Below are 110,856 nucleotides of genomic sequence, written 5' to 3'. Positions count from 1 at the left end.
CGCCCGGGCGCTCGCCGTCGAACCCGCGGTCCTCGTCCTGGACGAGGCGGTCGCCGCGCTCGACGTGTCCGTCCAGGCCCAGATCCTCAACCTGCTCGCGGAGATCCGCGAACGGACCCCGATCGGCTACCTGTTCATCACCCACGACCTCGGCGTGGTCCGGTGCGTCACCGACGAGGTCCTCGTCATGCACCGCGGCCGTGTCGTCGAGGCGGGCGCCACCAGCGAGGTGCTCGCCGCGCCGCACCACCCGTACACCCGGCTGCTCCTGGACTCCGTACCGCGCCCCGGCTGGAACCCGGACGGGATCGCGGCGGCCCGCCTGGAGCTGTCGTCCCCGCAGGCACACCCCCACACAGGAGGATGAAGTGACGCGATCCCTGAACAGGCGAGGATTCCTCGTCGCCGCCGGAGCGACCGCCGTCGGAGCGGCCCTCGCCACGACGACGAACCTCGGCCGGGCCACCGCGGCCGCCGGCACCTTCCGGGTCCCCAACGAGGAAGTCCGCCACACCCGCACCTGGATGGCCTGGCCGGACTCCACCTCCATCTGGGGGAACAAGCTGAGCGGCGTCCAGGCGGACATCGCCCTGATCGCCCGTACGATCGCCAAGTACGAGCCGGTCGTCATGTGCGCGAACTCCGGCAGCGCGGCCAAGGCCCGCCAGCAGTGCGGCTCCGCGGTCACCGTCCTCAGCACCATCCCCGTCGACGACGCCTGGATGCGGGACACCGGCGCCGTCTTCCGCACGGACGGCCAGGGCGGCCTGGACGCCGTCGGGCTCAACTTCAACGGCTGGGGCAACAAGCAGGCCCACGCCAAGGACGCCCTGGTGGCCGAGCGGATCGCCGCCTGGGTCGGTGTCCCGTTCACCTCCGCCGACCTCGTCGGCGAGGGCGGCGCCGTCGAGCAGGACGGCGCGGGCACCCTCATGGCCACCCGCAGCAGCCTGGTGAACCGCAACCGCAACCCCGGAATGACGGAACGCCAGATCGAGACGGCGCTGTTCGACGCGTACGGCGCCACCAAGATGATCTGGTTCGACGGCGTCCGCGGCCAGGACATCACCGACGACCACGTCGACGCCACGTCCCGCTTCCTCGCCCCCGGCGAGGCCCTCGTACAGATGCCCCTGGCCTCCGACAACGACGCCTACGCACGTGACGCGCGCCAGCAGTTCAGCATCCTGTCCGCCTCGACGACCGCGAACGGCGTCCCCATGGACACGATGAAGCTCCAGGGCCCGGACTACTACAAGATCCGCTCCACCAACCCGGACTTCCTGGCCTCCTACGCCAACTTCTACCTCTGCAACGGCGCCGTCATCAGCGCCCACTTCGGCGACACGAAGGCCGACCAGGCGGCCCGGGCGACCCTGGCCCGGCTCTACCCGGACCGGGTCATCGAGCAGCTGAACATCGACCGCCTCGGCACGGGCGGCGGCGGCATCCACTGCGTCACCCAGCAGCAGCCCGCCGCCTGACCCGGCCCCGCCGTCGCACCCACCTCGGTCTAGGCCCGGGTGGGTGCGACGGCGGACCACCCCTCGGTGGTCGGGGTGAAGACCACTCCGCCCACCACCAGGAAGCCGGCCGGGCCGTCCGGGCCGGTGGGCACGCCACCGTCCGGGACGGTGAAACGGCCGGTCTTCCTGCGGGAGACCAGGTCGATCACCACCCCCGAGGTCCGGCACCTGACGTACGCGAGACCGTCGGTGACCACCACCGCGCTCGCCGCCTCCGGGCGCGTGAGACCGGGGCACTCCTTCGCCAGCGGAACCCGCCACACGGCCGCGCCGGACTTCTGGTCGAGCTGGACGAAGGCAGGGCCGTCCTTCGAGGCCGCCGCGAGCAGATACAGCCTGCCCCCGGCGGAGGTCGGTCCGGACAGGGCCGTACCGGAGTACGGGATGTCCGTGGTCCGCCGCCAGGCGGGCTCACCGCGCAGCACGCCCGTCCCGTCCTCCTTGGTGCACAGGAAGAACGTCGCCCCGTCCGCGGACCCGGCGTCGGACTCGCCCTCGGCCGGGCCCGGGCCCTCGTCCTGGGCCAGCGTCAGTCCGCGCGTCGCGCACGTCCCCGGCAGCTGGAACCGGGTGCCGTCCTCGGGCGTCCCGAACGGCAGCTCCTCCCCGGTCGACGCGTCGAGGGCGGTCACGAAGCTGTGGGCCATGGTGCCGGAGCTCTGGGACCGCCCCTGGACGTAGACCCGGTCAGCCGCCACCCGCAGCACCGGGGGGCCGTCCCCGGTCCCGGACACCGTCCGCTGCCACAGGACCTTGCCGTACCGGGTCTCCAGGGCGGTGACCGTCCCGGAGGCGTCGACCGCGAACACCCGGCTTCCGTCCGCGTCGAGCACCGGCCGCCGCAGCCGCTTCTTGGTTGTGTACGTCCAGCGTGCGGCGCCGTCGACGAGGTCGTGGGCGGTGAACCCGTCCCTGCCGAGCACGATCACCGTGTGGCGTCCGGCTGCCGCGCCGGGGGCCACCAACGGGCCCTGCCCGTCCACGACGTCCTCCAGCAGCTGGCCCCACAGCGGCTCGCCGGTCGCCGCGTCGAAGCGGCCCAGCACGTCGTCGGAGCCGGCCTCGGGGCCGGGGGCCGTGCACACCAGCGAGGAGTCCGCGTACACGCACGCCCCCATGTCCGGCCGGCCGTTCCATGCCCGCCAGCCGGCGGGGCGCCGGGCGGGCGCGTCGGCGTAGGCCGAGTTGCCGGTCGGGCTGCCACCGTCGGTGGCCACGTACGCGGGGAGGGTCGTGGTGGTGGCGGGCCGGGCGGGCGGGCGCGTGGTGCTCTGCGAGGGAGGGGACGTGGCGTCGTCCCGCGGACCGCCGGGCTGCTGGAAGTACCGCACGTAGACCCCGCCGCCGGCCAGCAGCGAGGCCACGAGCACCACGGCGAGCAGGGAGCGCCGACGCACGCGCCGGCGTCGCTCGGCCACCGCGCGGGCCTCGGCCACCGGGCGTGCGACCGGTCCGGTGGGCGGCCCGCCCGCGTCGCCGGTCGGCGGCCCACCCGCGTCCTCGGTCGGCGGCCCGGCAGACCCGTCCCCGGACCCGTCCCCGGACCCGTCCCCGGACCCGTCCCCGGACCCGTCCCCGGACCCGGTCCCGTCCCCGGCCGTGTCCTCGTGAAGCGGCGGCGTGACACGCGACGCGACCGAGGAGGCGAGCGGGGACTCCCAGTCGTCCGCCGGGATCTCCGCCAGCGCGGCCAGCAGCTCCTCGGGGCCCGGCCGTTCGGCCGCCTCCTTGGCCAGACATGCGGCGGCCACGGCCCGCAGCGAGCCGGTCAGCGCGTCGATCTCCGGTGGCTCCGACACCACGCGGTAGGCGGTCAGGTAGTGCGAGTCCGCGTCGAAGGGCCCGCGGCCGGTGACGGCGAACACCAGCACCGAGCCCAGCGAGAACACGTCCGACGACGCTTTCACCCGTGCCGGAGAGGACAGTTGCTCCGGCGACATGTACGGCGGAGTCCCGAGGATCTGGCCCGTCGAGGTGAGCGTCTGTTGCCCGGCGGCCCGCGAGATCCCGAAGTCGATGACCCGTGGTCCGTCGTCCGTGAGCAGCACGTTGTCCGGCTTCAGGTCGCGGTGGACCACCCCGGTGGTGTGCAGCTCGCGCAGCGCCTCCACGAGCCCCAGCGCGAGCAGCCGCAACTCCGCCCCGCGCAGCGGCCCGTCGCTCTTCACCCGCGCGCCCAACGTCCGCCCGTGCACGAGCTGCGTGGCCATCCAGGGCCGCGCCGCGTCCGGGTCGGCGTCCACCACGGCGGCGGTGAAGGCCCCGCTCACCCGCCGGGCGGCCGCCACCTCCTGCCGGAACCGGGTCCGGAACTCGGGGTCGTCGGCGAACTGCTGGTGCACCAGTTTCACCGCGACGAGCCGGCCCGAGGCGGCCCGCCCCGAGTACACCGTCCCCATCCCGCCCGACCCGAGGCGGGCGATCAGGTCGTACCCGCCGATCGTCCGCGGATCCCCGTCCCGCAGTGTCATCTTCCGGCCTCGCCCCCGTGTACGTACCGTTCGCGGCACAGTATCCCGCACTACCATTCGGCATGCGCCTGACAGCAGTTGTGTACTGAAGGGGAGATCAGCACATGACCGAGTCCGAGAGTGCGGTGGACGACTACGACGTCGTCATCGGCGGGGCAAGCCTCGCGGGCAGCGCCGCGGCGATCCTGCTCGCCCGGCGCGGTGCCCGCGTCGCCCTGCTGGAGCGCCGCTCCGACCCCGGGGCGTACAAGGTCCTGTGCACCCACTCCATCACGGCCAACGCCTACCCGGTGCTGGCGGAGATCGGCCTCGTCCCCGACCTGGAGAAGGCCGGCGCAGTGCACAACGACGCGCGCTGGTACACCCGTTGGGGCTGGATCGAGCCGAGGCCCGCACCGGGTGGACCGGAGCTGCCGTACGCGTACAACATCCGGCGCAGCGTCCTCGATCCGATGATCAGGGACCGGGCCGCGCAGACTCCCGGGGTCGATCTGCTCCTCGGCCATCAGGTGTCCGGGCTGGTCACGGAGGGCGGGCGGACGGTGGGGGTGCGCGCCTCGACACGGCGCGGCGAGCGGGAGATACGGGCCCGTCTGGTCGTCGGGGCCGACGGCAAGGACTCGGCCGTGGCGAAGTTCGCCGGGGTGGCCACGCGGGAGTACGAGAACACCCGGTTCGCCTATCTCGCTCACTACCGGGACCTGCCGCTGCGCGACGGGATCGGGCACACCTGGTTCCTCGAGCCCGACATGGCGTACGCGTTCCCGAACGACGACGGGGTGACGGTCATCGCCGTCGTCCCGGACAAGAAGCGGCTGCCGGACTTCCGGGAGGACCTGGAAGGCAGTTTCCTGGACTTCGTCCGGGGCCTGCCCGACGCGCCGCCCATCGACTCCGCCGAGCGCGTCTCGAAGATCATCGGACTGCTCGACCACCCTCTGTACAGCCGCAGGGCGACGGCGCCGGGCCTCGCGCTCATCGGCGACGCCGCGCTGACCGGCGACCCGCTGTGGGGCGTGGGCTGCGGATGGGCCCTGGAGTCCGCGCAGTGGCTGACGGAGGCGGTCGCCCCGGCCGTGAACGGTAGCGGCGACCTGGACAAGTCCCTCGCGGTGTACGCCCGCAGGCACCGGCGCCGGCTGGGTCCGCACCAGAACCTGGCCGCCGACTTCGCGAAGGCCAGGCCGTTCAACCCCCTGGAGCGGCTGATGTTCTCGGCGGCGGCGCGAGACGCGTCGCTGGCGCGGCACATGCACCTGTTCGCGTCCCGCCTGATCGGTCCCCTGCGGTTCCTGAACCCCTTGGCGGTGGCCAAGGCGTCCGCCGTGAACTACCGGCATCGCAGGGCGGCCGGGTAGGAACCGCGCCTGACGCAGGACCGCCGGGTAGGAACCGCGCCGGACCCGGCGGGGGAGGAGGCGCCGGTACGATCATGGGCCGGTGGGTCGAGGCGACCGCCGCTCACCGTTCCGCCTGCTCTGGAGCTCGCCGTGTCCGTCATGCTGCTGTTCCTCGTACTCACCGCGCTGGCCCTGATCGTCCTCAACGTGGTCCAGTGCGTCCGGGTGTGGCGGATCGCGGACCTGCCGTTGTGGCGCAGGGGGCTGCCCGTGCTGCTGTTCTGCTGTGCGCTGGTGGCGACGGTCACGCGGGTCCGGGACGGCGGCACCGCCGCCCACGCCTTCGTCCTCGCGCTGAACATGTCCGCCCCGGTCCTCGCCTCGTTCGAACTCGACCAGCAGCGCAAGCGGCGGGCGGCGCGCGCCACGGAAACCTCCGAGGCCTCCGAAGCCTCCGAGGCCTCCGGATCAGCGGCCTGAGGACGCGTTGCGGCCTCCTGGCCACGCCGTGTGACCGCCCTCGGGGGGCGTACCGTGGAGGGCACCGGAGGGAACGCGGCGGACGTCCGGGGCGAGAGGTCGTGAGTCCGAGATGGCGGTCTTCGAGCTGATGAACGTGGCTCTGGTGTCGGACGAGTTCGGCCGGGTCACCGTCGACCAGGGCGCACCGGGACAGGACGTCGTCGAGCTGCCGGAGGGGACGGTCGTGGGCGTCGCCCTGACCTTCCGTACCGGCGAGGAGGTCGACGGGCTGACCTTCGTCGCGGAGCGGTCGCGCGAGGGGAGGACGATCGCCACCGCCCGTAACGTGCTCGGCGGGTTCCGGGCCGGAGGGCCGTACGAACTCCAGCTGCCGGTCGAGCGCCTGCCGGTCGGCCGGGGCTGCGGGACGTACGAGGTGACGGGGCGCTTCCTCGACGCCGAGGGCCACGAACTCGCCCGCGAGAGCCACCGCTTCCGCATCGTCCACCGCCGCCCCGCCGATGCCCCGAGAACACGCCGCCGTCACCGCAGGGCCGCAGCCGCGACCCCGCCGCTCCACCCGGGGGCGGCCCGCCCCGCCTGACGGCAGGGAGCGGAGGGCTGCCCGTCCCCCCACTGCATGTGCAGCTCCGTGGGCTGGTTCAGCTCTCATCTGCAGCAGATCAGCCCGGCCGCTGCCTCGTGGATGCGAGTGGCCGGTCTGCTCCTGGGCGGCGAGGTCACGGAAGGTCGATGTGCACGCTGGTCGACTTCACGCGTGCGGTGACCGTGACACCGACCTCCAGGGCCAGCTCCTCGACGGCCTCGCGCGTCACGAGCGACACCAGCCGGTGCGGTCCCGACTGGACCTCGACCTGCGCGGCCACGTCGTCGACCCGTACCGCCGTCACGATGCCCACGAACGAGTTCCGTACGGAGGTCGGCACAGCGTCCTCCGGCACCGCGTGCGGTCCGGCGCCGCGCTCGCTCGCGAAGCGGGCCAGCGCCACACCGTCGATCGTGCGCTTGCCGGCCCCGTCGCGCTCCATGCCCAGCCTGCCGCCGTCCGCCCACCGGCGAACGGTCTCCGAACTCACTCCGAGCAGCTGCGCGGCCTGCCCAATGCTGTACGACGGCACACCCGCACTCTAGGTCACCGGGCACCGGGCGGCGCTGCGGTGTCCGACGGCGGAGGGAGCGGCAGGGGCGGTATCGCCCAGCGGATCAGCCCGATGATCGCGCGCCCGGCGAGCGGGGCGACGGGCATCATCATGCGCACCGAGAGCGGCGGGTCCAGCGAGGCCCTCACCCAGCGGGGCAGCAGCGCGACCGCCGCGGCTGCCAGGAAGGCGTACGGGAGCCGCGCGGGGAGCGGGATCGGCGGACGGGCCAGCAGGAAGCGGGCCGTCGCGCGGGACTCCGGGGTGCCCCGCAGCTCGGGCCGGTAGGCGGCCAGGCGGGCGGTCAGTTCGGCCGTCGACTCGGGCGGCCGGTCCACGCCGAGCCGGCGCGCGACGAGTGCCATGTCCGCGACGTAGCCGTCCTGTCCTGCCATGTCGAGCGGGCGGCGGCCGTAGCGCTGGTGGGCCCGCAGAAAGCAGGACGTCTCGGCGACGTGGACCCAGGTGAGCAGGTGCGGATCGGAGGCGCGGTACGGCACTCCCGTCGACGTCCGCCCCACGACGCGCGCGTGGACCTCCCGCACCCTGCGTACCGCCTGCTCCGCGTCGTCACGGGTTCCGAAGGTCGTGACCGCGAGGAAGGTGCTCGTGCGCTGCAGCCGTCCCCACGGATCCCCCTGGAAGCCGGAGTGCGCCGAGACCGCCGCCATGGCGACCGGATGGAGCGACTGGAGCAGCAGGGCCGCGAGACCCCCGACGTACATCGACGCGTCGGCGTGCACGCGGCGCACGGGACGATCCGGGCCGAACCATCGAGGCCCCGGCGTGCCGTGGATACGGGCGCGCTTCTGGTGCGCCGTCGGGCCCGCGACCCGCTGCAGCAGGGCCTCACCGGCTCGTTCCCGCAGTCCTCGGGCGAGCAGTGACGGCGATTGCACACCTCCAGTATGTCCGGCCGCCGTACGGGGCGGCCAGGCGCCGGTCAGGACGGGGTGGAACCCGGCGCCGTGGCGTCGGTGTCGCCGGACTCCCGCACGCGCCGATAGTGCCGGGCCGCGCGGGCGCGGTTGCCGCACGACGGCTTGCACCACTCCTGCCGTCCATGGCTCTTGACGAAGTAGCGCACGCAGCGCGGCGCGGTGCAGGCGCGCAACTGCTCGCGCTGCGGCCCGCTCAGGAAATCGATGGCCGTCCTGGCCAGGGCGGCCAGCAGCCGCACCCGGGGATCCTCCTGCGTCGACGGCAGACGGACCACGGGCGCGCCGTCCTGCGGCCAGTCCAGCTGCGGGACGACGGGCTCACGCGCGGCGACCGCGTTGAGGCGGGCCAGCGCCTCGTCGGCCGGGAGCAGTCGATGGGCGTCGGCAGGGCTGGGCGGAGCGGGCCCGACCGCCCGGGCGAAGAGTGTCCGGACGGCCCGCCGCAACTCGGTGATCTCGGTCCTGAGGCCGTCGTCCGCCTCGATCCCGCCGGCCGGAAGGGCGAGGACCGGCAGCTCGGCCCGCTCCTGGATCCAGCGGGTCGTTCCCGGATTGGTGGCGAGATCGTCGGTGACACCGCCGGCCCCGTCGTGGCGGATGGTGCTCGCCAGTTCCAGTGCCACCCAACGTTCCTTCCTCACCGTGTCCTCCTCGTCCCCTCGTCCGCCCGGACGGCGGCCCCTTGATCACACCTGTACGCACACCCTAAGGTCACCTAACGGAAAACGACAGCACTTCCGTTAGTCAGGGAACGAGGGGGATACGAGATGACGTTGCTGCTCGCCCAGATCAGCGATCTGCACCTGGACGGCAGCGAGCGGGCCACCCGCCGTGCCGTCCAGGTCATGGACCACCTGCGGGCCCTCCCGCGGCCGGTCGACGCGGTCCTGGTCACGGGAGACATCGCCGATCACGGAGAGGAGGCCGAGTACGAGGAGGCGGCCCGCATCCTGGCGGCCCCCTTCCCCGTACTGACCTGCCCGGGCAACCACGACGCGCGCCCGGCCTACCTCAAGGCCCTGCTGGGCGAGGAGCCCGACGACGGGCCGGTCAACCGGATCCACCACATCGCCGGGACCGCCGTCCTGATGTGCGACGCGACCGTCCCCGGCCGCGACGAGGGGCGCCTGGACGCGGCGACGCTCGACTGGATCGACAGCCGGCTCACCGCGTTGCCGCCCTCCACTCCGGCCCTGATCGCCTTCCACCAGCCGCCGGTCGACCTCCACCATCCGCTGCCCGACTCGTGCAGGCTCGAAGAGCCCGGACAGCTGGCCGGCCTCCTGGAGGAGCACCCGAACGTGGTCGCCGTCCTGACCGGCCACGCCCACACCGCGGCCGCCTCCGTCTTCGCCGGCCGCCCCCTGATCGTCGGACCCGCCGTCACCTGGACCCTGCGGATGCCCTGGGAGGGCGACCGGCCCGCGGACCGCGACCAGCCGCCGGGCCTCGCGTTCCACGTCCTCGACGACGACCACCGTCTGACGACGCACTACCGGGTCGTGGTCTGACCCCGTCCCGCCTCCGGGTCGTCGCTCGGCCTCCTACTGCCCGGTCTTGGTGGGGACCAGGTCGAAGTGGTCGTCCTGGTACTGGAAGAGGAGGCACTCCTCTCCCTTCTCGCATCCGCTCAGGTGCGGCTTGTCCGCGGGGAGGCGGTAGTAGGAGCCGGCCGGGTACTGGACGCGCTTCCCGTCGATGTCCGCGTAGAACGTGCCCTTCAGGACGACGGTCGGCAGGTCCTGGCTGTGGACGTGCATCGGGTTGTCCTTCCCGGCGGGGAAGCGGACGAACGCCTCGTAGCTGCCGCTCCCCGCGAGATCGCCGCGTACGTTCGCGTACTTCACGCCGCCCGACCCCGGAAGTTCCTTCCACGCGAGACCGGAGGCGGGGAAGGAGAGGAGCGCGGAGGGGGTCTTCGTGGCCGACGGTGTGGCCGCCGGGGCGGCGGCGCTGCCGCCCTTCCCGCTCGCCCGGTCGCCCTTGGCCTCGGCGTCACCGGCCGAGCAGGCTGCGAGCAGGGCGACCGAAACCATCGCGGTCGCCACCGCGGTGAGGGTCCTCGCCTGGGCACGCATGGATGTCTCCTAACACGTCAGGGATGTGAGGGCGCACGCCGAAGCAGAGGAGAGCGAATGCGCGGAGCCGTCCACGATTCCCTTCCTCGCAGACGGCGAGTCCCGGTAGGTCTCCATCGTCAGCCGCCGGACCGCCGGGCCGCCATGACGAATCCCCTGCAGATCCGGACATGCGGGACGGGCGACGAGCGCCGATATGACGCACCGTCAACTCTGCGCGCTCGCAGGGCTAAAGAGGCCTGAGGCCCCTCAACCCCCATAGCGGCAGGCGACGGCCGTGGCGCGGTCGCGCAGCGCGTCGCGCAACCACTGCGGGGCCAACGCCTCCCCGCTCGTGCCGAGTTGCCACAGGGCCCACTCGGCGTGCCTCGGGTCCTGGAAGGTGACCTCGAGCCGCAGCCACCCGTCCGCCGGGTCGGTCTCCTCGGCCAGGACGGCGAGCGCCGTGCCGACCAGCTCCTCGCGCCGTGCAGGGGCCATGCGCATGCGTACGGTGACGGTGTCGCCACCGGTACGGAACCGCCTGCCGCGCTCCTGCCAGGCCCGGTCCAGATCGACCCTGTCCGGCCGCTCCGCGGGTTCGGCGAGCTCCTCGGCGGCCAGGACCCGGGAGAGCCGGTACGTGCGGTCCGCGCCGGAGCGGGTCGCCAGCAGGTAGCCCTGGTCGCGCACGGTGACCAGGCCGATCGGGTCCACCGTGCGCCACTGCGGGGCCTGGTCCACGGCCGCGTAGTGGATGCGCAGCTTGTGTCCGGCGAACACCGCGCTCCGGACCGCGGCCGCGATGGCGTCGGGCACCTCGTCGGCGACGGACCGGCGCGCGAGGAGGTCCGTCTCCGGATCGATGAGCAGCCGCTGGGCCGCGCCCGCGGCGGTCGCCCGGTAGCTCGCGGGCAGCGCGTCGACCACCTTGAGCATGGCCGAGGCGAGCGCCGCCCCGAGGCCGAACACCTGCGCGCCGCGCCGTGATCCGGCGACCAGCAGCGCGAGCGCCTCGTCGTGGTTGAGGCCGGTGAGTTCGGTACGGAAACCGGGCAGCAGCGCGAAACCGCCGTGCCGGCCGCGTTCCGCGTAGACCGGGACACCGGCGGCGGACAGCGCCTCGATGTCACGCAGCACGGTCCGGGTCGACACCTCCAGCTCACGGGCCAGAGTGGCCGCGGACAACCGGCCGTGCTGCCGCAGCAAGAGCACCAGCGAGACCAACCGATCGGCGCGCACGCCGGAACGCTACCGGAATACGTGACACAGGGTGTCGTGATTGCAGGCCAGGCTGTACCCGCACCACACAGACCTGCCCCAGCCATCGCACAGGAGAGGCGACTCCCCATGGCACACGCCCTCGTCAACCCGGACGGCCTGCACGACCCGACCCCGTTCGGCTACAGCCACACCGCCACCGTCCCCGCTGGCACCGAACTGGTGCTTGTCTCGGGCCAGTACGGCTCGGGGCCGGACGGAGCGGTCGTCTCGGCCGACTTCGCCGAGCAGGTCGAGCGGACGTTCCACAACATCGGCGTCGCCCTCGCCGCCCACGGGCTCGACCTCGGCCACGTCGTCCAGCTCAGGACGTACGTGGTGAACCACGACGTCGGCAAGCTCGGCCCGATCGCCGGGGCCGTGCAGGAGGTCTGGGGCACGAAACCGCCCACGCAGACCCTCATCGGCGTCGCGAGCCTGGCCACCCCCGACGTGCTCTTCGAGGTCGAAGCCCTCGCCGCACGCCCCTGACGCGCGGCACGGGCTCCCCGGTCACACCACTTGTGCGCCCGCGGGCACCCGCAGGTGTCCGCGGGCACGGTCTTCTTTCCACCAACGCGGCGCTATTCGGCCAACATCCCGACGAGTTGGTCCCGCCGGACAACCCGGCATCCCGTCCCGTCCTCTCACCCCACGGGCGCAGCGAGTGCTTCTCACCGCGCCGGCCGGACCGCACGACCGCAGTCCCGCGCTGCCCAGTCCTGCCCAGTCCTGCCGGGCCGGTGGCCCGCTGTCCGCTTCCTTCTCACAGCACCCGGAGGACGAGGGAACGATGACCACCAAGCGCACCACCCGGCTGCGGCGTCCGCTGCTCGCCGGCACCACGGCCGTCGCCGCCATGGCCGTCACGGCCGGTTTCATGACCGCCGCGCCGGACCAGGCGAAGGCCGCGACGGGGCCCAAGCTGAGTCTCATCGCGGCGACCGACGCCGTCACGCTCACCTCGTGGAAGGAGGAGCCCGGCGTCTACCTCGACCTGGGCACCTACCTGACCGCGGAGGGCAGCCCGCTGGAGTTCAAGGTGACCAGGAAGTCCTACAAGGACCCGGTGACCATCAGCCAGACCGTGTTCGACGGCGGAAAGGCGGCCAAGCCCAAGACGCTGCCGCTGGGCACCGTGAAGGACTTCTCCGGGCTGCCCGGCTTCACGGAGATCACGCTCACCGACAAGGCGGGCAAGAAGGTCGTCAGCCGGGCGGAGAGCTTCTGCCCGAACAACGCCAGCGGACGGGTGCGGCCCGACGCGCCCGCCACCTCGAAGTATCCGGAGAGCTGTCCCACCAACCCGTTCACCCTCGGTTCCGTCTGGGGCGTCGAGAAGGGATGGGCGTCCAACACCTACGCCGGCTCCTACACGCAGCCCCTGAAGCTCGCCGTCGGCACGTACACGGCCAAGATCGGCGTCGCCAAGAAGTACCGCGACCTCTTCGGCATCGCCGACAAGCCCGCGACGGTCAAGGTCACCGTCCAGGAGCGCAGTTGGGAGGAGGGCCCGGGTGGCGCGGCCGCCCGTTCCGCCGCCGCCGGGGAGCACGCCGGGCACGGCTCCGCCCACCAGGCCCCGGCGGCGCACGCCGGGCACGGGCCGGGGCACGCCCCGACGCCCGCCCAGGCGGGCGCGCCGGAGACCAGCGGTGCGGGCGTCTCGTACAACGTCGGCCACGGACCGCTGAAGGCCGCCCCGCCGGCCCTGCCCTGGGCGCTGAAGAAGCAGCAGCAGGCCGCGCGCGCCGACATGCAGCTGCGGACGGGCGACACCGCCGGGCAGACCGACGGATCGCGCAAGGCGCCCGCCCTCAAGCCGATGTCCCAGCGGCCCACCGGCAAGGCCTCCGTCCCGGCGAACGTCCCCAAGCCCGACCTGCGGTCGCTGCCCGCCTACGGCATCACCATCAGCGACGGCGGCCAGGACGTACCCGGCAAGGACTACCTGGCCTTCAGCGCCAACGTCTGGAACGCGGGTCCCGCCCAGCTCGTCGTGGACGGCTTCCGCTCGCCCGGCAAGGCCATGATGGACGCGTACCAGTACTTCTACGACGCCAACGGCAAGCAGGTCGGCTACACCCCGACCGGCACCATGGAGTGGGACCCGCGCCCCGGCCATGTCCACTGGCATTTCACCGACTTCGCCAGCTACCGGCTGCTGAAGGCGGACCAGAAGGAAGCGGTGCGCAGCGGCAAGGAGGCCTTCTGCCTGGCCAACACCGACGCCGTCGACTACACGGTGAAGAACGCCAACTGGCACCCGTACAACACCGACCTGTCCACCGCCTGCGGGCAGGAGAACTCCATCTCCGTCCGCGAGGTGCTCGACGTCGGCTCCGGTGACACCTACACCCAGGACCTGCCGGGCCAGTCCTTCGACATCACGGACGTCCCCAACGGCACCTACTACATCCAGGTCCTGGCCAACCCGGCCAAGCGCCTGAAGGAGACCAACCTCGACAACAACAGCGCCCTGCGGAAGATCGTCCTCGGCGGCACCCCCGGCAAGCGCACCGTGACCGTTCCCGCGCACGACCTCGTGAACGCGAACTGATCACCGGGCGGGTGGCACGGCAACCTCCGCCGCGCCACCCGCCCCTCTCCGTCACGGCGTCCGGCGGAGCCGGGACTGGGACTCACCCGTTCGTTCTCCCTGGGGCACCCAGGAGACGCACGCCCTTCGCGCGCGCATGGTCGCCCTTGTGAGCAACCGCCCGTGTCAGGGAAGCGGGCTGGTGCGGTCGTTGTCTCTGCCACTGTGGAACCTGTCGATGACGGGTGGCGCGAAGGGGGATGGCGTGCGGCTGTCGCGGGAGGTCACCGGGTGGGCGTTCATCGCCGATGTGGACGGTGTCCGGCATGCCGGCCTGGCTGTCGGCATGGCCGGCATCAGCCCGTTCACCACGGGCGGCGGAGCGGGAAGCAGCCTGTTCACCCGCGCATACGCGCGGGGCTTACCAGCGCTCCTCTCGCTGGACGAACTGCCGTTCAGCCGGCCTCTCATCCCCCGATGGTGTGTCACGCAGGACGAAGAAGGCGTGCTGTCTGTCCTCGGCCCCGACGGTACGCACTTCGTGCACGACCTCGACGTGGACCGGCCGCCGGGCTGGGGCGAGGCGGCGGACGCCTCGGGCTCGGTCATGCTGGTGGTGTCCCACGTATTGCCTGCCACAGACGATCCGCTCGGCGCGCTGGTCTTCGAAACGAGGCGAGGGCAGGTGTGCGCCGGGTCTGTGCGCTTCGGTGAGCCCGCTGACGAGACGGACGGCAAGCCGACGCTCACCTTCGTCGTCGACCCCGTCGGCGTGCTCATGGAGCTGGCGCAGTACGTGTGCGACCGGATCATGTCGCTGGACGAGGCGAAGCGACGTGCACGCGAAGTGGAGGAGACCCGGCAGGCCCTGGCGGAGCACGGCACGATGCCCGCCGAGCAGATGGTGGATCTGCTGTTCCGGGGTGAGTTCCGCGATCACCGGGGCCTGGTGGAGTTCATGTACGTCTACTGGCGGCTGGTCGCCGAGGTCGCGGACGCCTGCGCGATGGACGTCGCCTGGCGGGCCGCTGCTTCCCAAGCGGTCGAGGCGGGCATCCAGCTGGTGGCGGACCGGTGCGACCGCGCGGTGTTCGAGGAGTCCGAAGCCCTTGCGGCTCGACTGATCGACGGACTGAGCGACCCCGCCGACGTGGAAGCCGCGCTGCTGGCTGCCGCTCGGTTGCGGATGGCCACCCGGGGGCCGGAGGACCTGGCCGCCGACGACTACGCTCGCGAGCCGCTCCTGACGACCTGGTCCGCTCGGTTGACCGCGGACCTGTACCGCACCTGGTTCACCGAGGAGGAGCCGTTCCAGACGGAGTCCCGCCGGCTCGTGGCGGAAGCGGGACACCTGGTGGTGCGGGCCCTGGAGCTGGGCGGCGGGTCGAAGAGGCCTCGGCTGCTGGCGGTACTGGCGCAGATTCTCGCGGACGAGAACGGAGTTCACCGCGGTGCTGCCGACGCCGCGCTGTCGGCATGGCTCGACTCGTCCGCTGCCGACGAGCCGGAGCTCGCTCTGTTCCTCCTCAGGGCGGTGGACGGGGCGTCACCGGAGACGACCGACGCACTGCTCACGGGAGTGTTCGGGACGCCACTGGCCGATTTCGTCGCCGCCCATGGCAGTACGGTGACCGCGAAGGTGATCAGCCAGGGCGTCAACCTGGCCAGGGAACACGGCGACCGGCGGCTGCTGCGCACCGTGCTGGACTGGGCGGGGCAGCTGGACGTCCGATGGTCCTCCGCCCACCGCAGGCAGCTGATCGAGGCCAGGCTTCACGTGGTGCCCGACGACCCGAGCGCATGCCCGGGTCCCCACCATGAGCTGTCGCTGTCGTTCCCGGAGTCCTGGACGCCTGCGCAACGATCTGCGGCTCTGCTGCATGCGGCTGCCCACGCCCGCGACCGACAGCAGCCGGCCTTGGGGCTCACTCTGCTGCGACAGGCGGGCGGCGGACGGAACGAGGAGGTCCGGCTACTCACGGCGGACCTGTACTACCAGGCGGCGGAGGCAGGCGAGCCGGTCTCCAGCCCAGTCCCGTTCCCATGGGGCTACTACACGTACGCGGCGCTCGGCTACGCCTCGCTGGGCTTCGAGGAACTGGCGCAGGCGAGCCTCGTGCCGCTGGTGCAGCGACTGGGCGAACTCCGCGCCGACGAACTCAGGAACGCGCTGTACGCGATCATCGTGGATGTGCCGAACTTCGACACGAGCGGCAGGCCCGAACTCGGCGCGATGCTGCGCGACCTCGTGCACACGGCGGTCTGGCAGCTCACCGCGGAGAGCGAAAGGCTGCCGATGGGGCTGGTACTCGGCCTGCATCAGGCGGGCAAGGGTTCCGAGCTGGGCGCGTGGTGGCGGATCGAAGGCCCGCTCGTGCTGCCCGCGCACATCCAGCACTTCCTCGGCAAGCTGCGAGACTGGGAGGAGCCCGCCGCTGCCGGCGGCGCCTTGCCGAACCTGCTGAACGCCGTGGACGCCGACCGTCGTCCTGGCGGCCACGACAACACGCAGATCGCCCGGAATCTGCGGTGGCGCATCTCGTCGTTCATCGACGACGAGCTGCGTCGGCGTTCGGCGCCACTCATCGACGACCAGCGCCTCTGGGCCAAGGTGCATGATCTGCTGGACGACCGAACGGTGTTGTTGACGTGGTTCCTTCCCGCGGCGGTGAGCGGCGCGGCGGTGCTGCTGGCAGTCACCAGGGAGGGCCGGGAGCTCGTGGTGCACCTCGGCGAGGGCGCGGACGAGTGCAGCGACCGGCACCCGGACGCGGACCGGGTCGAGGCGATCCGGACGGAGATCGAACGCGATCCGCTGTTCGGCGAGGTCACACCGGAGGGCAGTCGGCTGCTGGAGTCGGCCGGTCTGCCGATCGGCGGCAGCGGACTGTGGGACAAGTGGCGCGCCCAGGGCAGGGACCGAATCCTGGCCTGGCCGCACGGCGCTCTGCACTACCTGCCCCTACCGCTGTGCCGCAGGGGCGGCCGTCTGATCGCCGACGACTGGACGGTCACCACGATCGCCGGTCTCGAAGCCCTGGCACCCGTCGAGGTGCCTGCGCGTGACCGTCGCACCGTTGTACTGGCTTCCCCAGCCGGGGGTGTTCCCTTCGGTCTGCATGCCGAACCGGCGTTGGAGGCGCACGCGCGGAAGGTCGCCGAGGCCGTGGGCGCCGAAGCCCTCACCGGTCGTGCGGCCACTCGTGACAGGCTGCGCGCAGAGATGTCCACGGCGGACGTCGTCCACATCGCCGTTCACGGGAAGCTGGACGAGGACGCGCCGTGGATGCACTGCCTCTACCTCACGCCGGACGGCGACGACGACGGACGCGTATTCGCGTACGACTTCCTGGATGTCGACCTGCGCGGCGTCCGTCTTGTCACACTCGCCGCGTGTGAGTCGGCGCTCGGCCGATTCGACCGGGGAGACAACGTCCGTGGCATCCCCTCGGCACTGATCACCGCCGGCGCGCAGGCCGTTGTCGGGTGCCTGTGGCCCGTGCGTCCGGAGCCGGCCACGTACTTCTTCCACCACCTGCACCACGGAGTCGCGCGCGGCGCGGAGCCGGAGCAGGCCTTCCGCGGTGCCCAACTCGCCACGCGTGCCGCGTATCCCCACTACCGTGACTGGGGAGCGTTCACCTATGTGCACGGTAGGAACAAGGGAGCCGCCGCATGACCGAGATTCGGCTGCACGACGTCGAACTCGTGCCGGAGCGTACGCTCGGCAGCCCGGTGGATGACGCACCGATGCGCGGCAGGCTCACCTTCGGCTGGGACGTACTGCCCGCCGACCACGAGGGCGCGCCGGAGGGCTGGCTGTCCTACCTCAGGTCCACACCCGACCGGGAGTTCCGGCAACTGCTCATGGTGTGCTCGTTCCGCCCTGAGACACCGGAGAGCAGAGGCGTATTCCGCCACGCCTCCCTGGGTGTCGCGCTGTCCACATCGGAGCGTGAGGTACAGCCGATCGCGCGCCTGATCGACCCAGGAGAGCGCACCCGCGCGGTCCCCGGTCTCGGGACGGGCGTGAGCTTCACGGTCACGACAGGAGTGCTGGACGTAGGGGTGGAGAAGCCGCCAGGAGCCGGACCGGCCAGGGAGGAGTGGATCGTCCGGGGCCACGGGGCTTCCCAGCCGAACCCGCAGTGGGAGTTCCGGCGAGTCAATGGCTTTCCGCTGTCCGGCGATCACCCGGTGGCCGCGCTGGTGGAACTCGTGCCCGACCGTACGAACACGGCCGAGGTGCTGGTCGCGGCGGAACTGGAGCACCGCACCTGGGGCATCCGCCGCTACCGCGCGCGCCTCGCGCCGACACCGCACACCATCGTGCTTGCGGAATGGCACCCCACCCCCTGAGCGGATGAGCCGGTCAGGGCACGACCGGCTGCCGGTCCGGAGGCCGGCCTCGTTGACGTGGCCCTGCGGTTATCGCGGTCGCTCGCGGGTAGCTGCGCAACTGTCCGGCGTTTCTGCGAACCGGAGAAGGCGAACGGCATGGTGCACGCCACGATCAAGGTGAACGCTCCGGTGCGTGAGGTCTACGACCAGTGGACGCAGTTCGAGGACTTCCCCCGGTTCATGGACGACGTGGAAGAGGTGCGTCAGCTCGACGAGCGCGTCTGCCACTGGCGGACTCGAATCGCTGGTGCGACCCGGGAGTTCGAGACCGAAATCGTCGATCAACGACCCGACGAACGCATCTCCTGGCGCACCATCGGCGGCGAGGTCAGGCAACAGGGCATGGTGACGTTCCAGGCACTCGACGAGGAGACCACCCGAGTGACTCTGACCATGGATGTCGATCCGGAAGGCGTCACGGAGACGGCGGGACTGGCCCTGGGAGTGGTGGACAGCCGGATCAAGGGCGACCTGAACCGCTTCAAGGAGTTCATCGAGGGCCGAGACCGGGCGACAGGCGGTTGGCGCGGAAAACTGCCCCCTCGTGGCAGCACACCTGGACCACCCCCGGCGGGCGAAGGTCAAGCATCGTCGCCAGACCCCTGAACCCCTGACCTCGGAAGAAGCGGTCCTTCTGTGCGATTACCGCTCCTTGTCCCTCAGCGAGTCCTCGACTCCGCGGGCACGGTCCTGGACCTTTCCCATCGCTTCCTTCGCCTTGCCCTTGATCTGGTCCGTCTTTCCCTCGGCCTTCATCCGGTCGTCCCCGGTGGCCCTGCCGACGGCCTCCTTGCCCTTGCCCTTGAGCTGCTCCATCTTGCCTTTGGCCTTCTCCGTCATGACCGGCTCCCAGTTCCCCCTGGTGTCTTGTCACGCACTCGCGGGTCATTCCTCCACTGCGTGCATGGACAACCCATTGTCCCGCTCATACCTGCACAAAGCGCGTTCAGTGAACGGCTCGACGGTTAAGCGCCGGGGGATGGGGGCGTGGGAAGAGCCGGCTCGGGCCCCGATCGGCCACCCTGCCGCGGCACCCGCGCGGCCTGTGACACCCCCGGGACGTGCGATCACTGCCTGGGCATGCCTAGCCTGAAATCAGCCCAAAGATCGTCGCGTTTGTGGCGTAGGAGTCGACCGCCCCTCGCCGCCCCACGGGCGAGACCTCCAGGCCGGCCTGAGGGCGCGAGAGTCCGACCGTGAGGAGAAGGCCATGGCAGCCAAGCCGACTGTCTACCACGTGACTCCGTCCGGCGAGCGGGCTGCGGCGGCGGGCGTGAAGTGGCAGGTCGAGGGCAGGGAGGGGCGTCGGGTGCTGCACGAGCCGCACCGTACGCAGCAGGAAGCGATCGATTCCGCGCGCGGACGGGCGAAGGAGCACATGCCCGCGCAGGTCGTCGTCCACGGCCGTGACGGTCACATCCGCAGCGCCTACACCTACGGCGACGCCCCAGCCCCTGACGAACGCGGCCGCAGGGCGGGGCAACCGGGAGGCGTGTTCTAGGCCCTTCTCGCGGTTGACCTGGAACGGCGCAACCTTCGTGCCTCCCGGCGCAACGGGGGCGGAGCGATCCGGGCGGTCGACGAACCGACTGGCGGGCCAGGTGTCGACCCGCCACGCTCGAAGGAGGGCACCGCTGGACCGGCCACCGCCAGGAGTACGTTCCCCGTGGCAGGGGCCGGGCGGAGCACGGCGGGCCGTAGTCGTACGGGCGGCCTGGCCGGGCCTGGCCGGGCCCGCGGCCGTCGCGCTGCGCCGGCGATGCCGATGCGGTGGGTCCTTGTCTCGTTCCGGTCGGAACCCGACGACGAAAGGATGCAGCCGTGAGCGCGTTTGACATCTGGGGCTATCACCCGGACGCGGGATACCGGCGGGGTGCCGACATCGTCGGCTACAAGGTGGAGGCGACCGACGGCGCCATCGGGAAGATCGACAAGCACTCGGAGGAGGTCGGGGCGTCCTATCTCGTTGTCGATACCGGTACGTGGATCTTCGGCAAGCACGTCCTGCTGCCTGCGGGGACCATCCGACTGATCGACACCGTGGAGGAGAAGGTCTACGTCGATCGGACGAAGGAGCAGATCAAGGACGCCCCTGAATTCGACGAGCACAAGCGGGCGGGCGAGCCCAGCTATCTGGAACAGTTCGCCCGGTACTACGGCCAGCCCCACATGTAGAGCGGTGGCACGTCGGGGAGGCGGCAAGGCCGCAGGCGAGCGAGCGGCTCCCCGGCTTCAGCGGACCCGTCGGGCGGCACCCCGACTGCCGGCGGAGGCACGCGACGAGGCCGTCGTGGACCTGACGGGACTGTTCACGCGGCGATCCGGGCGAACGGCCCACCGGCGAGGGAGTCAAGGAGTTCCGCCGGGTCCTCGTGGACGCTGTCCGCCCCCGCCTGCTTCAGGTCGGCCGCGGGGATGCCGCCGCACAGCAGGCCCGCGCACCAGCTCACCCCTGCCCGGCGGGCGGCCCGCATGTCCCAGACGCTGTCCCCGACGAACACTGCCCGCCCGGGTTCCGCGCCGGCCAGTTCGAGGGCCTGGCGTACCGGCTCCGGATGCGGTTTGCCGTGTTCCACGTCGTCCGCGCTCGTGGCTGCGTGGACGGCGTCCTCGGCGTCGATGGCGTCGGTGAGCGCCGACAGTTCGTCTCCGGAGGCCGAGGTGACCAGGACGACGCGCCAGCCGCCGGAGGCGAGCGCGCGCAACAGGTCCCCCGCACCGGGCATCGGCGCGATCCGGCAGAAGAAGGTGGCGTACAGCACGTCGTGTGCCGTCCTCATACGGGCCTGCTCGGCTTCACCGTGCCCCGGGCCCAGGAGATGCTCCAGCAGGTCCGGACCGGGCAGCCCGAGGGCCCGATGCACGGCGTGCATGGGGACCTGGTGTCCGGCTTGCCGCAGCGCCTCCCACCACGAGGTCACGTGCAGATGATTGGTGTCGGTGAGTGTTCCGTCGACGTCGAAGAGTGCGGCTCGGACGCCGGCGTCGACGTCCCGCCCGGGGTCCGCCCGCTGTGACTCGGACATCGCCGCAGATGCGACGTCCACGTCTTCCATGCCAGGGCGTGTACCCGCGGACCTGTTCATCGAACCGGGCAGAAGGCCGACTGCGGGTTCAGCGGCCCAGCGCCCGCTTGAGTTCCGCCTTGTCCATCTTCGAGCGGCCCTCGATGTTGCGCTGCTTGGCCTCGTTGTAGAGCTGTTCCTTGGTAGGGCCCTGAGAGCCGCTGTGGGAGCGTTGGCCGCCTCGCTCGGACGAGGACATGTCCCGCAGGGACGATCGGCTGGCGGTTTTCGACTCCCCGGCGCGGGCGCGTTCCTTGTTGACCGTGCGGGCGGCGATCTCCTTCGCTCGTTCCGGGGACTCGCCGCGTTGTTCGGCGGACTCCTTGATGTGCTCGTACTGACGTTCGCGCTTGGGGGAGGAACCCCTGGGCATCGGAAATCTCCTCTACTCCGTGGTTCGGGTGCCGCTGCTGGGGGCGCCCTGTCCCGCGTCCCTGGCGTGTGGGTCCACTCGGCGCCTGCCTGGAGCGGGCACCAGGGGGAAGCGGTCGAGGCGGGGCAACTGGCCGGTCATCCGGGCGCGGTTCACCAGTAGTGGTTCCGGCCGCCCACGGCGTGCCCCAGAGCCCCGAGCACCCAGAGGATGAGCCCGATGACGACCAGGATGATGCCTATGGTCCACAGGATGGAGATGCCGGTGACGAAGCCGATGACGAGCAGGATCACTCCGAGGATGATCATGGCAGCCTCTCACTGCTGTGAGTGCGGTCCTGCTACCCGAGTATCCCCCGTTCCGCAAGTCCCTGCCTCCTGCGAGGCTCCGCTGCCGACCCGTGCGCCCGGGTGAACGCTCTGGGTCCGGGTAGGTATACGGAGGAGGTCGTGGCATGGCCCGCTCGGACTGGCTGCTCGAGCCAGGAGAACGCGGAAACCCCGCCACACGGCTGGAGAAGCGCCGTGCGGACGGGACAGCGTGGTCCGAGGGCAACCACGCCCGCCACCTGGTCCACGGAGCCCCGTACTTTGCCGAGCTCCTCGCCAGGATCCGGGAGATGCGCGCGGGCGACCTGCTGCTGTTCACCGACTGGCGCGGCGACCCCGACGAACGGCTCGACGGAGCAGGTACGGAGATCGCGACCGTACTGGCCGAAGCGGCGGAGCGCGGCGTTGTGGTGAAGGGATTGCTGTGGCGTTCCCACCTGGACGGTTTCCGCTTCAGCGAGGAGGAGAACCGCTCGCTGGGCCTGCGGATCGAGGCCTCGGGCGGCGAGTGCCTGCTCGACCTGCGCGTACGGCCCGGCGGCTCGCACCACCAGAAGATGGTCGTCCTGCGCCACCTGGGCCGCCCGGAGCGTGACGTCGCCTACGTCGGCGGGATCGACCTGTGCCACAACCGCAACGACGACTCCGCCCACCGGGGCGACCGCCAGTCGCTGCCCATGGCTTCGGCGTACGGCCCGCACCCGCCGTGGCACGACGTCCAACTGGCCGTGAGCGGACCCGCCGTCGGCGATGTCGAAGCCGTCTTCCGCGAGCGGTGGGAGGATCCGGCGCCGCTCTCGCGCAGCCCCGTGGTCCGCCTGCGGGCCCTGTGGAACGGGGAGGACACCAGCGCGGGCGAACTGCCTCCGCAGGAGGCCGACCCTCCGCCGTGCGGTACGCACGCCGTGCAGGTGTTGCGCACCTATCCGAACCGGCTGCTGTGGGGATACCCCTTCGCCCCCGACGGCGAACGCAGCATCGCCCGCGGCTACCTGAAGGCCCTGCGGCGCGCCCGGGCGCTCATCTACCTGGAGGACCAGTACCTGTGGTCCCAGCGGGTCGTGGCCTGCTTCGCCCGGGCGCTGCGCGCCCAGCCCGGCCTGCGGCTGATCGCTGTCGTCCCCTCGGTCCCGGACCAGAACGGCCGGATCAGTCGGCCCATGAACCTCATCGGGCGGATCACCGCCCTGGAGGAGCTGCGGCGGGTGGGCGGGGAGCGGGTCGCGGTGTACGGCCTGGAGAACCACGCCGGAACACCCGTGTACGTGCACGCCAAGGTATGCGTGATCGACGACGTATGGGCCGCAGTCGGGTCCGACAACGTCAACCTGCGCTCGTGGACGCACGACTCCGAGCTGAGCTGCACCGTCCTCGACCGGAGCCGCGATCCCGAACCGCCTGACGATCCGGGCGGGTTGGGCGACGGCGCCCGCACCTTCGCCCGGCGGCTGCGCCTCGAGCTCATGCGTGAGCACCTCGACGCGCCGGACGGGACCGGGACCGAACTGTGTGACCCGCAGACCGCCTTCGACCGGTTCGGGCAGTCCGCCGCGGCCCTGGACGACTGGTACGCGGCCGGCTGCGGCGGGCCGCGTCCGGCGGGACGCCTGCGCCGCTACGTCCCGCCGACCCTGCCGACCACGCGACGCCTGCTCGCGTCGCCCCTGCACCGCGCGCTGATGGACCCGGACGGCCGCCCCTTCCGGATGCGTCGCCGCAACACCTTCTGAGCGCACGGCCGTTCGTGGACGCTCGGTGGTTGCAGGGAGGCAGCCCACGTCGCGACCTCGCTCATGGGGCGGGCTGTGTCGGCTACAGCCAGTCCTTCCGCTTGAAGACCACGTACAGACTCGTGCACACCACTGCCATCAGGACCACCGCGAACGGGTACCCGCCCGCCCAGTGGAGTTCCGGCATGTTGTCGAAGTTCATGCCGTAGATCGTGCCGACCAGCGTGGGGGCGAAGAGGATGGCGGCCCAGGACGAGATCTTCTTGATCTCCTCGTTCTGTTCGAAGCCCGCCTCCGCCAGCGCGCGCATCTCCGCGTTCTGTTGCTGGGTGACCAGGGTCGCGTTGACCGTCAGGATCTCCGTCAGGGCCTGGCGGAAGCCGTCTACGCGTTCGCTGGTGTGGGTGACGTGGTCGGCCACGTCGCGGAGGTAGCGCTGGAGTTCCTCGTCCGTGCCGTACTTCGCGAAGCCTGCCATCAGGCCGTGCAGCATGCCCACGAGGGGGCGGGTCGCGCGCTGGAACTCGACCATTTCGCGGGAGAGTTCGTAGATGCGGCGCGAGACCGCCGGGTCGCCGCCGAAGACCTCGGTCTCGATCTCGTCGATGTCGTTCTGCACGCCCGCCACCACCGGGGCGTAGCCGTCGACCACCGCGTCCAGGATCGCGTACAGGACCGCCTCCGGGCCCAGGGCCAGCAGGTCGGGGTCCTTCTCCATGCGGTGGCGGACCGCCGACAGGTCGGGGGCCGCGCCGTGCCGCACCGTGATCACGAAGTCCCGGCCCACGAAGATGTGCAGCTCGCCGAAGTCGACCTCCTCCTGGGCGTCCAGGTAGCGGGCCGCCCGCAGGACGACGAAGAGCGTGTCCCCGTACCGTTCCAGCTTCGGGCGCTGGTGCGCCTCGAGCGCGTCCTCCACCGCCAGTTCGTGCAGATCGAACTCGCCCGCCAGCGACAGCAGTTCGGACTCCGTCGGGCGGTGCAGGCCGATCCACGCCATGCCGTCCGGGTGTTCGCGCAGCTGGCGGAAGGTCTCGGCCAGGGTGTCGGGGGACGCCACCTTGCGGCCGTCGCGGTACAGCGTCGCCTGCACCACGCTCGGCCGGTCCGCAGCCGCGTCCCCCGCCTCGGACGGTTGCTGCTGGGCCTTCGGCCGGGGCGTCCCGGCCGGCGGTTCGGGCTGGCGGCGCCAGGCTGCGCGGGGGCGACGCTCCGACATCGTGGGGTCCATCTCCGTCTGCGTGGTCGTGGCCAGGTCTCCCGGGAAGGATATACGGGGTGAATTGCCGCAGCGCGGCGGCCGGTGCCGGGCGGCTCACGTGCGACTTGCGGACACACCCTGTCCGCAAGTCCGAGTAGCGTGCCGCCATGGCCTCCACCTCGACGAACCCGGTCCTCTCCACCCGCGCCCTGGGCCGTGCCACGCTGGCCCGCCAGCTCCTCCTGGAGCCCGCCGCGATGTCCGCCAAGGACGCCGTCACCCACCTCCTCGGACTCCAGGCGCAGAACACCAAGCCGCCGTACTACGCCCTCGCCGCCCGGCTCGCCGACTTCCGCCCCGAGCACCTCTCCACCCTCATGGAGTCCCGCGAGGTCGCCCGGATCGTCACCCTCCGCTCCACCATCCACACCCACACCGCCGAGGACGTGCTCACCCTCCGGCCGCTCGTCCAGCCCGCCCGCGCACGCGAACTCACGATCTTCCGCGAGGGCCTTGACGGCGTCGACCTCGACCTCCTCGCCGACCTCTCCCGCGCGCTCGTCGAGGAGAAGCCCCGTACCCCCAAGGAGATCCGGGAGGCCCTCCTCGTCCACTGGCCCGACGCCGACCCGCAGTCCCTCTCCGTCGCCGCCCGCTGCCTGCTGCCCCTCGTCCAGGTCACCCCGCGGGGCCTCTGGCGTCGCAGCGGACAGGTCCGTCTCACCACCGCCCAGTCCTGGCTCGACATGGCCGAGGAAGCCGAACCCGACGTCGACTCCGTCGTCCTCCGATACCTCGCCGCCTTCGGGCCCGCATCCGTCAAGGACATGCAGACCTGGTGCGGCCTCACCCGCCTCCGCGACGCCTTCGAGCGCCTCCGCCCCCGCCTGCTCGCCTTCCAGGACGACAACGGCGTCGAACTCTTCGACCTCCCCGAGGCCCCGCGCCCCGACGACGACACCCCGGCCCCGCCGCGCTTCCTCCCCGAGTTCGACAACCTCCTCCTCTCCCACGCCGACCGCCGCCGCTTCGTCTCCGTCGAGGCGAAGAACCGCACGTGGAAGGGGAACCAGGCCTTCTCCGTCTTCCTCCTCGACGGCCTCCTCGCCGGGCTCTGGCGCCTGGAGGAGACCAAGGAGCGGACGACCATGACCATCCAGCCCTTCGGCCGTCCGTCCGAGCCGCAGCGCGCCGCGCTCGCCGAGGAGGCCGAGCGCCTGCTGCGGGTGACGGGGGAGGAAGGGGTGCCCTTCGAGGTCGGGTTCGGGGTCGTCGACGCGTAGGGGTACGGGCGTGGATCCCCGGCCGCGGGCAGCGAGAGCCACGGCACCGCGATCTGCGGCTACGCCGGCGGTAGCCACGGGCACCGCGACCTCCGGCCGCGCCCGGCCGCGCCTGCCCTACGGCAGCACGCCCGCCCTCCGCGCCGCGACCACCGCCTCGCCCCGCGTGTGCGCCCCCAGCTTCCGCATCGTCGAGCGGAGATAGCCCTTCACCGTCTCGGGGCGAAGCCCCAGCCGTTCCGCCGCCGTCGCGTTCGTCGCCCCCGACGCCACCGCCGTCAGCACGTCCAGCTCGCGCGGCGTCAGGCGCACGCCCGGTGACCGGGGCGTGGGGCCCGCGGGGGCCGTCGAGGCCGTCTCCAGGCGCCCGCACACCTCCGACAGCCGGGCTCGCAGCCGCGCATCCGCCACCTGGGGCAGGAGACCGCGCAAGTCCGCGTGCGCCTGCCGGATCTCCTCCCACGACCACGCCCCGGATCCACCGGCGGGCCCGCCTTCCGGACCGCCTTCCCGCCCCATGCCCGGCCCGGCCCCCCGCCCGCCCCCCGCCCCCGAAACCGGCAGTCCCGCGACCCGGCCCTCCTCCCGTACCGCCAAAGCCTGTTCCACGTCCCTGGCCGCCGCCACGGCCGCGTCGAAGACCCGGTCGCCGAGGGGCAGCGCGTCGCGGAGCGCGCCGTACAGCACGCCCCGCACCTGGCGTCGTACGACGACCGGCACCGCGATCACCGACCGCAGGCCCTCCGCCGACACCGGGCCGTCGTACTCGTGGGTGATGTGCCGTGCCGACGGGTAGTCCACGACCGCGCAGGGTCGCGACAGCGCCAGGCACTTCCCGCCCAGGCCGCTGCCCGCCGCGATCGTGAGGCCCCGCAGCGCGGGGGTCACCGCGCCGCTCAGCTCCGCGATCCGCAGCCGGGCCGGTGGGCCGGACCGGCCACCGCCGCCCGACCGCCCGTCGCGCAGCAGCCCGCCGAAGACGACGTCCAGGCCCGTGGACCGGCGCAGCCGCAGCAGCGCCGCCCGCATCTCCACCGATTCCGTCAGCTCGGGCACGCGACCACTCCTTCACCCCCGAACGGGGGTAGTGAGACCTGGGTCACTGATTACACGATGTCCGTGACCGGTCCCGCAACGAGGAGGACACATGACGGCTACCACCGCGACGGAGAGGTTCCGGGCAGCCCGCGACTTCCTGCTCCGGCACCGCGAGGAGTACGAGGCCGCGTACGAAGGCTTCGCCTGGCCCCGTCCCGACCGGTTCAACTGGGCCCTGGAGTGGTTCGACGTCATCGCGGACGGCAACGACAGGACCGCGCTGCACATCGTCGAGGAGGACGGCGCCGAGACGCGCGTCAGCTTCGCCGAGATGAGTGAACGTTCCGACCGGGTCGCCAACTGGCTGCGCTCGTGGGGCGTACGGGCCGGCGACCGGATCATCGTCATGCTCGGCAACCAGACCGAGCTGTGGGAGACCGCGCTCGCCGCCATGAAGCTGCGCGCCGTCGTCATCCCCGCCACCCCGCTCCTCGGCCCGGCCGACCTGCGGGACCGGGTCGAGCGCGGCCGGGCCCGGCACGTCATCGCGCGCGCCGAGGACACCGCCAAGTTCGACGACGTACCGGGGGAGTACACCCGGATCGTCGTCGGGGCGCCGGAGGGGCAGGAGGGTGGCCGGTGGATCTCCTACGGTGACGCCGTCGGCGCCTCGCGTGTCTTCGAGCCCGACGGCGTCACCCGTGCCGACGACCCACTGATGCTGTACTTCACCTCTGGTACCACCGCCCGCCCCAAGCTCGTCGAGCACACCCATACCTCGTACCCCATCGGCCACCTCGCCACCATGTACTGGATCGGGCTCGAGCCCGGCGACGTGCACCTCAACATCTCCTCGCCCGGCTGGGCCAAGCACGCCTGGTCCAACCTCTTCGCCCCCTGGAACGCGGAGGCGACGGTCTTCATCCACAACTACACGCGCTTCGACCCGGCCCGTCTGATGGCCGAGATGGAGCGGAACGGAGTCACCAGCTTCTGTGCGCCGCCGACCGTCTGGCGCATGCTGATCCAGGCCGACCTCACCGCGCTCAAGCACCCGCCGCGCGAGGTCGTGGCGGCCGGTGAGCCGCTCAACCCCGAGGTCATCGAGTCCGTCCGGCGGGCCTGGGGCGTCACCATCCGCGACGGGTTCGGGCAGACCGAGACGGCCGTCCAGGTCTCCAACAGCCCGGGCCAGCGGCTCAAGGAGGGCTCCATGGGCCGGCCGAGCCCCGGATTCCGGGTCACCCTGGTCGACCCGGTGAGCGGAAAGGCGGACGTGGACGAGGGCGAGATCTGTCTCGACCTCTCCGCCGACCCCGTGGGTCTCATGACCGGCTACCACGGCGACCCGGAGCGTACGGCCGAGGCCATGGCGGGCGGCTACTACCGCACCGGAGACATCGGCTCCCGTGACGCCGACGGCTACATCACCTACATCGGGCGCGCCGACGACGTCTTCAAGGCCTCCGACTACAAGATCTCGCCGTTCGAGCTGGAGAGCGCGCTCCTGGAGCACGAGGCGGTGGCCGAGGCGGCCGTCGTGCCGGCCCCCGACCCGCTGCGGCTCGCCGTCCCGAAGGCGTACGTCGTCCTCGCGGAGGGCTGGGAGCCGAGCGCGGAGACGGCACGGGCGCTCTTCGCCCACTCGCGCGCCGTCCTGGCGCCGTACAAGCGGCTGCGCCGCATCGAGTTCGCCGAACTGCCGAAGACCGTCTCGGGGAAGATCCGCCGCATCGAACTGCGCGAACGCACCGCGCGCGGCGAGGGCACGGAGTACGCGGAAGGGGACCTCGCGTGAGCCAGTCGTACGCGCACGGCGCGAGCACCACCGAACTCCTCGGCGACACGATCGGCGCCAACCTCGACCGGGCCGTCGCCGCCTGGCCGGAGCGCGAGGCGCTCGTCGACCTGCCGTCCGGGCGCCGCTGGACGTACGCCCAATTCGGTGCGGACGTCGACAGGTTGGCCGGTGCGCTGCTCGGCAGCGGGGTCGTCAAGGGAGACCGGGTCGGCATCTGGGCGGTCAACTGCGCCGAGTGGGTGCTCGTCCAGTACGCCACCGCCCGCATCGGCGCCGTCATGGTGACCGTCAACCCCGCCTACCACGCTCATGAGCTGGAGTACGTGCTCCGGCAGGCCGGGATCTCCCTGCTCTTCGCGTCCCGCACGCACAAGACGAGCGACTACCGGGCGATGGTCGAGGAAGTCGCGCCCAAGTGCCCCGAGTTGAGGGAAGCGGTGTACTTCGGCGACCCCACCTGGGACGAGCTGCTCTCCCGTACGGCCGGAGAGCTGCGCCCCGCCGCGCTCTCCTGCGACGAGCCGGTCAACATCCAGTACACCTCGGGCACCACGGGCTTCCCCAAGGGGGCGACCCTCTCCCACCACAACATCCTCAACAACGGTTACTTCGTGGGCGAGATGATCGCCTACACCGAGCAGGACCGGATCTGCATCCCCGTCCCCTTCTACCACTGCTTCGGCATGGTGATGGGGAACCTCGCGGCCACCTCGCACGGCGCCTGCATGGTCATCCCCGCGCCGTCCTTCGACCCGGCCGCCACCCTCCGCGCGGTCCAGGAGGAGCGCTGCACGTCGCTGTACGGCGTGCCGACGATGTTCATCGCCGAGCTGAACCTCCCCGACTTCGCCTCGTACGACCTCTCCTCCCTCCGCACCGGCATCATGGCGGGCTCACCCTGCCCGGTGGAGGTGATGAAGCGGGTGGTCGCCGAGATGAACATGGCCGAGGTGTCGATCTGCTACGGCATGACGGAGACCTCACCGGTCTCCACCCAGACCCGCCGCGACGACGACCTGGAGCGCCGCACGGGCACGGTGGGCCGGGTCATGCCGCACGTCGAGGTGAAGGTGGTCGACCCGGTCACCGGCCTCACCGTCGAGCGCGGTGTCGCCGGCGAGCTGCGCACCCGCGGCTACAGCGTGATGCTCGGCTACTGGGACGAGCCGGAGAAGACCGCCGAGGTCGTCGACGCGGGCCGCTGGATGCACACCGGTGACCTCGCGGTGATGCGCGAGGACGGGTACGTCCAGATCGTCGGCCGGATCAAGGACATGATCATCCGGGGCGGCGAGAACGTGTACCCGCGCGAGATCGAGGAGTTCCTCCACGGGTACGAGAAGATCGCGGACGTCCAGGTCGTGGGCGTGCCCGACGCCCGCTACGGCGAGGAGATCCTGGCCTGCGTGATCCCCCGGGACCCCGCCGACCCGCCCACCCTGGACGACATCACCGCGTACTGCCGCGACCGTCTCGCGCACTACAAGGTCCCGCGCCGGGTGGAGATCCTCGCCGAGTTCCCGATGACCGTGAGCGGGAAGGTGCGGAAGGTGGAGCTGCGGCAGCGCTACGGGGAGTAGCCGAACGCCAGGCGCAGGGCTACGGCGAGGCGGGCGCCCGCCGGACCGCCGCGGCCCCCGCCAGCTCGCGGCGCATGCAGACCCGGGGCCAGGTCGCCAGGCCGTGGGCGGCCTCGGCCCGCTGGATCGCGCGCAGGCCGACGGTGAGCTCCGGGTCCGACTCGGCGAGCGGGCGGAAGCCGAGACGGGCGTAGTACGGGGCGTTCCAGGGCACCTCGGCGAAGGTCGTCAGGGTCAGCGCCGTGAGCCCGCGCTCGGCCGCCTCGGCCGCGAGGTGCTCGATCAGGGCGCGCCCGATGCCCCGGCGGGCGGCGTCCGGGTGCACGGAGACCTGCTCGATGTGGGCGGCCCCGTCGACGGTGTCCGTCAGCAGGTACGCGACCGGGCGGTCGGCCTCGTCGGCGGCCACCCAGGCACGGCCGGCGCGCCGGTAGGCGTCCAGGACGTCCAGCGGCAGGGGCTCGTCGTCGGCGATGAACGCCATGCCGACGGAGCGGAAGGGCTCGCCCGCGGCCCGCTCGATGTCCTGGAGCAGCGGGAGTTCGGCCGGTGCGGCCGCTCGGATGTGCATACGACGAGTATGGCGCGGACCCTCCCCTCAGCCCGAGCCCCCGCCACCGCCCCCGTCTCCGGCGCCGCCCCCGCCGCTCCCGCCGGTCACGTCGTGCCCGCCGAACCAGCCCCGGCCGGTCGCGTACCCGTCCGCCCCGCCGCCCCGGCCCAGCAGCCCGCCGTCGCGCGAGAAACGGGGGAGGAACAGCGCGAGCGCGGGGTCGCCGTAGAGGGCCACGTACAGCAGGACCAGATTGCCGTCCGTCACCTCGCGCCGGTGCGCGGGCAGCGGGTGCCGCTCCCGGAGCCCGGCGAGCAGCCGGCGGGCGGCCCGGGTGGTCGGCGGCAGGAACAGCAGGGCGAGCGCGGCGCAGGCCGGCACGGCCCCGAGGGCGAGTGCGAGCGCGAGCTCCGTCCCGGAGGGCCGGGTGATCAGCAGGCCCGCGAGGACCGTCGCCACCGCGCCCACGAGCAGCACGCGCGCGACCCGCAGTCGGCCGTGCGGGCGGAGCAGCCCCTCCCGGCCCAGTTCGGCCCTCAGCGCGTCGACCGCGCGCCGCGCCCGGGGCTGGGCGGCGAGGACCCGCAGACCGAGCGCGCGCCGCAGGGAACTGTGCACTCCGAGTTGGACCGGGTCACGTGTCCGGCCGGGCCCGCCGTTGGCCCGAATCGTGCCCTTCCGGCCGGCCGCGACCGCGCCGCGCTGGTGCAGCGCGACGAGCGCCACCACGACGACGGCCCGCGGCCCTCCCCGGAGCAACGCCAGTGCCTGCGGCGGCAGTTCTGCCCGCTGCGGGCTGCGTGTTCGCAACAGGGCGAGCGCGAGCAGCAGTTGTCCGCACGACGCACCGATGAACCACCACGTGTCCGCCCCCATGACGTCCCACCCCCAACGTTGTTGTGCCCGGGGGAGGGTGATCGTCACGCGTGGAATGGCTGAATTCTGAGGTTAATTTGAGCCGGGTGGGGGTTCATGCCCTCAGGGCGTCCCCCTACGGGCCGCCCTGGCCCCCAACCGCGGTCGGCGCCGCCCGCAGCCGGGCTACGCGCGGCCCCCGACCGCGGTCGGCACCGCCGGCAGCCGGGCTACGCGCCCGTCGTGACCAGTTCGTCGGCCGGGGTGTTGACCGGCTGGGGGGTGCCCGTCAGGTCGAGGACGAAGAGCGGTATGCCGAGTTCGTCCGCGCGCGACCTGGCCTCCGGGGTGTAGCCGGCGAGCGAGAAGAAGACGCTCACGGCCGTGCTGCTGAGGCCGTTGAGCCAGAGGCACTCGACGGCCCGCAGACCGGCCGGGCGGGTGCTCGGGTCGACCTGGGCGACGAGTCCGGGCGCCCGCAGGTCGACCTCGGAGGTGGACCGCTCCTCGGGCTGGACGACGTCACGGAAGCCGAGCCAGCGCAGGTAGCCGGCGGACGCGACGACCGCGTCCCGGGCGGTGCGGATGGTCACGGGCCGGAACGAGGGCCTCGGCGGCGCGGGGTGCGGCGCCGTGGGAGGCAGCGGTATGTGCGCGGGGTAGCGGTCCGCGAACGCACGGTGGCCGCCGCTCTGCGGGGCGGCGTGGGCGCGGTTCTCGGTCGGGTCCGGGTCCCGCCCCGGCTCCGTGCGGGGCTGCCCGCCGCCGGCCCGCTCGCCTCGTGGGCCGCTGTCCCGGCCGTCACCGGGGCCGAAGCGCTCGCCGGTGCCCGGGCGCGGGTCGGCCGCGGTGCGCGGGTCCACGACACGCCAGGGCCCGGTGTCCGAATCGGCACCCGTACCGGAGCCCGTGCCCCGTCCCGTACCGTCCCCCGTTCCCGCACCCGGTCCCGTGCCCCTCGCCGGTCCGGGGCCTCCGGTCACCGGCCGGACCGGGACGCGCAGGACCGTGCCGCAGGTGCAGCCGAGCTCCGGGTGGGGCCACTCGTCCGCGCGGCCGCAGGCGACGCAGCGGACCGTGACCCACTCGTCGGTCCAGTTCCGGTGCGTGACCGGCTCGCCCGTCGCCCCGGGGATCACCGGGGGCACCACCGGGGTGCCGCACGCGCACGGGAACACCGGCGCGGCGTACGGCTGCGTACGGAGGCATTCCGGGCAGCGCACCGGAACCGAGTCACCCACACCGAACCCCACGCCGAACCCCCTGTCTTCCGGGTCCCATCGTCCACCAATCCGCCACATGAGGGGAGGGACTTCGGCCAACGGCCGGGCGCCCTCCCTTGACGGCTCTCACCACCCCGACCTACATTGCTTCCGTATAGCAGAACAATACTTCCGCAATACGGAAACGGGCCACCGAGACGGTGGTGACCCGCTTCCGCCTGGCCGAAGCAGGAGCCCTCCCATGCCCCGTATGACCGCCGCCGCAGCGGCCGTTGAGATCCTCAAGCGCGAAGGCGTCACCAACGCGTTCGGCGTGCCCGGCGCGGCGATCAACCCCTTCTACCGGGAGCTCAAGAACGTGGGCGGCATCGCCCACACCCTGGCTCGCCACGTCGAGGGCGCGTCCCACATGGCCGAGGGCTACACCCGTGCCAAGGCCGGCAATATCGGTGTCTGCATCGGTACCTCCGGCCCCGCCGGCACCGACATGATCACCGGCCTGTACTCGGCGATCGCGGACTCGATCCCGATCCTGTGCATCACCGGCCAGGCCCCGGTCTCGAAGCTCCACAAGGAGGACTTCCAGGCCGTCGACATCGCCTCGATCGCCAAGCCCGTCACCAAGGCCGCCACCACGGTCCTGGAGGCCGCGCAGGTCCCCGGCGTCTTCCAGCAGGCCTTCCACCTGATGCGCTCCGGCCGTCCCGGCCCGGTCCTCATCGACCTGCCGATCGACGTCCAGCTGACCGAGATCGAGTTCGACCCGGAGACCTACGAGCCGCTGCCGGTCTACAAGCCGTCCGCGACCCGTGCCCAGGCCGAGAAGGCGCTGACCTTCCTCCTGGAGGCCGAGCGCCCGCTGATCGTCGCCGGTGGCGGCATCATCAACGCCGACGCCTCCGACCTGCTGGTCGAGTTCGCCGAGCTGACGAACATCCCGGTCATCTCCACCCTCATGGGCTGGGGCACCATCCCGGACGACCACGAGCTGTCCGCCGGCATGGTCGGTGTCCAGACCGCGCACCGCTACGGCAACGCGACCTTCCTGGAGTCCGACACCGTCATCGGCATCGGCAACCGCTGGGCCAACCGCCACACCGGTTACAACATGGAGGCGTACACCAAGGGCCGGAAGTTCGTCCACGTCGACGTCGAGCCGACCCAGATCGGCAAGATCTTCGCCCCGGACTACGGCATCGCCTCCGACGCCAAGGTCGCCCTGGAGCTCTTCGTCGAGATCGCCAAGGAATGGAAGGCCGCCGGCAAGCTGCCGGACTTCTCCGCCTGGGCCGCCTCCGCGCAGGAGCGCAAGGCCACCCTCCAGCGCCGGACGCACTTCGACAACGTCCCGATCAAGCCGCAGCGCGTCTACGAGGAGATGAACAAGGCCTTCGGCCCGGAGACCCGCTACGTCACCACCATCGGTCTCTCCCAGATCGCGGCCGCGCAGTTCCTGCACGTCTACAAGCCGCGCCACTGGATCAACTGCGGCCAGGCCGGCCCGCTCGGCTGGACCATCCCGGCCGCCATCGGTGCCGCCACCGCGGACCCGGAGACCCCGGTCGTCGCCCTCTCCGGCGACTACGACTTCCAGTTCATGATCGAGGAGCTGGCGGTCGCCGCCCAGCACAAGGTCCCCTACGTCCACGTCCTCGTGAACAACGCCTACCTGGGTCTGATCCGGCAGGCGCAGGGCAACCTGGGCATCAACTTCGAGGTCAACCTCGAGTTCGAGAACATCAACACCCCGGAGATCGGCGTCTACGGCGTCGACCACGTCAAGGTCGCCGAGGGTCTGGGCGTCAAGGCGATCCGCGTCGAGGACCCGAGCAAGCTCGGCGAGGCCCTGGAGCAGGCCAAGAAGATGGCCGTCGAGTTCCAGGTCCCGGTCGTCGTCGAGGCGATCCTGGAGCGGATCACCAACATCGCGATGAGCAAGACGGTCGACATGAGCGACGTCACCGAGTTCGAGGAGCTCGCGACCGAGCCCGGCCACGCGCCGACCGCGATCAAGGCCCTCAAGGTCTGATCCCGGCCACGCGCCGATCGGCCCCCGCTCCGAGAGCACCGGAGCGGGGGCCGCTTCGCGTTCAGCCGCCGCCCTGGGCCCGTACGAGAGTCGCGCCCGCCTCCGTCCAGTCGTAGAGGACCGACCGGCCCGCCCTGCGACGCCGTACGAGACGGGCGTCGAGGAGCACCTTCAGATGCCGGCCGACGGACCCCAGACCCTGCCCGGTCAGCGCCACCAACTGACTCGTGGACAGAGGTGATTCGAGCCGTACGAGCACACCTGCCCGCGCGCCCCCGAGCAGCGCGGCGAGGGCGTCGGGCACGGCCGGGCCCGCCACGTCGGCCAGGGCGCCCGCGCACGGGTAGACGATCGCGAAGCGCTCCGCGCCCTCCCACGACACCCAGCCCCGGGACGGGGTCACGGGCACGAGGAACAGCCGCGCGCCGGCGGCCGAACGCGGCGGATAGTCACGGGTGTTGACCTGGAGCCGGCCCTCGCCGAGCCAGCGGGTGCGCCCCGGGGCGAGGTCGTCCAGGGCGGCCGCCCACCCCTCCCGGGTCAGCCGGGCCGTGCGCGCCAGGACGTCCGCCTCCAGGATCCGCCGACGCCTCGGCCAGGTCGGCAGGACGGTCTCCCGCCAGACCCAGCTGAGCAACTCGGCCATCCTGTGCGGCAGATCGGGTGCCGAGGCCAGTGGCTCGGGCACCGGACCGCCGCCCAGGGACACCGCCAGGTCCGCCACCGCCGCCGAGGGCGCTGTCGCGCGCACCCGACTCAGCTCCTCCTCGAAGTCCGGCTCGTGGTCACCCCGTGGCGTGGGCGTCACGAAGTCGGCGTTCCAGGAGGTGCCGAGGGCCGCCCGGACGAGCAGGGCGTCGAGCGGATCGGCCGCCAACCGGGCCCGGTAGGCGGGCAGATGGGTCTCCAGCCAGGCCCGCTCGCCCGGGTGGGCGGTGTCCCGCAGGTCCAGGACCTGGAGCGCGGCCGTGACCTCGGCCAGCGGCGAGATCAGGAACCGGCTCCCGGCGAGCGCGTCCGCGTCGACCCGCCACCACCCCATACGCCCCGCCCCCTCGATCGTCCGGCTCACTGCCCGCGTGCACCCGCCGCCGGCCTGTGCGCCCGTCGCCGGCGCCTGTCCCGCGCTCCCGAGGCCGCTCGCCCCGCCCCCCGACACCGCCCTCCCCGCATCGCGCGGACCCGTCTCTTTCGCCGGAGCGCGAAACAATACCGGCCGCCTCAGGTGCCCCCGCAGACTCCGCCGCATGCGCAGTTACCGCGGCCTCTTCCGTACGCCCGAGTTCACGCCCCTCTTCCTCACCTGCTCCGTCCAGGTCGCCGCCCAGACCGTGGCGGGGCTCGGGCTTGCCACGCTCGTCTTCCGGCAGACCGGCTCCCCGCTGCTCTCCTCCCTCGCGCTCTTCGGGCCCTCGCTCGCCCAGCTCCTCGGCGCCGCCACGCTCCTCTCGGCCGCCGACCGGCTCCCGCCGCGCGCCGCGCTCGCCGGCATGGCGCTGTTCTTCGCGGTGGGCGCCGCCGCGACGGCCGTGCCCGGGCTGCCGATCGTGGCGGTCTTCGCGCTCCTGCTCGCCCAGGGCCTCGTCGGGTCGGTCGGCGGCGGGGTGCGCTACGGGCTGCTCGGCGAGGTCCTGCCCCGCGAGGGCTACCTGCTGGGCCGTTCCGTGCTGAACATGGCGGTCGGCGGCTGCCAGATCGCCGGGTTCGCGACCGGCGGCCTGCTCGTCGCCCTGCTCTCCCCGCGCGGCACCCTGCTCGCCGGCGCCGCCCTCTACCTCGTCGCGGCCCTCGTGGCCCGCCTCGGCCTCTCCCGGCGTGCCCCGCGCGCCACGGGCAGGGCCTCGGCGGCCGTGACCTGGCGTACGAACCGACAGCTGTGGTCCTCCCGGGCCCGCCGCCGGGTGTACGTGGCACTGTGGGTGCCGAACGGGCTGATCGTGGGCTGCGAGTCGCTCTTCGTGCCGTACGACCCCGAGCGCGCCGGGCTGCTCTTCGCCTGCGGCGCGCTCGGGATGCTGGCGGGGGACACGGTCCTGGGCCGGTTCGTGCCGAGCGGGCTCCGCGGCCGGCTCGCCGCCCCGCTGCAGGCGCTCCTGGCCGCCCCGTTCCTGCTCTTCGCGCTGGACCCGGGGCTGCCGCTCGCCCTCGTCGCGGTGACCGTCTCGGCGGTCGGCTACGGAGCGAGCCTGCTGTACCAGGAGCGGCTGCTCGACCTCGTACCGGAGGAGCTGAGCGGTCACGCCCTCGGGCTGCACACCTCGGGCATGCTCGCCCTGCAGGGGCTGAGCGCGGCGCTCGCGGGCGCCGTCGCCGAGGCCACCTCACCGCGCACGGCGATGGTGGTGCTCGCGGTCGCCTCGCTCGCCGTCACCGTGTCGCTGGTCCTCACCGAGGCGCCTTCGAGCGGACGACGACCGTCTCCTCGCACGGGCCGTCGGCGAACAGCTTGAGCGCCTCCACCTCGTCCTTGTCGGCGCTCAGGCCCCAGCGCAGCTTGGTGCCCACCCACTCGGCCGCGTAGCGGCAGTACCGGGCGGAGTCCGACGGCACCCAGTCGGCGGGGTCGCGGCCTGCCTTGTCCTTCTGGCTGCGGGCGGTGACGGCGACGAGCGTGCCGGGCACGCCCTGGTCGTTGGCGTACTTCTCGCGTCGGGCCGCGGTCCAGCCGGAGGCGCCCGACTCCCAGGCCTCGTTGAGGGAGACGACGTGGTCGACGCGGAGCGCGGCGGGGTCGGTGACGGTCTGGCCGTCGTAGTACGAGGTCCACTTCCCGCCGGTCAGGGCGCATCCGGCACCGGTCTTCGGGGCCTCGACGGCCTCCTCCAGGAGGACCTCGGAGCGGGTGTCGCAGCCGTCCTTGGCGTCCAGACCCGCGTTCCAGTGCCGGAAGGCCGACTCCTTGTAGCCGGCCGGGTCCTCGGAGGCCTCCACGAGGTCGGCGAGGGCGTCGGGGAAGAGGACGACGTTGGCCGACATCGCGGGGGAGGGCAGGGCGAGCGGGGACAGGATGAGGGCGAGCGGGGCGAGGCCCCGCACCAGGTTCTTGATCATGTACGAGTGGATAGCGGCGGGGGAGGGGCGCACACCCGGTGAATCGCGGTGCGCTCGCCCGTGCGGGTGTGGATCTTCACCGCAGAAACGATGCGCTGGCGCCGCCCGCCGTGCGGGAACGCGAAAGAGCGCGGAACCAGGGACCGTAAACCTGGTTCCGCGCTCTCGTTGTGCCCGCCCGACGGTGCGAGGCTGGCGCGACAGGACGTTCGCGCCGCCGGGCGGAGTCTTCGGGGGAGGTGGGGCGTTGGGACCGCGGCGGTGACGACGGGTCGGCCCGGGATCCCTTCCTTCAGGTCAAGAAGGGGCCTGGTCCGCCCTTACCACCGCACTGGCTCGTCGCCGCCGCGGTCCTCACGCTGTCCGTTCCGCCGGCCACCCCTCATCCGGGCCGTCGGTCCGGACGGCGTACGACATCTGACCTCCCGTCATATGCCGTACGCGGTCTGGGTACCGCCGTGGATCAGTCCTCGCGCAGGTCGCGGACCGCCTCGGCCACGCGCTTGCCGTAGTCCGCGTCGGCGGCGGCGAAGTGCGCGAGGTTCTTCTCGATGATGTCCTCGCGGGACACCTGGGACAGGCCACCGGCGATGTTGGCGACCAGACGCTTCTTCTCGTCCTCGGACATCAGGCGGTAGAGCTCACCGGCCTGGAAGAAGTGGTCGTCCTTGGCGTGCTCGGGCGCCGCGTGGGTGCCGGTCCAGCCGTGGATCGCCAGCGGGGCGGAGAGCGCCTCGTCGGTCTGCGAGGGACCGGAGTACGAGTTGGGCTCGTAGTTCTTGTCCGTGCGGCGGCCGTTGCGGGTCGCCATGAAGCCGTCGCGGCCGTAGTTGTCGGCCACGGTCGCCTTGGGGGCGTTCACCGGCAGCTGGGTGTGGTTGACACCGAGGCGGTAGCGGTGGGCGTCCGCGTAGGCGAAGAGCCGGCCCTGGAGCATCTTGTCCGGCGACGGGCCGATGCCCGGGACGAAGTTGTTCGGGGAGAAGGCGGACTGCTCGACCTCGGCGAAGACGTTGTCCGGGTTGCGGTCGAGGACCAGCCGGCCGACGCGCTGCAGTGGGTAGTCGCTGTGCGGCCACACCTTGGTGAGGTCGAACGGGTTGAAGCGGTAGTCGGCGGCCTCGGCGGCCGGCATGACCTGGACGTACAGGGTCCACGAGGGGGCGACGCCGCGCTCGATGGCCTGGAGCAGGTCGGTCTGGTGCGAGTTGGCGTCCTTGCCGACGAGCTCGGCGGCCTGCTCGGCGGAGAGGGAGCGGATGCCCTGGTTCGTCTTGAAGTGGTACTTGACGAAGAAGGCCTCGCCCTTGGCGTTGGTCCACTGGTAGGTGTGGGAGCCGTAGCCGTTCATGTGGCGGTACGAGGCCGGGATGCCGCGGTCGCCCATGAGCCAGGTGATCTGGTGCGTCGCCTCGGGGGCGTGCGCCCAGAAGTCCCAGACGTTGTCCGGCTCCTGCTTGCCCGTGAAGGGGTCGCGCTTCTGGGAGTGGATGAAGTCGGGGAACTTGATCGGGTCCTTGATGAAGAACACCGGGGTGTTGTTGCCGACGAGGTCGTAGTTGCCCTCTTCGGTGTAGAACTTCAGGGCGAAGCCGCGCGGGTCACGGACGGCGTCCGCGCCACCGAGCGAGTCGGCCACGGTGGAGAAGCGGAGGAACGTCTCGGTCTTCTTGCCGACCTCGGAGAGGAAGTCCGCCTTGGTGAAGCCGGTGACGTCGTCGGTCACCTCGAAGTAGCCGTACGCGCCGGAGCCGCGGGCGTGCACCACGCGCTCCGGGATCCGCTCACGGTTGAAGCGCGCGAGCTTCTCCAGCAGGTGCTGGTCCTGGAGCAGGATGGGGCCACCGACGCCGGCGGTGGCGGAGTTCTGGTTGTCGGCGACGGGGGCGCCGGACTCGGTCGTAAGCACGCGCTTCGACATGGTGACCTTCCGTACGGGAGCTGCACCGCTGACTGTGCGGGTGTTCAGGAGCGTAAATTCGCGCCGAACCCAGCGTCAACAGTTTGTTGAAAATGAAGTGGGGTGTTCCGGGCGGCGGCGGCGCCTGGGCGCGACAGGACAGGTTGTCAGCGCCGCCGCCGACCGGAAGTCAGGGGGACCTGCGTCAGACCTGCTGGCCGGAGAGGCGCTCGACGGCGCGCAGCAGGGCCGAGTGGTCCAGGCCGCCGTCGCCCTGCGCACGCAGGGAGGCGACCAGCTGGGCGACGACGGCACCGACCGGGAGGGCCGCGCCGACGTTGCGGGCGGCGTCGGTGACGATGCCCATGTCCTTGTGGTGCAGGTCGATCCGGAAGCCGGGCTTGAAGTCCCGGTTCAGGAAGTTGTCCTTCTTGCGGGTCAGGACCGTGGAGCCGGCCAGACCGCCGTTGAGGACGTCCAGGGCGGCCTGGAGGTTCACGCCGGACTTCTCCAGGAAGACCACGGCCTCGGCGCACGCCTGGATGTTGACGGCGACGATGAGCTGGTTGGCCGCCTTCACGGTCTGGCCGGAGCCGTGCGGACCGCAGAGCACGATGACCTTGCCGAGGGCCTCCAGGATCGGCAGGGCCTCGTCGAAGTCGGCCTGCTCGCCACCCACCATGATCGACAGGACGGCCTCGATGGCGCCGGCCTCGCCGCCGGAGACGGGCGCGTCGATGACGCGGATGCCCTTCTCCTTGGCGTTCTTCGCCAGGTCCACGGAGGTCTGCGGGGTGATCGACGACATGTCGACGATCAGCGCGCCCGACTTGGCGTTCTCCAGGATGCCCTCGGGGCCGTAGGAGATGGCCTCGACGTGCGGGGAGGCGGGCACCATCGTGATGATCACGTCGGCGTCCTTGACGGCCTCGGCGATCGAGCCGGCCGCGGTGCCACCGGCAGCGGCCAGGCGGTCCAGCTTGTCCTGCTCCAGGGTGAAGCCGGTGACGGAGTAGCCGGCCTTGATCAGGTTCTCGGACATGGGGGAGCCCATGATGCCGAGACCGATCCACGCAATCGCCGGGCGGGTGGGCTGGGAGGAGTCAGCAAGGTTGCTCATGATGAGGGTGCCTCTCGAAAAACTGGTGGTACGGGGAGGGAGCCTGCGGATCGGCGGCTCAGCGGGCCGCGCGGGCCTCGGCCGGGAGCCACTCGAAGGACGCGGCGGCGTCGGCGGCCTTGTACTCCAGGCCGACCCAGCCGTCGTAACCGGCCTTCTTGAGCTCGTCGAGCAGCTGCTCCAGGGGGAGCTCGCCGGTGCCCGGCGCGCCACGGCCCGGGTTGTCGGCGATCTGGACGTGGCCGGTCTTGTCCGCGTACTCCGCGATGACCTGGCTGACGTTCTCGCCGTTCATCGACAGGTGGTAGATGTCGAGGAGGAACTTGGCGTTGCCGAGCCCGGTGGCCGCGTTGACCTTGTCGACGACCTCGATCGCGGCGGGGGCGCTCACCAGCGGGTAGAGCGGCGACTCCGGCTTGTTCAGGGTCTCGATCAGCAGGATCGCGCCGATCCGGTCGGCCGCGCGGGCCGCCAGGACCAGGTTCTCCAGGGCGAGGGTGTCCTGGATCTGCGGGTCGACGCCCTCCACGCGGTTGCCGTAGAGCGCGTTGAGCGCCTTGCAGCCGACCGAGGCGGCGAAGTCGGCCGCCACCTCGATGTTGGCGCGGAAGCGGTCCGACTCCTCACCGGGCACGGAGAGCGCGCCGCGGTCGGGGCCCGGCAGCTGGCCGGCGTAGAAGTTCAGGCCCACCAGCTGAGTGCCGGCGTCGTCCAGAGCCTTCTTGAGGGCGTCGAGCTCACTCTGGGCGGGGGTGGCGGTGTCGATCCAGGGCCACCACAGCTCGACCGCGGTGAAGCCCGCCGCGGCGGCGGCCGCGGGGCGCTCCAGGAGCGGGAGTTCCGTGAAGAGGATCGACAGGTTCACATCGAAGCGCTGGTCCGTGTATCCCATGAGGGGCGGCGCTCCTTCCGTATTGCGGAAGTAACTTTCTGTCTGACGGAATGTTGCAAGGCGGGCCGCGCACTTGTCAAGAGGCTTCGGCAGCTCAGGGCTGCCGTGCGCGGACTTCCGGCCAGTAGCGTGGGGCCATGGTGCGTTTGAGAGTGGAGTTCACGACCGAGCCCTTCGACCTGGACGAGGCGCCGGAACACGCGGTCGTGGCCCGTGAGGTCATCCAGTCGGCCGAACTGGACGCGGTGGACGTCGGCCCCTTCGGTAATACGGCGGAAGGCGGCGCCGACGAGGTCCTCACGGCCGTCGACGCGCTGCTGCGCAAGTCCCTGGCGGCCGGCGCGACCCGTGTCTCCCTCCAGGTCAACGTGATCGGGGAGGAGTCGTGACCGAGCACCCGCTGATCACCGCCGTGAAGCCCCTCGTCGACGCCATGGGGGCCGAGATACTCGGGCCCGACCAGGCCCAGACCGACGACGTGGTGCTCGCCTGGGAGGGTGAGGACGTGCTCGCCGTACGGCTGCCGCAGCTCTCGGACTCCCTGGACCACATCCTCGCCGCGATGGAGCGACGGCACGGGATGCCGCTCGCCGAGCTCGACCGCAAGGCCAAGCAGGAAGCGGTCCGGATGCTGGAGGCGCGCGGGGCCTTCTCGGTGCGTCATGGAGTGGAGACGGTGGCCGGGGCACTGGGTGTCAGCCGGTTCACCGTGTACAACTACCTGAACCGCGAGACCGCCCTGAGCAGGGAAAAGGCCGCCGAGAACGGCTAGTTGATCATGTATGACCAGGAGCCGTCGTCCGCATGTCGGGACGACGGCTTTTGTGTCACCGAGTTTTCAACAAAGTGTTGACGTGGTGTCGGCAAAGGGCGTTAGCTATCCGCAGCCCGTCAGACGCACAGCGAAAAACAGCCACGGAGGCTTCCCGTGACTTCAGGTACGACACCGGGCCTCACCCGGTTCAACACCTCCGCGGACAGCGACGCCGTCGCCGCCCTGCACGAGGTGTGCTCCAGCTCGGCGTGGGGGAGCAAGATCCTCGCCCAGCGCCCGTACACCACCGCCGACGCCCTCTTCCTCGCCAGCGACGCCGCCATGGCCGAGCTGACCGCGGAGGACCTGGCCGAGGCGATGGCGGGCCACCCGCCGATCGGTCGTCCGAAGGCCGGGGACCCGACCTCCTCCCGCGAGCAGAGCGGGATGGCCGGCGCCTCCGAGGAGCTCAAGGCCGAGATGCTCGAACTCAACCTGGCCTACCAGGACAAGTTCGGCCATGTCTTCCTGATCTGCGCCACCGGCAAGACCGGCGAGCAGATGCGCGACGCGGTCCGCGAGCGGATCGAGAACTCGCCCGAGGCGGAGCGGGAGATCGTCCGCACCGAACTGGGCAAGATCAACCGCATCCGCCTGACCCGTCTCGTAGAGAGCACTGAGGAAGAGAGCGCATGAGCACCGACACCACCGCTTCGGTGTCCACCCACATCCTGGACACCAGCATCGGCCGCCCCGCCGAGGGCGTGGCCATCACGCTCGCGGCCCGCAGCGGCTTCGACGCGCAGTGGGTCACGCTCGGTGGCTCCGCCACCGACGCGGACGGGCGCTGCAAGGACCTGCCGGCCCTGCCGGAGGGCACCACCCACGTACGTCTCGACTTCGAGACCGAGGCGTACTTCTCCAAGAAGCAAGCCGAGGCGCAGCAGGACGCCCCCCGCGTAAGGGACAGCGGTGCGTTCTTCCCGGAGGTGGCGATCACGTTCGCCGTCAAGCCGGGCGAGCACTACCACGTACCGCTGCTGCTCAACCCGTTCGGCTACTCCGTTTACCGAGGGAGCTAGCAGACATGCCCACGATTCTCGGCCAGAACCAGTACGGCAAAGCAGAGAACCGCGTCGTCAAGATCACGCGGGACGGCGCCACCCACCACATCAAGGACCTGAACGTCTCCGTCGCCCTCTCCGGCGACCTCGACGACGTCCACCTCACGGGCTCCAACGCCCACTGCCTGCCCACCGACACGACCAAGAACACCGTGTACGCCTTCGCCAAGGAGTACGGGATCGAGTCGGCCGAGCAGTTCGGCATCCACCTGGCGCGTCACTTCGTGACCAGCCAGGAGCCGATCAAGCGGGCGCGCATCCGGATCGAGGAGTACTCGTGGGAGCGGATCGCCAGCTCCGACGCCAACTCCAAGTTCATCGGCTCGGACGAGGTGAACCACTCCTTCGCCCGCAAGGGCCAGGAGACCCGCGTCTCCCAGATCACGTACGACGGTGAGAAGTGGGAGGTCATCTCCGGCCTCAAGGACCTCGTCGTCATGAACTCCACCAACTCGGAGTTCTGGGGCTACATCAAGGACAAGTACACGACGCTCCAGGAGGCGTACGACCGCATCCTGGCCACGCAGGTGTCCGGCCGCTGGCGGTTCAACTGGACCGACGACGACCAGCGGATGCCCAACTGGGAGAAGTCCTACGCGCAGACCAGGCGCCACATGCTCGAGGCCTTCTCGGAGACGTACTCGTACTCGCTGCAGCAGACGCTGTACCAGATGGCCACGCGCATCATCAACCACCGCTCGGAGATCGACGAGGTCCGCTTCTCGCTCCCGAACAAGCACCACTTCCTGGTGGACCTGGAGCCCTTCGGGCTCAAGAACGACAACGAGGTCTACTACGCCGCCGACCGCCCGTACGGCCTCATCGAGGCGACCGTACTGCGCGACGGAGCCACGGCGCAGATCCCGGTCGACATGACCAACCTCTAAGCGGCACCTCGTGGCCGCCCCCGCCCGCCCGCAGTCGGGCGGGGGCCGCCACACCCGGAGGGACGTACCCATGGCACAGCCCGCAAAGGGGCCGGCATCCGCCGAAGGCCCGTGTTCCACCCCGCCGGCCGCCTCGCACGAGCACACCTCGCCCGAGGTCCACCCGGTGGACGAGAAGCTCCCCGCCTCGCGGCTGATCCCCGCCGCGCTCCAGCACATCGCCGCGATGTACGCGGGCGTCGTCACCCCTCCGCTGATCATCGGCCAGGCGGTCGGCCTGGACGCCGCCGGAATGACCCGGCTCATCGCCGCGAGCCTGCTCATCGCCGGCTGCGCCACCATCCTCCAGACGATCGGCGCCGGCCGCTTCGCCGGAAACCGGCTCCCGTTCGTCAACGCGGCCTCGTCCGCCGGCATCGCCCCGATGCTCGCGATCGCCGAGACCAGCGCCCCCGGCCATCAGCTCCCCGCCATCTACGGCGCGGTGATGGTCGCCGGAGTCTTCTGCCTCGCCGTGGGACCCTTCTTCGGCCGACTGCTCCGCTTCTTCCCGCCGCTCGTCACCGGCGTCGTGATCACCCTGATCGGCGTCACCCTGATGCCGGTGCCGGTGAGCTGGGCCCAGGGCGGGAACAAGGAAGCCGCCGACTTCGGCGCGATGAACAACCTCGCGCTGGCCGGCTTCACCCTGGTCGTCATCCTGCTCTTCCAGCGCTTCGGCAAGGGCTTCGTCAAGCAGATCGCGCTGCTGCTCGGCCTGTTCATCGGCACCCTCGCCGCGATCCCCTTCGGGATGGCCGACTTCACCGCCCTGCGCGAGGCGCCCGTCGCCGCGCTGCCCGCACCCTTCGCCTTCGGCGCGCCCGAGTTCCAGCCCGCCGCGATCCTCTCCCTGTGCATCGTGATGCTGGTCCTCATGACCGAGTCGAGCGCCGGCATGCTGGCCCTCGGCGAGATCTGCGAGCGCCGCAGCGACGGCCGTACGATCACCCGCGGCCTGCGCACCGACGGCATCGCCACGCTGATCGGGCCCGTCTTCGGCGGGTTCCCCACCTCCGCCTTCGCCCAGAACGTCGGAGTGGTCTCCCTGACCCGGGTCCGCTCCCGCTATGTCGTCGCCGTCGCCGGTGGCGCCCTGCTGGTCCTCGGCGCGTTCCCGGTCCTCGGAGCGGTCGTGTCGATGGTCCCGATGCCGGTCCTCGGGGGTGCCGGTATCGTCCTCTTCGGTTCGATCGCGGTCAGTGGCATCCGTACCCTCTCGGAAGCCGGACTCGACGACAGCTCCAACATCATCCTGGTGGCCGTCGCGCTCGGAGCGGGCATCATCCCGCTCGCCGCTCCCACCTTCTACGCCGGCTTCCCGGCCTGGGCGCAGACCGTGCTCGGCTCCGGCATCAGCGCGGGCGCGCTCGTCGCGGTCACGCTCAATCTGTTCTTCCACCATCTCGGCACCCGGAGCCGTCACGCGGCCCCGGCACTCAAATCCTCCTAGGGTCCTGCCGTGCCCACACCACCCCCGAGGAATGAAGGAAGCACCGCCATGGCAGCACCTTCGGCAGCGGTCGAGCGCATCGTCATCGAGAACTGTGCGATCGCGACCGTGGACGCGAACGACACCGAGTACGCCACCGGCCACCTCGTCGTCGCCGGCAACAAGATCGAGTCCCTCGGCGCCGGCAAGGCGCCCGAGGGCCTGGAGAACGTGGTCCGCCGGATCGACGCCACCGGTCATCTGGTGACGCCCGGTCTGATCAACACCCACCACCACTTCTACCAGTGGATCACCCGGGGTCTGGCCACCGACCACAACCTCTTCAACTGGCTGGTCGCGCTCTACCCGACCTGGTCCCGCATCGACGAGTCGATGGTCCGCGTCGCCGCCCAGGGCTCGCTCGCGATGATGGCCCGCGGTGGTGTGACCACCGCGATGGACCACCACTACGTCTACCCGCAGGGCTCCGGCGACCTGTCCGGCGCCATCATCGGCGCCGCCCGCGACATGGGCGTCCGCTTCACCCTGGCGCGCGGCTCCATGGACCGCAGCGAGAAGGACGGCGGCCTGCCGCCGGACTTCGCCGTCGAGACGACCGAGGGTGCGCTCATCGCCACCGAGGAGACCGTCAAGAAGCACCACGACGCCTCCTTCGACGCGATGACCCAGGTCGCCGTCGCCCCCTGCTCCCCCTTCTCCATCTCCACCGACCTGCTGCGCGAGGGCGCCGCGCTCGGCCGCCGGCTCGGCGTGCGCATGCACACCCACGGCTCGGAGACCGTGGAGGAGGAGAAGTTCTGCCACGAGCTCTTCGGCATGGGCCCGACGGACTACTTCGAGTCCACCGGCTTCCTCGGCGAGGACGTGTGGATGGCGCACTGCGTCCACATGAACGACTCCGACATCGAGGCCTTCGCCCGGACGAAGACCGGTGTGGCCCACTGCCCGTCCTCCAACGCGCGGCTCGCCGCCGGCATCGCCCGGGTCCCGGACATGCTGCGCGCCGGCGTACCGGTCGGCCTCGGCGTCGACGGCACCGCCTCCAACGAGTCGGGCGAGCTCCACACCGAGCTGCGCAACGCGCTCCTCATCAACCGCCTCGGCGCCCACCGTGAGGCCGCTCTCAACGCCCGCCAGGCGCTGCGCCTCGGCACGTTCGGTGGCGCCCAGGTCCTCGGCCGCGCCGACTCGATCGGTTCCCTGGAGGCCGGCAAGCTCGCCGACTTCGTCCTGTGGAAGATCGACGGCCTCGGCCACTCCTCGATCGCCGACCCGGTCACCGCGATCGTGTTCGGTGCCGCCGCCCCGGTGACGGCCTCGTTCGTCAACGGCAAGCAGATCGTGGAGAACAACCGCCTGCTGTTCGCGGACGAAGAGGCGATCGCCCGCGACGCGCGCGCGGAGGCCCAGCGCCTGGCCCGGATCACGGCCCAGGGCTGACCTCCCCAAGGAGTCCGACCGAGGGGGACGGCCCTCGGTCGGTCACCGCGGACCCGAGCGGGGTCCGCGGACGGCTGGACGGGGGGTGCCCGTACGACAAGAGGTACGGCACCCCCCGGACGGTCGACGTGTGCAGCCTTCCAGGCCTCCCCGTGCACACGACAGCTTTCCGGAAGTACCCGAAGCACCCGAAGTGCCCGAAGTACCCCCCACTCCTCATGAGCCGCACACCGTGAGGCGCACGACCGCACCACTTTGCACCACCTCCCTGACATCCGCGTCGCCGCCGACGTGTAACCGACCGGAGGAACCGCCGTGGCCGCCAAGCCCAGGTTTCGCAATGATGGATCCGACGCAAGCGCCGACATCGAAGACCAGAAGCATCCGGTCGACGAGACGCTGCCGCCCCTGAGAATGTTCACCAGCGGCCTCCAACACGTGGCCGCCATGTACGCGGGCGTGGTGGCCCCGCCCCTGATCGTCGGCGCGGCCGTCGGACTCTCCGGCACCGAGCTGACCTTCCTCACCGGAGCCAGCCTCTTCACCGCCGGACTCGCCACGTTCCTGCAGACGCTCGGCGTCTGGAACATCGGCGCCCGACTGCCGTTCGTCAACGGCGTCACCTTCGCCGGCGTCGCTCCGATGCTCGCGATCGTCGACACGACGGACGACAAGTCCGACGCGCTGCCGATCATCTTCGGCGCGATCATCGTCGCCGGAGTGCTCGGCTTCATAGCCGCCCCGTACTTCTCCAAGCTCGTCCGCTTCTTCCCGCCGGTCGTCACCGGCACCGTGATCACCCTCATCGGTGTCTCGCTGCTGCCGGTCGCCTTCGGCTGGGCCCAAGGGCCCAATCCGGCGGCCGACGACTACGGTTCGACCACCTATCTCACCCTCGCCGCGATCACGCTGGTCGTGGTGCTGGTCCTGCGCCGCTTCACCCGCGGCTTCCTGAAGCAGGTCGCGGTCCTGGTCGGTCTGGTCATCGGCACGCTGATCGCGATCCCGTTCGGGGTCACGGACTTCAGCCCGGTGACGGAGGCGGACATCGTCGGCTTCCCGACGCCGTTCCACTTCGGAGCCCCGCAGTTCGCGCTCGCCGCGATCATCTCGATGTGCGTGGTCATGCTCGTCTCGATGACCGAGTCGACCGCCGACATGCTGGCGCTCGGCGAGATCGTCGAGCGGCCCGCCGACGAGAAGACCATCGCCGCGGGTCTGCGCGCCGACACTCTCGGCTCTGCCATCAGCCCCTTCTTCAACGGCTTCATGTGCAGCGCCTTCGCCCAGAACATCGGTCTGGTCGCCATGACGAAGATCCGCAGCCGGTTCGTTGTCGCCTGCGGCGGCGGCTTCCTGGTCCTGATGGGCCTCTCGCCGGTGGCCGCCTCGCTGATCTCGGTCGTGCCGCGACCGGTGCTCGGCGGCGCGGGTGTGGTGCTCTTCGGCTCCGTCGCGGCGAGCGGTATCCAGACCCTGGTCAAGGCCGGTCTGGAGAAGGACAACAACGTCCTGATCGTGGCGGTCTCGCTGGCCGTCGGCATCATCCCGATCACGGCGCCGGAGTTCTACCACGCCTTCCCGGAGACCGCGAAGATCATCCTGGACTCGGGCATCTCGACCGGCTGTGTCGCGGCGGTCCTGCTGAACCTGGTCTTCAACCACCTGGGCAAGCGTGCCGACGAGGACACGGTCACCGCGCCCATGGAACCGGGCGAGGAGATCTCCGAGACCCGCGGTGCCAAGGCGGCGCACATCCACTGAACGCTCACCCGCCGTCCGCCGAGCCGGTCCCCGCGTACGACGCGGGGGCCGGCCGCGGGCGTTCGGCGGCGAGTTCTGCGGCGCGTTCTGTGGTGCGGACGGCGCCGCGGGCCGTGGTGCGGACGGTGGTGCTGATCAACCCGAACACGTCGGCGGCCACCACGGCGATGATGACCATGATCGCCCGGCGGACCCTGGGGGAGTCCGTGCGCGGTGCGACGGTACGGCAGGGCCCGCCGATGCTCCTCGACGAGGAGGCGCTCCGGGCCGCGGTGCCGGAGGTGGTCGCGGCGGCCCGCCGGGCCCTGGCGGCCGGGGACTGCGCGGGGCTCATCGTGGGCGCGTTCGGTGATCCGGGCGTGGCCGAGCTGCGGGCCTTCGCGGGCGTCCCGGTCGTGGGCCTCGCCGAGGCGGCCTGCGCGGAGGCGGCGGCCGGGGGAGCGCGGTTCGGGGTGGCGACGACGACACCGGACCTGGCGGAGGCGATCGGGCGGCGGATCGCGGACCTCGGGCTCGCGGACCGTTACACCGGGATCCGCCTGACCCGGGGCGACGCCCGGCGGCTGGCGGGCGAGCCGGAGGCGCTGCGGGAGGAGTTGGCGGAGGCGGTGCGGGCGTGTGTGGAACGGGACGGGGCGCGGGCCGTCGTGATCGGCGGCGGCCCGCTGGCCGAGGCGGCGGACGCGCTCCGGGCGCGCTTCGACGTCCCGGTGATCGCCCCCGTCCCGGCGGCCAGCCGCCGGATCGCACGCGAACTGGCGCGGCGCGATCCGGCGGTGTCGGAGGGGGACGGGCCGGATCAGCCGATGTGGAAGCTGTCTCCGTAGACCTTCCAGTCCAGCGGGGTGTCGAGGTCGAGGTTCCTGTTGCGGACGAACACCCGCTGGGCCGTGTCGACCCGGCTGGTGTCGCTGTGCGCCTCCTCCTGCTTCATCGCCCAGACGCGGGCGTCGAGGAAGGCGTTGAGGTAGGTGATCTCGTCGCCGCCCTGGGCCGGCGGCTTCGCCTTCGCGAGGGCCTTCTTGCGGATGTTCCGGAAGCCGGCCGAGTCGGTGCCGTCGCCGTGCATGACGATCGCGTCGTAGTAGATGAACTGGCCGAGCACGCCCACGCCGTCGCTCTTGGCCTGCTTGACGGCCGGGTTGAAGTACACCCGGTCGCGCTCGTCGTCCTGGGCCTTCTTGAAGGCCGAGTCCGAGGCGGCTTTGGCCCAGTCCCGCTCGAAGGCCGAGCCGAGGCCCGCGTGCGAGTCCGTGCCGTCGACCCTGCGGAGGGCCGGCAGGTACGTGGCGAGGACGTTGCCGGGCTTGCGCGCGGTGTACAGCTCGACGAGGTCGAGCATGTCGCCCGTGCCGGAGCAGAAGCCGATGATGCCGGCGGTGTAGCCCCGGCCGTCGCCGATGTCCTCGATGTACTTGTACTGCGCCTTCCAGTCCAGCGAGGAGTTCTCCGCGCTGGAGACCAGCTTCATGGCGATCTCCTTCTTCGCCGGGTCGTCGAGACCGACGGCCGCGGCGGCGAAGGGAGCGGCCGCGGCCGACTCGGCGCGGGCCGGGGCGGCGCCGTCCGAGGGGGCGGCGATGGCGGTCGCCGGAACGGCGAGCAGGGCGAGTCCGAGAGCGACACGGATCGCGGTGCGCTGATGGGGGTTGGGCACCGGAGCCTCCCGAGGAGAAGCGAGGGGTGGTTTGTTAGGAAGCTTTCCTATCAGCCGTAGGAGCGCCCGTACACCCCTGGTGCGTAAGGGAGTTGAGGAGGCGTCCTCAACTCTCGGCCTCGCCGCGCCGTCGGCACTCCCGGGCCAGGTGCGGGTAGGCGGCGCCGATCGCCTCGTACAGCCGCGCGCGTAAGAGCCGTTCGGCCTCCGCCCGCCCCGCCGACCCGAACAGGCCGTCGAGCAGGGTCTCGTACCGCGACAGAGCGTGCCGCAGATACGTCACCTGCCACCGCACCAGCGCCCCGGAGGGCACCGCACCCGACCGCCCCGACGCACCCGGCCGCCCCGACCCGCTCGGACCCCCGGACCCGCCCGGCCCGCGTGCCCCGAGCAGTTGCCGGTGCCGCACCGCGCGCCGCTCCAGCTCGGCCGCCGGGAGTCTGGGCACCTCGATCGGCTGTGCCCGGATCGCCGCGAGCACCGCCCTCCGTCGCCGCTCGGCCCCCGCCACGGCGGCCGCGGAGCGGCTTCCGGGGGCGGCGGCGCACCGGGCGAACTCCGGTGTCCGCTCCACCGCCTCCACCCGCGCCAGCCGGTACAGCCGCACGGGCGTCAGTGACCAGCGCCGGGGGTCCCGCCCCTGGATGTCGGGCTGGCCCAGCAGGTCGCGCACCATCGGGTCCGTCCAGCCGCGCTCGCGCAGCCCGGTGAGCGTCACAAAGGTCGTACGGTCCGTCACGATTCCCCCTCGTGTTGATTACTCAGCGTGACGAATCCAGTGAAGCGCATCCCACTGACAGCCGCCCCCTTGCCGAGTCGGAGGGGTCCGTGCCATACAGGTCTGGACCAAGTCGACGGACGGAGGCATTCCTGTGCAACGCCCGCTCGCCGCAAGCGTGTTGACGGCCGTCGTGCTCGCCCTCTCCCTGACGGCAGCCTGCTCGCCCGCCCCCGCGAAGGACACCACGGGCCCCACCGCCCCCACAGGTGTCACTGCCGCCGCCGGCAGTGCCCAGACCGTCCACGTGATGTGGAACGCGGCCACCGACGACCGCGCGGTCACCGGCTACGAGGTCTACCAACAGGGCCGCAAGGTCAAGGACCTGCCCGCCGGCACCCTCATGGTCGACATCGTGAACCTCACACCCGCGACCCCGTACGCCTTCACCGTCCGCGCCCGCGACGCCGCCGGCAACCGCTCCCCGCACAGCGCCACCGTCCCCGCCACCACGCTCGCCGCGACCGCCCAGGACCGCACGCCCCCGACCGCCCCGCGGGCCCTCCACGCCACCGCCGAGGGCAGTCACGAGGCCACCCTGACCTGGCAGGCGGCCAGGGACGACACCAAGGTCACCGCGTACGACGTCTACCAGGCCGACGCCCGGATCCACACCGTCCCCGGCACCGCCACCACCGCCCGCCTCACCGGCCTGCGCGCCGGCACGGTCTACTCCTTCACGGTCCGCGCCCGCGACGCCGCCGAGAACTCCTCCCCGGACAGCACCACCGCCGACCTCACCACCACCCCGGCCCCCGGCGCTCCCGCCAACACGGCCCCCACGGACCTGACGGCCACCGTGGCGAAGGGCGAGGTGACCCTCAGCTGGAACCCGCCCCGCACGGGCGCGCCCGTCACGGAACACCAGCTCTACCTCGACGGCGCCTTCGCCACCACCGTCATCTGGGGCGCCGAGCCCCCACCCGGCCGCGCCACCTACACCTTCACGGTCCCCACCACGGAGCCCGCCCGCCACAGCGTCAAGCTCCGCGCCCGCCTCCCCGACGGCACCTGGGGTGACTTCTCGGCCCAGCGCACCGTTGTCGTCCCATGACGGCGCCGCCTGGGGCGCCGTCCGGCCCGTGCCGGAACTACCCTGGGAAAGGTGGCAGGGACCGTGCTCACCAACACCGGGCTCGACGTGTTCCTCGACGGAACCCCGGAGCTCCGTGACCCTTCGTCCGTACGGGCGGCGGACGCCGTGCTCGCGCTGCTGTCGCTGCGCGGGGCCGACCGCAGGAGCGGGCTGCCCGAGCCGAGCGTCGAGCTGGTGCGGCGCCTCCTCGTCGAGGACGCCCCCGCCTTCGTCTACGCCACGCCCGACGAGCTGCCGTCCTACCCGGCCGTGCTCGTGGCGCTCACCGCGCGCGTGCGGGAGGCCGGGAGGCTGAACGCGAAGCGGCAGGCGCGGATCGTGGCCGCGGTCGAGGACATCCTGCCCGACTTCGAACGGGCCATGAAGGACCCCGCCAACTACACCTGGCAGCGCTGGTACGCCTCCCTGCTGCGCGCCGACGGGACCGACCCCGCCGACCCCGGCGCCGTACGGGCCTGGCTCGCCGGGCACGACGGGATGCGGCCGCCGGACGGGCTCCACCGCGCGGACCTGATGAACCGCAGCGACGTCGCCGACACCCTTCTCGCCGACGCGCTCAGCGGCGCCTACGTACGCGAGGCGGAGCGCCCCTCGCCCGCCGGGCCGCTGCTCACCGACGCGGACGTCGCGCACGGTCTCGGCAGGCTGGGCGGGCTGCTGGTCGACCGGTGGACCGCCGAGGGGCTCTCCGACGCGCTCACAGGACCGTACGCCCATCTCGCCCCGGGACCCGAGGCCTTCCCGCACCTCGTCCTCGCCGACACGCTGCTCGACGAGCACCTCAACTACTACGGCGACTCATCGATCCCGCTGCCGCCCCCGCCCGTCGAGGCCCATGAGCCCCAGCGCTCCGTCGAGGCGGGCGCGGACCTGCTCGCCGCCGCGGTCGAGGAGATGAAGGGCGAGGACGGCGGCCTGTACGACGGCGAGGCCGCCCACCTGCTCTACGCGCTCTACCAGCGCGGCGCCTGCGCCGAGTCGGTCGCCCGCAGGGCCGCCGAGTTCGAGGACTGGCCGGTCGACCCCCGCATGGAGGACGCCCCCGTTCTCGTACCGGCGAACGCCCCCGAGGAGTACGCGCTCCCGCCCCTCGACGAGCTGTCCCGGCTCACCGGGACCGAGGCCACCGAGGAGCAGCGGGCCGTGCTCGAACCGGGCGCCCGCGCCATGGCCGGCGCCGTCGACCGGCTCGCCGGTACCGGCATGGTCTTCCGCACCGGCGACGCGTTCGGGCTCACGCCCTGGGGCGTCGAGGTGCTGCACTACCTGCTGCGGGTCCGCTGGGTCGCGGCGCCCGACGGCAAGGAGGCCGCCGCCTGGGACGCCCGTACCGTGATCGCCGCCGCCGAGGGCTGGTCGGCTTCCGCCGCGACCCGGGTCCTCGCCGAGTGGCTGCACGCCCGCGACAACACGGTGGACGCCTGGTCCGCCCTGCTCGGGGCGCTCGGCACGGTCCACGCCGGGACCTTCGAGGCCGCCGGGACGCGCGCGCTCTTCGGCTTCCTCGACCCCGAGGCCGTCCCCGTCGAGGCGCTCCGGGCCGCCCTGGGCGACCCGGTGATGGGCGCGTACGCGTACGGGGTGCTGCGCGCCAGGGGCGAGTCGGCGGACGAGACCCTGGTGCCGCGATCCGCCCGCGCCGTCCTGATCCTGGACCGGCTCCACCGGCACGGGGAGGACGGCAGGGCGGTCCTCGACACGGCCGCCGAGGGCTGGCCCGGCGGCCTCGACGCGCTCGTCGCGGAGATGGCGGCCGTCGACCCGTACCTCGCCGAGCGGACCCTCGGGCCGCTCCGTGTCCCGATGCCGGACACGAAGCGGACGAGCGAGCGGGCGCGGCGCCGTGCCAGGAGCGGCCGCGGTGGCCGGGGCGGACGCCGCACCCGCTGATCCCCGTGGGGGGTCGGTGCGACCGTCAGGAGACGGCCGACAGATACATGCCGGAGGCGCCGGCCCCCGCGGTGTTGCGGCAGGAGAAGTTCCCGCTCGGCTGGGCCTGGATCAGCGCGAGGCACCGTTCGAGCGCCAACTGGCCGTAGTGGTTGGGGTGGACGTTCTCCTGGATCGGGCCCTGCGTCTCGTTCGGGTCGATCCAGCGGGCCCACTCGCTCGTCGTGGCCGAGGCGGGCACCGTGGAGCTGACCAGCTTGCTGGCCTTGGCGCACACCTCACGGCCCTGGAGCATGTCGCGCAGGTCCATGAACTGCACTCCCTTGCTCGCCGCGACCCCCTTGAGCCGGTTCGACACCTGGGGGACCAGCGAGTCCCGTGCCCAGTCGGAGTCCAGGTTCCAGAAGGGGCAGCCGCCCGTGCTGGTGCGGCTCCAGCCGCTCTCCGCGTACCGGTTCTCCGACGCGCGCGGGATGGGCGAGGGGTACGACTGGAGAACGATCCGGTAGTCCGAGGCGGCGTATCCGGCGGCCGACATCACCGCGCGGATCTCGTCGACGGACTTGCCGACGTTCGCCATCGCGGTGTCGATCTTCGCGTCCACCGCGGCCTGCTGGTCGTCGTGGCAGTACGAGTACCAGACGATGTAGTCGGTCGCGCAGGAGCGGATGATGTCGGCGAAGCCCAGGTCGTTGCCGCCGATCGACAGCACGATCGTGCCGACGTCGTGGGAGGCGGCGACGGCCGCCAGCTGGTCGGCCTGCGGCGCCTCGCCCTTGTACGCCACGCCGCCGTTCGAGGCGCGGAAGACGTTCCGGGTCGTCGCCCCCGAGCAGGCCAGGTTGATCAGTGCGGAGGCGATCGGCCCCGCGCTCTTCACCTCCGCCGAGTCGGAGCGGTGACAGCCGTTGGCGGCCGTCGTCCCGTACACCCGCGAGGGGTCGTACGCGCTGCCCGTCCATGCCCGGTCGGTGCCGTTACGGCTGCCGCTCGTGGTCAGGCTGTTGCCCTGCCAGCGGCCCGCCTCGCCGGAGATGTAGCTGTCGCCCATCGACACGACGGCGGTGGGGCCCGAGCCGTTCGCCGCGACCGTGGGGGCCGCTCCGGTGGCCAGCAGGGTGCCCGTGGCGAGGGCGACGGTGGCGAGGGTGGCGAGTCTTCGGGCGGTGCGGTGGGGGGTTCTGGGCATGGCTGTGTTCTCCTGCGTCGGTGCAGAGGAGTGGGGGACAGCCGCCGGCCGGTGGCATGCGGAATCTGGCACGCCATGGCTTGTTACCGCTAGGTAGCGTCTGGTTTCGGTTGCGTCACGTGCCCTGTGAAACGCACTGGAGCGAAAGTCCGGGGGCGCCGGAACACGGGAAACGGCTCCGCCCCCGGTGCTGTGCGTTCACCGGGGGCGGAGCCGTTGTTCGCGGGCTCGCCGCGTGTTGTTCGGCCGCTGTGCGGGTCAGCCGACGCAGGGGGGACTCAGCCGATGAGCTGGTCGTACGCGGGGAGGGTCAGGAAGTCCGCGTAGTCGGCGTCGAGCGAGACGTGCAGCAGCAGGTCGTGCGCCTGCTGCCACTTGCCGGCCGCGAAGGCCTCCTCGCCGATCTCCTCGCGGATCGCGGCCAGCTCCTCCGCCGCGACCTTGCGGGCCAGCTCGGGGGTGGCCGTCCGGCCGTTCTCGAAGACGACACCCGCGTTGATCCACTGCCAGATCTGCGAGCGCGAGATCTCGGCGGTGGCCGCGTCCTCCATCAGGTTGAAGATGGCGACCGCGCCGAGGCCGCGGAGCCAGGCCTCGATGTAGCGGATACCGACCTGGACCGCGTTGCGCAGGCCGTCGTACGTCGGCCTGGCGTCGAGCGAGTCGATGGCGATCAGGTCACCGGGCGCCACCGACACGTCCTCGCGCAGCCGGTCCTTCTGGTTCGGCTTCGCGCCGAGGACCGCGTCGAAGGAGGCCATCGCGATCGGCACCAGGTCCGGGTGGGCGACCCAGGAGCCGTCGAAGCCGTCGCCGGCCTCGCGGTCCTTGTCGGCCTTGACCTTCTCGAAGGCGACCTTGTTGACCTCGGCGTCCTTGCGGGACGGGATGAAGGCCGCCATGCCGCCGATCGCGTGCGCGCCGCGCTTGTGGCAGGTGCGGACGAGGAGTTCGGTGTACGCCCGCATGAACGGGGCCGTCATGGTGACCGCGTTGCGGTCCGGCAGGACGAACTTCTGCCCGCCGTCACGGAAGTTCTTCACGATGGAGAAGAGGTAGTCCCAACGGCCCGCGTTGAGGCCCGCCGCGTGGTCGCGGAGCTCGTAGAGGATCTCCTCCATCTCGTACGCGGCCGTGATCGTCTCGATGAGGACGGTGGCGCGGACGGTGCCCTGCGGGATGCCGACGTAGTCCTGCGCGAAGACGAAGATGTCGTTCCAGAGGCGGGCCTCCAGGTGCGACTCCGTCTTCGGGAGGTAGAAGTAGGGGCCCTTGCCGAGCTCGATCAGGCGCTTGGCGTTGTGGAAGAAGTACAGGCCGAAGTCGACCAGGGCGCCGGGGACCGGGCGGCCCTCGAACGTCAGGTGGCGCTCCTCCAGGTGCCAGCCGCGGGGCCGCATGACGACCGTGGCCAGCTCGTCGGCCGGCTTGAGGGCGTAGGACTTGCCCGACCTCGGGTCCGTGAAGTCGATCTGCCGGGTGTACGCGTCGATCAGGTTGACCTGGCCGAGGACGACGTTCTCCCAGGTCGGCGCCGAGGCGTCCTCGAAGTCCGCGAGCCAGACCTTCGCGCCCGAGTTCAGCGCGTTGATCGTCATCTTGCGGTCGGTCGGGCCGGTGATCTCGACGCGGCGGTCGTTCAGGGCCGCCGGGGCCGGCGCGACCCGCCAGGAGTCGTCCGCGCGGATCGCGGCGGTCTCCGGCAGGAAGTCGAGGGTCGAGGTGCGGGCGATCTCGGCGCGGCGCTCCGCCCGGCGGGCGAGGAGCTCGTCCCGGCGCGGGGTGAACCGCCGGTGCAGCTCCGCCACGAAGGCGAGAGCCGCGTCGGTCAGCACCTCCTCCTGCCTCGGCAGGGGCGCGGCTTCGACGATCGCCAGGGGGGACGGCGCTGGTGCGGACATGAACTGTCACTTCCTTCAGCGGACTTCGCGGGCGGTGCTGGGCGGTGCCTTGCGGTCGCCGGGCGTCACGGATCGGCACGGAGTGCCGCAGGCGCCGAGATACGGCCGCGGAGCGCCGTCAGAGGATCAGGCGCTTCTGAACAGTGGATACTAGTTTCCTCATGGTGGAAGTTCAATCGTTTGTTGATATCGAGATTCTCTGGATCGACAGAACATGGCGCTGAGTGCCACCTCCTTCACTCAAGGTGCGCCAGATCCGCCTCCGTGTCGATGTCGTAGGGCTCGGCGACGTCCGAGCAGTCCACCAGGGTGATCGCGTCGCGGTGCGTCTTCAGGTAGTCCCGCGCGCCCTGGTCGCCGACCGCCCCCGCCGCGATCCCGGCCCAGCGGTCCGCCCCGAACAGCACCGGGTGGCCGCGCTTCCCGTCGTACGAGGCCGCCGCCAGCGCGTCCCGCGAGCGGTACGCCGACCTGACCCGGTCCACCGCCTCCGCGCCGATCCCCGGCTGGTCCACCAGGGAGACGAGCGCGGCGTCCACCGGCAGCGCCTCGGCCGTCAGCGAGGCGAGCCCGGCGCGCAGCGACGAGCCCATGCCCTCGGCCCACTCCGGGTTGTCGACCAGGACACAGCCCGGCAGCTGGGCCCGCTCCCGTACGAGCTCGGCCGAGGCCCCCAGGACGACATGGATCACCTCGCAGCCGCCCTCGCGCAGCACGCGCACCGCGTGCTCGACCAGCGGGCGGCCGCGGTGGGTGAGGAGTGCCTTGGGGCGCCCGCCGAGGCGCCGCCCGCCGCCGGCGGCGAGGAGCAGACCGGCCACGAGCGGGGTGGAATGCCGTGTGTTCGTCATGCTGACTGCATACCGCATGACACGGACGCCTGAATTGTGTCCACGGTGTGGCGCGCCGGGCGCGGAATGGCGTTAACTTGCTCGCGACTCCGGGCGCCCGACCGCCGTTCGTCGGTGGGCTCGGAGTGGGGGAAGTTCGGCGCACAGTGTCGTGCGAGGGGGAGAACTTTTGTTGCGAAGCGTTGGGCAGAGGCGTGTGACAACCGGCGGCGACGAGGACCCGAGGGTGGCGGAGCTGCGTGCCGCCGTCTCCCGGCTCCGCCGTGAACTCGCGGGCCACCGGGCCGAGTTCACCGACCGGGGGATCGCCGAGGACGAACTCGCCGCACTGGACGCGATGGCCGTCAGCGGCATTCCCGAGGTCCGCCGTCTGCGCCGCTCCCTGCTTCTGATCGCCGGCTCGATCGGCTCCGTCAGCGCCCTCGCGGGCGGCCTCGCGAACGTCCGCCAGGCGGTCGAACTCTTCGGCGAACCGCCCCGCGAGGTCTGACGGCGGGCGCGGCGCACGGGCACCCGGTCGGCCGCGCGGTCGCTCGCCCGGCCGGTGTCGCCCGGCTCGCTCAGGACGGGCGCCGGATCAGCCGTCGTGTGGTCGCCGTCGCCACCGCCGCCGTACGCGAGTCCACGCCCAGCTTGGCGAAGATGTGCACCAGGTGGGACTTGACCGTCGCCTGGCTCAGGAACAGCGCCTTGCTGATCTGCTGGTTCGACAGCCCTTCGCCCACCAGCTGGAGCACCTCGAGCTCCCGCTTCGTCAGCGCCTCCGCCGGGGTCCGCATCCGGTCCATCAGGCGGTGCGCCACGGCGGGGGCGAGCGCGGACTGGCCGGCCGCCGCGGTGCGGACCGCCGCCGCCAGCTCCTCCGGCGGGGCGTCCTTCAGGAGATAGCCCGAGGCGCCCGCCTCGACCGCCGCCAGGATGTCCGCGTCCGTGTCGTACGTGGTCAGGACGAGGACACGCGGCCCGCCGGGACGCGCCGTGATCGCCGCCGTCGCCTCCGAGCCGTGCATCCCCGGGCCGAACTGCAGGTCCATCAGGACCACGTCCACCCCGCCCGCCCCGGCCAGCTCCACCGCGAGCTCCACCGCCCGCTCGGCCGTGGCCGCCTCGCCGACCACCGCGAAGTCCGGTTCGGTGTCCAGGACCGCGCGCAGGCCGGCCCGTACCACCGGGTGGTCGTCGGCCAGCAGAAGACGGATCGTCATGTCGGCTCTCCAGCGGGAAGAGGGAGGGACACGGCGACCGCCGTGCCCTGGCCGGGGGCGGACTCCACCGTGAACGTGCCGCCCAGCGACTCCGCCCGCGCGCGCATCGCCGGAAGACCGAAACCGCCGTCCCCGGACGCGGGCGACAGCAGCGCAGGGTCGAAGCCCTTGCCGTCGTCGACCACGTCCAGCGTCACCGAGCCGCCCATGAACGACAGGGTGAGTTCCGCGCGGGTCGCCGAGGCGTGCCGCACCGTGTTCGCGAGCGCCGACTGGGCGATCCGCAGCAGCGCCACCTCGTACGGCGTCGGCAGCTCCACCGGCGTCCCGCTCACCGTGAGACGGGCGCGCGGCGACGGCTCGGGGCCCGGCTCGCACAGGCGCTCCAGGGCCGCCGCCAGCGAACCGTGCTCCAGGTCCGGCGGCGAGAGCGCCCGGACGAATCGCCGGGCCTCCGCCAGATTGTCCTGCACCGCCCGCCGCGCCGCCTCGATGTGCCCGGCGGCGGGCGAGCCCGCCGGCAGCGCCCGCTCGGCGGCCCGCAGCAGCAGCTGGATCGACGAGAGCCCCTGCGCGAGCGTGTCGTGGATCTCGCGGGCGAGCCGCTCGCGCTCCGCGAGCGTGCCCGCGTGCCGTTCGGCCGCCGCCAGCTCCGCCCGGGTCTCGATCAACTCCTCCACCATCCGCCGGCGCCGCTCGCTCTCCCGGTACAGCGCCTGGTAGCCGAGGACCGTCGCCACGGCCACCGCGCCGCCGAGCAGCGGCCCGATGAAGACCCCCGGGTTGACCGCCGCGCCATGGCGTACGTACGACAGGATCGCCGCGGCCGCCGTCAGGGCCACCGCGGGCAGCGCCCAGCGGACCGGCAGCAGATGCAGCTGGAGGAAGTACAGCGGGAAGGCCACCCACAGCCCGTCGGGCGTGGCCCAGAGCAGCGCCAGCCAGGACGCGCACAGCGCGGCCAGCCAGAGCGCGGCGGCCCGCTGCGAGTCCCGTACGACCGGCAGCGCGGACCCGGCCGCGTACACCCCGCCGGTCACCGCCGCGAGCGCGACCCCGGCCGTGGAGTCCGCCTTCAGCGCGGCGAGGGCCAGCAGCCCCGCCATCAGCAGGTGCAGACAGACGCGCAGCGCGCGCAGGGCGGGGGTGAGGGAACGCGGATCCATGGTCCGTCCAGCGTAGGCCGGGCCGGACAATCCGGACTCAACCGAAAGTTTGATTGTGGAGCCATCCGCGGCGCGATGCCGGGGGCCACCGGTGCCGGGAAAGCTGGGTCGCATGTTCGTGGCATGGAGAGACCTGAGATTCGCCAAAGGGCGATTCACGCTGATGGGGGCCGTGATCGTGCTGATCACCCTGCTCGTCGGCCTGCTGTCCGGGCTGACCGCCGGACTCGCCCGGGAGAACATCTCGGCGATCACCGGTCTTCCGGCGGACCGGCTGGCCTTCGCCGCCCCGCCGTCCGGCCAGTCGGTCTCCTTCACCAACTCGACGGTGACGGAGGGGCAGTGGCGGCGGTGGGCCGAGCGGCCCGGTGTGACGAGCGCGGAGCCGCTCGCCATCCGCACGCTCAACGGCGCGGCGGGGGACCGGACCGCCGCCGTCTCCGCCTTCGGTACGGAACCGTCGGCGGACCTCGCGCCCGAGAGCGGGGAGCTGGGCCCGGGGCGCGTCGTCCACACCGAGTCCGCCGCGGAGGAACTGGGCGTCGGGGTGGGCGGGGCCGTCCGGCTCGGCCCGCTGGAGGCCCGGGTCGCGGCGGTCGCGGGCGACGCCTCGTACAGCCACACGCCCGTCGTCTGGACCTCGCTCGACGACTGGCAGAAGCTCGGGCACAGCGGCACCACCGCCGAGGAGCAGGCCACGGTCATCGCCCTCGACCTGGCGGACGACGCGGACCCGGCGGCCGGGGACGAGGCGATCGGCACGGAGTCGCGCACCGTCGACGGGGCGCTCACCGCCATAGGGTCCTACCAGGCGGAGAACGGCTCGCTGCAGCTGATGCGCGGCTTCCTCTTCGCCATCTCCGCGCTGGTCATAGGGGCCTTCTTCACCGTCTGGACGATCCAGCGGAGTGGCGACGTGGCCGTCCTGAAGGCGCTCGGCGCGTCGACCCCGTACCTGCTCAAGGACGCGCTCGGCCAGGCGGTCCTGATGCTCGGCGCCGGGACGCTCCTCGGCACCGCCCTCGCGGTCGGCGCGGGGGTGCTGATCAGCGGCGGGAACGTGCCGTTCGTCCTGGAGCCGCTGACCGTGCTCGGCCCTGCCGCCGTGATGATCGTCCTCGGTGTCCTCGGCGCCGCCCTGTCCATCCGGCGGATCACCGCCGTCGACCCGCTGACCGCGCTCGGGAGCGCCCGATGACTCTCCTCCTCGACGACGTGACCCTGACCTACCCGGACGGCGAGGGGCGGCTGACCGCCCTCGACGCGGTCGGTCTCGAGGTCCCGGCCGGTCACCTCACGGCGGTCGTGGGGCCCTCGGGCTCGGGCAAGTCCAGCCTGCTCGCGGTGGCGGCGACGCTGGTGACGCCGGACCGGGGACGGGTGGTCGTGGCCGGTACGGACACGGGGCCGCTCGACCCGGCGGCTCGGGCGGCGCTGCGGCGCGAGCGGATCGGGATCGTCTTCCAGCAGCCGAACCTGCTGCCGTCGCTGACGGCGGTGGAGCAGGTGCAGGTGATGGCACATCTGTCCGGGGCGAAGCCGAAGGCGGTACGGGCGAGGGCCCTGGCCCTGCTCGACGCGGTCGGCCTCGCCGACCAGGCGGCGCGGCGGCCCCACCAGCTGTCCGGCGGTCAGCGCCAGCGGGTCAACATCGCGCGGGCCCTGATGAACGAGCCGTCCGTCCTGCTCGTCGACGAGCCCACCAGCGCGCTCGACCACGAGCGCGGCGCGGCGGTCATGGACCTCCTGGCGGACCTGACCCGGGAGCGGTCCACGGCGACGGTCCTGGTCACGCACGACCGGACGCACGCGGCGCGCGCGGACACGGTGGTCCTGGTGGAGGACGGCCGGCTCACGGGGGCGCGGACGCCCGCCGCCTGACCGAGGGGTGCACCGAAAGAGGCCCTCTCCCCGCCGGGGGAGAGGGCCTCTTCGACGCGTGCGCGTACGGCCTCGGCGTCACGCCTGGCCGTTGGCCGCCGTGTTCGCGAGGGCCGTGGAGAGCTCCTGGGCCACTTCCTGGAGGATCGGGACGATCTTCTCCGTCGCCGACTCCGTCACCCGGCCGGCCGGGCCCGAGATCGAGATCGCCGCCGCCGTGGGGGAGTTGGGGACCGACACCGCGAGGCACCGGACTCCTATCTCCTGCTCGTTGTCGTCGACCGCGTACCCCGTCTCGCGCACGGCGGCCAGCGCGTCCAGGAAGCCCTCCGGCGTGGTGATGGTCTTCTCCGTCGCGGCCGGCATGCCCGTACGGGCGAGCAGCGCGCGCACCTCGTCCGCCGGGGCGTAGGCGAGCAGCGCCTTGCCCACACCCGTGGAGTGCGGCAGCACCCGGCGGCCGACCTCGGTGAACATGCGCATCGAGTGCTTGGACGGCACCTGGGCGACGTACACGATCTCGTCGCCGTCGAGCAGCGCCATGTTCGCGGTCTCGCCGGTCTCCTCGACGAGCCGCGCGAGGTACGGGCGGGCCCAGGTGCCGAGGAGCCGCGAGGCGGACTCGCCCAGGCGGATGAGACGCGGGCCGAGCGCGTACCGCCGGTTGGGCTGCTGGCGTACGTAGCCGCAGGCCACCAGCGTGCGCATCAGGCGGTGGATGGTGGGCAACGGCAGTCCGCTGCTGGCGGAGAGCTCGCTCAGCCCGACCTCGCCCCCGGCGTCCGCCATCCGCTCCAGGAGGTCGAAGGCGCGCTCGAGGGACTGGACGCCACCGCTCGCGGCGGCGGGCTTGGCGGCGTCGGAGGTGCTGGCGCTGGACGTCGGCACGTCAAGGTCCTTTCGGGGCAGGCGGGCAAGGCAGCAGCCTACCGGGCCGTCGGGTCGGACACACGGTCCCGGTCCCGGCGTAAAGGCCGGTCAAGGGGTGTTTGTCCGGTGTCGGCGGGTGCCCGGGGGCATCCGTCTCCACCCCGCATGTACGGAGCTACGTTCTACTGTACGAAATTTCCATTCCACTTCATGGAAACATCCAAGCGGCCTCCGGTGGCCCGCCGGGCGGCACGGCCGAGCGGCCTCATGCTGGAAGTGTGCCCTTGACGACATGTCGTCCTGAGTGAAGACTCCTTCAACAGTTCGTTGAAATTCTTGCTGGAAGGGGTACGGGTGGACGTCAACCTGGTACTGCGCTCGACTCGCGTCATCACCCCCGAGGGGACGCGGGCCGCGTCGATCGCCGTGTCCGGCGGAACGATCGCCGGTGTGCTGCCGTACGACGCCGAGGTACCGGCCGGCGCCCGGCTCGAGGACGTCGGCGACGACGTCGTCCTCCCCGGGCTCGTCGACACCCATGTGCACGTGAACGACCCCGGCCGCACGGAATGGGAGGGCTTCTGGACCGCCACCCGCGCCGCGGCCGCCGGTGGCATCACCACGCTGCTCGACATGCCGCTGAACTCGCTCCCGCCCACCACCACGGTCGAGCACCTGCGGATCAAGCAGGACGTCGCCCGCGCCAAGGCCCACATCGACGTCGGCTTCTGGGGCGGCGCGCTGCCCGACAACGTCAAGGACCTGCGCCCGCTCCACGACGCCGGTGTCTACGGCTTCAAGTGCTTCCTCTCGCCCTCCGGCGTCGACGAGTTCCCGCAGCTCGACCAGGAGCAGCTGGCGAACTCGCTGGCCGAGATCGCCGGCTTCGACGGCCTGATGATCGTGCACGCCGAGGACCCGCACCACCTGGAGGCCGCCCCGCAGAAGGCCGGCGAGAAGTACGCCGACTTCCTCGCCTCCCGGCCGCGCGACGCCGAGAACACGGCGATCGAGAACCTGATCAACCAGGCCCGCAGGCTCAACGCCCGCGTCCACGTGCTGCACCTCTCCTCCTCCGACGCGCTGCCGCTCATCCGGGCCGCGAAGGCCGAGGGCATCAAGGTCACCGTCGAGTCATGCCCGCACTTCCTCACCCTCACGGCGGAGGAGATCCCGGACGGCGCCACCGAGTTCAAGTGCTGCCCGCCCATCCGCGAGGCCTCGAACCAGGACGCGCTCTGGGAAGGCCTGGCCGACGGCACGATCGACTGCATCGTCTCCGACCACTCGCCCTCCACCGCCGACCTCAAGACCCCCGACTTCGCCTCCGCCTGGGGCGGCATCTCCTCGCTCCAGCTCGGCCTGCCGGCCATCTGGACCGAGGCCCGCCGCCGCGGCCACGACCTGGCCGACGTCGTCCGCTGGATGTCCGCGGGACCCGCCGCCCTCGCGGGCCTCGACCGGAAGGGCGCGATCGAGGTGGGCCGCGACGCCGACTTCGCCGTGCTCGACCCCGAGGCGACCTTCACCGTCGACCCCGCCGAGCTGGAGCACCGCAACCGCGTCACCGCCTACGCGGGCAAGACCCTGCACGGCGTCGTGACCTCCACCTGGCTGCGCGGTGAGCGCATCGCCGACCGCGGCACCCTCGCCGAGCCCACCGGCCGCCTCCTCGAAAGGACCAACTGACCCGTGACCGGCATACCCTCCTTCACCGGCGACGCCAGCCCCTACGGCGGCGGTGACCCGTACGCGGACTACCGCACCGCGGACTTCCCGTTCACGCAGTACGCGGACCTGGCCGACCGGCGCCTCGGCGCTGGCGTGATCGCCGCCAACGACGAGTTCTTCGCCGAGCGCGAGAACATGCTGAAGCCCGAGGCCGCCGAGTTCGACCCCGAGCACTTCGGCCACAAGGGCAAGATCATGGACGGCTGGGAGACCCGCCGCCGCCGCGGTGTCTCGGCCCAGCAGCCCCACCCGACCGAGGACGACCACGACTGGGCCCTCGTACGCCTCGGCGCCCCCGGCGTCGTACGCGGCATCGTCGTCGACACCGCGCACTTCCGCGGCAACTACCCGCAGGCCGTCTCCGTGGAGGCCGCCTCGGTCGCCGGCTCCCCGTCGCCGGAGGAGCTGCTCGCGGACGACGTGAAGTGGACGACGCTCGTCCCGCGCACCGCGATCGGCGGCCACGCCGCCAACGGCTTCGCCGTCGACGTCGAGCAGCGCTTCACGCACCTGCGCGTCAACCAGCACCCCGACGGCGGCATCGCCCGACTGCGGGTCCACGGCGAGGTCGCCCCCGACCCGCGCTGGCTGGCCGTTCTCGGCACCTTCGACCTCGCGGCCCTGGAGAACGGCGGCCAGGTCGAGGACGCCTCCGACCGCTTCTACTCGCCGGCCACCAACACCATCCAGCCGGGGCGCTCCCGCAAGATGGACGACGGCTGGGAGACGCGGCGCCGCCGCGACAAGGGCAACGACTGGATCCGCTACAGCCTGGCCGCCGAGTCGGAGATCCGCGCCGTCGAGATCGACACCGCGTACCTCAAGGGCAACAGCGCGGGCTGGGCGGCGCTCTCCGTCGCCGCCGAGGGCTCCGAGGACTGGACGGAGATCCTGCCCAGGACCCGCCTCCAGCCGGACACCAACCACCGCTTCGTGCTCGACACCCCGGCGGTCGGCTCCCGCGTCCGGATCGACATCTACCCCGACGGCGGCATCTCCCGCCTCCGCCTCTTCGGTTCGCTCACCGAGGAGGGCGCGGCGCGCCTGACGGCCCGCCACCAGGAACTGGGCGGGTAACGACACCCCGCCCGGCCCGCGAGGGCGCGCCGACCGACAGCACCGGCGCGCCCTCGCGAAATCTCCCCTCTTCTCAGGGCTCCAGCGCATTGCCCCCCTACTCTCAGGGCTCCATCGCCTTGCCCCCCTACGCCGCGTGTCCGCCGTCCACCGCGAACTCCGCGCCCGTCACGTACGCCGCGGCCGGGCCCGCGAGGAACGCCACCGTCGCGGCGACCTCCTCCGCCGTGCCGAAGCGGCCCAGTGCCGTCAGGGCCGCCTGGTCCGCCGCGTACGGGCCGTCCACCGGGTTCATGTCGGTGTCGATCGGGCCGGGGTGGACGATGTTCGCGGTGATGCCGCGACCGCCGAGCTCCCGGGCGAGGGCCCTGTTCAGGCCGATCAGGGCCGATTTGCTCATCGCGTAGAGCGTCCCTCCGGGCCCGGGAACGCGCGCGGTCATGCACGAGCCGACGGTGACGATCCTGCCGTCCCGCTCCATCCGCCCGGCCGCCGCCTGGGCGGCCAGGAACGCCGCCCGTACGTTCACCGCGAGGACCCGGTCCACGTCCGCGAGGGCCAGCGTGTCCAGCGGGGCGATCACCCCGACCCCGGCGTTGTTGACCAGCACGTCGAGCCTGCCGAACGCGTCCGCCGCCCACTCCACCGCGCCCGCCGCGTCGCCCGCGTCCGCCGCGTCGGCCCGCAGGGGGAGCGCCGTGCGCCCCGCCGCCTCGATGCCCGCGGCCACCTCCTTCGCCCGTTCCTCGCCCGAGACGTAGGTGAACGCCACGTCCGCGCCCTCCTGGGCGAGCCGCAGCGCCGTGGCCGCGCCGATTCCCCGGCTGCCGCCCGTCACCAGGACCGCCTTGCCGTCGAGCCCGTTCCTCGTGGACATCTCGAAACCTCCGTAAGAAGCACCTGTCATTCGTTGCGGGTTCAATCAAAGGCGGCGCGGCGAGAGGGTGCTGGCGGCAATCGGACATCGACGATCAGGCGTCCCGTACACCGATGAATTCGCCGAGCGGTGCGGTCAGAGCTTGTGAGACACGATGGACCGGGGGCACGCACCCGGTCCGCACAGCGGCACCCGCAGCGAAGGGGCACCACCATGGGCAAGCTCTCCCTCACCCAGTTCGTGACGCTCGACGGCATCTACCAGGCGCCCGGCGGCCCCGACGAGGACCGCAGGGGCGGCTTCGAGCACGGCGGCTGGGCCTTCCCGTTCGACGACGACGACTTCGGCGCATTCGTCGACGAGGTCTTCGGCCGCCCCGCCGCCTTCCTGCTCGGCCGTCACACCTACGAGATCTTCGCCTCCTACTGGCCCAAGCAGACCGACCCCGCCAACCCCATCGCCTCCCAGCTCAACGCCCTCCCCAAGTACGTCGTCTCCCGCACGCTGAAGTCGGCCGACTGGGATCCGACGACGATCCTCTCCGGCGACGCCGTCCAGGAGGTCGCGGCGCTGAAGGACCGCGTCGACGGCGAGATCCAGATGCACGGCAGCGGAGGGCTCGCGCGGACCCTGCTGGCGGCCGACCTCATCGACACGCTCCACCTGCTCGTCTTCCCCATCGTCCTCGGCACCGGCTTCCGGCTCTTCGCCGAGGGCGCCAAGCCCACCGCGTTCCGCAACATCGCCTCCAGGACCACGAGCAAAGGCATCTCCATCAACACCTACGAGCCGGCCGGCCGCCCCGAGTACGGAACCTTCGAGTAGCCGAGCCCCGAGGAAAGGTGTAGCCACCACCGGACTCTCCCGGTACGGTGATCGTCCCGTGTGCGAGCCGCTGAAGTCTCCACCCCGTCCGACGTGTTGGAGCAGGCCGCCCCGATGTCCACGATCGCCGCATCCCTGCCGTACCGCGCCCCGCGCCGCGCCTGGCTCACCGACCTTCCGGTGCTCCTCGTCGCCGTCGTCTGGGGCGCCAGCTACCTCGCCGCCAAGGGCATCACCACCACGCACACCGTCGTCGCCGTCCTGGTGCTGCGCTTCGCCGTCGTCCTGCCCGCGCTCGCCGTCGCCGGGTGGCGCGGGCTGCGGGCGCTGCGCGCGGCCCAGTGGCGCGGCGCGGGCCTCCTCGGACTGATCCTCAGCGGGATCTTCCTCCTGGAGACCTACGGCGTCGTCCACACCTCCGCCACCAACGCGGGCCTGATCATCAGCCTCACCATGATCCTCACCCCGCTCGCCGAGGCCGCCGTCACCCGGATCCGGCCCTCCCGCGCCTTCCTCGGCGCCGCCGGGCTCTCGGTGGCCGGCGTGCTGCTGCTGACCCAGGGCGCCGGCTTCACCACCCCGTCGCTCGGCGACCTCCTGATGCTGCTCGCCGCCCTCGCCCGTACCGTGCACGTCATGGCGATGGCCCGGCTCAAGGCCGTCCAGGACGCCGACTCGCTCTCCCTCACCACCGTCCAGCTCGGCTCGGCCGTCGCCGTCTTCGCGCTGCTCGCCGCCGTCCCCGGCACGGGCGCCTCGCCCTGGTCGGTGGCGCTCGACTTCGGCCCGCGCGAATGGGCCGGACTGCTCTTCCTCTCCGTCTTCTGTACGCTCTTCGCCTTCTTCGTGCAAATGTGGGCGGTCCGCCGCACCTCGCCGTCCCGGGTCAGCCTGCTGCTCGGCACCGAACCGCTGTGGGCCGCCGCCGCGGGCATCGCGATCGCCGGCGACCGCCCCGGCGCCCTGGGGGTCGTGGGAGCCGTTCTCGTGCTCGCGGGCACGAGTTGGGGCCGCCGGGCCGCCGACGAGGGCGCCCGGTAGGTTCTTGCCCCATGCGTTCACTGCCGTACGACATAGACTTCCGTGCCCGCGCCCGGAGGACCCAGGGCTGGGGGCTCGGGCTGCTCGCCGTCGCCGGTCTGCTGTGGATCTGCTTCGCGGCCGGGATCTTCTTCCCGTACACCACCGCGGACGGCCGCGACGAGGACGAGTGCGAGTCCCGCTGGAGTTCCGAGTACCTGCACAGCCAGCGCAGCTCGTGCGTCGCCGAACGCGACTGGCCCGAGATGACGGCCGTCCTCGCCGGCTCGATCCCCTTCGCCGTGATCGGCGGGATCCTCTGGACCAGCGGCTCCGTCTCCCACCGGATGGCCGAGCACCTCGCCGAGGTCACCCGCCTCAACGAGGCGAGCGACGCGCGGGAGCGACGCTCCTCCTAGGGCCTGTCCGGCGGGTTCAGGGGCGTTCCCAGAACTGGAGCACCCCGCCGACGGCGAAGCACACCGCGCCGGCCAGGGTGCCCCAGTTGGCGATGTCGACGTTCACCAGGCCGCCGGTCGCGGGCCGGGTGAAGGCGGCGAGGGCCGACACCATGAAGAGGACCGAGCCGAGCTGGTTGACCGCGACGATCCACCAGGCGAGTTCGTGCGCGCGCACGCGGGGCCGGCCGTGGCAGACCTCGACCAGGGCGAGGTGCCCCGAGACCAGGAAGAGGACGCAGCCGATCATGTCGGGGGTCCAGATCAGCCGGTTCTCCTGCTGCACCGAGAGCCCGTGCAGCAGGGAGCCCACCAGATTGATGCCGAAGACGATCGTGCCGGCGAACAACAGGAACGCGCTGAGCCAGTCGATCCGCGCGGGCTCGTAGCGCCACCACGACCAGGGCCGGGTGGTGAGTCCCCCGACCGCACCCTCCCGCACGGGGGTGTTGACGGCCTGGAGGAGCGAGGCGTACCCGCCGGTGTTGAAGAACAGGCCGCCGACGAAGTAGATCCAGGCCCCCGTCACCGCACCGAACTGGGCCAGGCCCGCCCCGAGTGCGAAGAGCGCCCCGCCGACCGTGAACGCTCCCGCGGCCACGGCGTTGAGCCGGCGCGCCCGGCCGACCGCCACGCTGTCCGCCGTCCGGGAGCGGGGCTCCGGCTCCCCGGCGGCGTGCACGGTCAACCGCGCCCGCTTGCGCGCCAGACGCGACTCCCAGACCGCGGTGCCCCCGTCCACGAGCCGCCAGGTGAGCCGGGTCGTGAACGGTCCCGCTCCCTCGGCGTGCTCGGTGCCACTGGCCACCCGCCGACTCTATCCCCAGGGGGACGAACCGCGCCTTTCGGGCGGGTGTCAGGGCTGTCTAGGCGAGTACGTTGACGGCGCGGGCGATCACGAGGCCGAGGATCAGCAGGGAGACGAGCGACTGGACCGCCATCGCGATCTTGGCCCAGGGCGCCAGCGGCATGACGTCGGTCGGGCTGAACGCCGTGGCGTTGGTGAGTCCGAGATAGAGGTAGTCGACGTACCGCGGGCGCCAGTCGGGGGTGCTGAGTTCGGGGCTGAGCTGCTGCGGGAAGGCGAGGGCGGGCGCGGCCGGCATCCGGTGGGCGCGGGCCGCCGCGCCACCGCCGTCGAGCTCGAAGTACAGCAGGGAGAAGGCGAGGACGGTACCGGCCCAGACGGTGCCGCCGGTCTGCAGCAGACCCGCGGCGGAGGCGGTCTCCTTCCCGCCGTGGACGATGTCGTCGACCAGCTGGACGGTCGACCAGACGGCGCCGACCGCCAGCGCGCCGACCAGGGCGATCGCCACGGCGCGCAGGGCGGCGGAGCGGCGGTCGATCCGGCCGGGGTCACCCGCGATCAGCGCCAGCAGGAGCAGGCCCTCGACGCTGGGGAGCACCCACTTGGGCGCCAGCCGCAGGTCGTCGGGGAGCAGCAGGGTCAGCACCATGGCGAGGACGACGGCGGTGGCCATCGGCCAGCGGGACTCGCCGACGACCTCGTCCCGCCGGGCCGCCGGCCCGGCCGCACCCGGGGCGTTCTGTCCGCTCACGTCGGTCGCCCCCTGTCGGTGTCGCGGCCCGGTGCGACGTCCGTCCCTGCCGCCCGGATCCACCCACTCCACTACACCTGGCTCAGCCGCGCACGGCCCGGGACCCGTCCGGGGCAACCGGTCCGCCGCGGCTCCGCCTCACGTCCGGCGCCTGGTGTCGGCGATCATGACGATCGCGAAGCCGACGACCGCGATGGCGCTGTTGGCGAGGATCTCGCGGTCCTCGAGGAACCAGACGTTCTCCGTGAGGAACCGGGTGAAGCCCATGAAGGGGAACCAGCCGGTCAGCTCGCGCAGCACCCCCGCGATGCCTCCGACGAGGATCACGCCACCCACGAACTCGAGAATCTTCTTCATGCGGCGATCATGGTTCGCCGCCCGTACGGCCCGCGTCCGTCCGGAGGACCGAGCCGGTGCTACCGAAGTCTCGTGCTGCGCGACTTTGGTCGCGTCCGGCCCTCCGCACCCGGCCGCACGCCCTCGTCGTGCGTACGTTGGGGGGTATGACACGTACGGACCCCTACGCCTGGCTGCTGCCCTCGGCCATGGCCGACCCCACGGCCGCCGGTGCGCCCGGCCGCAGGCCGCGGCGGACCGTACGGGACTGGGTCGTCGACACCGCGCTCTTCCTGTGCGCCGTCTTCGTCGGCCTCCTCGCCGCCGAGGCGAGCGACCAGTACAACAGCGAGGCCGTGGCCTTCGCGGACCAGATCGTCGGCGCCGTCGCCTGCTGCGCCCTGTGGCTCCGCCGCCGTTGGCCCGTCGGCCTCGCCGTCGTGCTCTCCCTCGTCAGCGTCGTCGCACCCGTCGCCGGGGGCGCCTTCCTGGTGAGCCTGTTCAGCGTCGCCGTCCGGCGGCCGTTCCGCGAGATCGCCTGGATCGGCGCGCTCGCCGCACTCACCTCCGTCGCCTCGGTCTTCGTACGGCCCGATCCCTCCACCGGAGCGCCGCTCGGGATCGCCATCGGTCTGATCCTGATCCTGCTCATGACCGCCTGGGGCATGCTCGTACGCTCCCGGCGCCAGCTCGTCGAGGCGCTGCGGGAACGGGCCAGGCGCGCCGAGGCCGAGGCCGAGCTGCGCGCCCAGCAGGCCCAGCGGCTCGCCCGCGAGGCCATCGCCCGCGAGATGCACGACGTGCTCGCCCATCGCCTCACCCTGCTCAGCGTCCACGCCGGAGCCCTGGAGTTCCGCCCGGACGCCCCGCCCGAGCAGGTCGCCCGGGCCGCCGGCGTCATCCGCGACAGCGCCCACGAAGCGCTCCAGGACCTCCGCGAGATCATCGGGGTGCTGCGGGCGCCCGGCGAGGGCGGCGAGGGCGACCGCCCCCAGCCCACCCTGGCCACCCTGGACGAACTCGTCGCCGAATCCCGTGCCGCCGGGGCGAAGGTCGTCCTGGACACCACCGTCGACGACCCGGCCGCCGTCCCCGCCGCCACCGGCCGCACCGTCTACCGGATCGCGCAGGAGGGCCTCACCAACGCCCGCAAGCACGCCCCCGGCACCGACGTCACCGTCACCGTGCGCGGCCGCCCGGGGGAGGGCCTGACCGTCGACGTGCGCAACCCCGCCCCCACCGGTCCCGTCCCGCACGTCCCCGGATCGGGCCAGGGCCTCATCGGTCTCACCGAGCGCGCGACCCTCGCCGGCGGGCGCCTCGACCACGGCCCGGCCCCCGACGGCGGCTTCGCCCTCCACGCCTGGCTACCGTGGCCCTCATGACCATCCGGCTGCTCATCGTCGACGACGACCCCCTGGTCCGCGCGGGACTCACCCTGATGCTCGGCGGCGCCGACGACATCGAGATCGTGGGGGAGGGCACCGACGGCCGGGACGTCCCCGACCTCGTCGCCCGGCTCGCCCCCGACGTCGTCCTCATGGACATCCGGATGCCCTACGTCGACGGCCTCACCGCCACCGAACGGCTGCGCGCCCGCCCCGACGCGCCCCAGGTCCTCGTCCTCACCACCTTCCACGCCGACGAACACGTCCTGCGCGCCCTGCGGGCCGGGGCCGCCGGCTTCGTCCTCAAGGACACCCCGCCGGCCGAGATCGTCGCCGCCGTGCGCCGGGTCGCCTCCGGCGAGCCCGTCCTCTCCCCGGCCGTCACCCGCCAGCTGATGACGCATGTCGTCGGCCGGCAGGAGCCGCCCCGGCGCACCACCGCCACCGACCGCCTCGCCGAACTCGCCGAACGGGAACGCGAGGTGGCCGTCGCCATCGGCCGAGGCCAGTCCAACGCCGAGATCGCCGCCGCCCTGTATCTGAGCGTGCCGACCGTCAAGACCCACGTCTCCCGGATTCTGGCCAAACTCGACCTCAACAACCGTGTCCAGATCGCCCTCCTGGTCCACGACGCGGGCCTCCTGGACGAGGACGGCTGAAAGCGGCGCCCTAGGGTGGGGAGATGTCCGTCATCGATCTGGGGGAGTACGGCGCGGACTTCACCGCGAACCCGTATCCCTACTACGCCAAGCTCCGCGAGAGCGGTCCCGTCCACCACGTCCGCATGCCCGACGGCTGGGAGTTCTGGCTCGTCGTCGGTCACGAGGAGGGCCGGGCCGCCCTCACCGACCCCCGGCTCGTGAAGTCGCCGTCCGTCATCGGCTTCGTCCCGGTCGACGAGGAGGTCATCGGCCCGAACCTGCTCGCCGTCGACGCGCCGGACCACACCCGGCTGCGCAAGCTCGTCGCGCGGGAGTTCACCGCCCGGCGGGTGGAGGCCCTGCGCCCGCGTGTGCAGGAACTCGCCGACGAACTCGTCGACGCCATGGCCGCCCGGCCGGCCGGCCGGGCCGACCTCGTGGACGCCTTCGCCTTCCCCCTGCCCATCACCGTCATCTGCGAACTCCTCGGCGTCCCGGCGGCCGACCGCGACTCCTTCCGCCGCTGGTCGAACGAGCTGGTCGCGCCGACCGGCGGCACGCCCGAACGGGAGATCGTCGAGGGCTTCGGCGCGTATCTCGACGACCTGATCGAGGACAAGCGGGCGGCCGGGCCCGCGGACGACCTGCTGTCCGCGCTCATCGCCACCCGCGACGAGGACGGCGACCGGCTCTCCCTGCCCGAACTGCGCGGGATGGCCTATCTGTTGCTCATCGCCGGGCACGAGACGACCGTCAACCTGATCTCCAACACCCTGCGCGCCCTCTTCGCCCACCCGGACCAACTCGCCGCCCTGCGCGCCGACTTCGGGCTCATCGAAGGGGCCGTCGAGGAAGGGATGCGCTACGACGGCCCGGTGGAGACGAGCACCTTCCGGATCGCCAGGGAAGCGACCAGCGTCGGCGGTACGGACATCCCCGCCCACGCGCCGGTCTTCGTCTCCCTCGCGGGCGCCGACCGGGACCCGGCGCGCTTCCCCGAACCGGACCGCTTCGACATCCGCCGCGAACCGCGCGGGCACCTCGCCTTCGGGCACGGTATGCACTACTGTCTCGGCGCGCCGCTCGCCCGACTGGAGGGCGCCATCGCGATCCGGACACTCCTGGAGCGGTTCCCGCGGCTGGAACTCGACCCCGAAGCCGCTCCCTGGGAGTGGATGCCCGGCCTGCTCATCCGCGGTGTGCGCCGCCTGCCCGTCAGGTGGTGACCCGATGACCGACACCGCACCCGCCCAGGACTTCGGGCTCGACCTCGCGCGGAAGGTCCTCGACGCCCAGCCCTTCAGCCGGCTCGTCGGCGCCCGGCTCACCGCCTTCGGCGACTCCGGGGCGACGCTGGAGGTGGACCTCCGCGAGGAACTTCAGCAGCAGAACGGCTTCGTCCACGGCGGGGTGCTGTCGTACGCCGCCGACAACGCGCTGACCTTCGCGGCCGGCGCGGCCCTCGGCCCGGCGGTCCTCACGGCCGGGTTCTCCATCCAGTACGTCCGCCCGGCCGTCGGCGTGACCCTGCGCGCCCGCGCCTCGGTCGTGCACGCGGGCCGGCGCCAGGCGGTCGTCCGGTGCGACCTGCTGACCGTGGACGGCGAGGGCGCCGAGACCCTGTGCGCGGTCGCCCAGGGCACGGTCCTCGCGGCGTCGGGCTGAGCGGATCGCCCCGCCCGGATCGCCCCCCCCGGATCGCCCCCCCCCGGATCGCCCCCCCCGGATCACCGCGCCCGGATCGCCCCGCCCGGGCCGCCTACGACGGGATCTCGTCCAGGCGGACCGGGCGGCCCGCGCGCCGCGAGCGCTCGCACGCTTCGGCGATCCGGAGCGCCTCCAGGGCCTCCCGGCCGTCGCAGGGGTTCGGCGCCTCGCCCCGCACCAGCCGGACGAACGCGTCCAGCTCGGCCTCGTACGCGGGGGCGAACCGCTCCAGGAACCCCGTCCACGGCTTGACCGGTGCCGCGGGGCCGGCCGGCTCCAGCGAGGTGAGCGGGGTCCGGTCGTCCAGGCCGACCGCGATCTGGTCCCGCTCGCCCGCCAGCTCCATCCGGACGTCGTACCCGGCGCCGTTGCACCGGGTCGCCGTCGCGGTCGCCAGCGTGCCGTCGTCCAGGGTGAGCACCGCCGCCGCCGTGTCCACGTCACCGGCCTCGCGGAACATCGCCGGGCCCGCGTCCGAGCCGGTCGCGTACACCTGGACGACCTCCCGCCCGGTCACCCAGCGCAGTATGTCGAAGTCGTGCACCAGGCAGTCCCGGAAGAGCCCGCCGGAGAGCGGCAGATACGCGGCGGGCGGCGGGGCCGGGTCGGAGGTGGCCGCCCGTACGGTGTGCAGCCGGCCGAGCCGCCCGGACCGCACCGCCTCCCGCGCGGCCGCGTACCCGGCGTCGAAGCGGCGCATGAACCCGAGCTGGAGCTCCGTCCCCGCCGCCTCGACCGCCCGCAGCGCGCCCAGCGTGCCCGGCACGTCCAGGGCGATCGGCTTCTCGCAGAAGGCCGGCAGCCCGGCGCCCGCCGCGCGGCCGATCAGCTCGGCGTGGGCCGCCGTGGCGGAGGCGATGACCACGGCGTCGAGCGCGTGGTGCTCCAGGAGCGCGTCCACGTCCGGTGCCGGCTCCGCCCCGACCGCCCCGCCGACCCGCGCCGCCCGCTCGGCGTCCGCGTCGGCCACCACCAGCGACTCGACCTCCGGGTGCCGGGCGAGCACGCCCGCGTGGAAGGCCCCGATACGACCCGTTCCGATCAGTCCGATACGCATGGCCCCCAAGGTGGTCCCGGACCGGGACCCTGTCAAGGATTTGTCAGGACAATCGGACTTCACCACTTCCTGTCATCATCTCCTCGGGCTACGCTCCCGTCCGTGTCCAAGCAGCCCCCGTCCGCCGAGCCGCCCCACCTCGCCGTGGACCGCACCAGCCCGGTCCCGCTCTACTACCAGCTCGCCCGGCAGCTGGAGGCGGCCATCGAGAACGGATCGCTCGCCCCCGGGAGCCTGCTCGGCAACGAGATCGACCTCGCCAACCGGCTGGGCCTCTCCCGGCCCACCGTGCGGCAGGCCATCCAGTCCCTGGTCGACAAGGGGCTCCTGGTCCGCAGGCGCGGCGTCGGCACCCAGGTCGTGCACAGCCAGGTCCGGCGTCCGCTGGAGCTGAGCAGCCTCTACGACGATCTGGAGGCGGCCGGGCAGCGCCCCGCCACCCGGGTCCTCGTCGACCGCGTCGAACCCGCCGCCGCCGAGGTCGCCGCGGCCCTCGGCGTACCGGAGGGCAGCGACGTCCGGTACGTGGAGCGGCTGCGCACGGCACACGACGAGCCCATGGCGTACCTGCGCAACCACCTCCCGGCCGGGTTGCTCGACCTGGACGCGGGACGGCTGGAGGCGACCGGCCTTTACCGGCTGATGCGCGGCGCCGGTATCACGCTGCACAGCGCCCGCCAGACCGTCGGCGCCCGCGCCGCCACGGCCGCCGAGGCCGCACTGCTCGCCGAGGAGGAGGGAGCACCTCTGCTCACCATGGAACGCACCACCTTCGACGACACGGGGCGCGCCGTCGAGTTCGGCTCCCACCTCTACCGGGCGTCGCGGTACGCCTTCGACTTCCAGCTCCTGGTCCGCCCCTGATCCACCCCTCGCACGACCCGCACATGACCCACTCATGACCCACTGAAGTCCGCGCGACCCCCATGACCGATACTGCAATGCACGCAGAAGGACACAAAGGAGGGCACGGCCTCGTGACCAGGCTTCGGACAGGAGGGGTACGCGCCGCAGTCGGCGCCGTGCTCGCGGTGGCGCTCACCGCCGCACTCGCGGGGTGCAGCAGCACCGGCGGGAAGCGCGCGGAGGACGCCCGCAAGGCGGCCGCGGCCCAGGGGAAGGCGGCCGTGAACACCCCCCGGTGGACCTTCGCCATGGTGACCCACTCCGGCGACGGCGACACCTTCTGGGACATCGTCCAGAACGGCGCCGAGCAGGCCGCCGTCAAGGACAACATCAACTTCCTCTACGCCCACAGCGACGAGGCGCAGCAGCAGGCCCAGCTCATCGACTCGTACGTCGCGAAGGGCGTCGACGGCCTGATCGTCACGCTCGCCAAGCCCGACGCGATGAAGACGGCCGTCGAGAAGGCGGTCAAGGCCGGCATCCCGGTGATCACCGTCAACTCCGGCTCCGAGCAGTCCCAGGCCTACGGCGCGCTCACCCACATCGGCCAGGACGAGACCGTCGCGGGCGAGGCCGTCGGCGACGAGCTGGACGACCGAGGGAAGAAGAAGGCCCTGTGCGTCCTGCACGAGCAGGGCAACGTCGGGCACGAGCAGCGCTGCGCCGGAGCGAAGAAGACCTTCGACGGCGAGATGACGAACCTGTACGTCGACGGCACCAACATGCCCGACGTCCAGGCCTCCATCGAGGCCAAGCTCCAGGCCGACCCGGCCATCGACGCCGTCGTCACCCTCGGCGCGCCCTTCGCGGACGCCGCCGTCCAGGCGAAGAAGACCGCCGGCTCCGGCGCCGAGATCGACACCTTCGACCTCAACGCCAAGGTCGCCACCGGGCTCTCCTCCGGCGCCCTCGGCTTCGCCGTGGACCAGCAGCCCTACCTCCAGGGCTACGAGGCCGTCGACCTGCTCTGGCTGTACAAGTACAACGCCGACGTCCTCGGCGGCGGCAAGCCCGTCCTCACCGGACCGCAGATCATCACCAAGGAAGACGCCGCCGCGCTCAAGGGCTACACGGAGCGGGGCACCCGATGAGCGGTCTCGCCCCGACGGGCGACGGCATCGACCACGTCGACGAGCGGCTGCTGCGCACCTCCCCGCTGAAGAAGCTGCTGGCGCGGCCCGAACTCGGCTCGATCGTCGGCGCGATCGCCCTCTTCGTCTTCTTCTCGCTCGTCGCCGACAGCTTCCTGACCCCCTCCAGCCTGGGCACGGTCCTCTACGCGGCCTCCACCCTCGGCATCATGGCGGTGCCCGTCGCGCTGCTGATGATCGGCGGCGAGTTCGACCTCTCGGCGGGCGTCCTCGTCACCAGCTCGGCGCTGATCTCCTCGATGGTCAGCTACCAGCTGACCGCCAACGTCTGGGTCGGCGTCGGGGTCTCGCTGCTCGTCACCCTCGCCATCGGCGTCTTCAACGGCGTCATGCTGACCCGCACCAAGCTCCCGAGCTTCATCATCACCCTCGGCACCTTCCTGATGCTGACCGGTCTGAACCTCGGCTTCACCAAGCTCATCTCCGGCACGGTCTCCACGAAGTCGATCGCCGACATGGAGGGCTTCCCCTCGGCGAAGAAGCTCTTCGCCTCCCAGCTGACCATCGGCGACGTCGAGCTCAAGGTCACCATCCTGTGGTGGATCGGCCTGGTCGCGGTCGCCACCTGGATCCTGCTGCGCACCCGCTTCGGCAACTGGATCTTCGCCGTCGGCGGCGGCGCCGACGCTGCCCGCGCGGTCGGCGTCCCGGTCCGCCGGACCAAGATCGGCCTCTACCTGGGCGTGGCCTTCTGCGCCTGGATCTCCGGCCAGCACCTGCTCTTCTCCTTCGACGTCGTCCAGTCCGGCGAGGGCGTCGGCAACGAGCTGATCTTCATCATCGCGGCCGTCATCGGCGGCTGCCTGATCACCGGCGGCTACGGCTCCGCGATCGGCTCCGCGGTCGGCGCGTTCATCTTCGGCATGACCAGCAAGGGCATCGTGTACGCCGAGTGGAACCCGGACTGGTTCAAGTTCTTCCTGGGCGCCATGCTCCTGCTGGCGACGCTGCTGAACGCCTGGATCCGCAGGCGCGTGGAGGCAACCAAATGACCACGGAGGCCACTGCTCTCGTCGAGCTCGACGACGTCAGCAAGTTCTACGGCAACATCCGCGCCCTCGAAGGGGTCTCCCTGGAGGTCCACGCGGGCGAGATCACCTGCGTCCTCGGCGACAACGGCGCCGGCAAGTCCACCCTCATCAAGATCGTCGCCGGTCTGCACCGGCACGACGCCGGCACGTTCCGCATCGAGGGCGAGGAGGTCTCCCTGGCCAGCCCGCGCGAGGCCCTGGACCGCGGCATCGCCACCGTCTACCAGGACCTGGCCGTCGTCCCCCTCATGCCGGTCTGGCGGAACTTCTTCCTCGGCTCCGAGCCCACGAAGGGCAAGGGCCCCTTCAAGCGCCTCGACGTCGAGCTGATGCGCGAGACGACCCGGACCGAGCTGCTCCGGATGGGCATCGACCTGCGCGACGTCGACCAGCCCATCGGCACCCTCTCCGGCGGCGAGCGCCAGTGCGTGGCCATCGCCCGGGCGGTCCACTTCGGCGCGAAGGTCCTGGTCCTGGACGAGCCGACGGCCGCCCTCGGCGTCAAACAGTCCGGCGTGGTCCTGAAGTACGTGGCCGCCGCACGTGACCAGGGCCTCGGCGTGGTCCTCATCACCCACAACCCGCACCACGCCTACCTCGTCGGCGACCGTTTCGTCCTGCTCAAGCGGGGCGTCATGGCGGGCAGCCACACCAAGAACTCCGTCACCCTGGACGAGTTGACCCGGCAGATGGCGGGCGGCAGCGAGCTGGACGACCTGCGGCACGAGCTGGAACGCCCCACGTCCTCGTAACGGCCCTCCGACACGGCACCTGGCAGAATCGAGCCGATGAGTACCTACCGCGACCTCTCCCACCGCGGCGCCGCCCGGGCGACGGTGCTGCGGACCGTCGGCACCCGGGAACGGCGCTCGCACCTGACCGCGCCCCGGGTGCCCACCGTCGGCATCGACATCGGCGGTACGAAGGTCATGGCCGGGGTCGTCGACGCGGACGGCACGATCCTGGAGAAGGTCCGCACCGAGACGCCGGACAAGTCCAAGAGCCCCAAGGTCGTCGAGGACACCATCGTCGAGCTGGTCCTGGACCTCTCCGACCGGCACGACGTGCACGCCGTCGGCATCGGCGCGGCCGGCTGGGTCGACGCCGATCGGGCCACCGTCCTGTTCGCCCCGCACCTCGCCTGGCGCAACGAGCCGCTGCGCGACTCCCTCCAGTCCCGGCTCGCCGTCCCCGTCATGGTCGACAACGACGCCAACACGGCCGCCTGGGCCGAGTGGCGCTTCGGCGCCGGGCGCGGCGAGGACCACCTCGTCATGATCACGCTCGGCACCGGCATCGGCGGCGCGATCCTGGAGGACGGCCGGGTCAAGCGCGGCAAGTACGGGGTGGCCGGCGAGTTCGGCCACATGCAGGTCGTCCCCGGCGGCCACCGCTGCCCCTGCGGCAACCGCGGCTGCTGGGAGCAGTACAGCTCCGGCAACGCCCTGGTCCGCGAGGCCAAGGAGCTGGCGGCCGCCGACTCCCCGGTCGCGTACAACATCATCGAACGGGTCAAGGGCAACGTCCCCGACATCACGGGACCGCTCATCACCGAGCTGGCGCGCGAGGGCGACGCGATGTGCGTCGAGCTCCTCCAGGACATCGGCCAGTGGCTGGGCGTCGGCATCGCCAACCTGGCCGCCGCCCTCGACCCCTCCTGTTTCGTCATCGGCGGCGGCGTCAGCGCCGCCGACGACCTGCTGATCGGCCCGGCCAGGGACGCCTTCCGGCGCCACCTCACCGGCCGCGGCTACCGCCCCGAGGCCCGGATCGCCAAGGCCCAGCTCGGCCCCGAGGCCGGTATGGTCGGCGCCGCCGACCTCGCCCGGCTCGTCGCCCGCCGCTTCCGCCGCGCCAACCGCCGCCGCGTCGAGCGCTACGAACGCTACGAGCGGTACGCCCAGGTCCTCCGGGCCGCCACCGATCCGCGCACCTCCTCCCGCTCCTCTCAGGACCGCACCACCCAGGACCCGCCTTCATGACCGTCCCCTCCCCGACCACCTCTCCCGAACAGGCCCCGAAGATGCCGGAGGACCGGCGGCACATGATCCGCCGTCGCTGGCTGACGGCGATCATCATCGTGCTGCTCGTCGGCATCCCCGCCGGGTACCTGATGATCTCCGCGGGGCAGAGCCGCGACAGCGGCCGCGACAAGGAGCGCGAGTCCTCGGCGACCGGTCTGAGCGACAACTGGCCCTCGCTGATGAAGCGCCGGGTCTTCGAGGTGCCGATCCCACCGGGCAGCAAGAACGTCGCCTACTTCGAGACCAGCAACTGGAAGACCAGCCGGCTGTACGTCCAGTTCACGACGACCGCGGGCCGTCTGGACGCCTTCCTGAACGGGGTCGGCTCCAGCCGCTCCGCGCTGACCTCCGGCACGGTCACCGTGAGCCCGCGCGACGCGGACATCGTCGGCTGGACCTTCCCGGCCGACCGCGTCTGGTCCTCCACCACGGTCACCGGCACCAAGCCCCGGCCCAGCCAGGACATCACCGTGGACCTCACGGACCCCGCGTCCCCCACCGTGTACGTGGTGTCCACCACGACCCCCTGACGGGGCCCGCACACCGCCCCGCGTGGCCGCCGCCGCTACCGGGCGGCGTCCGCCCGCGTCTCCCGTCCGTGCGGGCTCGCGCCCGCGCCCGGCTTCCGCGGCTCGGCGCCGCCCGCCGGGACGCGCACCGTCGCCACCACGAGCAGTGCGGCGACCGCCCCCAGCGCCGCCGCCACGACAAGGACCGCGTTCAGGCCGGACGCGAACGCCTCACGCACCAGGCGCGCCATCTCGGCGCGCTCGCCTTCCGGCCATCCGGCGATGACCGACCGGGCCTGTCCGCCACTCAGCGCGGCGGCCGTCCCGTGCGGGTCGGGGACACCGCCGTCGGCCGTCAGCACCCCCTCGATCCGCGACTGGAAGATCACCCCGAACACGGCGATCCCCAGCGCGAACCCCAACTGGCGGACGGTGTTGACCGCACCGCCCACCATGCCCGCGCGCTCGGGCGGGACCGTGGCCAGGGCCGCCGCCGCCAGACTCGGCGTCACGAGCCCGACCCCCAGTCCGGCGACGAGGAGCCCCGCCGCCAGGCTGCCGCCCGAGGACCCCGCGTCGAGGCCGGCCTGCATGCCGGAGCCCAGGGCGACGAGCGCGAGGCCTCCCGCGATGACCGCCCGGGGCGGCCAGGGGCCGAAGCGGCCCGCGAGGGCCGAGGCGACGAACGCGGAGGCGCACATGGGCAGGATGTACAGACCTGCCCGGACGGGTCCGTACCCCAGGACGGACTGCATCCACAGCGACTCGTACAGCAGGTAGGCGAACGCGGCGCCCTGCAGGCACAGGGCGCCGATCATGATGCCGGTGAACGAGGGCCGGCGGAACAGCGACAGGTCGAGGACGGGGTGCTCGTGCCTCGTCTCGACCACGACGAAGAGGGTGAGGGCGGCGGCCGCCGCCGCGAACAGGCCGAGGGTGAAGGGTGTCGTCCAGCCGTCGGTGTGGGCTCGGATCAGCCCGAACGTGAGGGCCCCGCTCGCCACCGTGAACGTGACCACGCCGAGGACGTCCGCCGGCTGCCGGCCCTCGCCCCTTGCCTCGCGCACCGAGCGCAGCGTCATCACGACGGCGGCCAGGCAGACCGGCACGTTGACGAAGAAGATCCATCGCCAGTCCAGGTACTGGGTGAGAAGTCCGCCGACCATCGGCCCGGCCGCCGCGGCGACCGAGTTGGTGGCGCCCCACACGGCGAAGGCGACGCCCCGCTCCCGGCCGCTGTAGTGCATGCCGAGCAGCGCGATCGTCGTACCGAACATCCCGGCGGCGCCCAGGCCCTGTACCGCCCTGGCGCCGATCAGCACCCCCGCGTTCGGGGCGACCGCGCACATCACCGACGCCGCGGTGAAGACGAGCAGCCCGACGAGGTACACCTTCCTGCGGCCGATCCGGTCGGCGCGGGAACCGACGCCGAGCAGCAGCGACGCCAGGGCCAGCGCGTAGACGTCGACCACCCACTGCAGGTCGGAGAGCGTGGTGCCGAGGTCCGCCGCCATGGCGGGCAGCGCCACGACCACGATCGTGACGTCGAGGAGCAGCATGAAGGTGCCCAGGCAGATCGCCGTCAAGGGCCACCACTTGCGCATCCGAACCCCATTCCTGCCCGCCCGCACGGAAGAGGCGCTCCCGGCGGGACCATGATTCACGGCGGAGCGGTGATTCCCCCCAGGACCCGCGCGCCACGCCCGGCGCGTGGACCGCAAGGAGGTAAGCCCAGGTCCGCCTGGACGATCAGCGGTGGCAGGTCGGAACGCCCCCTCATAGCTTCGGCACATGACCAGACGACAGATCTCCCTCCTGGCCTGCACCGTGGCCCTCGTCGCCACTGGGCTCGGTGCGACCACGCCGACGGCCCACAGCCGCACGGTGCACCGGGTGAAGCCCGGCGAATCCATCCAGACGGCGGTGGACGCCGCGAAGCCGGGGGACACCATCGTGCTGTCTCCCGGTACCTACCGTGAGAGCGTCCGCATCACCACATCGGACGTGACCCTGCGAGGCTCGACCGTCTTCCGCACGGTCATCGCACCCTCCAAGGCCGCCGCCGACAACACCTGCGCCAAGGCCGGTCACGGCATCTGCGTGACCGGCAAGGACGGCAGCCCCGTCAAGGGCGTCACCGTGCGCTCGCTGACGCTCCAGGGATTCGCCAAGAACGGTCTGTGGGCCTCGCGGACCGACCGCCTGAAGGTCCATCGGGTGACGGCCGAGAGGAACGGCAACTGGGGCATCGCCCTGGAGAGGTCGGTCCGCAGCGAGCTGACCCACAACGTCGCCCGGGACAACGCGGACGCCGGCCTCTTCGTGTCCAACACCACCGACACGGAGGCCGGGGCCGTCGACGCCGAGGGGACCCGGATCAGCCACAACCGTCTCTCCGGCAACCGGATCGGCATCACGGTGCGGCGCCTGCGCAACCTGACCGTCGACCGCAACGAGGCGACCGGGAACTGCGCCGCCGTGTTCGTGGTGGGCGACGAGTCCACACCGCGCGCCGGGGCGATGAGCCTGCGCGGGAACCACATCCACTCCAACAACAAGCACTGCCCCAAGACGCCCCGACTGCCCTTCCTGCAGGGCTCGGGGATCGTCCTCACCGGCGCGGAGGAGACGCTGGTCGCGCGGAACCGGATCGAGGACAACGTGGGCACCTCGCCGCTCTCGGGCGGCATCGTGCTCTTCAAGAGCTTCGTCGGCGCCCTCAACGAGCGCAACGAGATCCGAGACAACGTGGTCCTGCGCAACGGTTCGGCCGACCTGGCCAACCGGGACACCGGCAAGGGCAACACCTTCAGCGGCAACACCTGCGAGGTCTCGGAGCCCGCGGGCATGTGCTGAACGGTCGGATCCACTCCCTCACCCACGGCACGACTGCACAGACAAGGCGACAGATGACGACTGTTGATCCGGCTCCGCCGCCGCCCATGAGGCTGCGGGAACTCGTATTCGGGGCGGCGTGCGCCGCCGCCGTACGTGCGGCCGCCCGCCTGGGCGTGGCCGACGCCCTGGGCGACACGCCCATGACCGTGGAGGACCTGGCGGCGGCGGTCAAGACCCAGCCGCGGACCCTGCGCCGGCTGCTGCGCGCCCTGTCCTGCCAGGGGGTCTTCGCCGAACGGGCCGACGGCACCTTCGTCCACACGGAGATGTCCCGGCTGCTGCGCGAGGACGACCCGCAGAGCCTGCGCTACATCGCCCTGTGGTGCACCGAGCCGTGGACGTGGGACGTCTGGCCGAAGCTCGACGAGGCGGTGCGCTCCGGCCGCAACGTCTTCGAGGACGTGTACGAGAGGGAGTTCTTCGCGTACCTCAACGAGGACGCGCCCGAGTCCGCGTACGTGTTCAACCGGGCCATGACGACATCGAGCCGGCAGTCGGCCCAGGACGTCGCCGACCTCCTTGATCTGCACGGCGTGTCGTCGGTCGTCGACATCGGCGGCGGTCAGGGGCACGTCCTGGCGAGTCTGCTGGAGAAGCACCCCGACCTGCACGGCACGCTGCTCGATCTGCCGAGGGTGGTGGAGAACGCCGATCCGCGCCTGCGGGCGGACGGTCCGCTGGCCTCCCGGGTCCGGATCGTGCCCGGCGACTGCCGTGAGGCCATCCCCGTCCGGGCGGACGTGTACATCATCAAGAACATCCTGGAATGGGACGACGACAGCACCCGCAGGGCGCTCGCCAACGTCCGCCGGGCGGCGCGCCCCGGTGCACGGGTCGTCGTGATCGAGAACCTCGTGGACGACACGCCCTCGATGCGGTTCACGACCGCCATGGACCTGCTGCTGCTCCTCAACGTCGGCGGCGCGAAGCACACCCGGCAGAGCATGGTCGACCGGCTGACGGACGCGGGGCTCGTCATCGACGAGATCCGCCCGGTCAACGCGTACCTCCACGCCTTCGAGTGCACCGTTCCCGGCTGAGGGCGGCGAACGAGGACACCCCGAAACCCGAGGCCGCCCGCTCCGCTTCGTTCGCGGGGCGGGCGGCCTCGGGTTTCGCTGCCGGGCGCGTACGGGCCTCGGGGGTCAGGAACCCCCGTCGCGCTCCCAGCGGTAGAAGCACTGGGCCATGGCGTCCTTGGGGCTCCGCCACGTCTGCGGGTCGTACGCGCTGACGTACGCCGACAGGCGCTCGCTGGTGTCCCGGAACTCCGGGTGGCCCGCCAGCTTCGCGATGGCCGGCGCCGGGTCCTGGTCCGACTCGATGAGGTGCAGGTACACATCACCGAACTGGAACAGCCGACGTCGGGTGACGCCGACGAGGTGCGGGAGTTCGCCGCGGTCGGAGGCGGCGAACACGTCGGCGATCGCCGGTGCCGAATCGGGCACCATGCGGGCGACGATCAGAGCGTGGTGCATCGAGCGTCCTTCCTGGGAGCGCTGCCGCTGCGGGTGTGCAGGTGGGCGGGTGCGCGACGCCGCGGGGCGCGCGGCCCGGTGCGGGTCAGCCGGGCAGGACCGAGGCGCTCCGGCGGTCGCGGGCGACCTGCTCGATGCGGTCCCGGATGAGGGCCATCTGCGTACGGGAGTTGCGGTTGATGTTGTCGGTCATCCAGGCGTCGTCGACCGGAGCCTCGGGCTTCATCGCGAAGTCCTGGACCCAGCGCATGTGCACGCCGGCCGGCGTCTCCTCGTACTCCCACCGGATGTTCATGTGGTCGAACGGGCCGGTCTCGACGCGGCGGGCGCGGACCGTCCGCCCGGGGCGGTCGACGGTGCGCTCCGACACCCAGCTCCAGACCTTCCCGGACTCGTCCGGGTGCATGGTCAGGCGGAAGGTGGTGGAGTCGCCCTCGCGGTCGAGCACCTCCAGGGAGGCGTATTCACTGAAGAGGCCGGGCCAGTTCTCGATGTCGTTGGTGATCTCCCAGACGAGGTCGAGCGGGGCGTCGATGGTGATGCTGTTGTCAGTGTGACCGGACACCGTCAGACTCCCGTCTTGAGGGCGGTGTTGACGAGGTCGAGGAACTCGGCCGGCGTCTTGCAGCGCTCGGCGTCGGTGGGCAGCGACACGCTGTACCGGTTCTCCAGCTCGCCGACGATCCCGAGCAGGCCGAGCGAGTCGACGCCGAGACCGGCGAACGGCGTGTCCGGCGCCTTCTCCAGCTCCGGGACGGGGACGGTGACCCCGGCCGACTGCTTCATCAGCGCGGCGAGTTCCTCGAAGGTGAGGGTGGTGGTGATCATCTGTGCTCTCCTTCCCGCCCGGTCCTACCGGGCGGATTCGTCGCCGCGGCGCAGGACCAGCGCCGCGTTGGATCCCATGAGTCCCCGGCTGAGGACCAGGGCCGTGCGCAGCTCGGCGGGGCGAGCGCGGGACATCACCAGATCGAGGTCGTGGCAGATGTCGAACACGTTGGGGGTGGGCGGAACGACGCCGTGCTCCATCGCGAAGACCGCGGCGGCGGTGTCCAGGACGGGTGCCCCGCAGTAGGCACGGCCGATGCCCGTCTTGGGCGCCGTGACGGGTACGCGGGTGGCGTGGTCCCCGAGGGCGTCGGCGATCGCCAGCGCCTCGGCACGGTCCGCCTCCGGTACGCCCAGGGCGTCCGCGAAGACGACGTCGATCTCCTCGGGGGCGCATCCGGCCTCGTCGAGGGCGACGCGGACGGCGCGGGCGAGTCCCTCCCGGGACTCCTCCCACCGGGAGGCACCGGTGAACGTGGCGCCGTGGCCGGCCACGAAGGCCCGCACGGCCGCCCCCCGGCCGCGGGCGCGGGACTCGTCCTCCACGACGAGCATCGCGCCGCCCTCTGCCGGGACGAAGCCGCAGGCTCCTGGGGTGAAGGGCCGGTAGGCGCGGTCCGGGTCCTCGACGGTGCTGAGCTCCGGGTATCCGAGCTGGCACACCATCGAGTAAGGGGCGAGGGGCGCCTCCGCCGCTCCGACGATCACCGCACCGGTCCCACGCCGTACGGCCCGGGCCGCGTGGGCGAGGCCGTCCAGGCCTCCCGCCTCGTCGCTCGCGACCACGCCGCACGGCCCCTTGAACCCGCTCCGGATGGAGATCTGGCCGGTGCTCGCGGCGTAGAACCAGGCGATGGACTGGTACGGGCCGACGAACTTGGATCCCTGGCCCCAGAGTTTCTGGAGCTCTCGCTGGCCGAACTCGCCGCCACCGGAACCGGCCGCGGTGACCACGCCGATCGAGAAGGGCTCCTCCGGATCGTCGAGAGCGAGGCCGGCGTCGTCGAGGGCGAGCTGGGCCGCGGCCATCGCGTAGTGGCTGAAGCGGTCGGTCTGGACGAGGAATCGCTCCTCGATCAGATCCGAGGCGTCGAAGCCCCGGACCTCGCCCGCGACCTTGAGCGGCAGCTCCTGGCAGCCCTCGCGGGTGATCCGGTCCAGAACGCCGAGGCCTTCCCGGACGGACTTCCAGTACGTGTCGGCACTCAATCCGTTGGGAGCGATCACACCGATGCCGGTGACGACCGCCCGCCGTGGGCGCTCAGTGCTCATCGTGTCCTCCCGCCCGGCCCCGTCAGGAGGACCGCGGACTGGAAGCCGCCGAATCCGCTGCCCACGGAGAGCACGTTCCTGAGCTTCCGGGGGCGGGCGGTGCGCGGCACGTAGTCCAGGTCGCACTCGGGGTCGGGGGTCTCGTAGTTCGCCGTCGGAGGTACCACCTGGTGCTTCAGCGCGAGGACGCACGCGGCCACCTCGATCGCGCCGATCGCGCCCAGCGAGTGCCCCACCATGGACTTGATGGAGCTCATGGGCGTGTCGTAGGCGTGCGCGCCCAGGGACAGCTTCACGGCGGCGGTCTCGTGCCGGTCGTTCTGCCGGGTGCCCGAGCCGTGTGCGTTGACGTAGTCGATCAGCGTGGGGTCGAGACGGGCCTGGTCGAGCGTGGAGTCGATCGCCCGGGACATCTCGAGCCCTTCGCCGGTCAGACCGGTCATGTGGTACGCGTTGCCGAAGGTGGCGTAGCCGCCGATCTCGCAGTAGATGTGCGCACCGCGAGCCCTGGCGTGCTCGTACTCCTCCAGAACGAGCACGGCCGCGCCCTCGCCCATGACGAAACCGTTGCGGTTGTTGTCGAAGGGCCTGGAGGCGTGCTCCGGGTCGTCGTTGTCGGGCGACGTGGCCTTGATGGCATCGAAGCAGGCCATGGTGATCGGGGATATCGGGGAGTCCGACGCGCCCGCGATGCAGACGTCCGCCCGGCCCTCCTCGATGGTGTGGAAGGCGTAGCCGACGGCGTCGAGGCCGGAGGTGCAGCCGGTGGAGACGGTCTGCACCGGGCCGCGGGCGCCGAACCGCTCGGCCACGACCGAGGCGAGGGTGCTCGGCGAGAACGCCAGGTGCAGCTTGGGGTCGGCGGCGCGGTGGTCCACGTCCCACCGCTGCCCGCCCTCGCTGACCAGGACGTAGTCGTGCTCGAGCCGGGTGGTGCCGCCGACGGCGCTGCCCAGGGAGACGGCGACGCGCCAGGGGTCCTCGGTGTCGGTGTCGAGTCCGGAGTCGCGGACGGCTTCCCCGGCGGCGACGACGGCGAACTGGATGTACCGGTCGGCGTGCCGGCTCACCTCCGGGTCGAGGCCGTGCTCCGCCGGGTCGAAGTCGCACTCGGCGGCTATCCGGGAGCGCAGCCCGACCGGGTCGAACAGGGTGATGCCGCGGGTCGCGGTACGGCCGGCGGCGAGGAGGTCCCAGAACGCCTTCGCTCCGGTGCCGCCCGGAGCGACCACACCGATACCGGTGACGGCCACACGCCGGGTCACTCGATGGCCCCGCTTCGCTCGGACACCTGTCCCGGGTCGCCCACGGTCAGGTGCGGGCCCGCGGCGGCGAACTCGGCCTCGTCGGTGACCTCGGTGTCGACGTGTCCGAGGCTCGGCCGGGGGGCGAGCGGGCCCAGGTGGAAGACCATCCGAGCCTCCACGTCGCCCACGTTGCGGAAGCGGTGTCGCATGTCGATCGGGATCAGGAGACCCTGATCGGTCGTGAGCGCGTACGTCTCACCGTCCAGGTCCACTTCCAGCGCACCCGAGACGACGTACACGAACTCCTCGGAGTACGGGTGGTAGTGCTCGCCGATGCGTTCGCCCGGTTGAACGATGGCCAGTCCCATGAAGCCGCTGGTGGACCCCACGGTGGCCGGCGTGAGCATGGCCCGCAGGTCACCTCCGCGCCTGCGGTTGGGTTCCGTCTCGTCCAGGGTCACGATGCGCGGGCGCTGCTTGAGCATGGTGGGTACCTCCGGATGTGGCAGTGACGTGCTGAGGGGCGACTGCTACGGGGCCGCGACCGGCTGTCAGGAATCCGCCGTGCGGTCGGTGACGGGCAGCATGTCGGCGTGCGACAGAAGCCGGTTGACGTTGCGCTCCGTCTTCAGGGAGCCCTCGACGCCGATCGCGGCGCCGTCGAGAAGGAGTTCCAGCTCCGCGGCCTTGCCGGAGCCCTTGAGCCCGAGCGAGGCGACGGGGTCCAGGTCGAGTTCGCCCTCGATGTCGACGAGGCGCACCACGATGTCGTCGCGCTGGAACACGGTGCTGCCGTACACCGGGCTGTCCGGATCGTCGGCAGCGGCCCGGTCCTGATGGGCGAGCAGCCGGGCCAGCTCCATCCCGCGGCCCTCCTTGGCCGGGTAGTACAGCGCGTGCCGTCGCAGCTCGGCCGGTGCCGGCCGGCTGGACACCACGTGCTGGACGGCCGGGAGCGCGGCCCGGGTGAAGAACACCCGTGCCGACTCGGGGTCGGTCAGGTCCCGGTCCTGCTCCAGGTACGGGTTGATGGCCTCCTCGACCGCCCGTACCTCGGGCTGACGGGCGACGTGCCGGAGCGCCACCAGGAGGTCGCCCTCCACCTCCACGGCCCGCACGACGCGATTGCCGTGCATGAAGAGGGAGGTACGGCGCAGCCGCGTGGTCTCGTCGACCTGGGCCCGGGGTGACTCGTACCCGGCCAGGAGCTCCGCCACCTTCGACTCGGAGCCCGGCTTGACGGTGAAGGTGAGGGCGTGGCGTGCCACACCGTCGCCCACGCGGGCGGCCACCTGCGCGTCCGCCGACGCCGCGGCCCGCGAGGCCGACCGATCCGGACCGGTCTCCCGGAGGATGCTGTAGCGCATGGAACGGGTGTCCCGGACGCAGCTGTGCATCGGCTTGACCGTCTGGACGTGCTCCTCGCTGTTCACCCATGCGAGGAACGGCGGGGCGCTCTCCCACTCGCTGGTGATGAGCCACTGCGACGGGTTCTCGATGGACTGGCAGAGCTGGTCACTGATGTGACCGGGAACGGAGGCGACCTGCTTGCGCATGAGTTCGTACGCGTCCAGGAACTGCTCCTGCGCTCCTTCGTACAGGTCGAGCAGGAGGATGACCCGCAGTCTTGAGCCGTCGAAGGCAGACTGCGAGATGCGTCCCGAGGGGGCCATCCGGCACACCTCTTCTCTTCTCAGTGGGGGGTGGGGAACGACCTGCGCGACCGAAACGCCGGAGTCGTGATGTGTCGATGGTTGACAGGAGCGCCGAGAGCGCGCGAGCCCGAAAGAGCGGACGAGTGAACCGCGTGTCATCCGGGTGCCCCCGGCACGCGGACCCGTCCCCGAAGGGCTTGAATCTGGATCCCATCCCCGACTCGCGTCGCAGGACGCCGGGAGACGAACAATGAACCGATTCGACGTGGCCGGCGAAGCAGCAGGTCACCGTACGCCCGTACTCATCGTCGGCGGCTCGCTGGTGGGCCTGTCCACCTCACTGTTCCTGGGACGTCTCGGAGTTCCGCACACACTGGTCGAGCGTCATGCGGGCACGTCGATCCACCCCCGCGGCCGCGGCAACAACGTGCGCACGATGGAGCTGTTCCGCTCCGCCGGGGTCGCGCGGTCCATCCAGGAAGCCGCGTCCGTCCTGGCCCACAACAGCGGCATCCTGCAGACGCCGAGCCTGGTGGGTGATGCCGGTGAGTGGCTGTTCAAGGAGATCGACCCAGGCGGCGGTCTCGCCCGCTTCAGCCCCGCCGCGTGGTGCCTGTGCAGCCAGAACGACCTCGAACCGGTGCTGCTCGAACGCGCCCGGGAGCTGGGCGGGGACCTGCGCTTCGCGACGGAGCTGATGTCGTTCGAGCAGGACGCCGAAGGGGTGACCGCGCAGGTCAAGAGCCGCGACACCGGCGAGCACACCACCATCCGCGCGGACTACCTCGTCGCGGCGGACGGCCCGCGCAGCCCGGTGCGCGAGCTGCTCGGCATCGGGCAGAGCGGTCGGGGCGACCTGTTCCACAACGTGAGCGTCACCTTCGTCTCGCGCGGCCTCGCGGACGTCGTCGGAGACCGGCACTTCATCGTCTGCTACCTGACGAACCCGGAGGCCGACGGGGCCCTGCTGCCGGTCGACAACCGGGAGCGCTGGGTGTTCCACGCTCCCTGGCACCCCGAAGACGGCGAGACGTTGGAGGAGTTCACCGACGAGCGGTGCGTCGCACACATCCGGCGGGCCGTGGGAGTACCGGACCTCGATGTGGAGATCACCGGCAAGGCGCCCTGGCACGCGGCCGAACGCGTCGCCGAACGCTACGCGGACGGCCGGGTGTTCCTCGCCGGCGACTCCGCCCACGAGATGCCGCCCACCGGGGCGTTCGGCTCCAACACCGGTATCCAGGACGCGCACAACCTCGCCTGGAAGCTCGCCGCCGTCCTGGGCGGCTGGGCAGGCCCCGGCCTGCTCGCCTCCTACGACGCGGAGCGCCGGCCGGTGGCGGAGGCGACGAGCGCCCGTGCCTCGTCGCGATCGGTCGAGCACAGCCACCCCGGGTACGCCCCCGGCACCGGATCCGACAGTCCCAAGGGCAGGAAGGGCGGTCTGCTCAACGAGGTGCTCGGCTACCGCTATCCGCGGGGCGCCGTCCTGGGCGCCGACCGGTCGCTGCCGGTCGTCTCCGAAGGGCTGCGGCTGACGGGCGAACCCGGGAGCCGGGCACCCCACGTGTGGCTGAACCGCGCCGGTACCCGGATCTCCACCCTCGACCTGTACGAGCGGTCCCTGGTGCTCCTGAGCTCCGAGGACGGCGCCGGCGGCTGGCACACGGCGGCGACCCGCGTCCGGCAGGAGCTGCCGGTGCCGCTCGACTCGTACCGGATCGGCGACGGCCCCGACGCGGAGCTCGCGCCCGAGGACGACACCGACTGGAAGGAGACCCACGGCGTCACCGTGGACGGCGCGGTCCTCGTCCGCCCCGACGGGTTCGTCGCGTGGCGGTCGGAGGGTGCGCCGCCGGATCCCGGAGCGGCGTTGGAGCAGGCCGTCATGGCGATCCTGGGCCGGGTCTGACCCTTTCCCTCGACACAACTAGCCCGTTCGCGCGCGGGACATCATGCGATTGCGGGCACCGTGCGGGCCGCCGTGACCTGCGCAGACGATCAGTGGCAAGGACGATCAAGACCCCGACCGGGGGACATCGCGCGCGACCTTCCCGTTGCGGTGATCACCGGTCGGGGATCTTCTCGTGCACGGAGCACAGCACAGGCGCCGCGCGGCCCAGCCGGCCAGGAAAGCTCCGCCGAAGGAGAGACGAAGCATGCGTGTCGCACGTACAGGTGTCCAGCTCGCCCTGGCCCTGAGCACACTCGCCCTGTCCGCACCCGCCGCCGTCGCCGACTCGTCCGGCAACGCCTGGGTCAATCCCTGGAAGGCCTCCCCCGGGAGCACCGTCACCGTCAGCACCACCGCCTGCGGCGCGGAGACGTACGGCAAGGGCGCGTCGGAGGTGGCCGGGACGTTCCACCTCCTGCCGGGCGACCGGAAGGGCGTCCTCGTGGGTGAGTTCACGCTTCCGGCCGACGCCCGCTCCGGCACGGACACCGTGACCCTCAAGTGCCCGCCCCGCATCAAGCAGACCCTCACCTACCAGATCTCGGGCCGGCCGAACGGTGCTGTGGAGGCGGGCTTCGGCTGGGCCGCCGGCGCCGCGGACCGGGACGACGGCGGCAGCCCGTACGCCGTCGGCGCACTGCTCCTCGGCGGCGCCGCCGCGGGCGTCCTGATCAGGAAGCGCCGTCGCACCGCCGCCCGGAACTCCGGCTGACCCCACACCGCACGACCCCATCACCCACCACGACCCGACGACCCACCACGGCCCCGGCTCCGCGAGGAGATCCGGGGCCGCGAAGCGTCGGGCGCGACCCGGCGAAGGGCGGGGCAGGGGGAGATGAGAGGGTTTTGCGGGTGAGTGATACACCGAGTAACACCCTGCAATACCGCCTCGACGGGAGAGAAGACGCCCCGGTTCTGGTCCTGGGCCCTTCGCTCGGCACGACCATGCACATGTGGGACCGGCAGATACCCGAGCTGACCCGGCAGTGGCGCGTCGTCCGGTTCGACCTGCCCGGGCACGGCGGTGCGCCCGCCCACCCCTTCACCTCCGTCGCCGAACTCGGCGACCGGCTGCTCGCCACCCTCGACGAGCTGGGCATCCAGAGATTCGGCTACGCGGGCTGCTCCATCGGCGGCGCCGTCGGCCTCGACCTCGCGCTGCGCGCACCCCACCGGGTCGCCTCGCTCGCCCTGGTGGCGACCTCGCCCCGGTTCGGCAGCGCCGACGAGTTCCGCCAGCGCGGCGTGATCGTCCGGACCAACGGCCTCGACCCCATGGCCCGTACCGCGCCCGAGCAGTGGTTCACCCCCGCCTACAGCGCCGCGCAACCCGCCATCGTCGAGTGGGCCGTCCAGATGGTCCGTACCACCGACCCCGGCTGCTACATCGGCGCCTGCGAGGCGCTCGCCCTCTTCGACGTCCGGGAGGCGCTCGGCCGGATCGGCGTCCCCGCCCTGGTCCTCGTCGGCTCCGACGACCAGGTCACCGGCCCCGCCGAGGCCCGCACCCTGGTCGCGGGGATCGCCGACGCCCGGCTCGCCGTCGTCCCCGGCGCCTCCCACCTCGCCCCGGTAGAGCAGCCGGCCGCCGTCACCGAACTGCTCATCGACCACTTCGCCGGGATCGTCCACGACACCCAGGCCACGCTGCCGGCGCCGCCGATGCCGCCCGTCTCCGCCTCCGTCGTGCCCGTCGCCGAGATCGCGCCGGCCGAACCGGCCGACGAGGCCGCCGGGACCGCGCGCCCCGACCCGTACGAGCGGGGGGACAGGCTCCGCCGGGAGATCCTCGGCGACGCCCACGTGGAGCAGACCGGCGCCGACGCCTTCGGCGCCGACCTCCAGGACCTGGTCACCCGCTACGCCTGGGGCGAGGTGTGGCACCGGGACGGCCTCGACCGCCGCACCCGCAGCTGCGTCACCCTGACGGCGCTGATCGCGGGCGGCCACCTCGACGCCCTCGCGGACCACACCCGGGCCGCCCTGCGCAACGGGCTGACCCCCGACGAACTCCGCGAGATCGTGCTCCAGACCGCCGTCTACTGCGGCCTCCCGGCCGCCGAGAGCGCCCTGCGCGTGATGGGCAGGGCGATCAAGGAGGAGACGACGCCTCCGGACGTTCCCTAGATCGTCTCCGGGCGTAGGCTGACCGGGCCCGTACGGTCCGTCGTGAGGTGGAGTGCTGTGAAGCTGACGAAGATGTCGCACGCCTGCGTCCGTCTGGAGAAGGACGGGCGGACGCTCGTCATCGACCCCGGAGGCTTCAGCGAGGAGGACGCCGCGCTCGGCGCCGACGTCCTCCTCGTCACCCACGAGCACCCCGACCACTTCGACGAGAACCGGCTGCGCGCCGGTCTCGAGGCCAACCCGGCGGCCGAGATCTGGACCCTGCGCAGCGTCGCGGACCAGCTGTCGGCCGCCTTCCCCGGCCGCGTCCACACCGTCGGCCACGGCGACACCTTCACCGCCGCCGGATTCGACGTCCAGGTCCACGGCGAGCTGCACGCGGTGATCCACCCGGACATCCCCCGGATCACCAACATCGGCTTCCTGGTGGACGGCACGGTCTTCCACCCGGGCGACGCCCTGACCGTCCCCGACCGGCCGGTGGACACGCTGATGCTCCCCGTGATGGCCCCCTGGAACAAGATCTCGGAGGTCATCGAGTACGTCCGCGAGGTCAAGCCGCGCCGCGCCATCGACATCCACGACGCCCTGCTCACCGACCTCGCCCGGCCCATCTACGACCGGCAGATCGGCGCGCTCGGCGGCACGGACCACGGTCGGCTCACCCCGGGCGACTCCACCCGGCTGTGACCCACCGGGGCTCGCGGACGGTGACTGTCACACCCCGCCGTTAGGCTTGCGCTCATGCGCATCGCGACCTGGAACGTCAATTCGATCACCGCCCGCCTGCCCCGACTCCTGGCCTGGCTGGAGAGCACCGGCACGGACGTGCTGTGCGTCCAGGAGACCAAGTGCACCGCCGAGCAGTTCCCCACCGACGAGCTGCGCGAGCTGGGCTATGAATCGGTGGTCCACGCCACCGGCCGGTGGAACGGCGTGGCGCTGATCTCCAAGGTCGGCCTCACCGACGTCGTCACGGGCCTGCCCGGCGGTCCCGAGTACGAGGGCGTGCAGGAGCCCCGGGCCATCTCCGCGACCTGCGGACCGGTCCGGGTCTGGTCGGTGTACGTGCCGAACGGCCGCGAGGTGATCCACGAGCACTACGCGTACAAGCTCCGCTGGCTGGAGGCGCTCCGCGCGGCCGTCGCCGAGGACGCGGCGGGGGAGCGGCCCTTCGCCGTCCTCGGTGACTACAACATCGCCCCGACCGACGACGACGTGTGGGACCGGGCGGCCTTCGAGGGCCTCACGCACGTCACCGAACCGGAGCGGGCCGCGCTGACCGGGCTCCGAGAGACCGGCCTCGTGGACGTGGTCCCGCGCCCGCTCAAGTACGACCACCCCTTCACGTACTGGGACTACCGCCAGCTCTGCTTCCCGAAGAACCGGGGCATGCGCATCGACCTGGTGTACGGCAACAAGCCGTTCGCCGACGCGGTCAAGGACGGCTACGTCGACCGTGAGGAGCGCAAGGGCAAGGGCGCCTCCGACCACGCCCCGGTCGTCGTCGACCTGGACGTCTAGAGCCTGTCCGGCCCTGGATCCCGAGCCCGCTCCCGGGCGCCCCGGCGTGGATGATCTCCGCGCGCCGGGTGGTGCCACGGGAGGGTGAAATGCGACGCTGTTCGGATGAACATCCCGTTCCTGGACAACTGGCGCAAGCGGCATGAGGCCGATCAGCCCCCCTTGGCCGCGGCCTTCGACCGCGACCCCGAAGGGGTGGGTGACCTGCTCGCCGAGTGCGAGCTGCTGCGCGCCAGAGTCCAGGACCGCGGGGTGACGCTGGACGACAGCCCCCGCTCGCTCGCCGCCCTCGATCAGCTCCCGCCGCGCTGGCGCGACGATCCGGAGGAGCTCCCCTGGATCGGCAACGACGCCGGTCTGTATCTCGGCACCGTCATCGTGCGGAACGTGCCCGGTGCCGCCTGGCAGGTGTGGCCCGGCGGCCAGCCGGTCGTGCGGCTCGCCTCCGGCCGGGAGATCAACGTGGTCGAGGCCGGGCTCGACTGGGCCATGACCGGCTCGCCGGAGCTCTCCCAGATGTACGGCGAGGCCGCCGAGTTCTGAACCCCCGCACCCCCGCACCGCCTCCGCGGGACACCCTTCTGCAGTAAATACGGCTTATGCCGCTTTTACGCGTGTCGACCATGAAGTCCCTTTTTGTGCCGGATAGTTTGCGCTGACCTCGACACGGCTGAAAAGGGGCAGGGGAGCGTATGGCGGTCGTCGATCCGTTGATCGAGCTGCGTGATGTCAACAAGCACTACGGCACGTTGCACGTCCTTCAGGGCATCAGTCTCACCGTCGGGCGCGGGGAAGTGGTCGTCGTCATCGGGCCCTCGGGCTCGGGGAAGTCGACGCTCTGCCGGGCCATGAACCGGCTGGAGGCCGTCGAGTCGGGCGAGATCATCATCGACGGACAGCCCCTCCCCGAGGAGGGCAGGGCACTCGCCCGGCTGCGGGCCGAGGTCGGCATGGTCTTCCAGTCCTTCAACCTGTTCGCCCACAAGACCGTCCTCGCCAACGTCTCCCTGGCACAGATCAAGGTCCGCAAGCGCAAGAAGGAGGACGCCGACCGGCGCTCGCGCGAACTCCTCGACCGGGTCGGCCTCGCCGCCCACGCCGACAAGTTCCCCGCCCAGCTCTCCGGCGGCCAGCAGCAGCGGGTCGCGATCGCCCGCGCCCTCGCCATGGACCCCAAGGCGCTCCTCTTCGACGAGCCGACCTCCGCCCTCGACCCCGAGATGATCAACGAGGTCCTGGAGGTCATGCAGCAGCTGGCCCGGGAGGGCATGACCATGGTCGTCGTGACCCATGAGATGGGCTTCGCGCGCTCCGCGGCCAACCGGGTCGTCTTCATGGCCGACGGCCGCATCGTCGAGGACCGCACACCCGAGGAGTTCTTCACCAGCCCGCGCAGCGAACGCGCCAAGGACTTCCTGTCCAAGATCCTCAAGCACTGAGCGGGGGTGGACACCACATGCACCGTACGCGCCGTCGCCTCACCGTCCTCTCGCTGCTCGCCGCCACGCTGACCACGCTGGTTGCCTGCGGCAAGGAGGGCAGCCCGCCCGTGAAGGGTCCGCAGCCCGACGAACTCCCCGTCTACCAGGTCCAGTCGGCCTTCCAGCTGCCCGACTCGCCGACCTGGGAACGGGCCCGCAAGCGCGGCCACCTCGTCGTCGGAGCCAAGGAGGACCAGCCCTACATGGGGGAGAAGGACCCGGCCACCGGGTGGTACTCCGGCTTCGACATCGAGATCGCCAAGATGCTCTCCGCCTCCCTCGGCTTCGACCCCGCCTCGATCAGCTTCCGGACCATCGCCTCGGCGAACCGCGAGACCGCGCTGCAGAACGGCCAGATCGACTACTACGTCGGCACCTACACCATCAACGACAACCGCAAGAAGCTCGTCGGCTTCGCGGGCCCCTACTACCTGGCCGGCCAGTCGCTGCTCGTCCGCACCGACGAGAACGACATCCACGGCCCGCAGGACCTCGACGGCAAACGGGTCTGCTCCGCCGCCGGATCCACCCCGTACCAGCGGATCGAACGGGACCACCCGAAGGCGGAACTGGTGGCGTACGACACCTACTCCGTCTGCGTCGACAACCTGCTGACCTACCAGGTCGACGCGGTCACCACCGACGACACCATCCTGATGGGGTACGCGGCGAAGGTCCCCGACGAACTCAAGGTCGTCGGCAAGCCGTTCTCCGAGGAGCCGTACGGCGTCGGCGTCCCCCGGAGCGACAACGCCCTGCGCTTCGCCCTCGACGACGCCCTCGCCGTCCACGAGAAGAACGGTGACTGGAAGAAGGCCTACGACGTGACCCTCGGCCTCTCCGGGGTGCCCGCCCCGCAGCCGCCCGCCATCGACCGCTACCCGGCGAGCTGAGGAAGGAGCCCCGCATGGACGTCCTGACGGACAACTTCGAGACCTACGGCGAAGGCTTCCTCGGCACCGTCGAACTCACCGTGTACTCCTCGGCCCTGGCCCTCGTGCTCGGCTTCGTGATGGCCGCCTTCCGGGTCGCGCCGGTCGGCTCCTTCCGGGTCTTCGGCGCGGTCTGGGTCACGATCCTGCGCAACACCCCGCTCACCCTGCTCTTCTTCGCCGTGATGCTGGGCCTGCCGCGCTTCGGACTCGTGCTCCCCTTCGAGCTGTTCGCCGTCCTCGCCCTCGGCTGCTACACCTCGGCGTTCATCTGCGAGGTGCTCCGGTCCGGCATCAACACCGTCCCGCGCGGCCAGGGGGAGGCGTCCCGGAGCCTCGGCATGACGTTCAGTCAGACCCTCAACGCGATCGTGCTGCCCCAGGCGTTCCGGTCCGTCATCCCGCCCATCGGTTCCACCCTGATCGCGCTCGCCAAGAACTCCGCCATCGCGGGGGCCTTCAGCGTCAACGAACTCCTCGGCACCTACAAGACGTTGAGCGAACTCGGCTACAACATCGTCTGGACCTTCGTCTGGATCGCGGCCGGCTACCTCATCATCACCCTCACCATCAGCGTGATCTTCAACGTGATGGAGAAGCGCTGGGGAGTCGCCCGATGACCGAGTCCACCGCCCTCTACGACATCCCGGGACCGCGGACCCGCAAGCGTCACCTGCTGTACGGCGTCATCTCGACCGTCGTGATCCTGTCGCTGGCCTGCTGGATCCTCTATCTCCTCTTCGACACCTCCCAGTTCACGGCCACCAAGTGGTCGCCCTTCGAGTACATCGGCATCCAGGAGCTGCTGCTCCGCGGGCTCGGTAACACCCTCAAGGCCTTCGCCTACGCCTCGGTGCTCTCGCTCGCGCTCGGCGCCGTCCTCGCGGTCGGACGGCTCTCCGAGCGGGCGGTCTTCCGCTGGGTCTCGACCCTGCTCGTCGAGTTCTTCCGTGCCATGCCCGTACTGGTGATGATCTTCTTCATCTTCGTGGCGCTGAAGGTCCAGCCGCTGCCCGCGTTGGTCGCCGGACTCACCCTCTACAACGGCTCGGTGCTCGCCGAGGTGTTCCGTACAGGTATCAACTCGGTCGGTCGCGGCCAGGGGGAGGCTGCCTACGCGCTCGGAATGCGCAAGACCCAGGTGATGACGTACGTCCTGGCCCCGCAGGCGCTGCGCGCGATGCTGCCGGCCATCATCAGCCAGCTGGTGGTGGCGCTGAAGGACACCTCGCTCGGATTCCTCATCACCTACGAGGAGTTCCTGCACGCGGGGAAGCTGATCGCGTCGAACCTCGACTACGATCTGCCGTTCATTCCCGTGGTCATGGTCATCTCGCCCATCTACATCGGGATGTGCATGCTCCTCTCCTGGTTCGCCACCTGGGTGGCCAGGAGGGAGCGGCGCAGTCCCAAGACACAGGCCGCGGACGTCGCCCCGGCCGAACCAGGGACGCTGCTGCCGGGTGGGGGTCCCCCCACGCGGCCGTAGTGGCCGCGCAGTAGCTCGCGGGGAGCCAAGCCCGCCCGGCAGCAGCCGGTGATCACTCCGCTCGCAGTGGGACCGACAGGTACGAGGGGTCGGCCGCGGGGGAGGAGAAGGTCAGCTGCGCGCCGGTCGGGTTGTGCTCGATGTAGAGCGGGTCCACGGTGTCGACGACCACGGCGAGCCGGTGGCCCGCGGGAACGTCGTAGGCCGTGGAGAACAGCTCCAGGTCGACCGGGAAGGGAGTGCCGGGTGTCTTGCCGTGGAAGGTGTACGGCGCGTTGCTGACCAGCTTGCCGAGGCCGAGCGGGCCCACGTCGTAGAGGTACGCGACGAGGGTGCCGCTCTCCTTGGTGGAGGTGACCGTGGTGTGCAGCTTCGCCGTACCGCGCACCCGCTGGGGCGCGTCGTACCGCTCGGACTGCCAGACCCCGGCGAAGGAGCGCGGGAGGAGCGGGATCGAGGCGACCGGCGGTGCCTTGACCAGCTGGTCGAGGAGGTTGGAGAGCAGGACCACACCGCCGTTGGCGCCGGAGTCGATGTTCGCCCAGATCCGCTGGGAGCCGCCGAGGGAGATCTTCCGCTCGTTCGCGCCGACCGACTTCCAGTCCGGGTAGCCCTCGTAGCCCCCGGTGGACCGGGACTTGAGCTGCACGGGCTGCTCGCGGTCGATGCCGTTGTCGACGCCCTTGAGATGGTGGTCGAACCAGCGGTGGGCGCTGGTCCAGGTGTCGTTGGGCAGTCCGAGCAGGCCCGTCGCCTCCGCGGTGGCGTGGTCGCCGGGGCGGAACTCCAGGCGCTTGGGGCCGCGGAGCTTCTCGTAGAAGGAGGCGTACTGGTTGGGCGGGAAGATGGTGTCGCCCCAGGCGTTGCCGAGCATGATGGCGGCGCCGTTGGCGTTGATCCGGTCGAGGTACGTCGCCGGTGACCGCTTCTCGCCCCAGGCGATCATCTCGCCCTCCTTGGCGAGGTTGGAGGAGAGGAAGTCGCTGAGGATGCTTTTGAGTTCGGGGCCGGGGCGGCCGGTGAGGAAGCCCGCGCCGCCGAGCAGCGCGGCGGCCTGGAGGTGCTGGGTGCGACCGCTGTAGATGGACTCGATGAGGTCCGCCCAGCCGCTGAGGGCTGCCACGGCCTTGATCCGCTTGTCGTGCGCGGCGGCCAGGAGGCTGATCCCGGCGCCGTAACTCACGCCCGCCATACCGACCTTGGCCGGGTCGGCCGGGGTGTTCGCGAGCGCCCAGTCGATGACCTTGGAGGCGTCGGCCACGTCTCTCGGCCCCGCGGTCTCGATCTCGCCGCCCGACTGCCAGAAGCCGCGGGAGTTGTAACTCACCACGACGTAACCGGAGTCGGCGAGCTTCTGCGCCTGGGCGAGGTACTCGATCTGCGGCACGGCCCAGCTGGTGGGGAGGACGATCACGGGGAAGCGGGCCGAGCCGCCGGCCCCGGCCGGGGTGACGACATTGGCCTTGAGGACGGTGCCGCCGTCGCCGGCGATGTCGACGAAGCGGACGGAGGGGGCGGAGGCGGCGGCGGACTCGCCGGCGTGGGCGGCGGGGGCGAGCCCGAGGGCCGTCCCGGCCACCAGGGCGGCCGAGACGGCGAGGGAGAGAGGTGCGCGCACGGGGGGTCACTCCTTGCTCGTGCCACTGGTGGGGACAGTGCAAAGTGACCCGACGGTAACCGGGCGGGCTTACCTGGGGTAACCGGTCGGTAAGTTACGCGAGGGTAACGATTGTTGAACGCGCGATCAGCGCAGGGCGCTCTTCGCCTGCCACTCGGCCCAGGAGAGGTTCCACTCGCCGTACCCGTTGTTCAGGGCCTGCGTCCCCTTGGCGTCCGAGCCGGTGACCTCGAAGGGGTCGCCGACCTGGACCGCGTCGTACACACTCTTCGCGTCGGCGTCGCTCATCCCGATGCAGCCGGAGCTCTTGTTGGCGTTGCCGAAGTACGCAGCGTTCCAGGGCGCGGCGTGCGCGTACATGCCCGACCAGGTCAGCCGCATCGAGTAGTCGACCATCTTGTCGTAGGCGTCACCGAGGCCGACGGTCTCGGACCGCATGTTGATCGTGCCCTCCTTGGACATCAGGACCGTCTTCCCGCGCCAGGACGCCTTCTCGCCGCCGGGAGTACCGGCCGACATGGGCACGTCCTTCACGGTCACGCCGTCGCGCGTCAGGGTCAGCCGGTGGTTGTCGAGGTCCACCTTGACCAGCTGGTTCTTCCCGATCGAGAAGGTGGTGGTGTAGTCCCGGACGAACCAGCCGCCGGCGGCACCGGAGTCGATCCCGCTGAGCGTGGCGTCGAGCGTGACCTTCGTACCGGCCTTCCAGTACTCCTTCGGCCGCCAGTCCACCCGGTCCTTGCCCGACCAGTCCTGCATCCAGCCCCAGGAGCCCTCGGTGTTGTTCGAGGTGGTCACCTTGAGGTGCTTCTCGACGTCCGCCTTGTTCTTCACCGGGTGGTCGAAGACGATCGACAGCGGCTGGCCGATGCCGACGGTGGTGTTCTTCCCCGGGGCCAGGGTCAGCTTGTTGACCTTCTCGGGGGCGGCGGTGGTGAAGGCGGCCTTCGCGGTGGCCCCGCCGGCGTCCCGCGCCTCGACGGCGTAGGCGGTGCCGGGCGTGGCGTTCCGCGCGGACGTCCACGTCCTGCCGTCCGCGGCGACCTTCCCGTCGAGCCGCGCCCCCTTGGAGTCGGTCACGGTCACCTCGCGCAGCTTCCCCTCGGCCAGCGTCACGGTGACCGGCTCACCGGCCTTGGCGCTCTCACCGGTGAGGTTCACGGATATCCGCATCGGCGGCACCTCCTTCGAGCCCGCCGCCCCACCGTCGCCCCCGGCGGCCACCGCACCCCCGGAACACGAGCTGAGCGCGGCGACGGCGAGGGCCACGCCGGTGGCGGTGAGCAGGGCGCGCGGGCGGGTGCGGTTCACAGGGACAACCTCCTGAGTGATCTCTCTTGCCGAGGGAAGAGGGCAGGAGGACGCCTGAGGTTGCGACAATCCGATGAATTCCGGTGATGTCGGATGTGAGATGGGCGATACTCGGCCACCGAAAGCACCCGGCAGCCCCGCCCGCCCCGAAGGAGCGCGATCCCATGTCCACCGCCGCACGCGGACTCACGCCGTACCAACAGGCCCTGAGGGAACGCGTCCTCGCCGCACCTCAGGTCGCCCCGCCCCCACCCTGGCGACCGGTGTTCGAGTCGTGCGCGGCCGTGGGCGGACTGCTCGGCATCGGGTTCGACGTGGATCCCCGCAGCGGGAACGACCTCGTGATGGTCGTCTCGAGCGACGGACACGGATTGTTCGACGCCGTCACCGGCGAGCGGATCGCCCGCGACCGGGACCCCGACGACGACATACCCGACGGCCCCGACCTCGCCTGCCCGGGACTCGGGTCGCTCACGGGGCGTCGGGTGCGGATCGCCGGACTGTACGGCGGCGGCCTGCACACCACGGCCCACGGCGGCTGGTGCGTGGACGCCGTCGCGCCCGACTGGCCCAACGAGCGCGTCCTGCTCTCCAAGGAGGGCGGGGCGCCCTACCGGGGTGAGCACGGGCAGACCTGGTGGCATGTCTTCGACGCGTACTGGTCCGAGCTCCGCGCCGCCGGCTTCTCTCCGTCCGGCCGGACGCTCGCCGTCGCGACCAGCAGCGACCTGACCCTCTGGACGCGCGCGGGCGACTGACACGCGGTCTGGAAAAGGGGGGCCCGGGAGGCCAGGGTGGGGGCGTGGAGAGTGAGCGTGACGTTCCCGACGTCTTCGACCCGAGGATCTACGCCGACGGCGTCCCGCACGACGCCTTTTCCGTGCTGCGCGAACGGTGGCCCGTCGTGTGGCAGGAGGAGCGGGCGGTGCTCGGGTGGCCCGCAGGGGCCGGCTTCTGGGCGGTGACGCGGCACGCCGACGTCGTACGCGTGCTCAGGGAACCCGCCGCCTACTCCTCGTATCTCGGCGCCACCCAGATCCGCGACCCCGACCCCGCCGACCTGCCGTTCATCCGGCGGATGATGCTCAACCAGGACCCTCCGCACCACAACCGGCTGCGCCGGCTCGTCAGCCGGGCCTTCACGCCCGGGCGGATCGAGCGGTTCACGGGCACGGTGCGGGCGCGGGCCCGGGAGCTCCTCGCGGGCGCCCTCGACGACGGCCCCGAGACCGACCTCGTCCGCGCCGTCACCGACGACTACGCGCTGCTCAACCTGACCGACCTGCTCGGCGTGCCCGCGAGCGACCGGGGCCTGCTGCTCGCGTGGACCGAGCGGGTCATCGCCTACCAGGACCCCGACGAGCCGCCGGTCCTCGACGACAAGGGGCAGCCCGTCAACCCCCGCTCGCCCGCGATGCTGGCCGAGATGTTCGACTACGCCCGCGCGCTCGCCGCGTACAAGCGGAAGAACCCCGCCGACGACATCATGACCGTCCTCGCCGGCTCCGAACTGCACGACGCCGAGCTGGAGATGTTCTTCTTCCTGCTGACCGTCGCCGGCAACGACACCGTCCGCAGTGCCGCTCCCGGCGGGCTGCTCGCCCTCGCCCGCCACCCCGACGAGCGGCGCCGGCTGTGGAGCGGAGAGGTCGCCCTGGACCGGGCCGTCGAGGAACTCCTGCGCGTCCACCCGCCCGTGCTCTCGTTCCGGCGCACCGCGACCCGCGACACCGAACTCGCCGGGCGCCGCATCGCCGCCGGCGACAAGGTGGTCGTCCTGCACGCCTCCGCCAACCACGACGAACGCGTCTTCACCGACCCCGGCCGGCTCGACCTGGCCCGCCACCCCAACCCGCACGTCTCGTTCGGCGAGGGCCCGCACGTCTGCCTCGGCGCGCACTTCGCCCGGCTCCAGCTCCGCGTCCTGCACGAGGAGGCGCGTCAGGTCCTGGGCGACCTCGAACTCGCCGCCCCGCCCCGGCGGCTCGTCTCCAACTTCGTCAACGGCCTCAAGACGCTGCCGGTTCGGATGCGGGCGCGGTCCGCGCCGCCGTCGTGACGTCGGCGACCAGCTCCACGACGTCGGGGCCGTACGCGTCCGAGTTGACGATCTTGAGGAGGAGCACGAAGGGGCCGGAGCCGTACTTCCGGGCCAGCTTCTCGTGGTGCCGGGCCAGATACCGGCTCGCGGCCCGGTTGGCGACCGCGGCCTGACCGCAGAGCAGGAAGACCGGCAGCCCGCCCTCGCCGCCGGTGAGACGGGCGAGGATCACGTGCTCGGTGGCCCCGTTCACCAGCCGGTACTCCTCGCCCCCGACCGTGAACATGCCCCGGTCCGCGGCCGGCTCCGACTCCACGTTCATCGTCATGCCGGGCAGCAGGGACGAGAGGTGCGCGGCCATCCGGCGGTTGGAGTACGGCCCGCCGACGCAGAACTCCGCGCGGTCGCCCAGACCTTGCCGGGCCTCGTCGTGCTGGACTATCTCCGGGCGTGCCCCGCAGTCCTTGATCAGTGCGGAGAGTTCGAGCAGAGCGGAGACATCGACGTGGTGCACCGCCCGCTCGCTGCCCGCCTGGCGGTTCACGACGAGCAGGCACTCGGAACCGTCGCGCAGCCCGAAGAACGCCTGCTTGCGCCGGAGACGACGGCGCCACAGATACGTCCGGGTCAGCCAGCCCAGCGACGCGCTGAGCCCGGTCGCCAGCACACCCAGCACGACATTGCGCAGGTCTTCGTTCATGGGCGCGCATGGTAGCGGTACGGCGTACCGCTGTTCGAGGCGGTCCTGACGCGAAGGCGGGCCGGAAGTTACGCTGCGCGGACGGCCGTTGACTGGAGGTACAAGTGCGACGCTCCACCGCTCGGAAGGTCTCTCTGCTCGCCGTCGCGGTGACGGTGCTCTCGGTGGGCGCGGCTGCGCCACCGACGGGGACCGGCCCGCAGCCGCCCGTGAAGGAACCCGTCGCCGTCGGCTACGGAGGCGCCGTCGCGAGCGTCGACGCCGACGCCTCCGCCGTGGGCATCGAGGTGCTCCGCAAGGGCGGCAACGCCGTCGACGCGGCCGTGGCCGTGGCCGCCGCCCTCGGCGTCACCGAGCCGTACTCCGCGGGCATCGGCGGAGGCGGCTACTTCGTCCACTACGACGCCAGGACCCGCACCGTACGGACCATCGACGGCCGCGAGACCGCGCCCGCCTCGGCGGACGCGAACCTCTTCGTGGAGAACGGCAAGCCCATCCCGTTCGAGGAGGGCATGACCAGCGGCCGCGGCGTCGGCACCCCCGGCACGCCGGCGACCTGGAAGGCCGCGCTCGACGCCTGGGGCAGCAAGCCGCTGCGCACGCTCCTCGAACCCGCCGAGCGGCTCGCCCGCGACGGCTTCACCGTCGACGCCACCTTCCGCGCCCAGACGGCCTCCAACGAGGCCCGCTTCCGGGACTTCCCCGCCTCCTCGGAGCTGTTCCTGCCCGGCGGCCAACTGCCCGTGGTCGGCTCGACGTTCAAGAACCCCGACCTCGCCCGTACGTACGACAAGCTCGGCCGGGAGGGCGTCGGGGCGCTCTATCGGGGGCCGCTCGCCCGGGACATCGTCGACACCGTTCGCAAGCCTCCGGTACGGGCCGGGGCCACCCGCGTCGTCCGCGCCGGCGATCTGACCGAGCGGGATCTCGCCACGTACGAGACGGAACGACGCCGGCCGACGAAGATCTCCTACCGCGGCCTCGACGTCTACGGCATGGCCCCCTCCTCGTCCGGCGGGACGAGCGTCGGCGAGGCGCTCAACATCCTGGAGCGCTCGGACCTCTCCTCCGCCTCGCGCGCCGCGTACCTGCACCGGTTCATCGAGGCCAGCCGGATCGCCTTCGCCGACCGGGGCCGCTGGGTCGGCGACCCGGCCTTCGAGGACGTGCCCACCCGCGAGCTGCTCTCGCAGGCCTTCGCCGACTCCCGGGCCTGCCTGATCCGCGACGACGCCGTGCTGACCAGCCCGCTCGCGCCGGGCGACCCGCGCGACCCGGCGGCCTGCGCGAGCGGCGGGACGGCCGCGCCGACGACGTACGAGGGCGAGAACACCACGCACCTCACGGTCGCCGACCGGTGGGGCGACGTCGTCTCGTACACGCTCACCATCGAGTCGACCGGCGGCAGCGGGATCACCGTGCCGGGCCGCGGCTTCCTGCTCAACAACGAGCTCACCGACTTCTCCTTCGCCCCGGCGAACCCGGCCGTCCACGACCCGAACCTGCCCGGCCCCGGCAAGCGGCCGCGCTCCTCGATGTCCCCGACGATCGTGCTCGACCGGCACGACCGCCCGGTCCTCGCGCTCGGTTCACCGGGCGGGGCGACCATCATCACCACCGTGCTCCAGACGCTCACCGGCGTCGTGGACCGCGGCCTGCCGCTCGTCGACGCCATCGCCGAACCCCGGGCGAGCCAGCGCAACCAGACGACGACGGAGCTCGAACCGGGCCTGTGGAACAGCCCGTTGAAGGCGGACCTCGAAGCGATCGGGCACGGTTTCCGGCAGAACCCGGAGATCGGCGCGGCGACCGGCGTCCAGCGCCTGCCGGACGGCCGCTGGGTCGCCGCCGCCGAGACCGTGCGGCGCGGAGGCGGCTCGGCGATGGTCGTACGGCCGGTGGGGTAGGAGCCGGTCGGTCCGGCGGGGGCCGCGGCGAGCGGCGCTAGAGCGCCGTGAGGATCCGCGGACCGTCGTCCGTGATCGCCACCGTGTGCTCCGCGTGGGCGGCGCGCGAGCCGTCGACCGTACGCATCGTCCAGCCGTCCCGCGCCGTGTAGTGGTCGTCCCCGCCCCCGGCGATCACCATCGGCTCGATCGCGAGGACCATGCCGTGCCGCAGCGGCATGCCCCGGCCCGGGCGTCCCTCATTGGGGACGCCCGGGTCCTCGTGCATCGCGCGCCCGATGCCGTGCCCGCCGAAGCCGTCCGGGATGCCGTACCCGGCGCCCCTGCAGACCCGGCCGATCGCGTGGGCGACGTCCCCGATCCGGTTGCCGACGACGGCCGCGCCGATGCCCGCCTCCAGGGCCGCGTACGCCGTGTCGATCAGCCGCGTGTCCGCCGGGCGCGCCCGCCCCACCGTGAAGCTGACGGCGGAGTCGCCGGCCCAGCCGCCGAGGAGCGCCCCGCAGTCGACGGAGACCAGGTCGCCGTCGGCGAGGCGGCGGTCCTCGGGGATGCCGTGCACGATCGCGTCGTTCACCGAGACGCACACGACCGCGGGGAACGGCACGGGCGCCCAGTCGGGGCGGTATCCCAGGAACGGCGATCCGGCCCCGGCCGCAGTGAGCACCTCGCGGGCCACCCGGTCCAGCTCCTTGCCCGTGACCCCGGGAGCCGCCTTCTTCCGTACGGCCGCCAGCGCCTCGGCGACCACCCGTCCCGCGTCACGCATCGCGCGCAGGTTCTCGTCCGTCTTGATCTCCACCATGCCAATTACTATACCGGTATTAGAATGGCGGCATGGTGCGCACACCCCTGACCCCCGAAGAGCGCGAGCGCGGCGAGCGGCTCGGCCGCCTGCTCCGCGAGGCGCGCGGCGACCGCTCGATGGTCGAGATCGCGGCGGTGGCCGGACTCTCGGCCGAGACCCTCCGCAAGATCGAGACCGGACGGGCCCCGACCCCGGCCTTCTTCACCGTCGCCGCGCTGGCGGCCGCCCTCGGCCTGTCGATGGACGAACTCGTCGTCCGGTGCGCGCTGGTGCCCGTCTGACGGTCCGCGGGCGCCTCCGCGTACCCTCGACCGCATGATTCCCGAGGAGCTGCGCCGCGGCCGCTACGTCAGCCTGACCACCTTCCGCCGCGACGGCACCGGTGTCGCCACCCCGGTCTGGTACGCGGTGGACGGTGACGAACTGTTCGCGTACTCGCGCTCCGACGCCTGGAAGGTGAAGCGGCTGCGGAACGACCCGCGCGCGGTGGTCGCCGTCTGCGACGTGCGCGGGAACGTGGCCGACGACGCGGTGCGCGTCGAAGGGGTCGGCCGCCTCCTGGAGGGCGAGGAGATGCGGCGGGTGCGCAAGCTGCTGTCGCGGAAGTACACCTGGCAGTACTGGCTCGTCGACTGGCCCGCCACCGTCGCCCGGCTCGGCAAGCGGCCGCACACGGGGATCGCGGTCCGCCTCTGACTCCGACCCGTTCGCCGCGAGGTGATCGCCCGGCGAAAACAGCCTGTAGTCGTCCCGTAACACGACTGCGGTCGAATGCCCGTGGACCGGAAGGTTCCAGTCGAGTGCACGGGCGGTGCGGGCGATATGACGGTGTATCAACTACCGGCGGAAATGGGCGCGTTCGCGCGCTACCTGGGCGGCATGGCGGAGCACCTCGTCGCCGGCGAGGGCTGGTACGGCGTCTTCGCCGGCCGTGACCCCGAGGGCATGCGGGCCTGCTTCGGCGGTACGGAGATCCCGCCCTGGGATGTCGTCGAATCGCTGCTCCAGGACCTGGGCGAGCCACCGCTGGGCGCCGAGACGGCCAGGGCCAGAGCCCTCCACGCGGCGGCGGGTCGGGCCAGTTGTTCTGGGCGTCGACCGTCAGCCAGACGGTGAGCTCCTTGGCGTCGCCGCCGGCGTTGTCCCCGCTCTTGTCGGTGCCAC

112 protein-coding genes (1 of these 112 only partly in view) are annotated in these 110,856 nt (G+C 71.9%); 66 read left to right on the top strand and 46 right to left on the bottom strand.

What is annotated here, in order from left to right; genetic code table 11:
- On the top strand, positions 1-367 hold the 3' end of the coding sequence (locus AB0E14_RS06045; RefSeq protein ID WP_362412724.1) for an ATP-binding cassette domain-containing protein. Its footprint begins 470 nt before the window's first position; only the last 367 of its 837 coding nucleotides appear in the window; its start codon lies off the left edge, out of view; its stop codon occupies positions 365-367.
- Position 368: 1 nt separating this feature from the next.
- Positions 369-1,484 carry an agmatine deiminase family protein gene (locus tag AB0E14_RS06040; RefSeq protein ID WP_362412721.1) on the top strand — a complete coding sequence of 372 codons (1,116 nt, stop codon included), beginning with the start codon at positions 369-371 and terminating at the stop codon, positions 1,482-1,484.
- Between the two features lie 29 nt (positions 1,485-1,513).
- On the opposite strand, the gene AB0E14_RS06035 is transcribed toward AB0E14_RS06040, so the two are convergent.
- Entirely contained in the window at positions 1,514-3,997 is a 2,484-nt protein-coding gene (locus tag AB0E14_RS06035) for a PQQ-binding-like beta-propeller repeat protein (RefSeq protein WP_362412718.1), read from the bottom strand.
- 104 nt (positions 3,998-4,101) lie between these two features.
- On the opposite strand from AB0E14_RS06035, the gene AB0E14_RS06030 reads away from it, so the two are divergent.
- The 3 genes from AB0E14_RS06030 (at position 4,102) to AB0E14_RS06020 (ending at position 6,403) form a co-directional block, all read left to right on the top strand.
- Positions 4,102-5,355 (top strand): NAD(P)/FAD-dependent oxidoreductase, encoded by a 1,254-nt coding sequence (locus AB0E14_RS06030; RefSeq protein ID WP_362412715.1) that lies wholly within the window; start codon positions 4,102-4,104, stop codon positions 5,353-5,355.
- 132 nt (positions 5,356-5,487) lie between these two features.
- Complete coding sequence (locus AB0E14_RS06025; protein WP_362412712.1) at positions 5,488-5,817, top strand: hypothetical protein; 330 nt, start codon at positions 5,488-5,490, stop codon at positions 5,815-5,817.
- Between the two features lie 112 nt (positions 5,818-5,929).
- Entirely contained in the window at positions 5,930-6,403 is a 474-nt protein-coding gene (locus AB0E14_RS06020) for a hypothetical protein (RefSeq protein ID WP_362412709.1), read from the top strand.
- Positions 6,404-6,539: 136 nt separating this feature from the next.
- Here AB0E14_RS06020 and AB0E14_RS06015 read toward each other — a convergent pair whose 3' ends face one another.
- Genes AB0E14_RS06015 through AB0E14_RS06005 form a run of 3 tightly spaced genes read right to left on the bottom strand, consistent with a single transcriptional unit; the run spans position 6,540 to position 8,541 of the window.
- Positions 6,540-6,938 carry a TOBE domain-containing protein gene (locus AB0E14_RS06015; RefSeq protein ID WP_362412706.1) on the bottom strand — a complete coding sequence of 133 codons (399 nt, stop codon included), beginning with the start codon at positions 6,936-6,938 and terminating at the stop codon, positions 6,540-6,542.
- A gap of 14 nt (positions 6,939-6,952) precedes the next feature.
- Positions 6,953-7,858, bottom strand: coding sequence for an oxygenase MpaB family protein (locus AB0E14_RS06010; protein WP_362412703.1), 906 nt, complete (start codon positions 7,856-7,858; stop codon positions 6,953-6,955).
- 44 nt (positions 7,859-7,902) lie between these two features.
- Entirely contained in the window at positions 7,903-8,541 is a 639-nt protein-coding gene (locus AB0E14_RS06005) for an ABATE domain-containing protein (RefSeq protein ID WP_362412700.1), read from the bottom strand.
- 126 nt (positions 8,542-8,667) lie between these two features.
- Between AB0E14_RS06005 and AB0E14_RS06000 the strand changes: the two genes are divergently transcribed.
- Positions 8,668-9,411 carry a metallophosphoesterase gene (locus AB0E14_RS06000; RefSeq protein WP_362412697.1) on the top strand — a complete coding sequence of 248 codons (744 nt, stop codon included), beginning with the start codon at positions 8,668-8,670 and terminating at the stop codon, positions 9,409-9,411.
- A gap of 33 nt (positions 9,412-9,444) precedes the next feature.
- Here the strand turns inward: AB0E14_RS06000 and AB0E14_RS05995 are convergent, their stop codons facing one another.
- Positions 9,445-9,978 carry a cupin domain-containing protein gene (locus tag AB0E14_RS05995; RefSeq protein WP_362412694.1) on the bottom strand — a complete coding sequence of 178 codons (534 nt, stop codon included), beginning with the start codon at positions 9,976-9,978 and terminating at the stop codon, positions 9,445-9,447.
- 249 nt (positions 9,979-10,227) lie between these two features.
- Positions 10,228-11,199, bottom strand: a complete 972-nt coding sequence (locus AB0E14_RS05990; protein ID WP_362412691.1) for a WYL domain-containing protein — start codon at positions 11,197-11,199, stop codon at positions 10,228-10,230.
- A gap of 108 nt (positions 11,200-11,307) precedes the next feature.
- Between AB0E14_RS05990 and AB0E14_RS05985 the strand changes: the two genes are divergently transcribed.
- The 5 genes from AB0E14_RS05985 to AB0E14_RS05965 all read left to right on the top strand — a co-directional run bounded on the left by AB0E14_RS05985 (position 11,308) and on the right by AB0E14_RS05965 (position 18,763).
- Entirely contained in the window at positions 11,308-11,709 is a 402-nt protein-coding gene (locus AB0E14_RS05985) for a Rid family hydrolase (protein ID WP_362412688.1), read from the top strand.
- A gap of 301 nt (positions 11,710-12,010) precedes the next feature.
- Positions 12,011-13,777 carry a lysyl oxidase family protein gene (locus AB0E14_RS05980; RefSeq protein WP_362412685.1) on the top strand — a complete coding sequence of 589 codons (1,767 nt, stop codon included), beginning with the start codon at positions 12,011-12,013 and terminating at the stop codon, positions 13,775-13,777.
- A gap of 244 nt (positions 13,778-14,021) precedes the next feature.
- Complete coding sequence (locus AB0E14_RS05975) at positions 14,022-17,435, top strand: CHAT domain-containing protein (protein WP_362412682.1); 3,414 nt, start codon at positions 14,022-14,024, stop codon at positions 17,433-17,435.
- Positions 17,432-18,115 (top strand): hypothetical protein, encoded by a 684-nt coding sequence (locus tag AB0E14_RS05970; RefSeq protein WP_362412679.1) that lies wholly within the window; start codon positions 17,432-17,434, stop codon positions 18,113-18,115. Before AB0E14_RS05975 ends, AB0E14_RS05970 begins: the two co-directional genes overlap by 4 nt.
- Positions 18,116-18,253: 138 nt before the next feature.
- Positions 18,254-18,763 carry an SRPBCC family protein gene (locus tag AB0E14_RS05965; RefSeq protein ID WP_362412676.1) on the top strand — a complete coding sequence of 170 codons (510 nt, stop codon included), beginning with the start codon at positions 18,254-18,256 and terminating at the stop codon, positions 18,761-18,763.
- A gap of 36 nt (positions 18,764-18,799) precedes the next feature.
- Here the strand turns inward: AB0E14_RS05965 and AB0E14_RS05960 are convergent, their stop codons facing one another.
- Positions 18,800-18,997: a CsbD family protein gene (locus AB0E14_RS05960; protein ID WP_362412673.1), complete on the bottom strand. Its 198-nt coding sequence runs from the start codon at positions 18,995-18,997 to the stop codon at positions 18,800-18,802.
- A 370-nt stretch (positions 18,998-19,367) separates the two neighbouring features.
- On the opposite strand from AB0E14_RS05960, the gene AB0E14_RS05955 reads away from it, so the two are divergent.
- Both AB0E14_RS05955 and AB0E14_RS05950 read left to right on the top strand, forming a co-directional pair.
- Positions 19,368-19,658 (top strand): DUF2188 domain-containing protein, encoded by a 291-nt coding sequence (locus tag AB0E14_RS05955; protein WP_362412670.1) that lies wholly within the window; start codon positions 19,368-19,370, stop codon positions 19,656-19,658.
- A gap of 320 nt (positions 19,659-19,978) precedes the next feature.
- On the top strand, positions 19,979-20,332 hold the full coding sequence (locus tag AB0E14_RS05950; RefSeq protein WP_362412667.1) for a PRC-barrel domain-containing protein: 354 nt from the start codon (positions 19,979-19,981) through the stop codon (positions 20,330-20,332).
- A 134-nt stretch (positions 20,333-20,466) separates the two neighbouring features.
- On the opposite strand, the gene AB0E14_RS05945 is transcribed toward AB0E14_RS05950, so the two are convergent.
- The 3 genes from AB0E14_RS05945 to AB0E14_RS05935 form a co-directional block, all read right to left on the bottom strand.
- Positions 20,467-21,183, bottom strand: a complete 717-nt coding sequence (locus tag AB0E14_RS05945) for an HAD family hydrolase (protein ID WP_362412899.1) — start codon at positions 21,181-21,183, stop codon at positions 20,467-20,469.
- Between the two features lie 88 nt (positions 21,184-21,271).
- A complete protein-coding gene (locus tag AB0E14_RS05940; RefSeq protein WP_362412664.1) occupies positions 21,272-21,595 on the bottom strand; it encodes a plasmid stabilization protein in 324 nt (107 codons plus the stop codon).
- Between the two features lie 152 nt (positions 21,596-21,747).
- Positions 21,748-21,903, bottom strand: a complete 156-nt coding sequence (locus AB0E14_RS05935; protein ID WP_362412661.1) for a DUF6131 family protein — start codon at positions 21,901-21,903, stop codon at positions 21,748-21,750.
- 146 nt (positions 21,904-22,049) lie between these two features.
- Between AB0E14_RS05935 and AB0E14_RS05930 the strand changes: the two genes are divergently transcribed.
- Positions 22,050-23,654, top strand: coding sequence for a phospholipase D-like domain-containing protein (locus AB0E14_RS05930; protein ID WP_362412658.1), 1,605 nt, complete (start codon positions 22,050-22,052; stop codon positions 23,652-23,654).
- 82 nt (positions 23,655-23,736) lie between these two features.
- Here the strand turns inward: AB0E14_RS05930 and AB0E14_RS05925 are convergent, their stop codons facing one another.
- Positions 23,737-24,873: a magnesium and cobalt transport protein CorA gene (locus AB0E14_RS05925; RefSeq protein ID WP_362412655.1), complete on the bottom strand. Its 1,137-nt coding sequence runs from the start codon at positions 24,871-24,873 to the stop codon at positions 23,737-23,739.
- 149 nt (positions 24,874-25,022) lie between these two features.
- Here AB0E14_RS05925 and AB0E14_RS05920 point away from each other — a divergent pair, with 149 nt between their 5' ends.
- Positions 25,023-26,138: a winged helix DNA-binding domain-containing protein gene (locus tag AB0E14_RS05920; protein WP_362412652.1), complete on the top strand. Its 1,116-nt coding sequence runs from the start codon at positions 25,023-25,025 to the stop codon at positions 26,136-26,138.
- A 117-nt stretch (positions 26,139-26,255) separates the two neighbouring features.
- Here the strand turns inward: AB0E14_RS05920 and AB0E14_RS05915 are convergent, their stop codons facing one another.
- Complete coding sequence (locus AB0E14_RS05915) at positions 26,256-27,194, bottom strand: LuxR C-terminal-related transcriptional regulator (protein ID WP_362412649.1); 939 nt, start codon at positions 27,192-27,194, stop codon at positions 26,256-26,258.
- Between the two features lie 91 nt (positions 27,195-27,285).
- Between AB0E14_RS05915 and AB0E14_RS05910 the strand changes: the two genes are divergently transcribed.
- Positions 27,286-28,974, top strand: a complete 1,689-nt coding sequence (locus AB0E14_RS05910; protein WP_362412646.1) for an AMP-binding protein — start codon at positions 27,286-27,288, stop codon at positions 28,972-28,974.
- Complete coding sequence (locus AB0E14_RS05905; RefSeq protein WP_362412643.1) at positions 28,971-30,557, top strand: AMP-binding protein; 1,587 nt, start codon at positions 28,971-28,973, stop codon at positions 30,555-30,557. Before AB0E14_RS05910 ends, AB0E14_RS05905 begins: the two co-directional genes overlap by 4 nt.
- A 19-nt stretch (positions 30,558-30,576) precedes the next feature.
- Here the strand turns inward: AB0E14_RS05905 and AB0E14_RS05900 are convergent, their stop codons facing one another.
- The 3 genes from AB0E14_RS05900 to AB0E14_RS05890 form a co-directional block, all read right to left on the bottom strand.
- Complete coding sequence (locus tag AB0E14_RS05900; RefSeq protein ID WP_362412640.1) at positions 30,577-31,128, bottom strand: GNAT family N-acetyltransferase; 552 nt, start codon at positions 31,126-31,128, stop codon at positions 30,577-30,579.
- Positions 31,129-31,155: 27 nt separating this feature from the next.
- Positions 31,156-31,986 carry a TIGR04222 domain-containing membrane protein gene (locus tag AB0E14_RS05895; protein WP_362412637.1) on the bottom strand — a complete coding sequence of 277 codons (831 nt, stop codon included), beginning with the start codon at positions 31,984-31,986 and terminating at the stop codon, positions 31,156-31,158.
- 209 nt (positions 31,987-32,195) lie between these two features.
- Complete coding sequence (locus AB0E14_RS05890) at positions 32,196-33,218, bottom strand: hypothetical protein (RefSeq protein ID WP_362412634.1); 1,023 nt, start codon at positions 33,216-33,218, stop codon at positions 32,196-32,198.
- A gap of 211 nt (positions 33,219-33,429) precedes the next feature.
- On the opposite strand from AB0E14_RS05890, the gene gcl reads away from it, so the two are divergent.
- The gene (gene gcl, locus AB0E14_RS05885) at positions 33,430-35,217 is read left to right on the top strand and encodes a glyoxylate carboligase (protein ID WP_362412631.1); all 1,788 of its coding nucleotides are present in this window, start codon (positions 33,430-33,432) and stop codon (positions 35,215-35,217) included.
- A gap of 61 nt (positions 35,218-35,278) precedes the next feature.
- Here the strand turns inward: gcl and AB0E14_RS05880 are convergent, their stop codons facing one another.
- Complete coding sequence (locus AB0E14_RS05880; RefSeq protein ID WP_362412628.1) at positions 35,279-36,259, bottom strand: transcriptional regulator; 981 nt, start codon at positions 36,257-36,259, stop codon at positions 35,279-35,281.
- A gap of 205 nt (positions 36,260-36,464) precedes the next feature.
- Between AB0E14_RS05880 and AB0E14_RS05875 the strand changes: the two genes are divergently transcribed.
- Positions 36,465-37,667 carry an MFS transporter gene (locus tag AB0E14_RS05875; RefSeq protein ID WP_362412625.1) on the top strand — a complete coding sequence of 401 codons (1,203 nt, stop codon included), beginning with the start codon at positions 36,465-36,467 and terminating at the stop codon, positions 37,665-37,667.
- Here AB0E14_RS05875 and AB0E14_RS05870 read toward each other — a convergent pair.
- The 4 genes from AB0E14_RS05870 to AB0E14_RS05855 all read right to left on the bottom strand — a co-directional run bounded on the left by AB0E14_RS05870 (position 37,603) and on the right by AB0E14_RS05855 (position 42,180).
- Complete coding sequence (locus tag AB0E14_RS05870) at positions 37,603-38,268, bottom strand: HNH endonuclease family protein (RefSeq protein WP_362412622.1); 666 nt, start codon at positions 38,266-38,268, stop codon at positions 37,603-37,605. The two genes, AB0E14_RS05875 and AB0E14_RS05870, sit on opposite strands and share 65 nt — an antisense overlap.
- A 463-nt stretch (positions 38,269-38,731) precedes the next feature.
- The gene (locus AB0E14_RS05865; RefSeq protein WP_362412619.1) at positions 38,732-40,189 is read right to left on the bottom strand and encodes a catalase; all 1,458 of its coding nucleotides are present in this window, start codon (positions 40,187-40,189) and stop codon (positions 38,732-38,734) included.
- Between the two features lie 184 nt (positions 40,190-40,373).
- Positions 40,374-41,288 carry a 2-hydroxy-3-oxopropionate reductase gene (locus AB0E14_RS05860; RefSeq protein WP_362412616.1) on the bottom strand — a complete coding sequence of 305 codons (915 nt, stop codon included), beginning with the start codon at positions 41,286-41,288 and terminating at the stop codon, positions 40,374-40,376.
- 58 nt (positions 41,289-41,346) lie between these two features.
- Positions 41,347-42,180 carry a TIM barrel protein gene (locus tag AB0E14_RS05855; protein ID WP_362412613.1) on the bottom strand — a complete coding sequence of 278 codons (834 nt, stop codon included), beginning with the start codon at positions 42,178-42,180 and terminating at the stop codon, positions 41,347-41,349.
- A gap of 140 nt (positions 42,181-42,320) precedes the next feature.
- Between AB0E14_RS05855 and AB0E14_RS05850 the strand changes: the two genes are divergently transcribed.
- The 8 genes from AB0E14_RS05850 (at position 42,321) to AB0E14_RS05815 (ending at position 49,641) form a co-directional block, all read left to right on the top strand.
- Positions 42,321-42,569, top strand: coding sequence for a hypothetical protein (locus AB0E14_RS05850; RefSeq protein WP_362412896.1), 249 nt, complete (start codon positions 42,321-42,323; stop codon positions 42,567-42,569).
- Between the two features lie 44 nt (positions 42,570-42,613).
- Complete coding sequence (locus AB0E14_RS05845) at positions 42,614-42,952, top strand: helix-turn-helix domain-containing protein (protein WP_362412893.1); 339 nt, start codon at positions 42,614-42,616, stop codon at positions 42,950-42,952.
- A 156-nt stretch (positions 42,953-43,108) separates the two neighbouring features.
- A complete protein-coding gene (gene uraD / locus AB0E14_RS05840) occupies positions 43,109-43,630 on the top strand; it encodes a 2-oxo-4-hydroxy-4-carboxy-5-ureidoimidazoline decarboxylase (RefSeq protein WP_362412610.1) in 522 nt (173 codons plus the stop codon).
- Positions 43,627-44,016, top strand: coding sequence for a hydroxyisourate hydrolase (gene uraH / locus AB0E14_RS05835; protein WP_355106814.1), 390 nt, complete (start codon positions 43,627-43,629; stop codon positions 44,014-44,016). The genes uraD and uraH overlap by 4 nt, the downstream gene beginning before the upstream one ends.
- Positions 44,017-44,021: 5 nt before the next feature.
- The gene (gene pucL / locus AB0E14_RS05830) at positions 44,022-44,945 is read left to right on the top strand and encodes a factor-independent urate hydroxylase (RefSeq protein WP_362412606.1); all 924 of its coding nucleotides are present in this window, start codon (positions 44,022-44,024) and stop codon (positions 44,943-44,945) included.
- Between the two features lie 70 nt (positions 44,946-45,015).
- Entirely contained in the window at positions 45,016-46,437 is a 1,422-nt protein-coding gene (locus AB0E14_RS05825; protein ID WP_362412603.1) for a nucleobase:cation symporter-2 family protein, read from the top strand.
- Positions 46,438-46,485: 48 nt separating this feature from the next.
- The gene (locus tag AB0E14_RS05820; protein ID WP_362412600.1) at positions 46,486-47,877 is read left to right on the top strand and encodes an 8-oxoguanine deaminase; all 1,392 of its coding nucleotides are present in this window, start codon (positions 46,486-46,488) and stop codon (positions 47,875-47,877) included.
- Between the two features lie 414 nt (positions 47,878-48,291).
- Positions 48,292-49,641 (top strand): nucleobase:cation symporter-2 family protein, encoded by a 1,350-nt coding sequence (locus AB0E14_RS05815; protein ID WP_362412890.1) that lies wholly within the window; start codon positions 48,292-48,294, stop codon positions 49,639-49,641.
- 4 nt (positions 49,642-49,645) lie between these two features.
- Here AB0E14_RS05815 and AB0E14_RS05810 read toward each other — a convergent pair whose 3' ends face one another.
- Positions 49,646-49,819 (bottom strand): hypothetical protein, encoded by a 174-nt coding sequence (locus AB0E14_RS05810; RefSeq protein WP_362412597.1) that lies wholly within the window; start codon positions 49,817-49,819, stop codon positions 49,646-49,648.
- Here AB0E14_RS05810 and AB0E14_RS05805 point away from each other — a divergent pair.
- Entirely contained in the window at positions 49,818-50,468 is a 651-nt protein-coding gene (locus tag AB0E14_RS05805) for an aspartate/glutamate racemase family protein (RefSeq protein WP_362412594.1), read from the top strand. The two genes, AB0E14_RS05810 and AB0E14_RS05805, sit on opposite strands and share 2 nt — an antisense overlap.
- On the opposite strand, the gene AB0E14_RS05800 is transcribed toward AB0E14_RS05805, so the two are convergent.
- Positions 50,441-51,298, bottom strand: a complete 858-nt coding sequence (locus tag AB0E14_RS05800; RefSeq protein ID WP_362412591.1) for a chitosanase — start codon at positions 51,296-51,298, stop codon at positions 50,441-50,443. The genes AB0E14_RS05805 and AB0E14_RS05800 overlap by 28 nt on opposite strands.
- A 106-nt stretch (positions 51,299-51,404) precedes the next feature.
- Positions 51,405-52,037: a hypothetical protein gene (locus AB0E14_RS05795; protein ID WP_362412588.1), complete on the bottom strand. Its 633-nt coding sequence runs from the start codon at positions 52,035-52,037 to the stop codon at positions 51,405-51,407.
- Positions 52,038-52,170: 133 nt separating this feature from the next.
- Between AB0E14_RS05795 and AB0E14_RS05790 the strand changes: the two genes are divergently transcribed.
- Complete coding sequence (locus tag AB0E14_RS05790) at positions 52,171-53,130, top strand: fibronectin type III domain-containing protein (RefSeq protein WP_362412585.1); 960 nt, start codon at positions 52,171-52,173, stop codon at positions 53,128-53,130.
- A 51-nt stretch (positions 53,131-53,181) separates the two neighbouring features.
- Positions 53,182-55,062 (top strand): hypothetical protein, encoded by a 1,881-nt coding sequence (locus tag AB0E14_RS05785; RefSeq protein ID WP_362412582.1) that lies wholly within the window; start codon positions 53,182-53,184, stop codon positions 55,060-55,062.
- 25 nt (positions 55,063-55,087) lie between these two features.
- On the opposite strand, the gene AB0E14_RS05780 is transcribed toward AB0E14_RS05785, so the two are convergent.
- The 3 genes from AB0E14_RS05780 to AB0E14_RS05770 all read right to left on the bottom strand — a co-directional run bounded on the left by AB0E14_RS05780 (position 55,088) and on the right by AB0E14_RS05770 (position 59,003).
- Positions 55,088-56,251, bottom strand: a complete 1,164-nt coding sequence (locus AB0E14_RS05780; protein WP_362412579.1) for a GDSL-type esterase/lipase family protein — start codon at positions 56,249-56,251, stop codon at positions 55,088-55,090.
- A 278-nt stretch (positions 56,252-56,529) separates the two neighbouring features.
- Positions 56,530-58,152 (bottom strand): malate synthase A, encoded by a 1,623-nt coding sequence (gene aceB, locus AB0E14_RS05775; protein WP_362412576.1) that lies wholly within the window; start codon positions 58,150-58,152, stop codon positions 56,530-56,532.
- Positions 58,153-58,388: 236 nt separating this feature from the next.
- Positions 58,389-59,003, bottom strand: a complete 615-nt coding sequence (locus tag AB0E14_RS05770; protein ID WP_362412573.1) for a nucleotidyltransferase family protein — start codon at positions 59,001-59,003, stop codon at positions 58,389-58,391.
- A gap of 169 nt (positions 59,004-59,172) precedes the next feature.
- On the opposite strand from AB0E14_RS05770, the gene AB0E14_RS05765 reads away from it, so the two are divergent.
- Positions 59,173-59,493 carry a DUF5955 family protein gene (locus AB0E14_RS05765; protein ID WP_362412570.1) on the top strand — a complete coding sequence of 107 codons (321 nt, stop codon included), beginning with the start codon at positions 59,173-59,175 and terminating at the stop codon, positions 59,491-59,493.
- Between the two features lie 70 nt (positions 59,494-59,563).
- On the opposite strand, the gene AB0E14_RS05760 is transcribed toward AB0E14_RS05765, so the two are convergent.
- A complete protein-coding gene (locus AB0E14_RS05760; RefSeq protein ID WP_362412567.1) occupies positions 59,564-60,208 on the bottom strand; it encodes a response regulator transcription factor in 645 nt (214 codons plus the stop codon).
- Entirely contained in the window at positions 60,205-61,374 is a 1,170-nt protein-coding gene (locus tag AB0E14_RS05755; protein WP_362412563.1) for a sensor histidine kinase, read from the bottom strand. The genes AB0E14_RS05760 and AB0E14_RS05755 overlap by 4 nt, the downstream gene beginning before the upstream one ends.
- Positions 61,375-61,486: 112 nt before the next feature.
- Between AB0E14_RS05755 and AB0E14_RS05750 the strand changes: the two genes are divergently transcribed.
- Positions 61,487-62,572: an ABC transporter permease gene (locus AB0E14_RS05750; RefSeq protein ID WP_362412560.1), complete on the top strand. Its 1,086-nt coding sequence runs from the start codon at positions 61,487-61,489 to the stop codon at positions 62,570-62,572.
- Positions 62,569-63,255, top strand: coding sequence for an ABC transporter ATP-binding protein (locus AB0E14_RS05745; protein WP_362412557.1), 687 nt, complete (start codon positions 62,569-62,571; stop codon positions 63,253-63,255). Before AB0E14_RS05750 ends, AB0E14_RS05745 begins: the two co-directional genes overlap by 4 nt.
- 78 nt (positions 63,256-63,333) lie before the next feature.
- On the opposite strand, the gene AB0E14_RS05740 is transcribed toward AB0E14_RS05745, so the two are convergent.
- Positions 63,334-64,143 (bottom strand): IclR family transcriptional regulator, encoded by an 810-nt coding sequence (locus tag AB0E14_RS05740; RefSeq protein WP_362412553.1) that lies wholly within the window; start codon positions 64,141-64,143, stop codon positions 63,334-63,336.
- Between the two features lie 336 nt (positions 64,144-64,479).
- On the opposite strand from AB0E14_RS05740, the gene allB reads away from it, so the two are divergent.
- Complete coding sequence (gene allB, locus AB0E14_RS05735) at positions 64,480-65,814, top strand: allantoinase AllB (protein ID WP_362412550.1); 1,335 nt, start codon at positions 64,480-64,482, stop codon at positions 65,812-65,814.
- A 3-nt stretch (positions 65,815-65,817) separates the two neighbouring features.
- Positions 65,818-66,933 carry an allantoicase gene (gene alc, locus AB0E14_RS05730; RefSeq protein ID WP_362412548.1) on the top strand — a complete coding sequence of 372 codons (1,116 nt, stop codon included), beginning with the start codon at positions 65,818-65,820 and terminating at the stop codon, positions 66,931-66,933.
- A gap of 127 nt (positions 66,934-67,060) precedes the next feature.
- Here the strand turns inward: alc and AB0E14_RS05725 are convergent, their stop codons facing one another.
- On the bottom strand, positions 67,061-67,810 hold the full coding sequence (locus tag AB0E14_RS05725; RefSeq protein WP_362412545.1) for an SDR family oxidoreductase: 750 nt from the start codon (positions 67,808-67,810) through the stop codon (positions 67,061-67,063).
- A 213-nt stretch (positions 67,811-68,023) separates the two neighbouring features.
- Between AB0E14_RS05725 and AB0E14_RS05720 the strand changes: the two genes are divergently transcribed.
- The 3 genes from AB0E14_RS05720 (at position 68,024) to AB0E14_RS05710 (ending at position 70,074) form a co-directional block, all read left to right on the top strand.
- Positions 68,024-68,635: a dihydrofolate reductase family protein gene (locus AB0E14_RS05720; protein WP_362412542.1), complete on the top strand. Its 612-nt coding sequence runs from the start codon at positions 68,024-68,026 to the stop codon at positions 68,633-68,635.
- A 114-nt stretch (positions 68,636-68,749) separates the two neighbouring features.
- Positions 68,750-69,676: a DMT family transporter gene (locus tag AB0E14_RS05715; RefSeq protein ID WP_362412887.1), complete on the top strand. Its 927-nt coding sequence runs from the start codon at positions 68,750-68,752 to the stop codon at positions 69,674-69,676.
- 11 nt (positions 69,677-69,687) lie between these two features.
- A complete protein-coding gene (locus tag AB0E14_RS05710; RefSeq protein WP_362412539.1) occupies positions 69,688-70,074 on the top strand; it encodes a hypothetical protein in 387 nt (128 codons plus the stop codon).
- 16 nt (positions 70,075-70,090) lie between these two features.
- On the opposite strand, the gene AB0E14_RS05705 is transcribed toward AB0E14_RS05710, so the two are convergent.
- The 3 genes from AB0E14_RS05705 to AB0E14_RS05695 all read right to left on the bottom strand — a co-directional run bounded on the left by AB0E14_RS05705 (position 70,091) and on the right by AB0E14_RS05695 (position 72,029).
- Entirely contained in the window at positions 70,091-70,921 is an 831-nt protein-coding gene (locus AB0E14_RS05705; protein WP_362412536.1) for a hypothetical protein, read from the bottom strand.
- Positions 70,922-70,979: 58 nt separating this feature from the next.
- Positions 70,980-71,672: a hypothetical protein gene (locus AB0E14_RS05700; protein WP_362412533.1), complete on the bottom strand. Its 693-nt coding sequence runs from the start codon at positions 71,670-71,672 to the stop codon at positions 70,980-70,982.
- Between the two features lie 138 nt (positions 71,673-71,810).
- Positions 71,811-72,029, bottom strand: a complete 219-nt coding sequence (locus AB0E14_RS05695) for a hypothetical protein (protein WP_362412530.1) — start codon at positions 72,027-72,029, stop codon at positions 71,811-71,813.
- A 146-nt stretch (positions 72,030-72,175) separates the two neighbouring features.
- Between AB0E14_RS05695 and AB0E14_RS05690 the strand changes: the two genes are divergently transcribed.
- The 4 genes from AB0E14_RS05690 to AB0E14_RS05675 are packed head-to-tail and all read left to right on the top strand — an operon-like array spanning position 72,176 to position 75,702.
- On the top strand, positions 72,176-73,393 hold the full coding sequence (locus AB0E14_RS05690) for a histidine kinase (RefSeq protein WP_362412527.1): 1,218 nt from the start codon (positions 72,176-72,178) through the stop codon (positions 73,391-73,393).
- Positions 73,390-74,055, top strand: coding sequence for a response regulator transcription factor (locus AB0E14_RS05685; protein ID WP_362412524.1), 666 nt, complete (start codon positions 73,390-73,392; stop codon positions 74,053-74,055). Before AB0E14_RS05690 ends, AB0E14_RS05685 begins: the two co-directional genes overlap by 4 nt.
- 23 nt (positions 74,056-74,078) lie before the next feature.
- Entirely contained in the window at positions 74,079-75,263 is a 1,185-nt protein-coding gene (locus tag AB0E14_RS05680) for a cytochrome P450 (protein WP_362412521.1), read from the top strand.
- 4 nt (positions 75,264-75,267) lie between these two features.
- Complete coding sequence (locus AB0E14_RS05675) at positions 75,268-75,702, top strand: PaaI family thioesterase (RefSeq protein WP_362412518.1); 435 nt, start codon at positions 75,268-75,270, stop codon at positions 75,700-75,702.
- Between the two features lie 94 nt (positions 75,703-75,796).
- Here the strand turns inward: AB0E14_RS05675 and AB0E14_RS05670 are convergent, their stop codons facing one another.
- Entirely contained in the window at positions 75,797-76,801 is a 1,005-nt protein-coding gene (locus AB0E14_RS05670) for a Gfo/Idh/MocA family oxidoreductase (RefSeq protein ID WP_362412515.1), read from the bottom strand.
- 144 nt (positions 76,802-76,945) lie between these two features.
- On the opposite strand from AB0E14_RS05670, the gene AB0E14_RS05665 reads away from it, so the two are divergent.
- The 6 genes from AB0E14_RS05665 (at position 76,946) to AB0E14_RS05640 (ending at position 82,443) form a co-directional block, all read left to right on the top strand.
- Positions 76,946-77,665, top strand: a complete 720-nt coding sequence (locus AB0E14_RS05665; protein WP_362412883.1) for a GntR family transcriptional regulator — start codon at positions 76,946-76,948, stop codon at positions 77,663-77,665.
- A gap of 113 nt (positions 77,666-77,778) precedes the next feature.
- The gene (locus AB0E14_RS05660) at positions 77,779-78,798 is read left to right on the top strand and encodes a sugar ABC transporter substrate-binding protein (protein WP_362412512.1); all 1,020 of its coding nucleotides are present in this window, start codon (positions 77,779-77,781) and stop codon (positions 78,796-78,798) included.
- On the top strand, positions 78,795-79,850 hold the full coding sequence (locus AB0E14_RS05655) for an ABC transporter permease (protein WP_362412509.1): 1,056 nt from the start codon (positions 78,795-78,797) through the stop codon (positions 79,848-79,850). The genes AB0E14_RS05660 and AB0E14_RS05655 overlap by 4 nt, the downstream gene beginning before the upstream one ends.
- Positions 79,847-80,641: an ATP-binding cassette domain-containing protein gene (locus AB0E14_RS05650; protein ID WP_362412506.1), complete on the top strand. Its 795-nt coding sequence runs from the start codon at positions 79,847-79,849 to the stop codon at positions 80,639-80,641. The genes AB0E14_RS05655 and AB0E14_RS05650 overlap by 4 nt, the downstream gene beginning before the upstream one ends.
- A 36-nt stretch (positions 80,642-80,677) precedes the next feature.
- On the top strand, positions 80,678-81,871 hold the full coding sequence (locus AB0E14_RS05645; protein ID WP_362412502.1) for an ROK family glucokinase: 1,194 nt from the start codon (positions 80,678-80,680) through the stop codon (positions 81,869-81,871).
- Positions 81,868-82,443, top strand: a complete 576-nt coding sequence (locus AB0E14_RS05640; protein WP_362412499.1) for a hypothetical protein — start codon at positions 81,868-81,870, stop codon at positions 82,441-82,443. Before AB0E14_RS05645 ends, AB0E14_RS05640 begins: the two co-directional genes overlap by 4 nt.
- A gap of 35 nt (positions 82,444-82,478) precedes the next feature.
- Here AB0E14_RS05640 and AB0E14_RS05635 read toward each other — a convergent pair whose 3' ends face one another.
- Complete coding sequence (locus tag AB0E14_RS05635; protein ID WP_362412496.1) at positions 82,479-84,026, bottom strand: MFS transporter; 1,548 nt, start codon at positions 84,024-84,026, stop codon at positions 82,479-82,481.
- Between the two features lie 187 nt (positions 84,027-84,213).
- On the opposite strand from AB0E14_RS05635, the gene AB0E14_RS05630 reads away from it, so the two are divergent.
- Complete coding sequence (locus AB0E14_RS05630) at positions 84,214-85,278, top strand: right-handed parallel beta-helix repeat-containing protein (protein ID WP_362412493.1); 1,065 nt, start codon at positions 84,214-84,216, stop codon at positions 85,276-85,278.
- Positions 85,279-85,331: 53 nt separating this feature from the next.
- Entirely contained in the window at positions 85,332-86,360 is a 1,029-nt protein-coding gene (locus tag AB0E14_RS05625; protein ID WP_362412490.1) for a methyltransferase, read from the top strand.
- Positions 86,361-86,465: 105 nt separating this feature from the next.
- Here the strand turns inward: AB0E14_RS05625 and AB0E14_RS05620 are convergent, their stop codons facing one another.
- From AB0E14_RS05620 to AB0E14_RS05590, 7 genes are all read right to left on the bottom strand, one after another.
- On the bottom strand, positions 86,466-86,798 hold the full coding sequence (locus AB0E14_RS05620) for a TcmI family type II polyketide cyclase (RefSeq protein WP_362412487.1): 333 nt from the start codon (positions 86,796-86,798) through the stop codon (positions 86,466-86,468).
- A gap of 85 nt (positions 86,799-86,883) precedes the next feature.
- Positions 86,884-87,363 carry an SRPBCC family protein gene (locus tag AB0E14_RS05615; RefSeq protein ID WP_362412484.1) on the bottom strand — a complete coding sequence of 160 codons (480 nt, stop codon included), beginning with the start codon at positions 87,361-87,363 and terminating at the stop codon, positions 86,884-86,886.
- A gap of 2 nt (positions 87,364-87,365) precedes the next feature.
- A complete protein-coding gene (locus tag AB0E14_RS05610) occupies positions 87,366-87,626 on the bottom strand; it encodes an acyl carrier protein (RefSeq protein ID WP_362412481.1) in 261 nt (86 codons plus the stop codon).
- 24 nt (positions 87,627-87,650) lie between these two features.
- Positions 87,651-88,898, bottom strand: a complete 1,248-nt coding sequence (locus tag AB0E14_RS05605) for a ketosynthase chain-length factor (protein ID WP_362412478.1) — start codon at positions 88,896-88,898, stop codon at positions 87,651-87,653.
- Complete coding sequence (locus tag AB0E14_RS05600) at positions 88,895-90,163, bottom strand: beta-ketoacyl-[acyl-carrier-protein] synthase family protein (protein WP_362412475.1); 1,269 nt, start codon at positions 90,161-90,163, stop codon at positions 88,895-88,897. Before AB0E14_RS05600 ends, AB0E14_RS05605 begins: the two co-directional genes overlap by 4 nt.
- The gene (locus AB0E14_RS05595; protein ID WP_362412472.1) at positions 90,160-90,630 is read right to left on the bottom strand and encodes a cupin domain-containing protein; all 471 of its coding nucleotides are present in this window, start codon (positions 90,628-90,630) and stop codon (positions 90,160-90,162) included. Before AB0E14_RS05595 ends, AB0E14_RS05600 begins: the two co-directional genes overlap by 4 nt.
- Positions 90,631-90,696: 66 nt before the next feature.
- On the bottom strand, positions 90,697-91,818 hold the full coding sequence (locus tag AB0E14_RS05590; protein ID WP_362412470.1) for a SchA/CurD-like domain-containing protein: 1,122 nt from the start codon (positions 91,816-91,818) through the stop codon (positions 90,697-90,699).
- 232 nt (positions 91,819-92,050) lie between these two features.
- Between AB0E14_RS05590 and AB0E14_RS05585 the strand changes: the two genes are divergently transcribed.
- The 10 genes from AB0E14_RS05585 (at position 92,051) to AB0E14_RS05540 (ending at position 101,307) form a co-directional block, all read left to right on the top strand.
- Positions 92,051-93,712, top strand: a complete 1,662-nt coding sequence (locus AB0E14_RS05585; RefSeq protein ID WP_362412467.1) for an FAD-dependent monooxygenase — start codon at positions 92,051-92,053, stop codon at positions 93,710-93,712.
- A 247-nt stretch (positions 93,713-93,959) separates the two neighbouring features.
- A complete protein-coding gene (locus AB0E14_RS05580) occupies positions 93,960-94,466 on the top strand; it encodes a sortase (RefSeq protein WP_362412464.1) in 507 nt (168 codons plus the stop codon).
- Between the two features lie 140 nt (positions 94,467-94,606).
- Complete coding sequence (locus AB0E14_RS05575; protein WP_362412461.1) at positions 94,607-95,881, top strand: alpha/beta fold hydrolase; 1,275 nt, start codon at positions 94,607-94,609, stop codon at positions 95,879-95,881.
- 72 nt (positions 95,882-95,953) lie between these two features.
- The gene (locus tag AB0E14_RS05570; RefSeq protein WP_362412880.1) at positions 95,954-96,571 is read left to right on the top strand and encodes an MBL fold metallo-hydrolase; all 618 of its coding nucleotides are present in this window, start codon (positions 95,954-95,956) and stop codon (positions 96,569-96,571) included.
- A 54-nt stretch (positions 96,572-96,625) separates the two neighbouring features.
- Positions 96,626-97,405 carry an exodeoxyribonuclease III gene (locus tag AB0E14_RS05565; protein WP_362412458.1) on the top strand — a complete coding sequence of 260 codons (780 nt, stop codon included), beginning with the start codon at positions 96,626-96,628 and terminating at the stop codon, positions 97,403-97,405.
- Between the two features lie 105 nt (positions 97,406-97,510).
- Positions 97,511-97,948, top strand: a complete 438-nt coding sequence (locus tag AB0E14_RS05560; protein WP_362412455.1) for a DUF6278 family protein — start codon at positions 97,511-97,513, stop codon at positions 97,946-97,948.
- A 149-nt stretch (positions 97,949-98,097) separates the two neighbouring features.
- Complete coding sequence (locus tag AB0E14_RS05555; protein ID WP_362412453.1) at positions 98,098-98,844, top strand: amino acid ABC transporter ATP-binding protein; 747 nt, start codon at positions 98,098-98,100, stop codon at positions 98,842-98,844.
- 17 nt (positions 98,845-98,861) lie between these two features.
- Positions 98,862-99,779 (top strand): glutamate ABC transporter substrate-binding protein, encoded by a 918-nt coding sequence (locus AB0E14_RS05550; RefSeq protein WP_362412450.1) that lies wholly within the window; start codon positions 98,862-98,864, stop codon positions 99,777-99,779.
- A 14-nt stretch (positions 99,780-99,793) separates the two neighbouring features.
- Positions 99,794-100,438, top strand: a complete 645-nt coding sequence (locus AB0E14_RS05545; RefSeq protein ID WP_362412447.1) for an amino acid ABC transporter permease — start codon at positions 99,794-99,796, stop codon at positions 100,436-100,438.
- Positions 100,435-101,307 (top strand): amino acid ABC transporter permease, encoded by an 873-nt coding sequence (locus tag AB0E14_RS05540; RefSeq protein ID WP_362412444.1) that lies wholly within the window; start codon positions 100,435-100,437, stop codon positions 101,305-101,307. The genes AB0E14_RS05545 and AB0E14_RS05540 overlap by 4 nt, the downstream gene beginning before the upstream one ends.
- Positions 101,308-101,359: 52 nt before the next feature.
- On the opposite strand, the gene AB0E14_RS05535 is transcribed toward AB0E14_RS05540, so the two are convergent.
- The gene (locus AB0E14_RS05535; RefSeq protein WP_362412441.1) at positions 101,360-102,925 is read right to left on the bottom strand and encodes a CocE/NonD family hydrolase; all 1,566 of its coding nucleotides are present in this window, start codon (positions 102,923-102,925) and stop codon (positions 101,360-101,362) included.
- Between the two features lie 126 nt (positions 102,926-103,051).
- Positions 103,052-104,236: an Ig-like domain-containing protein gene (locus AB0E14_RS05530; protein ID WP_362412438.1), complete on the bottom strand. Its 1,185-nt coding sequence runs from the start codon at positions 104,234-104,236 to the stop codon at positions 103,052-103,054.
- A 164-nt stretch (positions 104,237-104,400) separates the two neighbouring features.
- On the opposite strand from AB0E14_RS05530, the gene AB0E14_RS05525 reads away from it, so the two are divergent.
- Both AB0E14_RS05525 and AB0E14_RS05520 read left to right on the top strand, forming a co-directional pair.
- Positions 104,401-104,994: a hypothetical protein gene (locus AB0E14_RS05525; protein WP_362412435.1), complete on the top strand. Its 594-nt coding sequence runs from the start codon at positions 104,401-104,403 to the stop codon at positions 104,992-104,994.
- Between the two features lie 44 nt (positions 104,995-105,038).
- Entirely contained in the window at positions 105,039-106,295 is a 1,257-nt protein-coding gene (locus AB0E14_RS05520; RefSeq protein ID WP_362412432.1) for a cytochrome P450, read from the top strand.
- Here the strand turns inward: AB0E14_RS05520 and AB0E14_RS05515 are convergent.
- Positions 106,246-106,977, bottom strand: a complete 732-nt coding sequence (locus tag AB0E14_RS05515) for a hypothetical protein (RefSeq protein ID WP_362412429.1) — start codon at positions 106,975-106,977, stop codon at positions 106,246-106,248. The genes AB0E14_RS05520 and AB0E14_RS05515 overlap by 50 nt on opposite strands.
- Positions 106,978-107,081: 104 nt before the next feature.
- Here AB0E14_RS05515 and ggt point away from each other — a divergent pair, with 104 nt between their 5' ends.
- Complete coding sequence (gene ggt, locus AB0E14_RS05510) at positions 107,082-108,884, top strand: gamma-glutamyltransferase (protein WP_362412426.1); 1,803 nt, start codon at positions 107,082-107,084, stop codon at positions 108,882-108,884.
- Positions 108,885-108,921: 37 nt separating this feature from the next.
- Here ggt and map read toward each other — a convergent pair whose 3' ends face one another.
- Positions 108,922-109,734, bottom strand: a complete 813-nt coding sequence (gene map / locus AB0E14_RS05505; RefSeq protein ID WP_362412423.1) for a type I methionyl aminopeptidase — start codon at positions 109,732-109,734, stop codon at positions 108,922-108,924.
- Between map and AB0E14_RS05500 the strand changes: the two genes are divergently transcribed.
- The 3 genes from AB0E14_RS05500 to AB0E14_RS05490 all read left to right on the top strand — a co-directional run bounded on the left by AB0E14_RS05500 (position 109,722) and on the right by AB0E14_RS05490 (position 110,808).
- A complete protein-coding gene (locus tag AB0E14_RS05500) occupies positions 109,722-109,973 on the top strand; it encodes a helix-turn-helix transcriptional regulator (RefSeq protein ID WP_362412420.1) in 252 nt (83 codons plus the stop codon). The two genes, map and AB0E14_RS05500, sit on opposite strands and share 13 nt — an antisense overlap.
- Positions 109,974-110,007: 34 nt before the next feature.
- Positions 110,008-110,388: a PPOX class F420-dependent oxidoreductase gene (locus AB0E14_RS05495; RefSeq protein WP_362412417.1), complete on the top strand. Its 381-nt coding sequence runs from the start codon at positions 110,008-110,010 to the stop codon at positions 110,386-110,388.
- 153 nt (positions 110,389-110,541) lie between these two features.
- A complete protein-coding gene (locus AB0E14_RS05490; RefSeq protein ID WP_362412414.1) occupies positions 110,542-110,808 on the top strand; it encodes a hypothetical protein in 267 nt (88 codons plus the stop codon).
- Positions 110,809-110,856 lie beyond the last annotated feature (48 nt).

The organism is Streptomyces sp. NPDC047981, from assembly GCF_040653315.1.
Taxonomy (GTDB): Bacteria; Actinomycetota; Actinomycetes; order Streptomycetales; family Streptomycetaceae; genus Streptomyces.
Note: the sequence above shows the minus strand (reverse complement) of the source record. Positions and strands in the feature narration are given on the sequence as shown.

Coding starts and splice junctions, on each gene's coding strand:
- AB0E14_RS05725 (WP_362412545.1), bottom strand. CDS start 67,810: ATGTCCACGAGGAACGGGCTCGACGGCAAGGCGGTCCTGGTGACGGGC.
- AB0E14_RS05495 (WP_362412417.1), top strand. CDS start 110,008: ATGATTCCCGAGGAGCTGCGCCGCGGCCGCTACGTCAGCCTGACCACC.
- AB0E14_RS05525 (WP_362412435.1), top strand. CDS start 104,401: ATGTCCACCGCCGCACGCGGACTCACGCCGTACCAACAGGCCCTGAGG.
- AB0E14_RS06030 (WP_362412715.1), top strand. CDS start 4,102: ATGACCGAGTCCGAGAGTGCGGTGGACGACTACGACGTCGTCATCGGC.
- AB0E14_RS05865 (WP_362412619.1), bottom strand. CDS start 40,189: ATGTCGAAGCGCGTGCTTACGACCGAGTCCGGCGCCCCCGTCGCCGAC.
- AB0E14_RS05685 (WP_362412524.1), top strand. CDS start 73,390: ATGACCATCCGGCTGCTCATCGTCGACGACGACCCCCTGGTCCGCGCG.
- gcl (WP_362412631.1), top strand. CDS start 33,430: ATGCCCCGTATGACCGCCGCCGCAGCGGCCGTTGAGATCCTCAAGCGC.
- AB0E14_RS05500 (WP_362412420.1), top strand. CDS start 109,722: ATGGTGCGCACACCCCTGACCCCCGAAGAGCGCGAGCGCGGCGAGCGG.
- AB0E14_RS05625 (WP_362412490.1), top strand. CDS start 85,332: ATGACGACTGTTGATCCGGCTCCGCCGCCGCCCATGAGGCTGCGGGAA.
- AB0E14_RS05860 (WP_362412616.1), bottom strand. CDS start 41,288: ATGAGCAACCTTGCTGACTCCTCCCAGCCCACCCGCCCGGCGATTGCG.
- AB0E14_RS05920 (WP_362412652.1), top strand. CDS start 25,023: ATGGCCTCCACCTCGACGAACCCGGTCCTCTCCACCCGCGCCCTGGGC.
- AB0E14_RS05645 (WP_362412502.1), top strand. CDS start 80,678: ATGAGTACCTACCGCGACCTCTCCCACCGCGGCGCCGCCCGGGCGACG.
- AB0E14_RS05655 (WP_362412509.1), top strand. CDS start 78,795: ATGAGCGGTCTCGCCCCGACGGGCGACGGCATCGACCACGTCGACGAG.
- AB0E14_RS05605 (WP_362412478.1), bottom strand. CDS start 88,898: ATGAGCACTGAGCGCCCACGGCGGGCGGTCGTCACCGGCATCGGTGTG.
- AB0E14_RS05895 (WP_362412637.1), bottom strand. CDS start 31,986: ATGGGGGCGGACACGTGGTGGTTCATCGGTGCGTCGTGCGGACAACTG.
- AB0E14_RS05555 (WP_362412453.1), top strand. CDS start 98,098: ATGGCGGTCGTCGATCCGTTGATCGAGCTGCGTGATGTCAACAAGCAC.
- AB0E14_RS05650 (WP_362412506.1), top strand. CDS start 79,847: ATGACCACGGAGGCCACTGCTCTCGTCGAGCTCGACGACGTCAGCAAG.
- pucL (WP_362412606.1), top strand. CDS start 44,022: ATGCCCACGATTCTCGGCCAGAACCAGTACGGCAAAGCAGAGAACCGC.
- aceB (WP_362412576.1), bottom strand. CDS start 58,152: ATGTCCGCACCAGCGCCGTCCCCCCTGGCGATCGTCGAAGCCGCGCCC.
- AB0E14_RS05750 (WP_362412560.1), top strand. CDS start 61,487: ATGTTCGTGGCATGGAGAGACCTGAGATTCGCCAAAGGGCGATTCACG.
- AB0E14_RS05720 (WP_362412542.1), top strand. CDS start 68,024: ATGGGCAAGCTCTCCCTCACCCAGTTCGTGACGCTCGACGGCATCTAC.
- AB0E14_RS05580 (WP_362412464.1), top strand. CDS start 93,960: ATGCGTGTCGCACGTACAGGTGTCCAGCTCGCCCTGGCCCTGAGCACA.
- AB0E14_RS05900 (WP_362412640.1), bottom strand. CDS start 31,128: ATGCACATCCGAGCGGCCGCACCGGCCGAACTCCCGCTGCTCCAGGAC.
- AB0E14_RS06000 (WP_362412697.1), top strand. CDS start 8,668: ATGACGTTGCTGCTCGCCCAGATCAGCGATCTGCACCTGGACGGCAGC.
- AB0E14_RS05515 (WP_362412429.1), bottom strand. CDS start 106,977: ATGAACGAAGACCTGCGCAATGTCGTGCTGGGTGTGCTGGCGACCGGG.
- AB0E14_RS05545 (WP_362412447.1), top strand. CDS start 99,794: ATGGACGTCCTGACGGACAACTTCGAGACCTACGGCGAAGGCTTCCTC.
- AB0E14_RS05810 (WP_362412597.1), bottom strand. CDS start 49,819: ATGGTCATCATCGCCGTGGTGGCCGCCGACGTGTTCGGGTTGATCAGC.
- AB0E14_RS05930 (WP_362412658.1), top strand. CDS start 22,050: ATGGCCCGCTCGGACTGGCTGCTCGAGCCAGGAGAACGCGGAAACCCC.
- AB0E14_RS05550 (WP_362412450.1), top strand. CDS start 98,862: ATGCACCGTACGCGCCGTCGCCTCACCGTCCTCTCGCTGCTCGCCGCC.
- AB0E14_RS05570 (WP_362412880.1), top strand. CDS start 95,954: ATGTCGCACGCCTGCGTCCGTCTGGAGAAGGACGGGCGGACGCTCGTC.
- AB0E14_RS05910 (WP_362412646.1), top strand. CDS start 27,286: ATGACGGCTACCACCGCGACGGAGAGGTTCCGGGCAGCCCGCGACTTC.
- AB0E14_RS05805 (WP_362412594.1), top strand. CDS start 49,818: ATGATCGCCCGGCGGACCCTGGGGGAGTCCGTGCGCGGTGCGACGGTA.
- AB0E14_RS05670 (WP_362412515.1), bottom strand. CDS start 76,801: ATGCGTATCGGACTGATCGGAACGGGTCGTATCGGGGCCTTCCACGCG.
- AB0E14_RS05635 (WP_362412496.1), bottom strand. CDS start 84,026: ATGCGCAAGTGGTGGCCCTTGACGGCGATCTGCCTGGGCACCTTCATG.
- AB0E14_RS05630 (WP_362412493.1), top strand. CDS start 84,214: ATGACCAGACGACAGATCTCCCTCCTGGCCTGCACCGTGGCCCTCGTC.
- AB0E14_RS05695 (WP_362412530.1), bottom strand. CDS start 72,029: ATGAAGAAGATTCTCGAGTTCGTGGGTGGCGTGATCCTCGTCGGAGGC.
- AB0E14_RS05855 (WP_362412613.1), bottom strand. CDS start 42,180: ATGGGATACACGGACCAGCGCTTCGATGTGAACCTGTCGATCCTCTTC.
- AB0E14_RS05815 (WP_362412890.1), top strand. CDS start 48,292: ATGTTCACCAGCGGCCTCCAACACGTGGCCGCCATGTACGCGGGCGTG.
- AB0E14_RS05680 (WP_362412521.1), top strand. CDS start 74,079: ATGTCCGTCATCGATCTGGGGGAGTACGGCGCGGACTTCACCGCGAAC.
- AB0E14_RS05780 (WP_362412579.1), bottom strand. CDS start 56,251: ATGCCCAGAACCCCCCACCGCACCGCCCGAAGACTCGCCACCCTCGCC.
- AB0E14_RS05715 (WP_362412887.1), top strand. CDS start 68,750: ATGTCCACGATCGCCGCATCCCTGCCGTACCGCGCCCCGCGCCGCGCC.
- AB0E14_RS05590 (WP_362412470.1), bottom strand. CDS start 91,818: ATGGCCCCCTCGGGACGCATCTCGCAGTCTGCCTTCGACGGCTCAAGA.
- AB0E14_RS05610 (WP_362412481.1), bottom strand. CDS start 87,626: ATGATCACCACCACCCTCACCTTCGAGGAACTCGCCGCGCTGATGAAG.
- AB0E14_RS05755 (WP_362412563.1), bottom strand. CDS start 61,374: ATGGATCCGCGTTCCCTCACCCCCGCCCTGCGCGCGCTGCGCGTCTGT.
- AB0E14_RS05595 (WP_362412472.1), bottom strand. CDS start 90,630: ATGCTCAAGCAGCGCCCGCGCATCGTGACCCTGGACGAGACGGAACCC.
- AB0E14_RS05955 (WP_362412670.1), top strand. CDS start 19,368: ATGGCAGCCAAGCCGACTGTCTACCACGTGACTCCGTCCGGCGAGCGG.
- AB0E14_RS05985 (WP_362412688.1), top strand. CDS start 11,308: ATGGCACACGCCCTCGTCAACCCGGACGGCCTGCACGACCCGACCCCG.
- AB0E14_RS05710 (WP_362412539.1), top strand. CDS start 69,688: ATGCGTTCACTGCCGTACGACATAGACTTCCGTGCCCGCGCCCGGAGG.
- AB0E14_RS05870 (WP_362412622.1), bottom strand. CDS start 38,268: ATGATCAAGAACCTGGTGCGGGGCCTCGCCCCGCTCGCCCTCATCCTG.
- AB0E14_RS05945 (WP_362412899.1), bottom strand. CDS start 21,183: ATGTCCGAGTCACAGCGGGCGGACCCCGGGCGGGACGTCGACGCCGGC.
- AB0E14_RS05585 (WP_362412467.1), top strand. CDS start 92,051: ATGAACCGATTCGACGTGGCCGGCGAAGCAGCAGGTCACCGTACGCCC.
- AB0E14_RS05970 (WP_362412679.1), top strand. CDS start 17,432: ATGACCGAGATTCGGCTGCACGACGTCGAACTCGTGCCGGAGCGTACG.
- AB0E14_RS05825 (WP_362412603.1), top strand. CDS start 45,016: ATGGCACAGCCCGCAAAGGGGCCGGCATCCGCCGAAGGCCCGTGTTCC.
- AB0E14_RS05995 (WP_362412694.1), bottom strand. CDS start 9,978: ATGCGTGCCCAGGCGAGGACCCTCACCGCGGTGGCGACCGCGATGGTT.
- AB0E14_RS05875 (WP_362412625.1), top strand. CDS start 36,465: ATGCGCAGTTACCGCGGCCTCTTCCGTACGCCCGAGTTCACGCCCCTC.
- AB0E14_RS05965 (WP_362412676.1), top strand. CDS start 18,254: ATGGTGCACGCCACGATCAAGGTGAACGCTCCGGTGCGTGAGGTCTAC.
- AB0E14_RS05640 (WP_362412499.1), top strand. CDS start 81,868: ATGACCGTCCCCTCCCCGACCACCTCTCCCGAACAGGCCCCGAAGATG.
- AB0E14_RS05560 (WP_362412455.1), top strand. CDS start 97,511: ATGAACATCCCGTTCCTGGACAACTGGCGCAAGCGGCATGAGGCCGAT.
- AB0E14_RS05845 (WP_362412893.1), top strand. CDS start 42,614: ATGGGGGCCGAGATACTCGGGCCCGACCAGGCCCAGACCGACGACGTG.
- AB0E14_RS05540 (WP_362412444.1), top strand. CDS start 100,435: ATGACCGAGTCCACCGCCCTCTACGACATCCCGGGACCGCGGACCCGC.
- AB0E14_RS06035 (WP_362412718.1), bottom strand. CDS start 3,997: ATGACACTGCGGGACGGGGATCCGCGGACGATCGGCGGGTACGACCTG.
- AB0E14_RS05940 (WP_362412664.1), bottom strand. CDS start 21,595: ATGCCCAGGGGTTCCTCCCCCAAGCGCGAACGTCAGTACGAGCACATC.
- AB0E14_RS05935 (WP_362412661.1), bottom strand. CDS start 21,903: ATGATCATCCTCGGAGTGATCCTGCTCGTCATCGGCTTCGTCACCGGC.
- AB0E14_RS05620 (WP_362412487.1), bottom strand. CDS start 86,798: ATGCACCACGCTCTGATCGTCGCCCGCATGGTGCCCGATTCGGCACCG.
- AB0E14_RS05760 (WP_362412567.1), bottom strand. CDS start 60,208: ATGACGATCCGTCTTCTGCTGGCCGACGACCACCCGGTGGTACGGGCC.
- AB0E14_RS05490 (WP_362412414.1), top strand. CDS start 110,542: ATGGGCGCGTTCGCGCGCTACCTGGGCGGCATGGCGGAGCACCTCGTC.
- uraH (WP_355106814.1), top strand. CDS start 43,627: ATGAGCACCGACACCACCGCTTCGGTGTCCACCCACATCCTGGACACC.
- AB0E14_RS05880 (WP_362412628.1), bottom strand. CDS start 36,259: ATGGGGTGGTGGCGGGTCGACGCGGACGCGCTCGCCGGGAGCCGGTTC.
- AB0E14_RS05690 (WP_362412527.1), top strand. CDS start 72,176: ATGACACGTACGGACCCCTACGCCTGGCTGCTGCCCTCGGCCATGGCC.
- AB0E14_RS05980 (WP_362412685.1), top strand. CDS start 12,011: ATGACCACCAAGCGCACCACCCGGCTGCGGCGTCCGCTGCTCGCCGGC.
- AB0E14_RS05925 (WP_362412655.1), bottom strand. CDS start 24,873: ATGTCGGAGCGTCGCCCCCGCGCAGCCTGGCGCCGCCAGCCCGAACCG.
- AB0E14_RS05745 (WP_362412557.1), top strand. CDS start 62,569: ATGACTCTCCTCCTCGACGACGTGACCCTGACCTACCCGGACGGCGAG.
- AB0E14_RS05675 (WP_362412518.1), top strand. CDS start 75,268: ATGACCGACACCGCACCCGCCCAGGACTTCGGGCTCGACCTCGCGCGG.
- AB0E14_RS05565 (WP_362412458.1), top strand. CDS start 96,626: ATGCGCATCGCGACCTGGAACGTCAATTCGATCACCGCCCGCCTGCCC.
- AB0E14_RS05770 (WP_362412573.1), bottom strand. CDS start 59,003: ATGACGAACACACGGCATTCCACCCCGCTCGTGGCCGGTCTGCTCCTC.
- AB0E14_RS06020 (WP_362412709.1), top strand. CDS start 5,930: ATGGCGGTCTTCGAGCTGATGAACGTGGCTCTGGTGTCGGACGAGTTC.
- AB0E14_RS05820 (WP_362412600.1), top strand. CDS start 46,486: ATGGCAGCACCTTCGGCAGCGGTCGAGCGCATCGTCATCGAGAACTGT.
- AB0E14_RS05960 (WP_362412673.1), bottom strand. CDS start 18,997: ATGACGGAGAAGGCCAAAGGCAAGATGGAGCAGCTCAAGGGCAAGGGC.